105 protein-coding genes, 2 tRNA genes, 1 other RNA gene, 1 pseudogene and 1 riboswitch (1 of these 110 cut by a window edge) are annotated in these 113,046 nt (G+C 59.6%); of the genes and pseudogenes, 57 read left to right on the top strand and 52 right to left on the bottom strand.

Features of this window, described 5'->3' with window-relative positions:
- The 4 genes from HNR03_RS26525 to HNR03_RS26510 form a co-directional block, all read right to left on the bottom strand.
- Positions 1-287, bottom strand: partial view of a hypothetical protein gene (locus HNR03_RS26525; RefSeq protein ID WP_259156962.1) — the 5' portion only. Its footprint begins 190 nt before the window's first position; the window shows 287 of its 477 coding nt (coding positions 1-287); it begins with the start codon at positions 285-287; its stop codon lies off the left edge, out of view.
- A 235-nt stretch (positions 288-522) separates the two neighbouring features.
- Entirely contained in the window at positions 523-891 is a 369-nt protein-coding gene (locus HNR03_RS26520) for a cupin domain-containing protein (protein WP_222588441.1), read from the bottom strand.
- An 89-nt stretch (positions 892-980) separates the two neighbouring features.
- Positions 981-1,793: an AraC family transcriptional regulator gene (locus HNR03_RS26515; protein ID WP_259156960.1), complete on the bottom strand. Its 813-nt coding sequence runs from the start codon at positions 1,791-1,793 to the stop codon at positions 981-983.
- Between the two features lie 91 nt (positions 1,794-1,884).
- Positions 1,885-3,135 carry an MFS transporter gene (locus HNR03_RS26510; protein ID WP_259156959.1) on the bottom strand — a complete coding sequence of 417 codons (1,251 nt, stop codon included), beginning with the start codon at positions 3,133-3,135 and terminating at the stop codon, positions 1,885-1,887.
- 139 nt (positions 3,136-3,274) lie between these two features.
- Between HNR03_RS26510 and ddlA the strand changes: the two genes are divergently transcribed.
- Positions 3,275-4,369 (top strand): D-alanine--D-alanine ligase, encoded by a 1,095-nt coding sequence (gene ddlA, locus HNR03_RS26505; protein ID WP_259156958.1) that lies wholly within the window; start codon positions 3,275-3,277, stop codon positions 4,367-4,369.
- 66 nt (positions 4,370-4,435) lie between these two features.
- Here ddlA and ggt read toward each other — a convergent pair whose 3' ends face one another.
- Positions 4,436-6,274, bottom strand: a complete 1,839-nt coding sequence (gene ggt / locus HNR03_RS26500; RefSeq protein WP_259156955.1) for a gamma-glutamyltransferase — start codon at positions 6,272-6,274, stop codon at positions 4,436-4,438.
- 164 nt (positions 6,275-6,438) lie between these two features.
- Here ggt and HNR03_RS26495 point away from each other — a divergent pair, with 164 nt between their 5' ends.
- Positions 6,439-7,548 (top strand): M14 family metallopeptidase, encoded by a 1,110-nt coding sequence (locus tag HNR03_RS26495; protein ID WP_259156954.1) that lies wholly within the window; start codon positions 6,439-6,441, stop codon positions 7,546-7,548.
- Positions 7,549-7,619: 71 nt separating this feature from the next.
- Here HNR03_RS26495 and HNR03_RS26490 read toward each other — a convergent pair.
- Both HNR03_RS26490 and HNR03_RS26485 read right to left on the bottom strand, forming a co-directional pair.
- Positions 7,620-7,696 (bottom strand) — tRNA-Met (locus HNR03_RS26490).
- A gap of 116 nt (positions 7,697-7,812) precedes the next feature.
- A complete protein-coding gene (locus HNR03_RS26485; RefSeq protein ID WP_259156951.1) occupies positions 7,813-9,867 on the bottom strand; it encodes a methyl-accepting chemotaxis protein in 2,055 nt (684 codons plus the stop codon).
- A gap of 332 nt (positions 9,868-10,199) precedes the next feature.
- Between HNR03_RS26485 and HNR03_RS26480 the strand changes: the two genes are divergently transcribed.
- Complete coding sequence (locus HNR03_RS26480; RefSeq protein WP_259156947.1) at positions 10,200-11,417, top strand: MFS transporter; 1,218 nt, start codon at positions 10,200-10,202, stop codon at positions 11,415-11,417.
- A 201-nt stretch (positions 11,418-11,618) separates the two neighbouring features.
- On the opposite strand, the gene ychF is transcribed toward HNR03_RS26480, so the two are convergent.
- The 8 genes from ychF to HNR03_RS26440 form a co-directional block, all read right to left on the bottom strand.
- On the bottom strand, positions 11,619-12,719 hold the full coding sequence (gene ychF / locus HNR03_RS26475; protein WP_010458288.1) for a redox-regulated ATPase YchF: 1,101 nt from the start codon (positions 12,717-12,719) through the stop codon (positions 11,619-11,621).
- Positions 12,720-12,742: 23 nt separating this feature from the next.
- Entirely contained in the window at positions 12,743-13,327 is a 585-nt protein-coding gene (gene pth / locus HNR03_RS26470) for an aminoacyl-tRNA hydrolase (RefSeq protein WP_046818954.1), read from the bottom strand.
- Positions 13,328-13,494: 167 nt separating this feature from the next.
- Positions 13,495-14,100, bottom strand: a complete 606-nt coding sequence (locus HNR03_RS26465; protein ID WP_259156937.1) for a 50S ribosomal protein L25/general stress protein Ctc — start codon at positions 14,098-14,100, stop codon at positions 13,495-13,497.
- Positions 14,101-14,241: 141 nt separating this feature from the next.
- A complete protein-coding gene (locus HNR03_RS26460) occupies positions 14,242-15,183 on the bottom strand; it encodes a ribose-phosphate pyrophosphokinase (protein WP_003208392.1) in 942 nt (313 codons plus the stop codon).
- A 46-nt stretch (positions 15,184-15,229) separates the two neighbouring features.
- A tRNA-Gln gene (locus HNR03_RS26455) sits at positions 15,230-15,304 on the bottom strand.
- Between the two features lie 36 nt (positions 15,305-15,340).
- A complete protein-coding gene (gene ispE, locus HNR03_RS26450) occupies positions 15,341-16,192 on the bottom strand; it encodes a 4-(cytidine 5'-diphospho)-2-C-methyl-D-erythritol kinase (protein WP_222590285.1) in 852 nt (283 codons plus the stop codon).
- A 2-nt stretch (positions 16,193-16,194) separates the two neighbouring features.
- Positions 16,195-16,812: a lipoprotein insertase outer membrane protein LolB gene (gene lolB, locus HNR03_RS26445; protein ID WP_259156935.1), complete on the bottom strand. Its 618-nt coding sequence runs from the start codon at positions 16,810-16,812 to the stop codon at positions 16,195-16,197.
- A 3-nt stretch (positions 16,813-16,815) separates the two neighbouring features.
- Positions 16,816-18,540: a tetratricopeptide repeat protein gene (locus tag HNR03_RS26440; protein WP_259156933.1), complete on the bottom strand. Its 1,725-nt coding sequence runs from the start codon at positions 18,538-18,540 to the stop codon at positions 16,816-16,818.
- A gap of 182 nt (positions 18,541-18,722) precedes the next feature.
- Here HNR03_RS26440 and hemA point away from each other — a divergent pair, with 182 nt between their 5' ends.
- The 6 genes from hemA to HNR03_RS26410 all read left to right on the top strand — a co-directional run bounded on the left by hemA (position 18,723) and on the right by HNR03_RS26410 (position 24,089).
- The gene (gene hemA, locus HNR03_RS26435; protein WP_222588431.1) at positions 18,723-20,012 is read left to right on the top strand and encodes a glutamyl-tRNA reductase; all 1,290 of its coding nucleotides are present in this window, start codon (positions 18,723-18,725) and stop codon (positions 20,010-20,012) included.
- A complete protein-coding gene (gene prfA, locus HNR03_RS26430; protein ID WP_208671458.1) occupies positions 20,009-21,091 on the top strand; it encodes a peptide chain release factor 1 in 1,083 nt (360 codons plus the stop codon). Before hemA ends, prfA begins: the two co-directional genes overlap by 4 nt.
- Entirely contained in the window at positions 21,092-21,922 is an 831-nt protein-coding gene (gene prmC / locus HNR03_RS26425) for a peptide chain release factor N(5)-glutamine methyltransferase (RefSeq protein WP_259156929.1), read from the top strand. It abuts the gene before it with no gap.
- Positions 21,916-22,671: a molybdopterin-synthase adenylyltransferase MoeB gene (locus tag HNR03_RS26420; RefSeq protein WP_259156928.1), complete on the top strand. Its 756-nt coding sequence runs from the start codon at positions 21,916-21,918 to the stop codon at positions 22,669-22,671. Before prmC ends, HNR03_RS26420 begins: the two co-directional genes overlap by 7 nt.
- Positions 22,664-23,455, top strand: coding sequence for a glutamate racemase (gene murI / locus HNR03_RS26415; protein ID WP_259156927.1), 792 nt, complete (start codon positions 22,664-22,666; stop codon positions 23,453-23,455). Before HNR03_RS26420 ends, murI begins: the two co-directional genes overlap by 8 nt.
- 115 nt (positions 23,456-23,570) lie before the next feature.
- Positions 23,571-24,089, top strand: a complete 519-nt coding sequence (locus tag HNR03_RS26410; protein ID WP_259156926.1) for an acyloxyacyl hydrolase — start codon at positions 23,571-23,573, stop codon at positions 24,087-24,089.
- A gap of 130 nt (positions 24,090-24,219) precedes the next feature.
- On the opposite strand, the gene HNR03_RS26405 is transcribed toward HNR03_RS26410, so the two are convergent.
- The 12 genes from HNR03_RS26405 to HNR03_RS26350 all read right to left on the bottom strand — a co-directional run bounded on the left by HNR03_RS26405 (position 24,220) and on the right by HNR03_RS26350 (position 34,292).
- A complete protein-coding gene (locus HNR03_RS26405) occupies positions 24,220-24,525 on the bottom strand; it encodes a YkgJ family cysteine cluster protein (protein ID WP_208671463.1) in 306 nt (101 codons plus the stop codon).
- A 52-nt stretch (positions 24,526-24,577) separates the two neighbouring features.
- Positions 24,578-25,081 (bottom strand): DUF2878 domain-containing protein, encoded by a 504-nt coding sequence (locus HNR03_RS26400; protein ID WP_259156925.1) that lies wholly within the window; start codon positions 25,079-25,081, stop codon positions 24,578-24,580.
- Positions 25,074-26,345, bottom strand: a complete 1,272-nt coding sequence (locus HNR03_RS26395; RefSeq protein ID WP_259156924.1) for a cyclopropane-fatty-acyl-phospholipid synthase family protein — start codon at positions 26,343-26,345, stop codon at positions 25,074-25,076. Before HNR03_RS26395 ends, HNR03_RS26400 begins: the two co-directional genes overlap by 8 nt.
- Positions 26,332-27,147 (bottom strand): DUF1365 domain-containing protein, encoded by an 816-nt coding sequence (locus HNR03_RS26390; protein ID WP_259156923.1) that lies wholly within the window; start codon positions 27,145-27,147, stop codon positions 26,332-26,334. The genes HNR03_RS26395 and HNR03_RS26390 overlap by 14 nt, the downstream gene beginning before the upstream one ends.
- Positions 27,144-28,391, bottom strand: coding sequence for an NAD(P)/FAD-dependent oxidoreductase (locus HNR03_RS26385; RefSeq protein ID WP_222588423.1), 1,248 nt, complete (start codon positions 28,389-28,391; stop codon positions 27,144-27,146). Before HNR03_RS26385 ends, HNR03_RS26390 begins: the two co-directional genes overlap by 4 nt.
- Positions 28,388-29,170 carry an SDR family oxidoreductase gene (locus tag HNR03_RS26380; protein WP_259156922.1) on the bottom strand — a complete coding sequence of 261 codons (783 nt, stop codon included), beginning with the start codon at positions 29,168-29,170 and terminating at the stop codon, positions 28,388-28,390. The genes HNR03_RS26385 and HNR03_RS26380 overlap by 4 nt, the downstream gene beginning before the upstream one ends.
- Positions 29,167-29,589, bottom strand: a complete 423-nt coding sequence (locus HNR03_RS26375; protein WP_222588421.1) for a nuclear transport factor 2 family protein — start codon at positions 29,587-29,589, stop codon at positions 29,167-29,169. The genes HNR03_RS26380 and HNR03_RS26375 overlap by 4 nt, the downstream gene beginning before the upstream one ends.
- Positions 29,582-31,027, bottom strand: a complete 1,446-nt coding sequence (gene phrB, locus HNR03_RS26370) for a deoxyribodipyrimidine photo-lyase (protein WP_259156993.1) — start codon at positions 31,025-31,027, stop codon at positions 29,582-29,584. Before phrB ends, HNR03_RS26375 begins: the two co-directional genes overlap by 8 nt.
- A 21-nt stretch (positions 31,028-31,048) precedes the next feature.
- Positions 31,049-31,990, bottom strand: coding sequence for a MerR family transcriptional regulator (locus HNR03_RS26365; protein ID WP_259156921.1), 942 nt, complete (start codon positions 31,988-31,990; stop codon positions 31,049-31,051).
- A gap of 10 nt (positions 31,991-32,000) precedes the next feature.
- Positions 32,001-32,963 carry a DUF523 and DUF1722 domain-containing protein gene (locus tag HNR03_RS26360; protein ID WP_259156920.1) on the bottom strand — a complete coding sequence of 321 codons (963 nt, stop codon included), beginning with the start codon at positions 32,961-32,963 and terminating at the stop codon, positions 32,001-32,003.
- A gap of 130 nt (positions 32,964-33,093) precedes the next feature.
- Positions 33,094-33,309, bottom strand: coding sequence for a TIGR02450 family Trp-rich protein (locus HNR03_RS26355; protein WP_259156919.1), 216 nt, complete (start codon positions 33,307-33,309; stop codon positions 33,094-33,096).
- Positions 33,306-34,292: an NAD(P)/FAD-dependent oxidoreductase gene (locus HNR03_RS26350; protein WP_222588417.1), complete on the bottom strand. Its 987-nt coding sequence runs from the start codon at positions 34,290-34,292 to the stop codon at positions 33,306-33,308. Before HNR03_RS26350 ends, HNR03_RS26355 begins: the two co-directional genes overlap by 4 nt.
- Before the next feature lie 196 nt (positions 34,293-34,488).
- Here HNR03_RS26350 and HNR03_RS26345 point away from each other — a divergent pair, with 196 nt between their 5' ends.
- Positions 34,489-35,391 carry a TIGR01777 family oxidoreductase gene (locus tag HNR03_RS26345; RefSeq protein ID WP_259156918.1) on the top strand — a complete coding sequence of 301 codons (903 nt, stop codon included), beginning with the start codon at positions 34,489-34,491 and terminating at the stop codon, positions 35,389-35,391.
- Positions 35,392-35,404: 13 nt separating this feature from the next.
- Positions 35,405-36,430 carry a ferrochelatase gene (hemH, locus tag HNR03_RS26340; protein WP_259156917.1) on the top strand — a complete coding sequence of 342 codons (1,026 nt, stop codon included), beginning with the start codon at positions 35,405-35,407 and terminating at the stop codon, positions 36,428-36,430.
- Between the two features lie 107 nt (positions 36,431-36,537).
- On the opposite strand, the gene HNR03_RS26335 is transcribed toward hemH, so the two are convergent.
- Together HNR03_RS26335 and upp are read right to left on the bottom strand one after the other, a co-directional pair.
- Positions 36,538-37,812, bottom strand: a complete 1,275-nt coding sequence (locus HNR03_RS26335) for a uracil-xanthine permease family protein (protein WP_222588414.1) — start codon at positions 37,810-37,812, stop codon at positions 36,538-36,540.
- 2 nt (positions 37,813-37,814) lie between these two features.
- Positions 37,815-38,453 carry a uracil phosphoribosyltransferase gene (upp, locus tag HNR03_RS26330; RefSeq protein ID WP_222588413.1) on the bottom strand — a complete coding sequence of 213 codons (639 nt, stop codon included), beginning with the start codon at positions 38,451-38,453 and terminating at the stop codon, positions 37,815-37,817.
- A gap of 174 nt (positions 38,454-38,627) precedes the next feature.
- On the opposite strand from upp, the gene HNR03_RS26325 reads away from it, so the two are divergent.
- Both HNR03_RS26325 and HNR03_RS26320 read left to right on the top strand, forming a co-directional pair.
- Entirely contained in the window at positions 38,628-39,185 is a 558-nt protein-coding gene (locus tag HNR03_RS26325) for a hypoxanthine-guanine phosphoribosyltransferase (protein WP_090180149.1), read from the top strand.
- A 3-nt stretch (positions 39,186-39,188) separates the two neighbouring features.
- Positions 39,189-39,662, top strand: a complete 474-nt coding sequence (locus HNR03_RS26320) for a WbuC family cupin fold metalloprotein (protein ID WP_222588412.1) — start codon at positions 39,189-39,191, stop codon at positions 39,660-39,662.
- Positions 39,663-39,671: 9 nt separating this feature from the next.
- On the opposite strand, the gene dauA is transcribed toward HNR03_RS26320, so the two are convergent.
- The gene (gene dauA, locus HNR03_RS26315) at positions 39,672-41,393 is read right to left on the bottom strand and encodes a C4-dicarboxylic acid transporter DauA (RefSeq protein WP_222588411.1); all 1,722 of its coding nucleotides are present in this window, start codon (positions 41,391-41,393) and stop codon (positions 39,672-39,674) included.
- Positions 41,394-41,544: 151 nt separating this feature from the next.
- Between dauA and HNR03_RS26310 the strand changes: the two genes are divergently transcribed.
- Both HNR03_RS26310 and HNR03_RS26305 read left to right on the top strand, forming a co-directional pair.
- Complete coding sequence (locus HNR03_RS26310; protein ID WP_222588410.1) at positions 41,545-42,030, top strand: hypothetical protein; 486 nt, start codon at positions 41,545-41,547, stop codon at positions 42,028-42,030.
- A 63-nt stretch (positions 42,031-42,093) separates the two neighbouring features.
- Entirely contained in the window at positions 42,094-42,381 is a 288-nt protein-coding gene (locus HNR03_RS26305; protein WP_090180157.1) for a PA4642 family protein, read from the top strand.
- Positions 42,382-42,536: 155 nt separating this feature from the next.
- Here the strand turns inward: HNR03_RS26305 and mqo are convergent, their stop codons facing one another.
- Both mqo and HNR03_RS26295 read right to left on the bottom strand, forming a co-directional pair.
- Positions 42,537-44,045: a malate dehydrogenase (quinone) gene (gene mqo, locus HNR03_RS26300; RefSeq protein WP_259156916.1), complete on the bottom strand. Its 1,509-nt coding sequence runs from the start codon at positions 44,043-44,045 to the stop codon at positions 42,537-42,539.
- Positions 44,046-44,783: 738 nt separating this feature from the next.
- Positions 44,784-45,017 (bottom strand): hypothetical protein, encoded by a 234-nt coding sequence (locus HNR03_RS26295; RefSeq protein ID WP_259156915.1) that lies wholly within the window; start codon positions 45,015-45,017, stop codon positions 44,784-44,786.
- A 205-nt stretch (positions 45,018-45,222) separates the two neighbouring features.
- Here HNR03_RS26295 and HNR03_RS26290 point away from each other — a divergent pair, with 205 nt between their 5' ends.
- Together HNR03_RS26290 and HNR03_RS26285 are read left to right on the top strand one after the other, a co-directional pair.
- Positions 45,223-45,807 (top strand): YajG family lipoprotein, encoded by a 585-nt coding sequence (locus tag HNR03_RS26290; protein WP_090180164.1) that lies wholly within the window; start codon positions 45,223-45,225, stop codon positions 45,805-45,807.
- Between the two features lie 285 nt (positions 45,808-46,092).
- Complete coding sequence (locus tag HNR03_RS26285; protein WP_222588407.1) at positions 46,093-46,377, top strand: hypothetical protein; 285 nt, start codon at positions 46,093-46,095, stop codon at positions 46,375-46,377.
- A 115-nt stretch (positions 46,378-46,492) separates the two neighbouring features.
- Here HNR03_RS26285 and HNR03_RS26280 read toward each other — a convergent pair whose 3' ends face one another.
- Positions 46,493-47,659 (bottom strand): 1-acyl-sn-glycerol-3-phosphate acyltransferase, encoded by a 1,167-nt coding sequence (locus tag HNR03_RS26280; protein ID WP_259156914.1) that lies wholly within the window; start codon positions 47,657-47,659, stop codon positions 46,493-46,495.
- A 139-nt stretch (positions 47,660-47,798) separates the two neighbouring features.
- Between HNR03_RS26280 and HNR03_RS26275 the strand changes: the two genes are divergently transcribed.
- The 3 genes from HNR03_RS26275 to HNR03_RS26265 are packed head-to-tail and all read left to right on the top strand — an operon-like array spanning position 47,799 to position 48,910.
- Complete coding sequence (locus HNR03_RS26275) at positions 47,799-47,981, top strand: CPXCG motif-containing cysteine-rich protein (RefSeq protein ID WP_222588405.1); 183 nt, start codon at positions 47,799-47,801, stop codon at positions 47,979-47,981.
- Between the two features lie 9 nt (positions 47,982-47,990).
- Positions 47,991-48,251 carry a putative signal transducing protein gene (locus HNR03_RS26270; protein ID WP_222588404.1) on the top strand — a complete coding sequence of 87 codons (261 nt, stop codon included), beginning with the start codon at positions 47,991-47,993 and terminating at the stop codon, positions 48,249-48,251.
- A gap of 35 nt (positions 48,252-48,286) precedes the next feature.
- Positions 48,287-48,910 (top strand): SOS response-associated peptidase, encoded by a 624-nt coding sequence (locus HNR03_RS26265; RefSeq protein ID WP_259156913.1) that lies wholly within the window; start codon positions 48,287-48,289, stop codon positions 48,908-48,910.
- Between the two features lie 121 nt (positions 48,911-49,031).
- Here HNR03_RS26265 and HNR03_RS32040 read toward each other — a convergent pair whose 3' ends face one another.
- On the bottom strand, positions 49,032-49,775 hold the full coding sequence (locus HNR03_RS32040; RefSeq protein WP_405046091.1) for a methyl-accepting chemotaxis protein: 744 nt from the start codon (positions 49,773-49,775) through the stop codon (positions 49,032-49,034).
- Between the two features lie 111 nt (positions 49,776-49,886).
- Positions 49,887-50,084: pseudogene (locus HNR03_RS32035) on the bottom strand (HAMP domain-containing protein); the annotation flags it as partial.
- Between the two features lie 1,363 nt (positions 50,085-51,447).
- On the opposite strand from HNR03_RS32035, the gene HNR03_RS26255 reads away from it, so the two are divergent.
- Entirely contained in the window at positions 51,448-52,266 is an 819-nt protein-coding gene (locus HNR03_RS26255; RefSeq protein WP_259156911.1) for a M48 family metallopeptidase, read from the top strand.
- Between the two features lie 123 nt (positions 52,267-52,389).
- On the opposite strand, the gene HNR03_RS26250 is transcribed toward HNR03_RS26255, so the two are convergent.
- The 3 genes from HNR03_RS26250 to HNR03_RS26240 all read right to left on the bottom strand — a co-directional run bounded on the left by HNR03_RS26250 (position 52,390) and on the right by HNR03_RS26240 (position 55,225).
- Entirely contained in the window at positions 52,390-52,974 is a 585-nt protein-coding gene (locus tag HNR03_RS26250; RefSeq protein WP_208671486.1) for a TMEM165/GDT1 family protein, read from the bottom strand.
- Between the two features lie 89 nt (positions 52,975-53,063).
- A riboswitch (yybP-ykoY riboswitch) is annotated at positions 53,064-53,186 on the bottom strand.
- A 41-nt stretch (positions 53,187-53,227) separates the two neighbouring features.
- Entirely contained in the window at positions 53,228-54,226 is a 999-nt protein-coding gene (locus HNR03_RS26245) for a class I SAM-dependent methyltransferase (protein WP_259156910.1), read from the bottom strand.
- A 33-nt stretch (positions 54,227-54,259) separates the two neighbouring features.
- Positions 54,260-55,225 carry a 2-hydroxyacid dehydrogenase gene (locus tag HNR03_RS26240; protein ID WP_259156909.1) on the bottom strand — a complete coding sequence of 322 codons (966 nt, stop codon included), beginning with the start codon at positions 55,223-55,225 and terminating at the stop codon, positions 54,260-54,262.
- A gap of 246 nt (positions 55,226-55,471) precedes the next feature.
- Here HNR03_RS26240 and HNR03_RS26235 point away from each other — a divergent pair, with 246 nt between their 5' ends.
- The 7 genes from HNR03_RS26235 to HNR03_RS26205 all read left to right on the top strand — a co-directional run bounded on the left by HNR03_RS26235 (position 55,472) and on the right by HNR03_RS26205 (position 66,257).
- A complete protein-coding gene (locus HNR03_RS26235) occupies positions 55,472-56,101 on the top strand; it encodes a LysE family translocator (RefSeq protein WP_259156908.1) in 630 nt (209 codons plus the stop codon).
- 160 nt (positions 56,102-56,261) lie between these two features.
- Entirely contained in the window at positions 56,262-57,944 is a 1,683-nt protein-coding gene (locus HNR03_RS26230; protein WP_222588397.1) for a fatty acid--CoA ligase, read from the top strand.
- A 337-nt stretch (positions 57,945-58,281) separates the two neighbouring features.
- Complete coding sequence (locus HNR03_RS26225; RefSeq protein WP_222588396.1) at positions 58,282-60,183, top strand: DUF1302 domain-containing protein; 1,902 nt, start codon at positions 58,282-58,284, stop codon at positions 60,181-60,183.
- 28 nt (positions 60,184-60,211) lie between these two features.
- Positions 60,212-61,576, top strand: coding sequence for a DUF1329 domain-containing protein (locus tag HNR03_RS26220; protein WP_208671491.1), 1,365 nt, complete (start codon positions 60,212-60,214; stop codon positions 61,574-61,576).
- A gap of 350 nt (positions 61,577-61,926) precedes the next feature.
- Positions 61,927-64,665 (top strand): LuxR C-terminal-related transcriptional regulator, encoded by a 2,739-nt coding sequence (locus tag HNR03_RS26215; RefSeq protein ID WP_259156907.1) that lies wholly within the window; start codon positions 61,927-61,929, stop codon positions 64,663-64,665.
- Between the two features lie 144 nt (positions 64,666-64,809).
- The gene (locus HNR03_RS26210) at positions 64,810-65,454 is read left to right on the top strand and encodes an MBL fold metallo-hydrolase (RefSeq protein ID WP_222588394.1); all 645 of its coding nucleotides are present in this window, start codon (positions 64,810-64,812) and stop codon (positions 65,452-65,454) included.
- Positions 65,455-65,555: 101 nt separating this feature from the next.
- Positions 65,556-66,257 carry an OmpA family protein gene (locus tag HNR03_RS26205; RefSeq protein ID WP_222588393.1) on the top strand — a complete coding sequence of 234 codons (702 nt, stop codon included), beginning with the start codon at positions 65,556-65,558 and terminating at the stop codon, positions 66,255-66,257.
- Positions 66,258-66,351: 94 nt separating this feature from the next.
- On the opposite strand, the gene HNR03_RS26200 is transcribed toward HNR03_RS26205, so the two are convergent.
- On the bottom strand, positions 66,352-66,786 hold the full coding sequence (locus HNR03_RS26200; RefSeq protein ID WP_222588392.1) for a YhcB family protein: 435 nt from the start codon (positions 66,784-66,786) through the stop codon (positions 66,352-66,354).
- A 144-nt stretch (positions 66,787-66,930) separates the two neighbouring features.
- On the opposite strand from HNR03_RS26200, the gene HNR03_RS26195 reads away from it, so the two are divergent.
- The 3 genes from HNR03_RS26195 (at position 66,931) to zapE (ending at position 70,126) form a co-directional block, all read left to right on the top strand.
- Positions 66,931-67,560, top strand: a complete 630-nt coding sequence (locus HNR03_RS26195; protein ID WP_208671496.1) for an alpha/beta hydrolase — start codon at positions 66,931-66,933, stop codon at positions 67,558-67,560.
- Positions 67,561-67,584: 24 nt separating this feature from the next.
- Positions 67,585-68,940, top strand: a complete 1,356-nt coding sequence (locus tag HNR03_RS26190) for a tryptophan--tRNA ligase (RefSeq protein ID WP_222588390.1) — start codon at positions 67,585-67,587, stop codon at positions 68,938-68,940.
- Between the two features lie 91 nt (positions 68,941-69,031).
- The gene (zapE, locus tag HNR03_RS26185) at positions 69,032-70,126 is read left to right on the top strand and encodes a cell division protein ZapE (RefSeq protein ID WP_090180220.1); all 1,095 of its coding nucleotides are present in this window, start codon (positions 69,032-69,034) and stop codon (positions 70,124-70,126) included.
- Positions 70,127-70,311: 185 nt separating this feature from the next.
- On the opposite strand, the gene HNR03_RS26180 is transcribed toward zapE, so the two are convergent.
- Positions 70,312-71,232: a GlxA family transcriptional regulator gene (locus tag HNR03_RS26180; protein ID WP_259156992.1), complete on the bottom strand. Its 921-nt coding sequence runs from the start codon at positions 71,230-71,232 to the stop codon at positions 70,312-70,314.
- A 218-nt stretch (positions 71,233-71,450) separates the two neighbouring features.
- Between HNR03_RS26180 and HNR03_RS26175 the strand changes: the two genes are divergently transcribed.
- Positions 71,451-72,587 carry an acyl-CoA dehydrogenase family protein gene (locus tag HNR03_RS26175; RefSeq protein WP_222588388.1) on the top strand — a complete coding sequence of 379 codons (1,137 nt, stop codon included), beginning with the start codon at positions 71,451-71,453 and terminating at the stop codon, positions 72,585-72,587.
- Between the two features lie 104 nt (positions 72,588-72,691).
- Here the strand turns inward: HNR03_RS26175 and HNR03_RS26170 are convergent, their stop codons facing one another.
- Entirely contained in the window at positions 72,692-73,732 is a 1,041-nt protein-coding gene (locus HNR03_RS26170; protein WP_259156906.1) for an NADP(H)-dependent aldo-keto reductase, read from the bottom strand.
- 245 nt (positions 73,733-73,977) lie between these two features.
- Between HNR03_RS26170 and rplM the strand changes: the two genes are divergently transcribed.
- The 7 genes from rplM (at position 73,978) to HNR03_RS26135 (ending at position 78,864) form a co-directional block, all read left to right on the top strand.
- Complete coding sequence (rplM, locus tag HNR03_RS26165) at positions 73,978-74,406, top strand: 50S ribosomal protein L13 (RefSeq protein WP_007905295.1); 429 nt, start codon at positions 73,978-73,980, stop codon at positions 74,404-74,406.
- Positions 74,407-74,420: 14 nt separating this feature from the next.
- Positions 74,421-74,813 carry a 30S ribosomal protein S9 gene (gene rpsI / locus HNR03_RS26160; protein ID WP_002555064.1) on the top strand — a complete coding sequence of 131 codons (393 nt, stop codon included), beginning with the start codon at positions 74,421-74,423 and terminating at the stop codon, positions 74,811-74,813.
- Positions 74,814-75,080: 267 nt separating this feature from the next.
- Positions 75,081-75,674 (top strand): ubiquinol-cytochrome c reductase iron-sulfur subunit, encoded by a 594-nt coding sequence (gene petA / locus HNR03_RS26155; RefSeq protein WP_259156831.1) that lies wholly within the window; start codon positions 75,081-75,083, stop codon positions 75,672-75,674.
- Positions 75,674-76,885, top strand: a complete 1,212-nt coding sequence (locus tag HNR03_RS26150) for a cytochrome bc complex cytochrome b subunit (protein WP_090180233.1) — start codon at positions 75,674-75,676, stop codon at positions 76,883-76,885. The genes petA and HNR03_RS26150 overlap by 1 nt, the downstream gene beginning before the upstream one ends.
- On the top strand, positions 76,885-77,667 hold the full coding sequence (locus HNR03_RS26145) for a cytochrome c1 (RefSeq protein WP_222588386.1): 783 nt from the start codon (positions 76,885-76,887) through the stop codon (positions 77,665-77,667). The genes HNR03_RS26150 and HNR03_RS26145 overlap by 1 nt, the downstream gene beginning before the upstream one ends.
- Before the next feature lie 149 nt (positions 77,668-77,816).
- A complete protein-coding gene (locus tag HNR03_RS26140; protein WP_007905304.1) occupies positions 77,817-78,434 on the top strand; it encodes a glutathione S-transferase N-terminal domain-containing protein in 618 nt (205 codons plus the stop codon).
- A 16-nt stretch (positions 78,435-78,450) separates the two neighbouring features.
- Entirely contained in the window at positions 78,451-78,864 is a 414-nt protein-coding gene (locus HNR03_RS26135; RefSeq protein WP_008037283.1) for a ClpXP protease specificity-enhancing factor, read from the top strand.
- Between the two features lie 191 nt (positions 78,865-79,055).
- Here the strand turns inward: HNR03_RS26135 and HNR03_RS26130 are convergent, their stop codons facing one another.
- The 4 genes from HNR03_RS26130 to HNR03_RS26115 all read right to left on the bottom strand — a co-directional run bounded on the left by HNR03_RS26130 (position 79,056) and on the right by HNR03_RS26115 (position 82,502).
- On the bottom strand, positions 79,056-79,634 hold the full coding sequence (locus HNR03_RS26130) for a BON domain-containing protein (RefSeq protein ID WP_090180240.1): 579 nt from the start codon (positions 79,632-79,634) through the stop codon (positions 79,056-79,058).
- Complete coding sequence (locus tag HNR03_RS26125) at positions 79,631-80,224, bottom strand: phosphoheptose isomerase (protein ID WP_008025961.1); 594 nt, start codon at positions 80,222-80,224, stop codon at positions 79,631-79,633. The genes HNR03_RS26130 and HNR03_RS26125 overlap by 4 nt, the downstream gene beginning before the upstream one ends.
- Positions 80,225-80,328: 104 nt before the next feature.
- Positions 80,329-80,691 carry a YraN family protein gene (locus HNR03_RS26120; RefSeq protein WP_111455297.1) on the bottom strand — a complete coding sequence of 121 codons (363 nt, stop codon included), beginning with the start codon at positions 80,689-80,691 and terminating at the stop codon, positions 80,329-80,331.
- The gene (locus tag HNR03_RS26115; protein WP_222588385.1) at positions 80,691-82,502 is read right to left on the bottom strand and encodes a penicillin-binding protein activator; all 1,812 of its coding nucleotides are present in this window, start codon (positions 82,500-82,502) and stop codon (positions 80,691-80,693) included. The genes HNR03_RS26120 and HNR03_RS26115 overlap by 1 nt, the downstream gene beginning before the upstream one ends.
- 176 nt (positions 82,503-82,678) lie before the next feature.
- Here HNR03_RS26115 and rsmI point away from each other — a divergent pair, with 176 nt between their 5' ends.
- The 18 genes from rsmI (at position 82,679) to lpxC (ending at position 102,186) form a co-directional block, all read left to right on the top strand.
- A complete protein-coding gene (gene rsmI / locus HNR03_RS26110) occupies positions 82,679-83,584 on the top strand; it encodes a 16S rRNA (cytidine(1402)-2'-O)-methyltransferase (protein WP_259156808.1) in 906 nt (301 codons plus the stop codon).
- Between the two features lie 75 nt (positions 83,585-83,659).
- An RNA gene (rnpB, locus tag HNR03_RS26105) (RNase P RNA component class A) lies at positions 83,660-84,013 on the top strand.
- Positions 84,014-84,369: 356 nt separating this feature from the next.
- On the top strand, positions 84,370-84,825 hold the full coding sequence (gene mraZ, locus HNR03_RS26100; protein WP_008147486.1) for a division/cell wall cluster transcriptional repressor MraZ: 456 nt from the start codon (positions 84,370-84,372) through the stop codon (positions 84,823-84,825).
- Positions 84,822-85,769 carry a 16S rRNA (cytosine(1402)-N(4))-methyltransferase RsmH gene (gene rsmH, locus HNR03_RS26095; protein WP_167360478.1) on the top strand — a complete coding sequence of 316 codons (948 nt, stop codon included), beginning with the start codon at positions 84,822-84,824 and terminating at the stop codon, positions 85,767-85,769. Before mraZ ends, rsmH begins: the two co-directional genes overlap by 4 nt.
- Positions 85,766-86,059 carry a cell division protein FtsL gene (gene ftsL / locus HNR03_RS26090; RefSeq protein WP_090180249.1) on the top strand — a complete coding sequence of 98 codons (294 nt, stop codon included), beginning with the start codon at positions 85,766-85,768 and terminating at the stop codon, positions 86,057-86,059. Before rsmH ends, ftsL begins: the two co-directional genes overlap by 4 nt.
- Positions 86,059-87,798, top strand: coding sequence for a penicillin-binding protein 2 (locus tag HNR03_RS26085; RefSeq protein ID WP_222590283.1), 1,740 nt, complete (start codon positions 86,059-86,061; stop codon positions 87,796-87,798). The genes ftsL and HNR03_RS26085 overlap by 1 nt, the downstream gene beginning before the upstream one ends.
- Positions 87,798-89,261: a UDP-N-acetylmuramoyl-L-alanyl-D-glutamate--2,6-diaminopimelate ligase gene (locus tag HNR03_RS26080; RefSeq protein WP_259156802.1), complete on the top strand. Its 1,464-nt coding sequence runs from the start codon at positions 87,798-87,800 to the stop codon at positions 89,259-89,261. Before HNR03_RS26085 ends, HNR03_RS26080 begins: the two co-directional genes overlap by 1 nt.
- The gene (murF, locus tag HNR03_RS26075) at positions 89,254-90,621 is read left to right on the top strand and encodes a UDP-N-acetylmuramoyl-tripeptide--D-alanyl-D-alanine ligase (RefSeq protein ID WP_259156800.1); all 1,368 of its coding nucleotides are present in this window, start codon (positions 89,254-89,256) and stop codon (positions 90,619-90,621) included. The genes HNR03_RS26080 and murF overlap by 8 nt, the downstream gene beginning before the upstream one ends.
- Positions 90,621-91,703 carry a phospho-N-acetylmuramoyl-pentapeptide-transferase gene (mraY, locus tag HNR03_RS26070; RefSeq protein ID WP_090180261.1) on the top strand — a complete coding sequence of 361 codons (1,083 nt, stop codon included), beginning with the start codon at positions 90,621-90,623 and terminating at the stop codon, positions 91,701-91,703. Before murF ends, mraY begins: the two co-directional genes overlap by 1 nt.
- Before the next feature lie 6 nt (positions 91,704-91,709).
- On the top strand, positions 91,710-93,056 hold the full coding sequence (gene murD / locus HNR03_RS26065; protein WP_222588382.1) for a UDP-N-acetylmuramoyl-L-alanine--D-glutamate ligase: 1,347 nt from the start codon (positions 91,710-91,712) through the stop codon (positions 93,054-93,056).
- Positions 93,053-94,270, top strand: a complete 1,218-nt coding sequence (gene ftsW, locus HNR03_RS26060) for a putative lipid II flippase FtsW (RefSeq protein WP_090180266.1) — start codon at positions 93,053-93,055, stop codon at positions 94,268-94,270. The genes murD and ftsW overlap by 4 nt, the downstream gene beginning before the upstream one ends.
- On the top strand, positions 94,260-95,330 hold the full coding sequence (gene murG, locus HNR03_RS26055; RefSeq protein WP_222588381.1) for an undecaprenyldiphospho-muramoylpentapeptide beta-N-acetylglucosaminyltransferase: 1,071 nt from the start codon (positions 94,260-94,262) through the stop codon (positions 95,328-95,330). Before ftsW ends, murG begins: the two co-directional genes overlap by 11 nt.
- Positions 95,323-96,783 (top strand): UDP-N-acetylmuramate--L-alanine ligase, encoded by a 1,461-nt coding sequence (murC, locus tag HNR03_RS26050; RefSeq protein ID WP_259156796.1) that lies wholly within the window; start codon positions 95,323-95,325, stop codon positions 96,781-96,783. Before murG ends, murC begins: the two co-directional genes overlap by 8 nt.
- Positions 96,780-97,748: a D-alanine--D-alanine ligase gene (locus tag HNR03_RS26045; RefSeq protein WP_222588380.1), complete on the top strand. Its 969-nt coding sequence runs from the start codon at positions 96,780-96,782 to the stop codon at positions 97,746-97,748. Before murC ends, HNR03_RS26045 begins: the two co-directional genes overlap by 4 nt.
- Before the next feature lie 4 nt (positions 97,749-97,752).
- The gene (locus tag HNR03_RS26040) at positions 97,753-98,622 is read left to right on the top strand and encodes a cell division protein FtsQ/DivIB (protein ID WP_090180278.1); all 870 of its coding nucleotides are present in this window, start codon (positions 97,753-97,755) and stop codon (positions 98,620-98,622) included.
- A 15-nt stretch (positions 98,623-98,637) separates the two neighbouring features.
- Positions 98,638-99,897 carry a cell division protein FtsA gene (gene ftsA / locus HNR03_RS26035; RefSeq protein WP_008147519.1) on the top strand — a complete coding sequence of 420 codons (1,260 nt, stop codon included), beginning with the start codon at positions 98,638-98,640 and terminating at the stop codon, positions 99,895-99,897.
- Between the two features lie 71 nt (positions 99,898-99,968).
- Complete coding sequence (ftsZ, locus tag HNR03_RS26030) at positions 99,969-101,162, top strand: cell division protein FtsZ (protein WP_007943486.1); 1,194 nt, start codon at positions 99,969-99,971, stop codon at positions 101,160-101,162.
- 112 nt (positions 101,163-101,274) lie between these two features.
- Entirely contained in the window at positions 101,275-102,186 is a 912-nt protein-coding gene (gene lpxC, locus HNR03_RS26025) for a UDP-3-O-acyl-N-acetylglucosamine deacetylase (RefSeq protein WP_222588379.1), read from the top strand.
- Positions 102,187-102,257: 71 nt separating this feature from the next.
- Here the strand turns inward: lpxC and HNR03_RS26020 are convergent, their stop codons facing one another.
- The 7 genes from HNR03_RS26020 to HNR03_RS25990 form a co-directional block, all read right to left on the bottom strand.
- Complete coding sequence (locus tag HNR03_RS26020; protein WP_259156789.1) at positions 102,258-103,754, bottom strand: sensor domain-containing diguanylate cyclase; 1,497 nt, start codon at positions 103,752-103,754, stop codon at positions 102,258-102,260.
- A gap of 119 nt (positions 103,755-103,873) precedes the next feature.
- A complete protein-coding gene (locus HNR03_RS26015; protein WP_259156788.1) occupies positions 103,874-105,193 on the bottom strand; it encodes an OprD family porin in 1,320 nt (439 codons plus the stop codon).
- A gap of 194 nt (positions 105,194-105,387) precedes the next feature.
- Positions 105,388-105,612, bottom strand: coding sequence for a hypothetical protein (locus tag HNR03_RS26010; protein WP_259156786.1), 225 nt, complete (start codon positions 105,610-105,612; stop codon positions 105,388-105,390).
- A 118-nt stretch (positions 105,613-105,730) separates the two neighbouring features.
- Positions 105,731-107,095 carry a heavy metal sensor histidine kinase gene (locus HNR03_RS26005; RefSeq protein ID WP_222588375.1) on the bottom strand — a complete coding sequence of 455 codons (1,365 nt, stop codon included), beginning with the start codon at positions 107,093-107,095 and terminating at the stop codon, positions 105,731-105,733.
- On the bottom strand, positions 107,085-107,762 hold the full coding sequence (locus HNR03_RS26000) for a heavy metal response regulator transcription factor (protein WP_007916978.1): 678 nt from the start codon (positions 107,760-107,762) through the stop codon (positions 107,085-107,087). Before HNR03_RS26000 ends, HNR03_RS26005 begins: the two co-directional genes overlap by 11 nt.
- Before the next feature lie 9 nt (positions 107,763-107,771).
- Positions 107,772-110,873 (bottom strand): multidrug efflux RND transporter permease subunit, encoded by a 3,102-nt coding sequence (locus HNR03_RS25995; RefSeq protein ID WP_259156767.1) that lies wholly within the window; start codon positions 110,871-110,873, stop codon positions 107,772-107,774.
- Positions 110,870-112,030 (bottom strand): efflux RND transporter periplasmic adaptor subunit, encoded by a 1,161-nt coding sequence (locus HNR03_RS25990; protein WP_259156765.1) that lies wholly within the window; start codon positions 112,028-112,030, stop codon positions 110,870-110,872. The genes HNR03_RS25995 and HNR03_RS25990 overlap by 4 nt, the downstream gene beginning before the upstream one ends.
- Positions 112,031-113,046: the final 1,016 nt, after the last annotated feature.

Here is a 113,046-nt window from a genome sequence, read left to right as displayed (position 1 = left end):
AGCCCCGTGCGCAGCAGTGTCAGGAAACTCGTCCCGACTTCCGCCGTTACCTTGTAGATCGTCTCGAACCGGTCGCGCATGCGGTCACTTTTCAAGCGATGGATTTTCTTGTGGATGCACACCGCGACATAGATCGTCAGCAGGCATCCACCATGATTGAGAATAGGGGCGCTGGCCAGCAATGACTGGAGAATGGCTTGCAGTTCGGCCTGGTTGGTCGAGTTGATCAACAGCGGCACCGCGCCAAGAATGAAGCCCACGATCAGCTCGGTTTTAAAGCGTCTCAAAAACACACCAGAATCTTTGCGCGAATTGCTCTTCCAACGGTTGCTCATCAAATGTAACGCCTTGGTGGTTGTGAAAAAGTGGAGGGCGCGCAGAGGCCTTTGGCAGTGAGACCGATGGGTCAAACTGTGACGTCTGCGCTCTGTGAAACACTTTAAAACAACCGCTGAAACGCTTATGTATGAAGCGTCCGAGTGTGTTGGAAGGCATTTCCTACCGTGCTGTGGTCTGCGGGTTTCACACCCATACATCGTTCTGAGCGGTGCGTTCGCCACCTTCGCGGCCGGTGTTCAACACGCCTTTGGGCTCGATCAACAGCAACTTTACTTCCTGTGTGGCAGAGGGTTTGTGCTCGACTCCCTTTGGCACCACATACATTTCGCCTGCGTTCACCAGAACGTGGCCATCGCGAAAATCGATGCGCAATTGCCCATCGAGAACGATGAAGGTTTCGTCGGTATCCAGGTGATCGTGCCAGATGAAATCCCCCAGCAGTTTCACCACTTTGAACTGGTAGTCGTTCATTTCGGCAATGACTCGCGGCGACCAGTGCGCGTCGATCCGGGTGATTTTTTCAGCGAAGTTCAGGCTGTGGTAAGCGTTCATGAAGCAGGCCTCGTGGTTGATCGTGAGCCCACGTTAACCAGCCCGTCGGCGAGCTTCTTGTACGATTGTGCGTGGCTCGTGCGAGTGGTTCAGCGGCGATGCATTTTCATCCAGCGTGCGGGCGACAGGCCGTATGTCTTGCTGAATTGTCGGGTCATGTGGCTCTGATCGGTGAAGCCGGCGATCAGCGCGGCGCTGACCAGTGACTGGCCCTGGACCAGCAGCGAGCGGACCAGGTCCAGGCGACGCATGGTCAGATATCGATAAGGGCTGGTGCCGAACAACAGGCGAAAATCGCGCGACAGGCTCCAGCGGTCACGACCGCTGTGTTGTGCCAGTTCATCCAGGGTTACGGTGCGATCCAGGGCGCTGTGGATGAACGCCCGCGCGCGCTCCGCCGCCACGTAGTCGAAGCTCTGGCGCTGGGAGGAGGTCACTCCCGAAACGCTGTTCAAGGCCTGCGCCAGATCGAACAACGCGTCCTGTTCCTCCAGGGGATCGAGCGGGCAATCGAGGCTGCGCAGCAATACGTCAGTGGCGGCGAACAGGCGCGGGTCGGTCGACAAGCCGGTCTTGATAAAGGGCAGCGGCTTGCCGCCGAGGATCTGCTGAATCAGCGCCGGTTCGATGTACATCATCCGGTATTTGAACCCGGCCTCGGTGCCCGCCTCGCCATCGTGGGCTTCGTCCGGGTGCAGCACCAACGTCCCGCCCGGCAGGCTGTGGCGCCAGGCGCCGCGGTACTGGAAGCTTTGTACGCCGGCCAGGGTGCGGCCGATCGCATAGGTGTCGTGTCGGTGAAGGTCGTAACCGTGGCCCGCAAAAAACGCCTCGAAACGCTGAACCCCGCCAACGTCGGGCGCGCGGTGGAACCAATCGATGGGCGGGGTGTGCCGGGTCATGGGAGTGATGTCTTGAACTCAGTTGTAAACACGGTAACCCAGTGACCCGTTACCTGTCTGGAGGCCCTGGCAGAAGTTGTTCACCTCGCCATTAGCTGACGGTTGCTATCGGCTGTTCGGCGCGCATCGCTGGCCGATGGTTGAGGGTTTCGGGCATGGCCAGGAGCAGCAACGCAAATGCTGTCGCCGCGATTCCGGCCAGGGTCAGGAACGCCGCGTCATACCCCGCTTGCTGAACGACTATTCCGGCGAGGCCGTTGCTCAAGGCCGCTCCCAGGCCAAACACGGTCGACAGGGCACCGAGGCTGACATTGAAACGCCCGGTGCCTTGGGTCAAGTCTTTGACCACCACCGGGAACAACGCCCCGAACACGCCTGCGCCGACGCCATCCAGCAACTGCACCGCCACCAGCCAGTACGGATCATCCGACAGCAGATACAGCACCGCGCGCAATGGCAGGATCAGGAAACCGGCCAGCAGCAACGGTTTGCGTCCCCACACATCCGCTTTCCACCCCACTAGTAACGCCACCGGCACCATCACCAGTTGCGCCGCGACAATACAGGCCGAAGTCAACGGTGTGGCCATTTGCAAATTCACCAGTGACAACTTCTGACTGACAAGCGGCAACATCGCCGCATTCGCCAGATGGAACAAGCCGCAACAGATGGCGAACACCAGCAGCGGCCGGTTGTGCAGTAAGACGCTCAAGCCTGAAGGGTTAACGCCGTGGGAGGGGCCTTCGGGATCAAAGCCTCGCGCCACGTCGTGATCAATGGCGTGTGGGGAGATAAAACTGATGGCAATCACGCTGGCCAACGCCATCAGCGCCATCAGGTAAAACACCGCCACCGGGCCAAAGAGGTAGGCAAAACCACCGGCCAGCAACGCCGCAATGGCATTGCCTGCATGATTGAAGGTTTCGTTTCGCCCGGTTCGACGGGTAAAGGCCCGAGGTCCGGTGATCCCCAGGGAAATCGCCGCAATCGCTGGCGCAAATACCGACGCCGCTACGGCGCTGAGCGCCTGGGTCATGGCCACCAGCGTGAACGAAGTAATGAACGGCAGCAGCAGGCAACTCGCGGTGACCAGCAGCGCCGCGACAATGATCACGCCGCGTTTGCGATGCGTCCTGTCGATCAGTGCGCCGGCCGGCGTTTGCGTCAACAGCGCCGCAATCCCCGCCAGCGTCATCACCAGCCCGATACTGGCCGGCTCCCAGTGATGTACCGCCAGCAAATAAATCGCCAGGTACGGCCCTAATCCATCACGCACGTCGGCGAGAAAGAAGTTGAGCCCGTCCAGTGAGAGGGCGTTGCGACGGTCGGAGTGGACGTTCAAGGGCGGCCTCTTCGTGACGGGAGCGCAGGGGGGGGGCGTGCGTATTAGCACTGACTCATCGAAGCGGCGCGAAGTTTCAGTCTTTAACTCAGCTGCTCAGCCGTGTTATGAAACAGCCATTCACAAAGGGAGCCAGGCAATGAGCAAGCTGCGGGTAGGGGTTATTTTTGGTGGTCGTTCGGCTGAACATGAAGTGTCGCTGCAATCGGCGAAAAACATTGTCGATGCGCTGGACCGTTCGCGCTTCGAACCGGTGCTGATCGGTATCGACAAACAAGGCCACTGGCACCTCAACGACCCTTCGAACTTCCTGCTCAACCAGGAAAATCCGGCCCTGATCGCCCTCAATCAATCCAACCGAGAACTGGCAGTGGTGCCGGGCAAGGCCAGTCAACAGTTGGTGGAAACGTCCGGTCAGGAACTGCTGGGCCATGTCGATGTGATCTTCCCGATCGTGCACGGCACGCTGGGGGAAGACGGTTGCCTGCAAGGCTTGCTGCGCATGGCCGACCTGCCGTTTGTCGGCTCCGATGTGCTGGGCTCCGCGGTTTGCATGGACAAGGACTTCAGCAAGCGCCTGTTGCGAGACGCTGGCTTGGCGGTCACGCCGTTCGTGACCCTGACCCGCACCAGCGCGGCGCGCACCGGCTTCGCCGAAGTCCAGGGCAAGCTTGGCCTGCCGCTGTTCGTCAAACCGGCGAACCAGGGATCTTCGGTGGGTGTCAGCAAGGTCAACGACGAAGCCGAGTACACGGCGGCAGTGGAGTTGGCGTTGGGTTTCGATGAAAAAGTGTTGATCGAGTCCGCCGTCAGTGGCCGCGAGATTGAATGCGCAGTGCTCGGCAACGAAGACGCCATCGCCAGTGGTTGCGGCGAGATCGTAGTGCGCAGTGGCTTCTATTCCTACGACAGCAAATACATCGACGCTCAAGCGGCACAAGTGGTGGTGCCGGCGGATATCAGCAACGAGGCCAGTGAGCGCATCCGTGCCTTGGCCGTCGAAGCGTTTCACGTGCTGGGCTGTTCCGGGCTGGCGCGGGTCGATGTATTCCTGACCGACAGTGGCGAAGTGTTGATCAACGAGATCAACTCACTGCCTGGCTTCACCCGCATCAGCATGTACCCCAAGCTGTGGCAGGCCACCGGCATGACGTACAGCGAACTGGTGAGTCGCCTGATCGATCTGGCGCTGGAGAAGCACAAGGCGCGGCAGGCGTTGAAGATCACTCGTTGAGCGGCGCGCACAGTCGACTCAATATAAAAAAGGCTTACCCTCCGGTAAGCCTTTTCTGCGTAGGACTCAGTCCCCCAACGCCTCCCCCTCGCGCCGAGGATCGGCCCCGCCCGCCAGCGAAGCCTTTCCCTGCGCATCCTTGACCCGAACAATCGCCTGGGTGCCGCTGGTCATGTCGATCTCGCTCACGCTGTGCCCTTTGTCCTTCAACGACTGAATCAAGCCGCCGCTGAATTGCCCTTCTTCCAGCTCCGTCGGGCCGTTGCGGCTGCCGAAGTTGGGCAGGTTGATCGCCGCTTGCGGGTCGAGATTCCAGTCGAGCAGGCCGACGGCGGATTTGGCCACGTATTCGATGATCTGCGAGCCGCCAGGGGAGCCGAGTGTGGCGAGGAATTCGCCGCTCTGGCGGTCGAAGATCAGCGTGGGTGCCATCGATGAGCGTGGGCGTTTGCCGGGCTCGACGCGGTTGGCGACCTTCTGGCCGTTCTCTTCGGGGATGAACGAAAAGTCGGTCAGCTGGTTGTTGAGCATGAAGCCCTGAACCATCAGGTGCGAGCCGAATGCGGACTCCACGGTGGTGGTCATGGACACCGCACCGCCTTCGTCATCGACAGCGACAACTTGCGAGGTGGAAATGCGCAGCGGCGAACGGTCCGGTGCGTAGGCAACCTGAATGCCCGGCGGCGTGCCGGGTTTGGCCGTGCCCATGCTGCGATCGCCAATCAGGGCAGCGCGGCTGGCCAGGTAGGTCGGGTCGACCAGGCCTTTGACGGGAACCGGTACAAAGTCGCTGTCGGCCACATAGAGCGCGCGGTCGGCGTAGGCCAGACGTTCAGCTTCGGAAATCAGGTGCACGGCTTCGGGCGCAGGTTCGATGCCCGCAGGCCGGGTGGTCTTGAGCGGCTTGAGTGGCGCGAGGGCGAACCTGTGGTCGCGGGTTTCCAGCGCCTGGAGCGTGCCGAGGATCTGCGCCACGGCAATGCCGCCCGACGACGGTGGTGGCATGCCGCAAACCTGCCAGCGTTTGTAGTCGGTACACAGCGGCGCGCGCTCCTTGGCCTTGTAGCCCTGGAGATCGTTCAGCGACAGGCTGCCGGGGTTGGTGTGGCCTTGAACCTTGGCGACGATCTCCTGGGCGACCGGTCCTTTATAGAACGCATTCGGTCCCTCTTGGGCGATGCGTTTCAACACCGCGGCCAATGCCGGGTTTTTCAGTGGCGTGCCGACGGCTTTCGGACTGCCGTCGGCATTCATGAAGTACGCCATCATGTCTGGTGAACGTCGTATCGACGAGTCTGAGGCGATTAGCTGATGCAGGCGCGGCGAGATGGCAAAGCCTTGCTCCGCCAGTTTGATGGCCGGTTCGAACAGCGTTGCCCAAGGCAGGCGCCCTTGTTTTTGATGGGCCAACTCAAGCGCGCGCAACACGCCGGGTGTCCCCACCGAGCGGCCACCGATCTGCGCCTGGGGGAATGGCATCGGCGTGCCGTCCGCTTGCAGGAACAGTTTCTCGGTAGCGCCGGCCGGTGCCGTTTCGCGACCGTCGTACGTGCGCACGTTTTTGCCATCCCACAACACAATCAGTGCGCCGCCACCGATCCCCGACGATTGGGGTTCCACCAGCGTCAGCACCGCTTGCATCGCAATCGCGGCATCGATCGCCGAACCACCCTGACGCAGCATCGCTCGCCCGGCTTCGGCCGCCAGCGGATTCGCCGCAGCCGCCATGTGTTTCGAGGCATGGCGAGTTTGCAGGTCGGTGCGATAACCGGAGGCGACTTCCGGCGCGAGCGGCAAAGTCGAGGGGGAGGTCGAGGCACCGTTGCACGCGGCAAGGGTCAGTGCGGTGGCGATCAGCGAAAGGGCTGACAGCCGAAAGCGGCTCAAGTGAAAGGCTGAGAACACGTTGGGCACTCCGTCCGTGGGAAAAGATCAGAGGACTGTATCGGCCGGCAGGACGAGGTGCAAACCACGGACTACGGCAAAGACGCTTTTGTCCTTCATGAACTGATGGATTTTCTGTAGGGTCGAGGGCAACAGACTGGCCAGAAAATGAACAAGAGGCAGACATGCAGACCGAGTTTCCCACCCAGCCGAGTTACCGCACCCAACGTGAGCTATTTCTCGCGGCAGCCACTGCGGCCGGCGCGACGTTGACTGAGTATCCTCATCCGCTCAAAGGGCCTTTTGGCGAGCCTCTGAGCACCGACGTCGCGGTATTGGGCGATCCCGGCGCCAAGCGACTGCTGATCGCCCTGAGCGGCACCCATGGCGTTGAAGGCTTCTATGGCTCGGGATGTCAGATCAAGTGGATGCAGGAGCTGGGCAAGCGTTCATTGCCCGCGGATGTCGCGGTGGTGATGATCCATCTGATCAACCCCTGGGGCACCGCGTGGCTACGCCGGGTCAACGAAGACAACATCGACCTCAACCGCAATCACCTGAACTTTACCCGACCACTGCCGGACAATCAGGCTTACTCAGCACTGCATGAAATCTATGCCGTCACTGAGCTGCGAGGCCCCGAGCGGGACCGCGCCGACGCCTTGCTCGATGAGCAGATTCGCCAACACGGCTGGCCGGCGGTCATGTCGATTGTCGAGGGCGGCCAGCACAGTCATCCCGACGGTCTGTTTTATGGCGGGTTGGCGCCGAGCTGGTCGAACCGCACGTTGCACCAGATCATGCAAAAACACATTGCCCATGCCGAGGTCGCAATGTGTTTCGACCTGCACACCGGTGCGGGCGAATACGGTCATCCAATGTTGCTGACAATCACCGAGGCGGCTTATCCAGCGCTGCCCGATGCGCAGGCCATTTACGGCCCATGGCTCTACACATTGCTGACTGGCGCTGACACCTTGAGCGAAACCGGTGTGGCGGCTACGGCGACGGGCTACACCTCGCAGGCATTGATCGATGCGTTGCCTCAGGTGCGGTTGATGCCCTTTGTGATCGAGTGCGGGACGTATCCGGGGGCAGAGGTTCATCGTCATTTGCGCGACGACCATTGGCTGCACTTGCACGGTAACCCGAGCGATGCCGTGGGGCGTGAGATCAAACTGAATCTGCTGGAGCAGTTCTATCCCGCCGATACCGACTGGCAGGCGATGGTCTGGCTGCGCACCTGGCAGATCTGGGAGAGGGCGCTGTCGGCGTTGCCGGGGATTGGCTCCTGACGCCGTGTCAGGGGCACTTTTATCGAGGCATAAAAAAACGGCCTACCTTTCGGTAAGCCGTTTTTAGTACTTGGTGGCTACACAGGGACTTGAACCCCGGACCCCAGCATTATGAATGCTATGCTCTAACCAACTGAGCTATGTAGCCAAGTGGCGCGCATTATTCACCGGTAATGCAGATGCGTCAAGCGTAAATCTAAAATATTTCTCTACGCTTTCAACCGCTTATCCACCTGAGCCGAAAAATCGGGTCAGGGGAGGGCGTCAACTGAGCTGAAATCTACCGGTATTGGCACTCAAGGCCTTGCTGCCCTGGCTCAAGGTGTCGGCCGCCAGGTTCACCGCCCGCGCGCCTTCAAGCAACCGGACTGCCGCTTGATCGACCTGTTGAATGTTGCCGCTGACTTCGTCGGCGGTACTGGCTTGCTCTTCCACCGCCGTGGCGATCTGCGCCAGGGTGTCGGTAACGCCTTGCACGGCGAGAGCAATTTCCCCGAGGCGTTCGCCCAGGCCCGTCACCGATTTGGCATCGCTTTGCGCCTGAGTGCACGCCGCTTCCATCAAGCTCACCGCCTCATTCACAGTGTTACGCAGGCTGTCGACGGTGCCGGCGATTTGCGCGGTGGAAGACTGGGTTCGTTGCGACAGGCTGCGCACCTCGTCGGCCACCACGGCGAACCCACGACCTTGTTCACCCGCACGGGCCGCTTCGATGGCCGCATTGAGCGCCAACAGGTTGGTTTGCTCGGCGACACCGCGAATGGTGTCGACCACCAACTGAATCTGCTGGCCTTGTTCGCTGACCCGACCCAACGCGGCGGCCGTGTCGTTCAACCGCTGGTTGAGCTGCTGAATACTCGCGGTGGTGCGCTGGCTGTCGCGACTGCTGTCGGCGGCGATGCGCTGCGTGTGTTGCGCGCTGCCGGACGCCTGTTCACAACTCTGCGCGACCCCTTGTGAGGTAGCCGCCAATTGCGTGGCCGCGGCGGCGATCTGGCTGATCTGCAGTTGCTGCGCTTCCACTTCGCCAAGGGCGCCGCTGGAGTGATGGTTGAGGGTGCGCACCGCGTTGCTGACCTGCAAGGTTTCGTGATCGACCCCCAGCAAGCTGTTGCGCAGCTGCACCACGGCGACATTCAGGGCGGTGCTGATGGCCGCCAGCTCGTCACGTCCTTGCACCGGCACTTGCAGACTCAAGTTGCCATCGCGCAATGCTTCGGCCAACAGTGTGATGCCGCTGGCGCTGCGTCGGATTGAGGCCTGCAAGCAGATGAACAAGTACAACGCCGCCAGCAGCAGGCAACCAAAAATCGTCGCCACCAGAATGAACTGGCTGATCGCCGAGCCATGGTAGTAATCCAGACGTTGATCCAGCGATACCAGCGACTGCTGGCGCAGCGCGGCGAGGTCGGAGAGCAGGGCGTCGAGGTTGTGTTCGAAGTCGTCGGGCTTGAGGGTGATGCTGCCGCCGAAGACGCCGTCATCGAGGACTTTGAGGCTTGCGTCCAGATGCTTGAGGCTGTCGTGGTATTGCCCGGCCCAACTTTGCAATGCGCTGGGCAGGCGGGCTTCCAGGAGGCTGGCGGTTTTCACCAGCTGTTCGCGGGCATCGCCAATGCGGCTGCGCAAATCGCGCAATTGCAGACGGCTTTGGAGGGTGAATTGTCCGGAGACGACCGACGCCTGCCCGACGCTCGCCAGGCGACCGACCCGTTCGATCAGGTCTGGCGCGTGCTGCGTCGAGATTTGTGTCAGCAGGTAGGTTTCCAGCCATGGTGCCAGTGTCAGGCGGTTATCCATGGCAATCTGCTCGCGCAACGCTTGCAGCGCAGTCAGGGCATTGGTGAAGCGATCGTAGCCATCGGGCCACCAACCGACGCTGCTCAGGCTTTTCGAATCCAGGCCATTGAGGGCGTTTTGCAGGGCTTGGTAACGGGCCAGGGTTTCGCTCTCGGCGCCTTCGATTTTCAGTGCGTTACCGAGGTCCGTGGTGGCTTGGGCGACAGCGGGTTGAACCGCCTCAAATGCGGCCATCGCCGCCAGGGTTGCCGGTGTCGGCTGGCGATTGGTTTCCGTCGCACGCCAACGAGCAGCGCGATCACGCTGGGCGGCGAGCAGGTTGTCTAGCGCATCGAGGGCGAGCAGTTGATGAACCCCGGCGCGTTCGCCAGAGATCAGGTTCAGTTTGGCGCGATAGTCCTGGCCAATCATCAACAGGCTGCCCGCCAGCGGCAGGATAAACAGCAGGAACAACAGCTGAAATTTGCGTGCGAAGCCAAAACGCCCCAGCAACGCGATCCCCGGTGATAAAAAAGACATGCCCCATGACTCCTCTGAACACCACGCACCAATGGCGTGCGTCGAGGTCTTTGCGACCGCGACGTGTGCCCTTTTTAAAGGCCTCGAAAGTTCACCCTTGTCAGCTCTGTAGGCCGATTCTGTGGCGAAACTTCCCATTCTCGGTCCCCTTTGTAAGGGGCCGCGTTGAAGCGGATTAACAAGGCAAGATTCAGACCATGGCGTTGCGCTATCACTTTTTTAGCGATGGACGCCGAGGTCGTTAGCAGGCTAAGGGGATGGCGCTGCTGCACTGAAAAATGGCACATTGACGCACCTGCCCCTGTGCACCCATCCGCTGTACGGAAATTCTCATGGCTATCAGTAACGCAACGACCGGCGCGACGTCGGCATCCGCGACTCCCCAAAGCAGCCCGTTGGTCATGCGCATCATCGGTGCGGTGGCGCTGGCGCACTTGATTAACGACCTGATTCAGTCGGTACTGCCGTCGATTTATCCAATGCTCAAGGCCAACTACGGCCTGACATTCACCCAGGTCGGTTTGATTACGCTGACCTTCCAGTTGACGGCTTCGCTGCTGCAGCCCTGGGTGGGTTACCACACTGATCGCCATCCAAAACCATGGCTGCTTCCGGCCGGGACCGTTTGCACATTGATCGGGATCTTGATGATGTCGGTGGTTGGCAGCTTCCCGATGATTCTATTGGCGGCGGGCCTGATCGGTATCGGCTCGTCGACGTTCCATCCGGAAGCCTCGCGTGTGGCGCGGCTAGCGTCGGGCGGGCGATTCGGGCTGGCGCAGTCGACCTTTCAGGTCGGTGGCAATGCCGGCTCAGCCTTTGGCCCGTTGTTGGCGGCGGCGATCATCATTCCTTTCGGTCAGGGCCATGTGGCCTGGTTTGGATTGTTCGCCGTGTTTGCGCTGTTCGTGCTTTATCGGATCAGTCGCTGGTACGCCAACCACTTGAGCCTGTTCAAGCTCAAGCAAGGTCAGGCGGCGACCCACGGCTTGTCGAAGGGCAGGGTAATCAGCGCGCTGGTGGTGCTCGGGCTGCTGGTGTTCTCCAAGTATTTCTACATGGCGAGTTTCACCAGTTACTTCACGTTCTACTTGATCGAGAAGTTTGACCTGTCGGTGGCCAGTTCCCAGATGCACCTGTTCCTGTTCCTGGGCGCAGTGGCCGCGGGGACCTTCTTCGGGGGGCCGATCGGCGACAAGATCGGGCGTAAAGCGGTGATCTGGTTCTCGATCCTCGGCGTGGCGCCGTTCACATTGATCCTGCCTCACGTCGATCTGTTCTGGACCAGCATTCTCAGTGTGGTGATTGGCTTCATCCTCGCCTCGGCGTTTTCGGCGATCGTTGTGTATGCGCAGGAACTGGTGCCGGGCAATGTCGGGATGATTGCTGGCGTGTTCTTCGGGCTGATGTTCGGTTTCGGCGGGATTGGCGCGGCGCTGCTTGGGCATTTGGCAGATCTGCGCGGCATCGAGTATGTGTACTTTCTGTGTTCGTTCCTGCCGTTGTTTGGCGTACTGGCGATCTTCCTGCCAAGAACCAAAAAGCCCTGAACATACACACCGTCCCCCTGTAGGAGTGAGCCTGCTCGCGATGGCGGTCTAACCTTCAGCGAAGGTGGTGACTGAGACACCGCTATCGCGAGCAGGCTCGCTCCCACAGGTGTTCGGTGGTGTGGCGGATAAATATTTCAGGCACAAAAAAGCCGCGTATAAACGCGGCTTTTTCGTGTGCGGCTGCTTCGTTCTGAAAACTTAGACGTTGAAACGGAAGTGCATCACGTCGCCGTCTTTAACGATGTAGTCCTTGCCTTCCAGGCGCCATTTACCGGCTTCTTTGGCACCGGCTTCGCCCTTGTACTGGATGAAGTCGTCGTAGGCGATGACTTCGGCGCGGATGAAGCCTTTTTCGAAGTCGGTGTGGATCACGCCAGCGGCTTGTGGTGCGGTGGCACCGACGCGGACGGTCCAGGCGCGGACTTCTTCGACACCGGCAGTGAAATAGGTCTGCAAGTGCAGCATTTCGTAGCCGGCGCGGATCACGCGGTTCAGGCCAGGTTCTTCCAGGCCCAGGGCCTCGAGGAACATGTCTTTCTCTTCACCGTCTTCGAGTTCGGCGATTTCGGCTTCGATTTTGTTGCAGACCGGAACCACCATGGCGCCTTCTTCTTCAGCGATGGCCTTGACGATGTCCAGCAGTGGGTTGTTCTCGAAACCGTCTTCAGCGACGTTGGCGATGTACATGACCGGCTTGGTGGTCAGCAGGTGGAAGCCGCGAATCACCGCCTTGTCGTCGGCACCCATGTTCTTCATCAGCGTGCGCGCTGGTTTGCCGAGGGTGAAGTGAGCGATCAATTGCTCCAGCAGGCCTTTCTGGACTACGGCGTCCTTGTCACCACCCTTGGCATTTCGGGCGACTTTCTGCAGTTGCTTCTCGCAGCTGTCGAGGTCGGCGAAGATCAGTTCCAGGTCGATGATCTCGATGTCGCGTTTCGGGTCGACGCTGTTGGACACGTGAATCACGTTCTCGTCTTCGAAGCAGCGGACCACGTGGGCGATGGCATCGGTTTCACGGATGTTGGCGAGGAACTTGTTGCCCAGGCCTTCACCTTTCGAGGCGCCAGCTACCAGGCCCGCGATGTCGACGAACTCCATGGTGGTCGGCAGGATGCGCTTTGGATTGACGATAGCAGCCAGGGCTTCCAGGCGCGGATCCGGCATCGGCACGATACCGGTGTTCGGCTCGATGGTGCAGAAGGGGAAGTTCTCGGCCGCGATCCCGGATTTGGTCAGGGCGTTGAACAGGGTGGACTTGCCGACGTTAGGCAGGCCGACGATGCCGCAATTGAATCCCATGGTATTTCCCCGATGAGTAAGAGTCAGGCCTTCTGGCTGTGCAGGTTTTTCATCGCGCGGTTCCATTCCCCGGCGAGGATATCCGGCAGCACGCCGAGGGCAAAGTCGATGCTGGCATCGAGTTTTTCCTGTTCGGCGCGTGGCGCACGACCCAGGACGAAATTTGAAACCATACTGGCTACGCCCGGGTGGCCAATGCCAAGCCGCAAGCGGTAGAAGGTATTCTGATTGCCCAGTTGCGCAATGATGTCGCGCAACCCGTTGTGACCGCCATGTCCGCCGCCCTGTTTGAGTTTGGCAACGCCGGGAGGCAGGTCGAGTTCATCGTGCGCCACGAGGATTTCTTCAGGCTTGATGCGGAAGAAGCCTGCAAGTGCCGCGACGGCCTGGCCGCTGCGGTTCATGTACGTGGTGGGAATCAACAGACGAACATCCTGACCCTGATGCGAAAAGCGTCCGGTCAGGCCGAAATATTTGCGATCGGCCACAAGGTTGACACCTTGTGCGTTCGCGATGCGCTCAACAAAAAGGGCCCCTGCGTTATGCCGGGTCTGTTCGTATTCAGCGCCTGGATTTCCCAGGCCAACGATCAGTTTGATGGCAGTCACGATAGGGGCCCTTTCCTGGAGTGGTGGATAACATTGCCGCGATCAGTGTGCGGCGAAAGTGGACGACAAGTGCTCATTTACCATTATGTAAACTTCGCGTTCTCGCCCGCTTTCTCGCTACGCTCTAGTCCGCGATGTTTCCGGTCACTCCGGCGAACAGAGTGAACTTACTCTGCTGCGCCTTCTTCGGTAGCTTCTTCTGGAGCAACACGTGGAGCGTGGACGTTGGCAACAGCCTTGTCATCACCGTGTGCCAGAGCAACAAACTCAACGCCTTTAGGGGCTTTGAGGTCGGACAAGTGAATGATCGAACCGATTTCGGCGTTAGCCAGGTCGACTTCGATGAATTCAGGCAGGTCTTTCGGCAGGCAGGTCACTTCGATTTCCGAAACAACGTGCGAAACTTCGCCGCCTTTCTTGATCGGAGCTTCTTCGCCAACGAAGTGTACAGGCACGATAGCGGTCAGTTTCTGGCCAGCTACAACGCGTACGAAGTCAGCGTGCAACACGTGGCCTTTGGCCGGGTGACGCTGCAGAGCCTTGATGATTACGTTTTGCTTGGTGCCACCAACGTTCAGCTCGATGATGTGGCTGTAAGCCGCTTCGTTTTCGAGCAGTTTGGCAACTTCTTTAGCCAGCATGCTGATGGATTCAGGGGCTTTTTCGCCACCGTAAACTACAGCTGGAACCAGGCTTGCGAGACGACGCAGGCGGCGGCTCGCACCTTTCCCCAGGTCGGAACGCACTTCAGCATTCAGAGTAAAATCGTTCATGTTGTATCTCCAAAATAACCACATTCGCCCCAGCGTTTGCGACCAGCGCTAAAGGCGATATGGGCAAAAAAGCCCCGCCCCGACAGGAATGCCGGGGCGGGGCGCTTTTCGTCAACGAGATGGTCGAGAAGGGCAGGGCCCTTAACGGAACATCGCGCTGATCGATTCTTCATTGCTGATGCGGCGAACCGCTTCGGCAACTACCGGCGCGATATCCAGTTGACGGATACGCGAGCAGGCTTGTGCAGCTGCGGACAACGGGATGGTGTTAGTCACCACCAGTTCGTCCAGCATGGAATTTTCGATGTTTTCGATCGCCCGACCGGACAGCACAGGGTGTGTGCAGTAGGCGAAAACCTTGGCAGCGCCATGCTCTTTCAAAGCCTTTGCCGCGTGGCACAGGGTGCCGGCGGTATCGACCATGTCATCGACCAGAATACAGGTACGCCCTTCGACATCACCGATGATATGCATCACTTCAGAGTGATTGGCTTTCTCACGGCGTTTGTCGATGATCCCGAGATCCACGCCCAGGGATTTGGCAACAGCACGTGCACGCACGACGCCACCAATGTCCGGGGACACGATCATCAGGTTTTCGAAGCGCTGATCTTCAATGTCATCCACCAGAACCGGGGAGCCGTAGATGTTATCTACCGGAATATCGAAGAAACCCTGGATTTGGTCAGCATGCAGATCAACCGTGAGAACACGGTCGATGCCGACTACGGTAAGCATGTCAGCAACGACTTTCGCGCTGATAGCCACACGTGCGGAACGCGGACGGCGATCCTGACGGGCATAACCAAAGTAAGGAATAACAGCAGTGATACGAGTAGCCGAGGAGCGGCGGAAGGCATCAGCCATCACTACCAGTTCCATCAGGTTATCGTTGGTCGGAGCGCAAGTCGGCTGAATAATGAAAACATCTTTACCGCGGACGTTTTCATTGATCTCGGCTGTAATTTCGCCGTCGGAAAATTTTCCAACAGAGATGTCACCGAGAGGGATATGCAGCTGACGTACAACACGCCGAGCCAGATCGGGGTTAGCGTTCCCCGTAAAGACCATCATCTTGGACACGCGCAGTACCTGAAGGCTGAGGGTAACCTGGATGAGTATAGGAAAATGGCAGGGGCGGCTGGATTCGAACCAACGCATGGCAGGATCAAAACCTGCTGCCTTACCGCTTGGCGACGCCCCTGTATCTGTTGCAACGATTACCCAGTAATCGATTCCTTTAGAGCAGATTTTGCAGCTTGCGATGCAACATCGAAATGTTGCTTCCCTTTGCTACAAACCCTGTAAGGGTCTCTGTAAGAAGGGCCGAGACTTTATCAGCTTCAGCTTTGCTTGGGAAGCCCCCAAACACACAACTTCCAGTTCCGGTGAGTTTTGCTTCGGTAAATTTACCTAACAAATTCAAAGCGTTACGTACATCTGGATAACGCCTTGCTACCACCGGTAAGCAGTCATTTCGACTGTTTCCCTTGGGAACGGGGCGCACTTTAATGGGAGAAGAGTTACGTGTCAACAACGGATCTGAAAAAATTTCTGCTGTACTTACAGAGACTTGCGGCACAAGCACGAGATACCACGGTTCTTCGGGGTCCACAGGGGTCAGTTTCTCCCCCACGCCCTCGGCGAAAGCCGCGTGTCCACGCACGAAAACCGGGACGTCCGCGCCCAGCGTCAGGCCCAGGGCGGCCAGCCGATCCTCATCCCAACCCAGTTGCCAGAGATGGTTGAGGCCCAGCAAAGTTGTCGCGGCATTTGAACTGCCGCCACCGATGCCACCGCCCATGGGTAATATTTTTTCAATCCAGATGTCGATCCCGAGCGAACAACCGGATTGCTCCTGAAGTTTTTTTGCGGCTCGGACAATCAGGTTGCTGTCGTGAGGAACGCCATCGAATTCAGTGTGCAATCGAATCACGCCGTCATCGCGAACGGCAAAGGTGATTTCATCGCCGTAATCGAGAAACTGAAAAATCGTCTGCAGTTCGTGATAACCGTCTGCGCGGCGACCGAGGATGTGCAGCATCAGATTGAGTTTGGCCGGGGAGGGCAGGGTCAAGCGAGGAGCTGTCATGTTCACTGCCCCAGTTTGCGTGGTTGCCATTCCTTGATCACCAGCGTGACATCAAGGTCGGTGCCGTGCAGTTTGATCCGCTCGGGCAGCCAATAGCCGTTTTGTTCGGCGTAACTGAGGTACTCCACCTGCCAGCCATCTTGCTGGAGATTGGCCAGGCGGCTGTCGGCATCCAGTGTCAGCTGGCTTTTGCTGTCCGGGGCCGGGAGCCCGCGAACCCACCAGGCCAGATTGGACACCGGCAGTTTCCAGCCGAGCTGTTCCTCGACCAGCGCTTCGGGTGTCGTCGCGTCATAGCGACCCTGATTGGCCACTTCCAGCGACACTTTGCCCGGGCGACCGGTCAAGCGAGCCGCGCCTCGACCCAGCGGGCCGGAAAGACGGATGTCGTAGTAATCCTGTCGCTGCAACCAGAACAGAGTGCCGCTGCCCGAGTCCTTGGGCGCACGGATGCCGATTTTGCCGTTGATCTGCCAGCCATCGAGGCTGGTCAATTGCTGTTTGTATTGGCGCCATTGGGCCGGGTTGCCTTGACCCTGGACCGATTCGCGGGCGCCGAAGCCCGCGCAACCGGCGAGCAGGGCGATGAAGCTGAAAACGATGAGGTGGCGCAAAAACATAACTTAAAGAGTCTCTGATCCGGTCAGGCGCTTGATGGTGCTGCGCAGGGCGGGGCTGTCGGGTTGTTCCTTGAGGAATTTGCCCCAGATTTGCTTGGCTTCGCGTTGCTTGCCGTTGGCCCACAGGACTTCGCCCAGGTGAGCGGCCACTTCCTGATCGGGAAAACGCTCCAGGGCCTGGCGCAGATACCGCTCGGCTTCATCGAGATTGCCCAGGCGGAAATTCACCCAGCCGAGGCTGTCGAGCACCGCCGGGTCTTCCGGATTGATGTGGTGCGCCTGTTCGATCAGGGCCTTGGCTTCAGCGTAACGCGTTGTGCGGTCGGACAGGGTGTAGCCGAGGGCGTTCAACGCCATCGCATTGTCCGGGTCGCGCTTGATGATCAGTCGCAGGTCTTTCTCCATCTGCGCCAGGTCATTGCGTTTTTCCGCCTGCATGGCGCGGGTGTAAAGCAGGTTCAGGTCGTCCGGGTATTTCTGCAGTGCTGTTTGCAGCACTTGCCAGGCTTTGTCGGGCTGCTTGTTGGCAGACAAGGTCTCGGCTTCGACCAGGTACAACTGAATCGCGTAATCGGGCTGCGCATCGCGCTCCGCCGCCAGGCGTCGCTGCGCTTCGGCAGTCCTGCCGTTGTTGATCAGGATGTCGGTCTGGCGTAACTGCGCCGGCAGGTAGTCATTGCCGGGGCCGACCTTGGCGTATTCGATCAGCGCGCCTTGCGGGTCATTGCGCTCTTCAGCAATACGCCCCAGGTTCAGGTGCGCGGAGTCGACGTGGCTGTCCCGGGCGATCAGGTCTTCCAGGTAACCCTTGGCCTCATTCCAGGCCTTGGCTTCCAGGCAGACCAGTGCCAGCGAATAACGCAGTTCGTCGTCTTCCGGGTATTGCTGAACCAGGCTCGAGAATTCGACCTTGGCGTCATCCATGCGGTCTTGTTCAACCAGCATGCGCGCGTAAGTCAGGCGCAGGCGCTTGTCGTCCGGGTATTTCTTGATGCTTTTTTGCAGCAGCGGCAGCGCTTCGTCGCCACGATTGAGCGCTTGCAGCAGGCGCGCGCGCAGCAGGATCGGCGCAATTTCGCCTTCTTCCGGTGGGTGTTTTTCCAGCAGGGCCAGTGCACCCTTGGCGTCACCGTCCTGTTGCAGCAACAAAGCTTTGCCGAAGATCAACTGGCTGTTGTTCGGGTGGCGCTGCAGTAAGCGGTCAAAGCTTTTCATCAGGCCATTGCGCGTGTCCTGGTCGGTATCGGCCGCGGACAGGGCAAGGAAGTCGAAATGCGTGTCACCTTTGCCTTGCAGGACTTTCTCCATATAAGCCATGGAGTCGTCATAACGCCCGGCGCGAGCCAGTTGCACGGCAGCGGCACGTTGCGCCTCAAGATCATTGGGGGCGTTTTTCGCCCAGATCAGCGCGGTGTCCAGGGCGGCCTGGTCGGCGCCCAGGTACTCGGCAATGCGGAAGGCCCGCTCGGAGATGCCCGGATCCTGGGTATTGATGGCCTGGGTCACGTAGTTGTCCAGCGCAATGTCGAAACGATTGCGTTGGCCAGCCAGTTCGGCGCTCAGCAGGCTGAAGATGGTTTCTTCACTGAATGAGCTGTAAACCTTGGGCTTTTCAGGGGCTGGAGTGCTGTCTTCGACCGGCGACGTACCGTCCGACGAAACGGGTGCCAAGGCTTGGCAGCCGCTGAGGAAGACAAAAGCGAGGAGCAACGCGGAAGATCTATTCATATAGGAAGAGGACGACTAACCTGCGGTCGGATCATCATGACACAAGCCTTCGGCCAAACATAACCGAGTCTCGAATGAGGCCTTTATAGAGGCAGGTCATTGGGACAATAGTCAGCGGTAGTTGTTCTGGCTCGGTCGAAGTAGGACAATTGCCGGCTTCACGTCACTATCAGCGACCTTGAATGGCCTTCCTTGCACTCGGTATTAACCACAAGACTGCTTCAGTAGACGTCCGCGAGCGCGTGGCCTTTACCCCTGAGCAGCTGGTGGAGGCCTTGCAGCAGCTCTGCCGACTCACCGACAGCCGCGAAGCTGCGATCCTCTCCACCTGCAATCGCAGCGAGCTCTATATAGAACAGGATCACCTTTCGGCTGACATCGTGTTGCGCTGGCTGGCCGATTACCATCATTTGAGCCTCGAAGAGCTGCGCGCGAGCAGTTATGTGCACGAAGATGATGCGGCAGTTCGTCACATGATGCGGGTCGCCTCCGGGCTCGATTCGCTGGTATTGGGCGAACCGCAGATTCTCGGCCAGATGAAATCGGCCTACGCCGTGGCGCGCGAGGCCGGGACCATCGGTCCGCTGCTCGGTCGTCTGTTCCAGGCCACTTTCAATGCGGCCAAGCAGGTGCGTACTGATACCGCCATTGGCGAAAACCCGGTATCCGTGGCGTTTGCCGCGGTCAGCCTGGCAAAACAGATTTTCAGTGACCTGCAACGCAGCCAGGCCTTGCTGATCGGTGCCGGCGAGACCATCACGCTGGTCGCCCGTCACCTGCATGAATTGGGTGTAAAGCGCATCGTTGTCGCCAACCGTACCCTGGAGCGCGCGAGCATTCTGGCCGAGCAGTTTGGCGCTCACGCGGTCCTGCTCTCGGATATTCCGGCCGAACTGGTGCGTAGCGACATCGTCATCAGCTCCACCGCCAGCCAGTTGCCGATCCTCGGCAAAGGCGCGGTTGAAAGCGCATTGAAACTGCGTAAACACAAACCGATCTTCATGGTAGACATCGCCGTACCGCGCGATATCGAGCCTGAAGTCGGCGAGTTGGACGACGTTTACCTCTATAGCGTCGACGATCTCCACGAAGTGGTCGCCGAAAACCTCAAGAGTCGCCAGGGCGCAGCCCAGGCGGCGGAAGAGATGGTCTCGGTGGGCGCCGAAGATTTCATGGTGCGCCTGCGCGAACTCGCGGCGGTCGATGTGCTTAAGGCATATCGGCAACAAAGCGAGCGCATGCGCGACGAAGAATTGCAGAAGGCCCAGCGCATGCTGGCCAACGGCAGCAGCGCCGAAGACGTGCTGGTGCAAATGGCGCGCGGCTTGACCAACAAACTGATGCACGCACCGAGCGTACAGTTGAAAAAGCTCTCTGCCGAAGGCCGCCTCGATGCGCTGGCCATGGCCCAGGAACTCTTTGCCCTGAATGAGGGCTCATCGGATAGCTTTTCGGATAAGAAACCGCAATGAAAGCGTCACTGCTCAATAAGCTGGACATCCTCCAGGACCGTTTCGAGGAATTGACCGCCTTGCTTGGCGACGGCGAAGTCATTTCCGATCAGAACAAATTCCGCATGTATTCCAAGGAATACGCGGAAGTCGAGCCGATTGTCGAAACCTATAAACAGTTGCTCAAGGTGCAAGGCGACCTCGAAGGCGCCCAGGCACTGCTCAAGGACAGCGACCCGGACATGCGCGAAATGGCCGTGGAAGAAGTCCGCGAAGCCAAGGAGCAGCTGGTCGAACTCGAAGCCAGCCTGCAACGCATGCTGCTGCCCAAGGACCCGAACGACGGCCGTAACGTGTTCCTTGAAATCCGCGCCGGCACCGGCGGTGATGAAGCGGCGATTTTCTCCGGCGACCTGTTCCGCATGTATTCGCGTTACGCCGAACGTCGTGGCTGGCGAGTGGAGATCCTCTCCGAGAACATCGGCGAGCACGGCGGCTATAAAGAAGTCATCGCCCGGGTTGAAGGCGATAACGTCTACGGCAAGCTGAAATTCGAATCCGGCGCGCACCGTGTTCAACGGGTTCCTGCGACCGAATCCCAAGGGCGCATCCACACCTCGGCCTGCACCGTGGCCGTGTTGCCCGAGCCTGACGAACAGGAAGCGATCGAGATCAACCCGGCGGATTTGCGTGTCGATACTTACCGCTCTTCCGGTGCCGGCGGCCAGCACGTCAACAAGACCGACTCGGCGATCCGCATCACGCACTTGCCGTCCGGTATCGTCGTTGAGTGCCAGGAAGAACGTTCCCAGCACAAGAACCGCGCCCGGGCGATGTCCTGGCTGTCGGCCAAACTCAATGACCAGCAGACCAGCGCAGCGGCAAATGCCATCGCCAGCGAGCGCAAGTTGCTGGTCGGCTCGGGCGATCGCTCCGAGCGCATTCGCACATATAACTTTGCCCAGGGCCGGGTCACCGACCACCGGGTCAACCTGACGCTGTATTCCCTCGACGAAATCCTCGCAGGTGGCGTCGATGCGGTGATCGAGCCGTTGCTGGCCGAGTTCCAGGCCGACCAACTGGCGGCGATAGGTGAGTAAATGACGATCATTGCCAGTTTGTTGCGCGCCGCCGATTTGCCCGACTCACCCACGGCGCGCCTGGATGCCGAATTGCTGCTGGCTGCGGCGTTGGGCAAGTCCCGCAGTTTCCTGCACACCTGGCCCGAGCGCATTGTTCCGAGCGACGCAGCGCTGAAGTTTACCGAATACCTGCAACGTCGCCGTGGCGGTGAGCCGGTGGCGTACATTCTCGGCCAGCAAGGTTTCTGGAAGCTCGATCTGGAAGTCGCGCCGCACACACTGATTCCGCGCCCGGACACTGAGTTGCTGGTGGAAGCCGCGCTGGAGCTGCTACCCGCCACGCCCGCCAAGGTCCTCGACCTCGGCACCGGCAGCGGCGCCATTGCCCTTGCCTTGGCCAGCGAACGTCCGGCCTGGCGAGTCACCGCGGTGGATCGCGTGCTCGAAGCCGTGGCCCTGGCCGAACGCAATCGCCAGCGCCTGCACCTGATCAATGCCACCGTGCTGAGCAGCCATTGGTTCAGCGCCCTGCAAGGTCAGCGGTTTCAACTGATCATCAGCAACCCGCCTTACATCGCCTCGGCCGATCCACATCTGGCTGAAGGTGACGTGCGCTTTGAGCCCGCCAGTGCCTTGGTTGCAGGTGTCGATGGGCTGGATGACCTGCGGTTGATCGTCGACCAGGCGCCGGACCATCTTGAGGCGGGTGGCTGGCTGATGCTCGAACACGGTTACGATCAAGCCACGGCCGTGCGCGATTTGCTGCTGAGTCGTGGTTTCGAAGAAGTCCACAGCCGCACCGATCTGGGCGGTCACGAACGTATCAGCCTGGGGCGCCTGCCGTGCTGAATGATCAGGAATTGTTGCGCTACAGTCGGCAAATTCTGTTGCAACACGTCGACATCGACGGTCAGTTGCGACTCAAGGAAAGCCGCGTATTGATCGTCGGTCTCGGCGGGCTTGGCTCACCGGTTGCTCTGTACCTGGCTGCGGCCGGCGTCGGCGAGCTGCATCTGGCGGACTTCGACAGCGTCGATCTGACCAACCTGCAACGTCAGATCATTCACGACACCGACAGCGTTGGCCTGAGCAAGGTCGACTCGGCGATTCGCCGACTGGCTGCGATCAATCCCGAAATTCAGTTGATCGCCCATCGCACCGCCCTGGACGAAGACTCTCTGGCCGCCGCCGTGGCTGCCGTGGATCTGGTGCTGGACTGCTCCGACAATTTCTCCACCCGCGAAGCGGTCAACGCTGCATGCGTGGCTGCGCGCAAACCTCTGGTCAGTGGCGCGGCGATTCGGCTCGAAGGGCAATTGTCGGTGTTCGACCCGCGTCGCCCGGAAAGTCCGTGCTACCACTGTTTATACGGGCACGGCAGCGAAGCCGAATTGACGTGCAGCGAAGCCGGGGTCGTCGGGCCTTTGGTGGGGCTGGTTGGCAGCCTTCAGGCGCTGGAGGCGATGAAGCTGCTGGTCGGTTTCGGCGAGCCGCTGGTGGGTCGCCTGTTATTGATCGATGCCCTCGGTTCGCGCTTTCGTGAGCTGCGGGTCAAACGTGATCCGGGTTGCAGCGTCTGTGGTTCGACACATGCGTGAAGCGCCGATCGGCGTGTTCGACTCCGGCGTCGGTGGGCTCTCGGTGCTGGCCGAGATCCAGCGTTTGCTGCCCAATGAGTCTTTGCTGTACGTCGCCGACTGCGGGAATATTCCCTACGGCGAAAAAACCCCTGCATTCATCCAGCAACGCTGCAGCGTCATGGCCGAATTTTTTCAGCGGCAAGGCGCGAAGGCGCTGGTGCTGGCCTGCAACACGGCGACGGTTGCCGGAGTCGCGGACTTGCGGCGCGATTACCCGCAATGGCCCATCGTCGGCATGGAGCCCGCTGTCAAACCGGCCGCTGCCGCCACCCGCAGCGGAGTGGTCGGCGTGCTCGCCACCACCGGCACGTTGCAGAGTGCCAAGTTCGCCGCTTTGCTCGACCGTTTCGCCACGGATGTGCGGGTCATTACCCAGCCATGCCCGGGCCTGGTAGAGCTGATTGAAAAAGGCGATCTGCACAGCGAGGCATTGCGCCAGTTGCTGGCCAGTTATGTCGGACCGCTGCTCGGTGCCGGATGCGACACAATTATTCTCGGTTGCACGCATTACCCCTTCCTAAAGCCGTTGCTTAAGCAGATGATCCCAGAAGACATCAGCCTGATCGACACCGGTGCCGCTGTAGCGCGGCAACTTCAGCGCCTGTTGGCCGAGCGTGATTTGCTCGCTGAAGGGCCTGTTCGTGCCGCACAGTTCTGGACGAGTTCCGATCCGGAACATTTCAGAAATATCTTGCCGATCCTGTGGAATTCGTCTGGTGTTGTGCGAAGCTTTGAGCAGTAACTGAAACGTTGTGGGAACAACGAATAATTGGGGTGAACTTCTGATTAAACGTCGACTTCTATAGCGAGAAGCAACAAAAAAACCATACGACATCGTTCTCAAAAGGATGTTTCTAGTGAAGCGACTATTCTGCTTGGCCGCGATTGCGGCCGCACTGATGGGGCAAAGCATCACCGCGCAGGCGGCAGGCGTGGAGTTCGGGGTCGGGGAGACCGGTAATTCAACCATGACCTATCGACTGGGCATGCAGTTCGACTGGGACAAGAGTTGGTTGCAAAGTGACGTTGGTCGTCTGACCGGTTACTGGAGTGGTGCCTACACCTATTGGGAAGCCGACAAGACCTCCAACAACAACAGCTTGTCTTTCTCTCCGGTGTTCGTTTACGAGTTTGCCGGCCAGACCGTCAAACCTTATGTCGAGGCGGGAATTGGTGTCGCATTTTTCTCTCATACCAAACTTGATGACGCCAGAATGGGCGAGTCTTTCCAGTTTGAAGACCGGATAGGGTTTGGCGTGCGCTTCACCGGCGGACATGAAGTCGGGATTCGTGCGACGCACTATTCCAATGCCGGGCTTAGTAGCTGGAATGACGGTGTAGAGAGTTACGCGTTGCACTACACGATGCCGTTGTAAGACTCGATGCATTAAAAATGTGGGAGCGAGCCTGCTCGCGATTGCGGTTTAACATTCGACTCGAATGTTGACTGGTGAGCAGCCCTCGCGAGCAGGCTTGCTCCCACATTGGACTTCAGTGAATTCGCATCTAGCGATATGCCGTAGTGATCCCTTGGCGTTCTTCGATGCATTCCGGCGCGCCCATCTCGAATTCCCGGCAGATCAGCGGGCGTTTTTCGTAGATGGTGCACATCATGCTGTTGCGGTCCAGCGCCGCACACCAGCCGTCATCCAGCCGCAGCATGACTTCCCCACCCCAATCGTCGGTATCGATAAAACGTTCGGGCACGCCCGTGTCCGTGATCAGCATCACTTCGAGCTGGCAGCAGCAAGCCGCGCAGGTCGAGCACGTGACGGCCGATTCGGCGATTTGCGTGTGGGGAATGGTTTTCATGGCGCGCAGTGTAAGGCAGTGGGGCGATGCTGTGTGAAAGGCCTGACGGACGCTAACTGCGCGTGTCTGACGCCAGCCGCTGGGCCATGAAATGCAGGGTGGGAAACAGCCCTGCCCAAAGCACTGCAATGCCCAGCAGCGTGGGTGCCTTACCGTAGGGGAACTGCACGCCAGCCAATTGTCCGCCGGCGTAATACGACAGCGGCCCACCCACGGCGCCCAGCAAGCTGGCGAGCCACCAAGGATTAGCACTCCATTGCAGGCAATGACGCAGCGTGGTTGCCAGTAATGCCCACAACAGCATTAGCCAAAACGGAATCAAGGGCGTGATTTCGTTGAACTCGAACACGCCCAGCCAGTGCAGTGTGCTGTCGACGGTGGTGCCCAGCAGCACAACGCTGAGGATCAATCGGCCTTCATCGGCCCAGCGACTTATCCACAGCACATGAATCAGCAGCGCCGTCAGCGCCAATAACAACCACACACTGTCGCCACCGAGCACGCAGGCAAACCAGCCAAGTTGAAACAACAGGGCATTGGCGAAGCGTTCAAGCATCAAAGCGGCCCAGCAGAGGCGCCGGCATCGCCGACGGTTTGGCCAACAACAATTGCGCGGTGCCGATGGTGCGCTCCAGAAATCCCCCTTCGCAGTAGCACAGGTAAAATTCCCACAGCCGCAAGAACGCCTCGTCGTAACCCAATTCGCTCAGGCGACCGTGGGCGCGGCGAAAATTCTCGTGCCACAGGCGCAGGGTTCGTGCGTAGTGCAGGCCGAAATCTTCCATGTGCAGCAGGTTCATGTCGGTATCGCGACTGATGATTTCCAGCATCTTCTGTACACAGGGCAGGGCGCCGCCGGGAAAGATGTAACGCTGAATGAAGTCGACGCTGTCCTTGGCCTGCTCATACCGTTGTTCGCGAATAGTGATCGCCTGCAACAGCATCAAGCCATTACTTTTGAGCAGGTGCGCGCATTGCTTGAAATACACCGGCAAGAATCGATGTCCCACCGCTTCGATCATTTCGATCGACACCAGTTTGTCGTACTGCCCGGTGAGGTCGCGGTAATCCTTGAGCAGCAGCGTGACCTGGTCTTGCAGGCCGAGGGATTCGATGCGTTGTGCGGTAAACGCGTATTGCTCTTTTGAAAGCGTAGTGGTGGTGACCTTGCAGCCGTAACGCTGCGCCGCATAGAGCGCCATGCTGCCCCATCCGGTACCGATTTCCAGCAAGTGATCGCTCGGTTTCAGCGCGAGTTTTTGGCAGATCCGTTCCAGTTTGTTCAGCTGAGCCTGTTCCAGGCTGTCTTCGTCCGTAAGGAATTGCGCGGCTGAATACATCATGGTCGGGTCGAGAAACTGCTCAAACAGGTCGTTGCCCAGGTCGTAATGCGCCGAGATGTTCTTCTGCGAGCCCTTGCGGGTGTTGCGATTGAGCCAGTGCAGGCCGAGGACGAACGGCCGGCCAAGTTTTGCCAGGCCGCCTTCCAGCGCATCGAGGACCTCAAGGTTGCTGACAAAAACGCGCACCACGGCGGTCAGGTCAGGCGAAGTCCAGTAGCCGTGGATAAACGCTTCGCCGGCGCCGATCGATCCGTTGCTGGCTACCAGTCCCCACGCAGCCGCGTCGAGAATATGGATTTCCCCCAGCAAATGACTGCCGGTGTTACCGAAGACCTGCCGTTCGCCGTCTTCGATGACCACCAATTGCCCGTGTTGCAGCTGCGCCAGTTGCCGCAACACACCGCGGCGCAGTAACGATCCGGTCAGGCCGTGGGTGCTGAGCAGATTGAATTTGGCCGAGGCACTAGAGCATTTCATGACGGCGATCCTTGGGCGGAATCAGGGCGGTTTTAAAGCTGCCATCGGCAGCCTGATGAGCAAAGATCGGCATACGCTTGAGCAGCAGGCGCAGGGCTTGCCAGTAAATCGCCAGACAGGTTTTCGCGGTCATCCACGGAAAACGTCGCAAGTAACGGTGCAGGCTGCGGCGATCCAGCGGTTCGCGTTCGAGGTTGAGCGTGGCGTCGAACACTTTCAGTTCGCCCTGCCAGTCCGCCATGTGCACGCCAAGTTTTTGCGCCGCCGGGCTGAAGCTCATTCGGTATTCCAGATCCGGTGGCAAGAACGGCGAGACATGAAATGCCTTCGCCACGGCGAAATGCTGATGGAAATCGCCAATGTCCTCCGGAGCTTTGGCTGGCAGGACATAGTGATATCGCTCGCGCCACGGGGTGTTGGTGACTTCGCAGAGAATTGCCGCCAGTTGCCCGTCTGCTTCATGGCAGTAGAAAAAACTCACCGGGTTGAACGACAGGCCCCAACTGCGTGGCTGGGTCAGCAGACAGATCGAACCTTGTGGCGCGTGGCCAATGGCTTGGCTGACAAGGGTTCGCACCGCATCAATAAGAGGCGTACCGCTGCCGGTATAGGTTTTCAGGTAATCGCTCTCGCGAAACGAAAACGGTGCAAAGCGACTGCGCCCCGAGAGTGGTGACAGGCCGAGCACGGCGTCTTGCTCGCTGAGGTCCAGGTACAGCAGGCCGATCCGGTATCGGAATGCGTGAGGCTTGGGGACGAATCGTCGATGGGCAATCGAGCCGCTATAGAGGGCGCTGTTCACAACACCTCTCCAAACGATCGCGCCACGCGCAATGCGCTGACTACGCCGTCTTCATGGAAGCCGCTGGCCCAATAGGCGCCGCAATACCAAGTGTGTTGCGCACCATCCAGTTCTTCCCAGCGGTTTTGCGCGGTGACGGCAGCCAGGCTGTATTGCGGATGGGCGAAGGTGGTTTTGGCGAGCACTTTGCCCGGGCTGATGCCCGCGCTCTGATTGAGGCTGACGCAGAACGTGGTATCGCTCTGGATGCCTTGCAAGATGTTCATGTCATAGGTGACCGCCGTCCGTATGTGGCCGGGACCGCCGAGTCGGTAATTCCAGCTGGCCCAGGCCAGTTTTCGCACGGGCAGCAGACGTGTGTCGGTGTGCAGCACCACTTCGTTGTCGGCGTAGGGCAGGGCACCGAGGATGGCGTTTTCGGCATCACTGGGCTTGGCCAGCAACTTCAGGGCTTGATCGCTGTGGCACGCAAAGACCACTTTGTCGAATCGCTCGCTGCCGGCGGCGCTATGGATTACGACACCTTCTTCGTCGCGCTCGACCCGGGTCACTGGGCAGCTGAGGCGGATGTTGTCTTTGAAGCTCGCCGTCAATGGCTTGATATAGGCACTTGAGCCGCCTTCAATCACCTGCCATTGCGGGCGATTGTTGACGGACAGCAGGCCGTGATTCTTGAAGAACCGGATAAAGAATTGCAGCGGGAACCCCAGCATGTCGGCCATGGACATCGACCAGATCGCGGCCCCCATCGGCACGATGTAATGCAGGATGAATCGCTCGCCGTAGCCGTTGGCTTTCAGGTATTGGTCCAGCGTGATGTCGGCAGCGATGCGGCCTTCATCCAGGTCGCGCGAGGCTTGTTTGTTGAAGCGCAGGATGTCGCGCAGCATGCCCCAGAACCCTGGCGACAACAGGTTTCGACGTTGGGCGAACAGGCTGTTGAGGGTATTGCCGTTGTACTCCAGGCCCGAGTCCGGGTCCGTCACCGAAAAGCTCATTTGCGTCGGCTTGAACGCCACCCCGATCTGACCGAGCAGGCGAATGAAATTGGGATAGGTCCAATCGTTGAACACGATGAAACCCATGTCCACGGCATGGCGCTGGCCATCGACGCTCACGTCCTCGGTGTGCGTGTGCCCGCCGATCCTGTCGCTGGCCTCGAAGAGGGTGATCTCGTGACTGCGATTGAGCAGGTAGGCGCTGGTCAGCCCCGAGATGCCACTGCCGATAATGGCGATGTTCATGGCACATCCTGCATCGGAGGAGGGCTGCGGACCATACGCTTGCCGATTGCCAGTTTGACTCGGTTGGGCATTTTCGACAGTGGCCAGAGAACTGCCATGAACAACCCTGGAAAGGCGATTTCCAGTGGATGGTGTTTGAGTTTGGCGAAGATGTGCCGGGCGGCTTTGGCGACCGGCCAACTGAGCGGCATCGGGAAGTCGTTTTTCGCGGTCAGCGGCGTTTCGACAAACCCCGGGCTGACCACCGTGACATCAATGCCTTCCGGCGCAAGATCGATGCGCAGGGATTCGAACATGTAACGTAATCCCGCCTTCGATGCGCCATAGGCTTCGGCCCGCGGAAGCGGCAGGTACGTCACCGAACTGGCCATACCGACGAGATGCCCCGCCGTGCCCTTGCGTAGCAGCGGCAACGCGGCTTCGATGCAATAGGCGCTCGCCAGCAGATTGGTACGCACCACGTGTTCGACAATCGAGGCGTCGAACTGCTGAACATCGACGTATTCGCAGGTGCCGGCGTTGAGAATGACTGTGTCCAGAGAGCCCCATTGCCGGGCAATTTGCTCACCGATCTCACGCACTTCCTGGCTGTTGGTGAGGTCTCCCGGCACCACCAGCACTTGCCCGGGATAGCGCAGGGACAGGACTTTCAATACCGCTGTAGTGCGCGAACTCACGGCCAGATGAGCGCCGGTCTTCAGTATTTCTTCGGCCAGCGCGGCGCCGATGCCACTGCTGGCTCCGGTCAGCCAGTACCGCCGTGGAGGTACAAGACTCATCCCATTCTCCTTTTCAGCCAGGCAATCGCCCGACCCAATACGGGTAAATGTTCGTAAAGCAGTGCCCCGGCATCGAAATAATCCCGTTGGCTATAAACCTTGTCGCGCCAGCGCAGGTGCGAGCATCCTTCGACGCGAATCAGCCGGCCGCCCCCCAGGCGTGGATGACGGTAGCTCATGATCCAGCGCAAGTAACCCTCGCCATCGCCAATCTGGTCAAAGCCGTGAAAGTCGAAACGCAGATCACTGACGTTGGCGTAGAGCTCGCCGAAGTAGTGGCTCAGTTGCCCGAGGCCCTGCACTTCGTGCAGAGGATCGGTGAAGCGCACGTCGTCGGTGTAAAGCTCACCCAGACGCTGCAAATTGTCTTTGTTCAACTGCCCGAAATGCTGGGCAAAACGCCGCAGGAAATCACTCATGAGCCCCTCCTGCGTCTTGTCGTGATGGCAGGTTCTTGAACGCGGCCAACGCCCGCTGGCGTGAAGTGCTGAGGTTGACGATCGGTGATGGATAATCCGCCACGCCGAACAGGCCGCCAAGGTTCGCCGGGTTGTGCACTTCTTTTTTATTCAGGCCGGCGAGTTCTGGCAGCCAGTGCTTGATGAACACGCCTTCGGCGTCGAATTTCTCCGACTGGCTCAGCGGATTGAAAATACGGAAATAGGGCGCTGAGTCAGTCCCTGTCGAAGCACTCCACTGCCAGCCACCGTTGTTCGCCGCCAGGTCGCCGTCGATCAAGTGGCGCATGAAAAAGCGTTCGCCTTCACGCCAGTCGATCAGCAGGTTCTTGGTCAGGAACATCGCCACGACCATGCGCAAGCGATTGTGCATCCAGCCGGTCTCGAGCAGTTGGCGCATGGCAGCGTCGATGATCGGCAGGCCAGTGCGGGCTTCTTGCCAGGCGGCCAGTTCTTGCGGGGCATCGCGCCAGGCCAACGCTTCGGTTTCCGGGCGGAAGGCGCGGTGACGCGAAACACGTGGGTAGCCCACCAGAATGTGTTTATAGAACTCGCGCCACAACAGTTCATTGATCCAGGTCACCGCGCCGACCTTGCCGCTTTCGAACTCGCCCTGGTTACTGTGCAGTGCGGCGTGCAAACACTGGCGTGGAGAAATCACGCCAGTGGCGAGATACGCCGAGAGTTGGCTGGTGCCGGGTTTGGCCGGGAAGTCGCGCTCGTTCTTGTAATAATCGATCTGGGCGTCGGCGAAGGTGTCGAGGCGCCGACAGGCCTCGCGTTCACCGGCCGGCCAGAGTGCCCGCAAGCTGTCGCTCGGGGGTTCGAAACCGGTAATGTTTGACGGGATCAGGTCGCTGCTGATCGCCAGCGGCGTCTGCGCAACGGGAGCTGCAACCAACCGGGGGAGCGAACGGTGGAGGCGTTCGTAACAGACCTTGCGGAACTGGCTGAACACCTGGAAATACGTGCCGGTCTTGGTCAGCACAGTGCCCGGCTTGAACAGCAATTGATCGAGGTAACTATAGAAGTCGATGCCGTTGGCCTTCAGCATTTGACTCACGGCCGCGTCACGACGACTTTCATGAACGCCGTACTCTTCGTTGACGTGCACCGCGCCGATTTTCAATTGCTGACACAGATCGAGCAGCACTTTCGGTGCGTCATCCCAGCGCGAGGCCTCGCGGATCAGCAAGGGAATGTTCAGCTCGGCCAACTCGCGGCTCAGCTCACTGAGGTTGCGCAGCCAGAAATCTACTTTGCACGGCGCGTCATCGTGCTCCAGCCATTGCTCGGGGCTCAGCAGGTAAACCGCCACTGTCGGACCGCGCTCGGCGGCCGCCGACAGGGCGGTGTTGTCATGCAGGCGCAAGTCGCTGCGCAGCCAGATCAATTGCATGGTGGTGTCCGCGCTATTCATTTAAATAAGTCCTCGCTGAACCAGGTACTGATGGGCCGATAACGGGTCTTCGGCCAGGAACAAATCAGCGATCTCACTGGTTTTTACGTTCAACTCGGCGAGGTGGATGCATACCGTTGGTCCGGCAATCATTTTTGCGCAACTGATGCCGTTCAAGAGTTTCGGCAGCAGCGCAAGATTCATGGCTTTGCTGGAATACAGCAGTACGCCGCGGGCTTGCAGGTGATCGACCGCCAAGGCGAGCTCCCCAGCCGGCAATGGCCAGTCGAAGACTTCCACCGGGCAATCAGCGCTGCTGACCAGCCAGGCGGTGAGCCACAGGTGAGGTTCCAGTGGCAGGTCCGATTGATTGATCAACAGCAGCGGCGCGGTGCGCAATTGGCGATTGTTATGGTAGATGCGCGCACCGAATTTGCTGCGTAGCCAGGAATAGAAAAACACGCGTTCCATCTGCGCGCCGAACTGGCCCTGCCAGCGTTGTTCCAGCTCTGCCAGTAATGGCATCAGCAGTTGTTCGCACAATGTGCGGGGCGGATACAGCGCCATGGCCTGGTTGACGGTGTCATCCAGGGTGCGTTCGTTGAGGTGTGTCACTGCTTGCAACAATGTCTGGCAAAGCACCTGCCAGTCGTTCTCGACGACTTCGGAAAAGGCCTGGGGCGTATCGAGCAGTTGCTTGACCTGGCTGACGGCTACACCGCGATTGAGCCAGGTGAGAATCGTCAAAATCCGTTGCACGTGTTCGGCGGAAAACAGGCGATGACCCTTGGGCGTGCGCTGGGGCACGATCAGGCCATAACGCCGTTCCCAGGCCCGCAGTGTTACGGCGTTGACCCCGGTTTGGCGCGCCACTTCACGGATTGGCAGCCAGCCTTCGTCCAGGGCTTTCTTGAAGTCGGCGCCCAGGTCTTCGCTGGCGCTGCTGTCGAGGGGGCTTTTCATGACATTGCCATTAAATTGCGTTTCGCAGGCTGAGGTTTTCCGGGTGCGGTTGCAGGTAAACCTGCTGCGCAATGTACGGATCCGGGTGTTGGCGAAAGAAATGTTTGAGCAGGGTCAGTGGCACCACCAACGGCACGATGCCGTGGCGATACTGGCCAATGACGTGCTGCATTTCCTGTTTGTCTTCAGGGCTGATGGCTTGTTTGAGATAGCCACTGATGTGTTGCAGGACATTGGTGTGGGTGCGGCGTGTGGCGCATTTTTTCAATGCCGCCATCAACTCGCTGAAATAGCGCGGGCCCAGTTCCTGCGGATCGGTCTGCCCCATATTGCCCAGCAGATTACCCAGGGTTTTGTATTGCACCGGGTTGTGGGCCATCAACAGGTATTTGTAACGCGAGTGAAAGTCGGTCAGGCCGCGCCGGGTCAGGCCTTCCTGCAACAGCTGCTGCCAGGCACTGTAGGCGAACACCCGAGTGAGAAAGTTTTCGCGCAACACCGGGTCGTTGAGGCGACCGTCTTCTTCCACCGGCAAGTCGGGGTGCAGGGCGCAGAACGCCTGGGCATAAATGCCGCGTCCACCGCCGTCCACCGGAGAACCGTTAGGGTGATAGACCTTGACCCGATCGAGGCCGCAGGAAGGGGATTTCTGCATGAAGATGTAGCCGCAGATATCGTCCAGTTCCGCGGCCATTTTCTGTCCGTACTCGGCGAGCGGGCGGGTAACGTTGATCTGAGGATTGACGGTGCCGACCGCCTCGGGATGGTCACCATTGCCGACCAGCCGAATCGGTTCGCGCGGTATGCCAAGGCCAATGGCGACTTCGGGGCACACCGGGACAAACTCGAAATAGTCAGTCAGGGTTCGGCTGCACAACCGTGATTCCTTGTGCCCGCCATTGAAACGCACCTCGGCCCCCATCAAGCAGGCGCTGATGGCGATTTTCGGTTTGGTCGTTGGCTGTTCGCACATTGAAAGCACCTCGAATCTAAACCTGTACAAAGTGGTGGCTCTGTACAACATGCCTTCATCATAGATTCAAAGGTGTACAAGTCAAATTATTTGTATAGGTTTTTGCGGAGGGCGATTCCTGACGTGGGCGCTATTTCCAGCCCGACAGCCAGGTGTCGCTGTCTTTGAGGGCTTGCCAGTCAAGTCGCTTATTGCGCTGGGTCAACACTGCCTGCAACTCGACGGTCAGCACGGTGCCTGCCTCATCGCGGAACAGCTCCGTCACCAGAAAGTGTTTTTCGCGCTTTTGCGGGTGGGCTGCTGTCCATTTCGACAGCAGCAATTTGCTGGGGTTAATGCGGTTCACTGCAAGTGTTCATGCAAACGGCGAGCGGCTTCCTGGCCGCTGAGCCAGGCGCCTTCGACGCGCCCGGACAGGCACCAGTCGCCACACACGTACAAGCCCAGGTCGGCATCCGCCAGTGCGCCCCATTCATGACTGGTGGCGGGGCGGGCGTAGAGCCAGCGGTGGGCCAGGCTGAAGGTCGGGGCGGGCATGGAATCGTGCAACAGTTCGGCGAACGCGCCGTGCAATTGCTCGATCACCGCTTCCTTGGACAGATCGATGTGTTGCCGGCTCCAGGCACTTGTGGCGTGCAGCACCCAAGTGTCCATGGTGTTGTCGCGTCCCGGTTTGCTGCGGTTGCGAGCCAGCCAGTCCAGTGGGCTGTCCTGCACGAAGCAACCTTCCATGGGGGTGTCCAGCGGCGTATCGAACGCCAGTGCGACCGCCCAGGTCGGTTCCATTTTGACCCCGGCGGCAGCGCCCGCCAGTTTCGAGGCTGCAGCCAGCAAAGCCGTGGCCTGAGGGGCTGGCGTTGCGATGATCACATGGCTGAATGGACCGTGGGTAAAGCCTTCGGCGTCTTGCAGATGCCAGTGTTCTTCACCGCGATAGACCTCGGTGATCCGGCAGGCGAAATGCACTTCCAGATCGCCAAGCAAACCGCGCGTGATGGCGCTCATGCGGGGGGTGCCGACCCAGCGGGTCTGTTCATCCGGCGACAGGTTGAGCTGGCCACCATGGAAGGTGTAGAGCTGCGGCGTCCATTCGGCGACCCAGCCTTTGGCTTGCCAGCGCTGGACCTCGGTGACGAAGCGACGGTCGCGGGCGGTGAAATACTGGGCGCCCATGTCCAGAGCACCCGCATCGCTGCGCTTGCTCGACATGCGTCCGCCACTGCCGCGGCTTTTATCAAAAAGTTGAACGACATGCCCGACGTCTGTCAGGGCTTGGGCGGCTGAGAGCCCGGCGATGCCGGTGCCGATGATTGCGATAGGTACAGTCATAGGGGCCTCGTTTACCTTTCTGTACAGACTACGCTTTGGATTAAACCTGTACAATATTGTTTTCTGGTATAACTTTTAGCGTTCTCGATCTGACAGCTTGGCCTATTGTTAAACACAGAGCCTGCCCGATACCAAAGATCCCTGCTTATAAAAATAGACTAGTGATCAGGGTAAAACGCCACGCGAGGAAGAAGTCATGCACATATTGCTGACCGGCGGTACTGGTTTGATAGGACGTCAACTCTGCCGACACTGGTTGAGTCAGGGGCATCGTCTGACTGTCATGAGTCGTACACCTGCCAAAGTTGCAAAAATTTGCGGTGCCCAGGTGCGAGGCATCACGCAGCTCCAGGAGCTCGGGCAAGAGCCCGTGGACGCAATTATCAACCTGGCGGGCGCGCCCATTGCCGACCGGCCATGGACGTCCAGACGCAAAGCCTTGCTCTGGAGCAGTCGCATCACCCTGACCGAAACCTTGCTGACCTGGCTCGAAACCCGTGAGCAAAAACCACAGGTATTGATCTCCGGTTCCGCTATTGGCTGGTATGGCGACGGTGGCGAGCGGGAGCTGACGGAAGTGTCTGCGCCGGTCATCGATGATTTTGCCAGTCAGTTGTGCATTGCCTGGGAAGAAACTGCCCAGCGCGCCGAAGCGCTGGGCGTTCGGGTGGTGCTGATTCGAACCGGGTTGGTGCTGTCTGCCGAGGGCGGCTTTTTGTCACGCCTGTTGCTGCCGTTCAAGCTGGGACTGGGCGGGCCTTTGGGCAGTGGTCGGCAATGGATGCCATGGATTCATATCGAGGATCAAATCGCCCTGATTGATTTTCTTCTGCATCGCAATGACGCCAGCGGTCCATATAATGCTTGCGCGCCTAAACCGGTGCGCAACAGCGAGTTCGCCAAGACACTGGGCAGCGCGTTGCACCGCCCGGCGTTCATGCCGATGCCGGCCCTGGCGTTGAAAGTGTGCCTGGGCGAATTGTCACTGCTGTTGCTGGGAGGGCAGAAGGCCTTGCCGGTGCGCTTGCTGGAAGCGGGATTTACTTTCCAGTTCACTGATTTGCGCGCGGCCCTGGACGATCTGTCCAGCCGCCTTTGAAATAGGACGTTGCATGACCGATCACGCATTGCTTCTGGTCAACCTGGGTTCACCTGCTTCCACATCGGTGGCGGATGTACGCAGTTACCTCAACCAATTTCTGATGGACCCGTATGTGATTGACCTGCCATGGCCGGTGCGTCGTCTACTGGTGTCGCTGATCCTGATCAAGCGTCCGGAACAATCGGCCCACGCCTATGCCTCGATATGGTGGGAGGAGGGCTCGCCGCTGGTGGTGCTCAGCCGCCGCCTGCAGCAGGCGATGACTGCCCAGTGGACCCACGGGCCGGTGGAACTGGCAATGCGTTACGGCGAGCCGTCGATCGAGTCGAAACTGGTTCAGCTGGCGGCCCAGGGCCACAAAAGAATCACCCTTGCGCCGCTTTATCCACAGTTCGCCGACAGCACTGTGACCACGGTGATCGAGGAAGCCAAGCGGGTGGTGCGCGAGCATTCGCTCGACGTGCAGTTCTCGATTCTCCAGCCGTTCTACGATCAGCCGGAATATCTCGACGCATTGGTGGCTAGCGCCAAACCCTATCTGGAGCAGGACTACGATCACCTGCTGCTGAGTTTTCACGGTCTGCCGGAGCGGCACCTGACCAAGCTGGACCCGACGGGCAAGCATTGCTTCAAGAACGAAGAATGCTGCAAGAACGCTTCGCCGCAGTCCATGGCGACCTGCTATCGCGCGCAGTGCCTGCGCACCGCGTCGGAGTTTGCCAAGCGCCTGGGGCTGTCGAAGGGTACGTGGTCGGTGTCTTTCCAGTCGCGTCTGGGCCGTGCGAAATGGATCGAACCCTATACCGAAGCACGCCTCGATGAGTTGGCTGGAATGGGCGTGAAAAAAGTTCTGGTGATGTGCCCGGCGTTCGTTGCCGATTGCATCGAGACGCTGGAAGAGATTGGTGATCGCGGGCGGGAGTTATTCCGCGAAGCCGGGGGAGACGAGTTGGTGCTGGTGCCGTGCCTCAACGACGATCCGCAGTGGGCACGGGCATTGAACGCCTTGTGCGAACGAGCGCCGTTGGCGCTGTGACGATCGTTCCCACGCTCTGCGTGGGAATGCCTCTAGGGACGCTCCGCGTCCAGTGACGCGGAGCGTCACGGGCTATATTCCACATAGCGTGGGAACGATCAGTTCACTCAGAGCAAAGTCTCATTCGCCTTCTTGTGCTTCCAGCTGTCATTGCCCGGCAGCAGCAGGTTCAGCGCAATCGCCACCACCGCGCACAGCGCGATGCCTTTGAGGCCGAAGTCGTCGGGGCCAGTCCCGGTGCCGACCAGCACACCGCCAATCCCGAACACCAGGGTCACCGACACAATCACCAGATTGCGCGCTTCGCCCAGGTCGATCTTGTGGCGAATCAGGGTGTTCATCCCCACCGCGGCGATCGAGCCGAACAACAGGCACAGAATCCCGCCCATCACCGGCACCGGAATGCTTTGCAGTAGCGCGCCGAACTTGCCGATAAACGCCAGGCTGATGGCAAAGATCGCCGCCCAGGTCATGATTTTCGGATTGTAGTTCTTGGTCAGCATCACCGCGCCCGTCACTTCGGCGTATGTGGTGTTGGGTGGGCCGCCGAACAAGCCAGCCGCGGTGGTGGCAATGCCATCGCCGAGCAGCGTGCGGTGCAGGCCGGGTTTTTTCAGGTAATCGCGGCCGGTCACGCTGCCGACGGCGATCACGCCACCGATGTGTTCGATGGCCGGAGCCAGTGCCACCGGAACGATGAACAGAATCGCCTGCCAGTTGAATTCCGGCGCCGTGAAGTGCGGAATGGCGAACCACGGTGCAGCGGCAATCTTCGCGGTGTCGACCACGCCGAAGTAGAACGCCATGCCAAACCCCACCAACACACCGGAGATGATTGGCACCAGGCGGAAGATGCCTTTGCCGAACACCGCGACAATCAGGGTGGTCAGCAAGGCTGGCATCGAGATCAGCATCGCTGTCTGGTAATGAATCAGCTCGGTGCCATCGCCGGCCTTGCCCATCGCCATGTTGGCGGCGATGGGCGCCATGGCCAGGCCGATGGAGATGATCACCGGACCGATCACGACCGGGGGCAGCAAGCGGTCAATAAAGCCGGTGCCTTTGATCTTCACGGCCAGGCCGAGGAAGGTGTAGACGAAACCCGCTGCCATCACGCCGCCCATGGTCGCCGCGAGGCCGAACTGGCCCTTGGCAAGAATGATCGGGGTGATGAAGGCAAAGCTCGACGCCAGGAACACCGGCACCTGACGCCCGGTGACGATCTGGAACAGGATCGTCCCCAGGCCTGCAGTGAACAGCGCCACGTTCGGGTCCAGGCCGGTAATCAGCGGCATCAACACCAGGGCGCCGAAGGCCACGAACAGCATCTGTGCGCCAGACAGCACCGTGCGCCAGAGCGGATCGTTGAACTCTTGCTGCATGCTCAAGCGTCCTTCTGCTTGGTACCGAAGATCTTGTCACCGGCATCGCCCAAGCCTGGAATGATGTAGCCGTGTTCATTGAGTTTTTCATCAATGGAGGCGGTGTAGATCATCACGTCCGGGTGAGCCTTCTCGACTGCGGCGATGCCTTCCGGCGCGGCGACCAGCACCATGGCGCGGATGTCGCGGCAACCGGCCTTTTTCAGCAGGTCGATGGTGGCGACCATGGAGCTGCCGGTGGCGAGCATCGGGTCGATGATCATTGCCAGGCGCTCGTTGATTTCCGGGACGAGTTTTTCCAGGTAGGTGTGGGCCTGCAGGGTCTGTTCGTTGCGGGCCACGCCCACGGCGCTGACTTTGGCGCCCGGGATCAGGCTCAGTACGCCTTCGAGCATGCCGATGCCGGCACGCAGGATCGGCACCACGGTAATTTTCTTGCCGGCGATTTTCTCGACCGACACGGTGCCGCACCAGCCTTCGATGTCGTAGGCTTCCAGCGGCAGGTCTTTGGTGGCTTCATAGGTCAGCAGGGCGCCGACTTCTTGAGCGAGCTCACGGAAATTCTTGGTGCTGATGTCTGCGCGGCGCATCAGGCCTAGTTTATGACGGATCAGCGGATGGCGGATCTCTTGGATGGGCATGGGGAAAGGCTCCGGCGGCGGGCAAAAAAACCGGCCTAGATTAATCTATCCGAGGGTGTTGTCCTATAGACATTCAGTACGTTAGTCCACAAACGCTTGATCTGGCCTCGCTTGATGCGTACCTTTGCCCGCTTTTCCTGAATCCGTCCCGCCCCTCACCCCCTGGAGAGCGCCATGTCTGCTGATCTCGAGCATATCCGTCAAATCATGCGAGAGGCTGACTGCCTGTACACCGAAGCTGAAGTCGAGGCGGCCATCGCCCGCGTCGGTGCACACATTAATGAAGAACTGGCTGACAGCAATCCGGTGGTGTTCTGTGTGATGAACGGCGGCCTGATCTTCGCCGGCAAATTGCTCACCCATCTGCAATTCCCGCTGGAAGCGTCCTACCTGCACGCTACCCGCTATCGCAACGAAACCAGTGGCGGTGACCTGTTCTGGAAGGCCAAGCCGGAAGTGTCGTTCATCGACCGTGACGTGCTGATCATCGACGACATCCTCGACGAAGGTCACACCCTGGGCGCGATCATCGATTTCTGCAAACACGCCGGCGCGCGCAAAGTGCACACCGCTGTACTGATCGACAAGGACCACGACCGCAAGGCTCGCCCGGACCTCAAAGCCGATTTCGTCGGCCTGCCGTGCATCGACCGTTATATCTTCGGTTACGGTATGGACTACAAAGGCTACTGGCGTAACGCTAACGGTATCTTCGCTGTTAAAGGGATGTAAGGAATGACCACGCCGCGTTTTCTCGATCAAACCCTGTTCACCGAATTGGCCGAGAAAGCCGCGGCCAATCCTCGTGGGCGTCAGCATCACAACTTCCACCAGATGGAAGACGCCTGCCATCGCATGGCGGTAGGTCTACAGCCGCACACCTACATCGCGCCTCATCGGCATTTGGGTGAAAACAAGGCCGAAACCTTGTTGGTCCTCAAAGGGCGGCTGGGGGTGCTGATCTTCGACGAGACCGGCGTGCTGGTGAAGAAGCAAGTCCTGCAGGCCGGTGGCGATTGTATTGGTGTGGACCTGCCGACCGGTATGTTCCATAGCCTGGTGGTGCTGGAAGCCGACAGCCTGATGTTCGAGTGCAAGGCCGGTCCCTATCGCCCGGTGGGTGAGGGTGAGCTTGCGCACTGGGCTCCGCGCGAAGGCGAGCCGGGCGTGGCCGAGTATCAGGCATGGATGCGCGCGCAGTTTGATTGAGCCATGGGCTCAATTTTCTCCGGCCAGCCAGCGTTCGCTTTTGCGACGGGCCTGTTCCAGGTTGTTCACGTAGGCCAACTGACGCTGTTCCCGATGGATGCCTGCGCGCCTGAGCTTCAGGCGTACCCTTGGAGCGGTCGCTACCAGAATCAGGCCGATGCCGTCCGTGCGGTAATCCCTCAAGATATTGTCGAAGGCCGCCAGTGCCGTCATGTCCAGCATCGGCACGGCGCTCATCTCGACGATTACCACTTTGACCTCCGGACTGAATTTGCGTAGCACTCCCAAGGCTTTTTCAGCAGCGCCGAAGAACAGCGGCCCGCGTATCGCATAGCAACGAACATGTTCCGGCATGTCCTGCAAGGCTTGATGGAAGGCGCGGGGCAGTTCGGCGGTGTCGGTGAGATCGCTCATGCGTTTGATAAATAACCCGGCGGCCAGCAGCAGGCCGACGGCGACGGCCATCACCATGTCGAACAATACCGTCAGGCTCAGGCAGGTCAGCAAGACCAGCACATCGCTGCGAGGCGCGATGCGCAACGTATGCAGCACGTGCCGGGCCTCGCTCATGTTCCACGCCACCATGATCAGCAATGCTGCTAGCGCAGCCATGGGCAAGTAGCTGAAAAGCGGTGCGAGGACGAGTATTGCCATCAGCACCACGGCGCTATGAATAATGGCGGCCAGTGGCGAAAAGGCTCCGCTGCGCACGTTGGTGGCACTTCGGGCAATGGCCGCCGTGGCGGTAATGCCGCCGAACAACGGTGCGATCAGATTGCCCAGGCCCTGGCCCAGCAGTTCTGCGTTGGGATCGTGTTTGCTGCCGGTCATGCCATCCGCCACCACCGCACACAACAAGGATTCGATGGCACCGAGCATGGCGATAGCGAACGCCGGCGCCATTAATTGACGGATCAAGTCATAAGACAGGTGCAGAGGTCGGCCGTCGGGACCGGGCAGATTCCACGGCCAATCAAAGCTTGGCAGGAACGGCGGAATGCCGGGATGGCTGATGCCCTCGACCGTGTAGCTGAAACGCTCACCCAAAGTCGCCACCGCCAGCCCTCCGTGCTCCAGCGCCAACCCCAGGAGCGCGCCGATGGTAAGCGCTACCAGATGCCCCGGAATCCTCGGCACCCATCGTGGCCAGACAATCAGAACGGCCAGGCATGTGAGGCCGACGATCCCGTCCCCTAGCCGGGCACTGGGCAACGCCAGAATCAAAACGCCCAGCTGTTCGATGTAATGTTCTGCCTGGCCGGCGGTGTTCAGGCCCAGCAAATCCTTCAATTGCAGGGTGGCAATGACAATGCCGATCCCGGCGGTAAAGCCCAGGGTGACTGGGTACGGAATGTACTGAATCAACCGCCCGGCTCGAATCAGCCCCAGGACAATGAGGATGACGCCGGCAAGCATGGTGCAAAGCAGCAGGCCGCCGAGGCCATATTGTTGGGTGATGGGCAGCAGAATGACTACGAACGCGGCGGTCGGCCCACTGACATTGAAACGCGAGCCGCCTGTCAGGGCGATCAGGGGCGCAGCGATCAGTACCGTATACAAACCTTGCTGGGGCGGTACACCTACGGCAATCGCCAGGGCCATGGCCAACGGGATGGCGATAATCCCTACCGTCACCCCGGCACTGATGTCGCCGCGTAAGCGCCTGAGGGTGTAGCCGGCGCGCCAGGTCTGACGCCAGGCCGCGAACAACGGTGGGACGGAGAACGTCATGAACACTCCCTAAAAGACGATGCTCTGTTGAACGACGGCTGAAAGCTCGTCCAGCATCGCCAGCCTCGTACTGCGAAGTATTGACCTATATCGCCAATTCGCGCGGTTGATCCTCATGCTAGAGTGCTTGGCCTCGCCTTCGGAGCCCGTCATGAGCCTTTTGATCCGCAGCTGCGCCGCCCTGTTGCTGACCCTCAGCCTGCCACTGGCCGCCGCCCCGGCACCCATGCATGGGCAGTTCCTGCCCCCGGACGACCTGACCCTGCGTGATGCCGAACCTGAGCAGCAACAACTGTTGCAGGTCACCGATTATTCGGTAGTGGTGGGCAGTCAACGCCAGTCCAACCAACAGCCGATCCCGGTCACGTCCCCGGTGTTGATTCGCCTCAAGGGCAAGTCCTTGAACAAGGGAGCAACGATCAATCAGGTGCTGGTCAATTTCGATGGCGAAAGCAAAAGCCTGAAAAAGCCGATCTTCGACGATGAAAGTAAAACCCTTACGCTGTTTTACCCGATGGCGCAGTACCGGGTGGTGCTCGATTTGTTGCGCAATGACACGGTGTATTGCCAGTTCCTCAGTTACGCCAACGGCCATATCTGGGCCGATCTGCACACCGGCAGCGTTCGTGCGCGTTGAGCCCTGTGCCCGGGCAGGGGTAAACTGCCTGCCCCGTGAAATGTCTGCGAGCTGGAGTCGGCAATGCGTAAAGATAAGAAACAAGTGATTGGTGACGAGATCGGCGATGAGCAGATCAAGTTGTTCCTCGATTTCGAGCCGGTCGACGCCACTTCGCCGTCCCTGCACAAACTGATCAAGGCCTACCGTGGTCTGCGCATCGACGATTTCGAGCGTTTCCTGACATTCTTCGTCGAAGCCGGTCTTGATCTGGATGGCAAGGATGAGCATGGCAATGACTTCGTGGCCCTGATCAAGGACCAGCGTAATGCGGCCGAGTACATCGAGCTGATCGCCAAGGCTCGCGGCTAAGATCAAAAGATCGCAGCCTCGTTTCACTCGACAGCTCCTACAAGAGATCGCGTATGTCTGTAGGAGCTGTCGAGTGAAACGAGGCTGCGATCTTTTCAGGCACAAAAAAAACGCCCCGCTCTCATTGAGAACGGGGCGTTTTTTATCGGGCCGAATCAAGCGTAGCTTTCGGTCTCGTTACTGGCTTCAACCAGTTCCAGCGCGACGTTGTTGTGCGCGTTGATCTTGCGATACAGCGCAGCGTCGGTTTCCAGGACTTTTTCCCGTGCCGGGAAAATTTCCGCCAGTTTGGCGGCCCATTCACCGGAAGCCTTGTTCGGGAAGCATTTCTCGATCAGCTCGAGCATGATCGAAACGGTCACCGAAGCGCCTGGGGATGCGCCGAGCAGGGCGGCAAGGGAACCGTCTTTTGCCGCGACCAGTTCGGTGCCGAACTGCAGAACGCCACCCTTTTTCGGGTCTTTCTTGATGATCTGCACCCGTTGGCCGGCCACTTCCAGGCGCCAGTCTTCGGCTTTCGCTTCTGGGTAGAAACGACGCAGGGAATCCAGGCGCTGCTCCATCGACTGCATCACTTCGCTGACCAGGTACTTGGTCAGGTCCATGTTGTTTTTCGCCACGGCCAGCATCGGGCCGATGTTGCCGGCGCGTACCGACATCGGCAGGTCCATGAAGGAACCGTGCTTGAGGAACTTGGTGGTGAAACCGGCGTAAGGCCCGAACAGCAGGGACTTCTTGCCATCGACCACGCGGGTGTCCAGGTGCGGCACCGACATCGGTGGCGAACCGACCGCAGCCTGGCTGTAAACCTTGGCCTGGTGGTGCTTGACCACTTCCGGGTTGTCGCAGCGCAGCCATTGGCCACTGATCGGGAAGCCGCCGAAGCCTTTGCTTTCTTCGATGCCCGAGGCCTGCAACAACGGCAATGCCGCGCCGCCAGCGCCGAGGAAGACGAACTTGGCGTCGACTTCGCGGGAATTACCGCTGTTGACGTCCTTGATGCTGACGGTCCAGCCTCCGTTGTTACGCTTGAGGCCGGTGACGCGCTTGCAATACTTGACCTGGGCATCGGGTGCGCTGGTCAGGTGCTTGAGCAGTTGATTGGTCAGGGCGCCGAAGTTGACGTCGGTGCCGTTCATGACACGGGTCGCGGCGACGACTTCGTCGGCCGGGCGGCCCGGCATCATCAGCGGCATCCACTCGGCCATGGTGGCCTTGTCTTCGGTGTATTCCATGTCCGAGAAGGCGTGGTGCTTGCTCAGGGTCTTGAAGCGTTCCTTGAGGAAGGAAACGCCATCATTGCCTTGCACGAAGCTCAGGTGCGGCACCGGGCTGATGAACGACTTGCACGAACCGAACGTGCCTTTCTTCGTCAGGTAGGACCAGAACTGCTTCGAGACCTCGAACTGGGTATTGATGTGCACGGCTTTCTTGATGTCGACGCTACCGTCGGCGGCCTGCGGCGTGTAATTGAGCTCACACAGTCCGGCGTGACCGGTACCGGCGTTGTTCCACGGGTTGGAACTCTCCGCGGCACCGGAATCCATCAGCTCGACGACTTCCAGCTTGATCGCGGGGTCGAGCTCTTTGAGCAGTACGGCGAGGGTGGCACTCATGATGCCGGCCCCAACGAGTACTACGTCGACTGCTTCGTTATGCGCCATTTAACGCGTCTCCAAAATCTGCAGCACCAAATTGTCGGCATGGCTGCCAGGCGTTCCGGGGCGTGTCAGTGATGCCCCAGGTAGCGATGGTCAGTGTGCCATGTCCGAATCTTCGCAATTTTTCGCAACTTCGACGGACGCTACCGGCCGGGTTTAAAAGAGTTACATGAACTCACTTCAACGCGCCGCTGGCAATTCGACTTATGGTCGAGACGTCCGTTTGTGCAACCAAATCCGTAGAGGACAGGCTTCAGGCTCCGGTGTTCGAGGAGTACTCGGTCCTGTGTCGTTGGGCTGTTTCAGACGCTAATGGTGCATGTTCAGACGCAAAACTATTCATTTGCTCGCCACACTCTTGTGAAGTTGTGAAAACCCGTTTTTTTCACGCTCTTTTGAAGACGTGAACCTCAAAAAAGGGCTGTCCCAGCCTGGCACCGTGCCCGGATGGATTGCCGCCATGGGGTACATGACAGGCAAAACGGGCAAACAGCTCAGTGACCGAGCGTAATGACAGCTCTGCAGATTCGCGCGAAGTGGGTTTTTTTGCTCAAGAAACAGCAAGCGCCCGCTTCACTCGATCTGTGTGGGCGGCTCTCTGTGGGCGGTGCGGGGTGTCAATACCGAGGCAATGACGATGCTGCGAGGCCCGATCAGGAGACGTCCTTATAATCGGGGTGAGATTGTATCTAAGAAACGCAGGGAAATGGACGTGTTTAATGACTTTTATTAGGCGTCCGGTCAGATGGACAACAGCGCCTGCACCCGAGAACGAGACTGAGGCGCCCGGACGTGGGCGCTAGGGGGCAGGGGATGGTGCAACCAGTTGAGGCGTATTTCCTCGATTTCGACCCAGCCATCGCCCATGGGCTGAAGGCTGCATTGCTTGAACGCCAGGCAGTGACCATTGTGGTCGAGCAGCGCAAAGCAGCGATGCAGTGGGCGTGGTGCGAACAGCGAGATCAGATAACGCATGGCGAATTACCTTGTGGGTGACCTGTCGAGTAGATTGCCAATGGGTCATGACGTGAACGTGTAGGGGCGGTTACAGATGTGTGACAGGAACCGCTTTGCCTCAGGTTTGTCAGAGATTTGAGCAATCATTGCGAGACGCTAGTTAGCAACGATAGCTCACCGCTATACTGCGCGCCTGTCTGTGCCTGATTCTGGAGAGAAGAGCATGTTGCAACGCCTGTTGTTCGGTTTGATCACTGTGACCAGTTTGACCCTCGTCGGCTGCGCCCACAGCCCGCAACAACTGAACCCTGAGCCTAAGCTGACGACTCAGCTGGCGCCAGTCGGCCATGGTCAGCCGGTGGTGGTGCGGGTGGTGGACGGTCGTCCGTCGCCGACCCTGGGCACGCGTGGTGGCTTGTACCCTGAGACCAGCGCGATCACCGTGCAGGGCGCGCAGATTCTGCCGAAGTTGCAGGCCCAGGCCGAAGCAGCCGTGCGTTTGCTGGGCTTCACTCCAACCTCGAACGCGATGAATGCGCCGCAGTTGACGGTGACGCTGGCTGAGCTGAAATACCAATCGCCTAAAGAAGGCATGTACGTGACCGAAGCGACTATCGCCGCAACGTTCCGCTCCGATGTCCAGAATGCCAACCGTCGTTACAGCGGTCGCTACGGCGCATCTCTGGATCAGCGTTTTGGTATGGCGCCGAATCAGGAAACCAACACCAAGCTGGTCAGTGATGTGTTGAGCGATGCGTTGACGCGCTTGTTCAAGGATCCGACGGTTGGTCAGATGCTCGGCGAATAACCTTTCGCCAGTTTCAAAAAAGCCCGGTGCCAGTGATGGTCCCGGGCTTTTTAATGCTTGCAGGTTTTGCCGGCTTAACCCATCCCCCTGTCGGCGTGCAGCATGACGGTTTCGAGGGGCGACAGGCTGGAGGATTCAGATGACGGCGCCATGACACAGGGTAACGGTTGGTCAGAAGGTTCGTTATTTGTCGGAAAGGCGGGGCAGGCCGGCGGGCTTTCGGTAGAATCCGCGCCGCGGTCGTCGGTCCGACGCCTGACACATCTGTTTTGCCCGAGGTACGTGATGTCGTTGCATTTGATTTCGCTGTTTACCAACCATCCCGCCAAGTTGATCAACCTGTTGGCATTGCTGCTGGCCTTTCCGGGCGGCTGGTTGCTGCACGCCACGCGGCGCCGCGAACAGCGCGCGTTGGCCAGTCTCGAAGCGCAAAGTCAGCGCGGTCGCATCGACGATCCAATGCTGATGCTGGATGGCGCGACCCTGCGCATGAACCGGTTTTTCTACCGCTTCGGCTTTGCCTGCCTGGGGTTGGCGTTACTGGTGTCGTGGATCAGCACGCGCTTCTGAATCGCAAAAAGCAAAAAGATCGCAGCCTCGTTGTACTCGACAGCTCCTACAGAGGATGGCGTCCACCTTGTAGGAGCTGTCGAGTGCAACGAGGCTGCGATCTTTTGATCTTGCTTTAAAGCGGCAATCCAGCTTTCACGCGGTACTGATTCCTCACCGGTGTCGCGTATTGCAACACCAGGAACGGGCGATGTTCCTCAGGGCAAGCTTCCAGCCGGCGCTGCCATTCTTCCTGAGCCTTGGCCAGTTCATCGGCGCCAAACACTTTGGCTGCGGGCGGGACCTGCAGTTGTGGATCGGCACCCTCCCACTGCGCATAGGCGAGGTAATGCACCGGGAATAACCGGTAGCCACCGAGAATCTGTCGGTCCATTTCAATCGCCAGTTGCTTGGTGTCTTCAAACAATTCGGTGATCGGCGCCGCGAAATTCACATGGACCCGGCCCTTGTAGCCGGTGATGCCCTTGGCAATGCTCACGTCATCCTCACCCGGTGCCTTGGTGTAGCTGCCGGTGGTCGCGCGGATGTAGAGCTCGCGGGCCTTGGCCTGGTCGCACGGGTCGTATTCGTAGCTGATCGATACCGGCGTGAGGTTCAGCGAGCGGATGACCTCGCCGAACGGCTCGTCCTTGCGATTCATGTGGAACATCTTGAGGATCGCCGACTCGGTACGGTCGTCGCCATCCTTGGCCCGGCCTTCGGCCTGGGCGATCCAGATCGAGGCGCAGTCGTTGCGGATCGAGTGGTTGATGTAAGCCGACAACAGTTGATACGCCGCCATTTTCTCGCGACGACCGGTGATCGAACGGTGCACGATGAAGCTCTTGTTCAAGCGCATCAGGTCGCTGACGAAAGGCTTTTGCAGCAGGTTGTCGCCAATCGCGATGCGCGGGGTCGGCAGGCCGGCGTGGTACACGGCGTAATTGACGAAAGCCGGGTCCATTACGATGTCGCGGTGATTGGCGATGAACAGGTAGGCGCTGCCGGACTTGAACTGCTCGACGCCGGTGTACGTCACGCCATCTGTGGCGCGCTCGATGGTGTGGTCGACGTACATCTCGACCTTGTCCTGCAACGTGGCCACCGAGGTGACGCCGGCGAACTCACGGCGCAGCCGATGAGCTATAAGAGGTTTGAGCGCCCAGCCGAAAACACCGGCAAAACGCGGGAAGCGGAAGTGGATGAGGATATCTAGAAATGCCTTGTCGCCGAGCAGTCGATCCAGCACCGCAGGGACTTCGCTGTCATTGTAAGGTCGGATGGCATCGAATTCGCCCATCATGCTCTCTTGTTAGAAACGGCTAGGGTAAGTAAAGGTTTTGATCGAAAACCAACGGGGCACGGTCTGAAAAGGTAGCCAGACAAAAATAGCCCTGCAAATAGACCGGCGATTATACGCACAAGTCACCTGGGAGACCGCGATGCTGGAAACTGCGCTGTACGAATGTCCGTATTGTGGTGAAGAGGTGGAAACGACTGTGGATATTTCTGCAGGCGATCAGACCTACATCGAGGATTGTCAGGTGTGTTGCCGGCCGATCACGTTCGTGTTGCAGGTTCACGATGATGAATGGCATCTCGAGGTTTTCAGCGAAAATGAGTGAGGGGCGTCTATGCAGCGAATCTACGAGCCGGAAAACCTGATGGAAGGTGAGTTGCTGCTGGGCATGCTGGCCAGCGAGGGTATCGAGGCGCATCTGGTGGGCCGCGATTTGCTCGGCGGTACCGGCGAGTTGCCGGTTTTCGGCTTGCTGGGATTGTCGGTGGATAACGACCAGGCCGAATACGCCCGGGAGCTGATCACCGCGTACAATGCTGCGCTGCCCCTGCCCGGCGATGAGCCGGAGAGTTTTCCCGGCACGCTGGTCTGTTAGGCTGACGTTCGTTTTATCAAGAGTCGTGTTGCCCCATGTGTGGACGTTATGCCCTGTTTCGCTGGAACCCCGCCTTAGCGGCCCTGCCTGGCTTTCCCGCCGATCAGCAGGCCCAGTGGAATATTTCTCCCAACGATTCGGTGCTGATGCTGCGAGCCGGCGCCGACGGTGAACGTGAGTTGGCCCGCGCCCGTTGGGGTTTGACACCACCGTGGCTGACCGATTTGTCCCGTACCCCGGCCCATGCGCGGGCTGAAACCGTTGCCGAACAACCGATGTTTCGCCAGGCCTTGCGTGAGCGTCGTTGCCTGTTGCCGGCCAACGGTTTTTACGAATGGCGTGGCACCACCCGTAAGCGCCCCTATTGGCTGACGCCGGGGGAGGGCTCGGCGCTGTTCTTCGCGGCGATCTGGGAAGCGTATCCGGTGCAGGAGCAGGTGTGGCTGAGCACGGCGGTGATCACGCAACCGGCGGCCAGTCAGCGTCGGCCGTTGATTCTGGACGCGGCGGGGCAGGAGGCATGGCTCGATCCTGAGACGCCATTGCATGCGTTGCAGGCATTGCTCGCCAGCGAACCTGCGGCGTTGCGCGAGCGGGTGCTGGCAAACCTGGTGAATGATCCGAAGCTCAATGGGCCGGAGTGTCTGACCCCGGGCTAACCTCGATATGATCGTTCCCACGCTCTGCGTGGGAATGAATCCCGTGACGCTCTGCGTCACAGTGGACGCGGAGCGTCCATGGCTGCATTCCCACGCAGAGCGTGGGAACGATCGATAAGCCTCAAACCTTGAACTGATTGATCAACCGCCGCTGCTGTTCGGCCAGCTTGGTCAGATCGGCACTTGCCGCGCTCGACTCATCTGCGCCACCCGCCACTTCATTGGCCACTTGCCCGATATTGATCACGTTGCGGTTGATGTCATCCGCCACTGCGCTCTGTTCCTCGGCCGCACTCGCAATCTGCGTGTTCATGTCATTGATCACCGACACCGCCTGAGTAATCGTCTCCAGTGCCTCGGCCGCTTTCGCCGCATGCTGCACGCTTTCGTCGGTGCGGTTCTGACTGTCCTCCATGACCCGCACCACATCGCGCGTGCCTTGTTGCAGTTGCTGGATCATGGTCTGGATTTCTTCAGTGGCCTTCTGGGTTTTCTGTGCCAGATTGCGCACTTCGTCAGCCACTACCGCAAAACCTCGACCCTGTTCACCGGCCCGTGCTGCTTCGATGGCTGCGTTCAAGGCCAGCAGGTTGGTCTGCTCGGCAATCCCGCGAATGGCGGTCAGGATCGCGTTGATGTTCTCGCTGTCCTTGGCCAGGGTTTGTACCACGCCCACGGCCTTGCCGATTTCTACCGCCAGCACGCCAATGGAGTTCGACGTGTCCCGAACGATTTGCATGCCTTGCGCCGCTGCCTTGTCGGCATGACTGGCGGCTTGCGCGGCCTGGGTCGCGTTGCGTGCCACGTCCTGCGCGGTAGCGGTCATTTCATGCACCGCCGTCGCCACCTGATCGATCTCGGCCATTTGCTTCTGCACGCCAATGTTGGTGCGGATGGCAATATCGGCGGTGTGTTCCGACGAATCGCTGACGCTCTGCACCGAGGTCACCACTTGCGTGATCATCGCCTGCAACTTGGCCAGGAAGGTGTTGAAGCCTTTGGCGATCGAGCCCAATTCATCGGCGCGATCACTGGTCAGGCGGCGCGTCAGGTCGCCTTCGCCCTTGGCGATATCGTCGAGCATCGCCACCATTTGCTTGAGCGGACGGGCAATGCCGTGGCCCACCAGCCAGATCACCAGCAAGCCGATACCGGCGATCAGCAGGCCTACCATGGCCATGCCAAAGGTGTCGGACTTGCGCTGGGTGTCCAGGTCACCCTGAAGTTTTTGCAGGTCCGCCATCACTGCATTCAGCGGCAGTTGCAACATCAGGGTCCAGCGCGCGTCGGTCTGGCCGATGCCAAACGGCAAGTACAACTCTATTCGGCCCTGGGCTTTGTCGACGGTGTAGGTCACTTCGCCGCGCTTGAGGTTGGCCATGTTGGCGATCTGTTGGCTGTCGAGGATGTCGCTGACTTTTTCGCCGAATTTGCTCGGGTCCTTGGTGTAGGCAACGATCCGTCCATTACCGCCAATCAGCGCCATCACCCCTGAGCCGCCGTAGAGTTTCTGGTTGGCGCCCAGCAGCATTTCCTGAATGAAGTTCACCGACAGGTCGGCGCCGACAATGCCCTGGAACGCGCCATTGAGCATGATCGGTTCAATGAAGGAGGCGAGCATGACGATCTTGTCGCCGACCTTGTAGGGCGCCGGATCGATTACGCAGGGCTTTTTGGTTTCTTTGGAGCACAGGTAGTACTCGCTGGCGCGAACGCCGGTGGACAGGGTTTTCTGGTCGTCGACGTCCACCAGTTTGTCCAGGCCCAGGCTGCCGTCTTCGTTGCGGAACCACCATGGCAGGAAGCGTCCGTTGCTGGCGTCGATACCCACCACCTTGGTGTCGACGTAGGCCGCGTCGTTGTGGTCGAGCGCGTTTTTTTCCCAGCCGACGTAGGTGCCGAGGATTTTCGGGTTTTTGGCGACGTTTTCCTTGATCAGGCTGATCAGCTGCTCACGGCTCAGGCTCAATTGCGGCTGGCCATCGGCGCCGGGTGTGCCGATCAACGTATTGACCCGTACCAGGCCTCCGGCAATCAGCAGAGGCGCTTCGAGTTCGCGCTGAATCTGGCTGACCTGGGTTTGTGCCAGGGACGTCAGGCGCTGCTCGATGACTTGTTCGAATTGCGCCTGGGTCCGCTCCTGCACCATGTCTTGCGTCCGGGCGCCGGAAAACAGGGCGTAGAGCACCAGCGCGGCCACGACGCTAAGAACGATAGCGCCGGCGAGGGCTGCCACGGAAAACTGGATCGACTTGAATTTCATGGGTGCTCCGCACGCAAGAGGACGTCTGCGAGGGTGTATCGGCAGGGGGCTTCGTGGGCATGAGCGGGGCGGCGGCAAAATGGTTGTTTTGGAGAGGCTGATGTCGTAAATGAATCAATGCGCGGCGTTATCGGCCGCGGCCGGTGTCGTAATGTGAATTTTTTCCTACGGCCATGAGAGCTTTGTCTGAAATGCGCGTCTACAGCTCTGTTGTATCTGGCGTCGATACAATTCCACGCCTAGGATACGCGGCATGTTTTCCGGGAGTTTTTTGATGAACAAGAGATTGGTTTTGTGTGCGCTGAGCGCGAGTCTGCTGCTCGCCGGTTGTCAGTCGGTCAATACCACCAGCGGTGGCGCGGTCGGTGTTGAACGCAAGCAATATATGTTCAGCATGCTGTCCACCGACGAGGTCAACCAGATGTATGCCCAGTCTTATCAGAAGACTGTCGGCGAGGCGAACACCAAAGGCGTGCTGGACAAGACCAGTAACGACGCCAAACGCATCCAGACCATCGCGGACCGGTTGATTGCCCAGGCTCCGGTTTTTCGCCCGGATTCGGCCCAGTGGAAATGGGAAGTCAACCTGATCAAGAGCGATGAGCTCAACGCCAACTGCGGGCCTGGCGGCAAGATCATTTTCTACACCGGGCTGATGGACACCCTGAAGCTCACCGATGATGAAATCGCCGCGATCCTGGGCCATGAAATCGCCCACGCCCTGCGCGAGCACGGCCGTGAAGCGATGTCCAAGGCATACGGGGTCGAGATGGCCAAGCAGGGCGCCGGTGCGTTGCTCGGTCTGGGCCAGGACAGCCTGGCCCTGGCGGACACCGTGGCGGAATACGGCATGACCTTGCCCAACAGTCGCGCCAATGAAAACGAAGCGGACCTGATCGGACTCGAACTGGCCGCCCGTGCCGGTTACAACCCGAACGCCGCGATCACGCTGTGGAACAAGATGAGCAAAGTCTCGGAAGGCGCGCCTCCCGAGTTCTTGAGCACTCACCCGGCTTCGTCCAGCCGGATTGCTTCGTTGCAGGCGGCGATTCCAAAGGTGATGCCGTTGTACGAGAAAGCGCGTAAATCCTGAGGTTTTTACCTCGTCAGTGAGGGCCTCATCGCGAGCAAGCTCGCTCCCACAGGGTTAGTGTCGATCACAAAACCAATGTGGGAGCGAGCTTGCTCGCGATGAACGATGACGCGGTCTACCGGGTTAAACCCACCCGCTGCTCTGCATCGCCTTGTACACCGCCACAATCGCCAGGATGAAGAATGCCGATGCCGCCAGGCGTCGGATCAGGGTCAACGGCAGTTTGTCCGCAGCAAAGTTACCCGCCAGCACCACCGGCACGTTGGCAATCAACATCCCCGCCGTGGTACCGATGATCACCAGCCACAGTTCCGGGTATTGCGCGGCGAGCATCACGGTGGCGACTTGCGTCTTGTCGCCCATTTCGGCCAGGAAAAACGCGATCAATGTCGTCAGGAACGGTCCGAACTTGCGGGCCGTGCTGCCTTCGTCGTCATCCATCTTGTCCGGCACCAGGGTCCACAGCGCTGTCGCCGTGAAGCTCGCGGCCAGGATCCAGTGCAACACCGCATCCGAGAAGAAGCTGCCGAACCAGGCGCCTACCGCACCGGCTGCCGCATGGTTGGCCAGGGTCGCGGCAACGATGCCGGCGATGATGGGCCAGGGCTTGCGAAAGCGGGCAGCAAGAATGAGCGCGAGCAGTTGCGTCTTGTCGCCGATTTCGGCCAAGGCAACGATTGCGGTGGGAACGAGCAGAGAATCCAACATCAGGTTTTTCCTAAGGGGCGGGTCGACACGGCTATGACACGTACAGCCTTCCCGCCCCGGGTAAGGTGTTCGTGTCATAGGTCTTGTCAAACCCTGCGATCCGCATGGTGCGGACCCTTGGGTCGCATACGCCATGGTCTGTTGACCAAGTATGTTGACGTATGCCGGACGAGCATGGCGCTCGTGGGAGACTACTCCCCTAGGACGGGGCGGATTCTGCCTAGGCAGAACCCATTCGGCAAGCACTAATTTCTTAGCCGCGTTTGGCCCGATAGATTCTGAAACCCTGACCCTCAGCCTTGATTGCACAGATGCCCAGGTGTTCCTCGATCAGTGGCTGGTACTTCAGGAAGCTGTTTGCCACCAAGCGCAGTTCGCCACCATTTTTCAGATGTTTAGCCGCTTTTCGCAGCAAGTTCTCGGTGGCAAAGTAATCGGTGTGGACACCGACATGGAACGGCGGGTTGCTCAGAATTGCGCTCAAACCCATCGGCGCCGCGTCGATACCGTCGCCGGTAATCACCTCGGCTTCCAGACCATTGGCGGCCAGTGTCAGACGACTGCTGGCGGCGGCAAACGCATCCACGTCGAGCAACGTGACCTGATTGTGCGGATAACGACGCTTCACCGCAGCGCCCAACACACCCGCGCCGCAACCGAAGTCCAGCAAGTGGCCGCTTGGCAACTTGTCCAGGTGCTCCAGCAGCAAGGCGCTGCCACGATCGAGGCGACCATGACTGAACACGCCCGGCAGGCTGATGACTTTCAGCGGGCCTTCAGCCAGCGGCAACTCATAGGTCTGAGCCAGGCTTTCCAGCGACTTGGCTTCTGGCGCGTTGGCCACCGTCACCAGCCACAGCTGGCAATGCCGCGCGCTGTCGAGTTTGCGCGGTTTGCCGAACGGGTTCAGTTGTTTGGCCGCACCTTCGATGCCGCTGCGTTTTTCGCCCACCAGGTACAGTTCGCGACCGGCCAGGCGCGAGGCGAGGGCGTTGAGGATGTAGTCAGTCAGGTCCTTGGACTTGGGCAGAAACACCACCGCCGTTTCGAACTCACGCTCGGGTGCATTCACACCGAAATGGCTGCGCTCGGCAAAACGGGCGTCCAGCGCCGATTGATCGCCGGCATGCCAACACCAACCGTGAGCCTGGGGCAATCGCCCCAGCAGATCGTCGGCGGGCAAACCGGCCAACAACACCGAACCCTGGAATAACTCAGCCTGACGAAGCAGTACTTCACTGCGCGGATCCATAACTGCTCCTGTGAAAAAAAGTGCCGCAGTCTATCAACTGACGACCCGCAGCGCTTTACCGCTGAAAAATCCCTGGGCGTTTTCGGTCAACTGACCGACGATCCGCTGCCGCGCCTCGCGACTGCCCCAGGCATTGTGCGGCGTGACGATCAGCCGTGGGATGTCATGGGCCAGCAAGGGATTGCCCTGGGTCGGTGGCTCGACGCTCAGCACGTCAGTGGCCGCGCCGCCCAGATGACCGTTGCGCAAGGCATCGGCCAGCGCCTGCTCATCGATCAAGCCGCCACGAGCGGTGTTGACCACGAAGGCACCGGGCTTCATCGACGCCAGCTCCCGGGCTCCGATGAAGTGGCGGGTGTGTTCGTTGAGCGGGCAGTGCAGGGTTAGGGCATCGATTTGTGGCAGCAGTTCGTCCAGTGGCAAACGATCCGGTCGGGCAGGGCGGCCGGGGATCTGCCCCAGCAAGACGCGCATGCCGAACGCTTCAGCCAGCCGCGCCACCGCTCCGCCCAGTTCGCCGTGGCCGAGCAGGCCGAGGGTTTTACCTTCCAGTTCGACAATCGGGTAATCCAGCAGGCAGAACTGTTTCGCTTGCTGCCAGCGACCTTCAGCTACTGCTTTTTGATAGTCGGCCAGGCGTGTCGCCAGGTTGAGCAGCAACATGATCGTGTGCTGCGCCACCGATGGCGTGCCGTACCCCTGGCAGTTGCAGACCGTAATGCCGTGAGCGCGAGCGGCCACGAGATCGACGTTGTTGGTGCCGGTGGCGGTGATCAGGATCAGCTTCAGCTCGGGACTGGCGGCAATGGCAGCGGCATCGATCAGGATCTTGTTGCTGATGGCCACGGTGGCGCCCTTGAGGCGTTCGATGACCTGCTCCGGCGCGGTTTGGGCGAACAGCTGCAAATCGTCAAAGCAGTCGCGCAACGGGCTGAGATCGAGATCGCCCAGGTCCAAAGACGGATGGTCAAGGAAAACGGCGCGGCGAGAGTTCGTCATCAACTGTACCTTTTGTGCGTTGAACTGAAGGCGTAATCTGCCGAGCCTATCAGATGAAACAAATGGTTACGCAGTACCAGACTGCACACTGGCCCCTTGTGGGAGCGAGCTTGCTCGCGATGACGCAGTGTCAGGCGATATTTGTGTCAGCTGATAGACCGCTATCGCGAGCAAGCTCGCTCCCACAGGGGATGCCGTAAGCCTTGTGAGTTTCATTTCGACCGATCTGCCCTAAAAGGAGCCCCTATGTACTGGACAGAGTTCTTGACCGTTGCCCTGATTCACTTGCTTGCCGTGGCCAGTCCCGGCCCGGACTTCGCTGTCGTGGTGCGGGAAAGCGTGACCCACGGTCGCCGCGCGGGCACCTGGACGGCGCTGGGCGTCGGCACGGCGATTTTCCTGCACGTGGGGTATTCGCTGCTGGGGATCGGCCTGATCGTGTCGCAGTCGATCGTGCTGTTCAACGCCCTGAAGTGGGCCGCCGCCGCTTATCTGCTGTACATCGGCTACAAGGCCTTGCGGGCGCAACCGGCCAAACCCGCCGCTGACGACCTGCACAAGGAAGCCGGCGAACGCACGGCGCGCGGCGCCTTCACTTCGGGATTTGTAACCAACGGCCTGAACCCGAAAGCCACGCTGTTCTTTTTGTCGCTGTTCACCGTGGTGATCAACCCGCATACGCCATTGACGGTACAGGCCGGCTACGGGATTTACCTCGCGGCGGCGACAGCGCTCTGGTTCTGCCTGGTGGCGCGGTTGTTCAGCCAGCAACGGGTTCGCGCCGGTTTCGCCCGCATGGGCCACTGGTTCGACCGGACCATGGGCGTGGTATTGATCGCCATCGGCGTGAAACTCGCCTTCACCGAGATGCATTGATCTCCCGTCTACAGGTGCGGGGGAGTCGTTAAATGCTGGCGCAAAGCTAGCATTTGTACGACTCTGCAAATCATTCCTTTGGCTGATTTGGCCGGCGTATAAGGGTTCTAGAGTACTAACCTCTACAGCCAACACCGTGCAGTCAGGAAAAGGGATTCTTATGTTGCAGACTCGCGTTATCCCCCCAGCCGAAGGCGCTTACCAGTACCCGCTGTTGATCAAGCGGCTGCTGATGTCCGGCGCTCGTTACGAGAAAACCCGCGAGATCATTTACCGCGACCAGTTGCGTTACAGTTATCCGACCCTGATCGAACGGGTCGCACGGCTGGCCAACGTGCTGACGGAAGCCGGGGTCAAGGCCGGCGATACGGTGGCGGTGATGGACTGGGACAGCCATCGTTATCTGGAATGCATGTTTGCCATCCCGATGATCGGCGCGGTGATTCACACCATCAACGTGCGCCTGTCGCCGGAACAGATCCTCTACACCATGAACCACGCCCAGGACCGCTTCGTGCTGGTCAACAGCGAGTTCGTCGGGCTGTACCAGGCGATTGCCGGGCACCTGACCACGGTGGAGAAAACCCTGCTGCTGACCGACCTGCCGGAAAAAACCGCCGACCTGCCCAACCTGGTCGGTGAGTACGAGCAATTGCTGGCGGCTGCCAGTACGCAATACGACTTCCAGGACTTCGACGAGAACTCGGTCGCGACCACCTTCTACACCACCGGCACCACCGGCAATCCCAAAGGCGTGTATTTCACCCATCGGCAACTGGTGCTGCACACCATGGGCGTGTCGACCATCATGGGCGCCATCGACAGCGTGCGCTTGTTGGGCACCAACGACGTCTACATGCCGATCACCCCGATGTTCCATGTGCACGCCTGGGGCTTGCCGTATGTGGCGACCATGCTCGGGCTCAAGCAGGTTTATCCCGGCCGTTACGACCCCGAATACCTGGTGGAGCTGTGGCGCAAGGAAAAGGTCACCTTCTCCCACTGCGTGCCGACCATCCTGCAGATGGTCCTCAATTCCAAAGCGGCGCAAGGCACCGATTTCGGCGGCTGGAAAATCGTCATCGGTGGCAGTGCGCTGAACCGCACGTTGTACGAAGCAGCCAAGGCCAAGGGCATTCAGCTGACCGCCGCGTATGGCATGTCGGAAACCGGTCCGTTGGTATCGTGTGCTCACCTCAATGACGAACTGATGGCCGGCACCGAAGACGAACGCACCACGTATCGCATCAAGGCGGGTGTGCCGGGGCCGTTGGTGGAGGCGGCCATTGTCGATACCGATGGCAACTTCCTGCCCGCCGATGGTGAGACCCAGGGCGAACTGGTGCTGCGTGCACCGTGGCTCACCGAAGGCTATTTCAACGAACCGCAGAAGGGCGCCGAGCTCTGGGCCGGGGGCTGGCTGCACACTGGCGACGTGGCGACGCTGGACAGCATGGGCGTGATCGACATTCGCGACCGGATCAAGGACGTGATCAAGACCGGCGGCGAGTGGATTTCCTCCCTGGACCTTGAAGACCTGATCAGTCGCCATGCGGCGGTACGCGAAGTAGCAGTGGTAGGCATCGCTGATCCACAGTGGGGCGAACGCCCGTTTGCGTTGCTGGTGATCCGCGAAGGGCATGAGATCGGGGCCAGGGAACTCAAGGAGCACCTCAAGCCCTTCGTCGAATTGGGGCACCTGAGCAAGTGGGCGATCCCGAGCCAGATCGCCCTTGTTACTGAAATTCCCAAGACCAGTGTCGGCAAGCTCGACAAGAAGCGTATCCGCCTCGACATCACTGAATGGCAGGCTAACAACAGCGCCTTCCTCTCGACGCTTTAAGCGTCTTCTGGCGTGCCCGAAAGGGCACGCCAACCCCACCAAGCAAGCGCTTGGCTTGTTTAATTCGGATTTTCAGCCATCCTTGCCGTGCCGACAGGTGTCGGACTGGCGAAAGGACTGTTCCAGAGTGGCTGGCAGCTGCAAATCACACTTTAGAGGGATCAAGCTCTACTACCTGCTGGCTATAGTCCGCTCAAGGATTTTTAAGAACGGAGCAAACGCACAAAACGGGGCGATGCAATTTTGGAGTGACTTCGGGACGCCTTGGCTCCCCGTCACCCACAACGTTTTTAGAAGTGCTCACTGCCATAACAATAATGCACATGGAGTAGCGTCGATGACATCAGTAAACAAGTTCTGGCGCCGGGCGAAATTGCCCCTGGCGGTCAGTCTCGCCTCTTCGCTCGCCGGGCCTGCATTCGGCGTCAGTTTCAACGTTGGTGAAATCGAAGGTCAGTTCGACTCGTCGCTCTCCCTGGGGATGAGTGTGTCGACCCAACAGCCGAACAAGAACCTGATCGGTGTGAACAACGGCGGGCATGGCCTGTCCCAGACCTCCGATGACGGCCACCTGAACTTCAAGAGCGGGCAAGCCTTCTCGAAGATCTTCAAGGGCATCCATGACCTTGAATTGAAATATGGCGATACCGGCGTGTTTGTCCGGGGCAAATACTGGTACGACTTCGCGCTGCAAAACGAAGACCTGGAATTCAAGAACGTCAGCAACGACGGCCGCAAGGAAGGCGCCAAATCCTCCGGCGGGCAGATCCTCGACGCCTTCGTCTACCACAACTATTCCATTGCCGATCAGCCGGGTTCCGTGCGTCTGGGCAAGCAGGTGGTGAGTTGGGGTGAAAGTACCTTCATCGGCGGCGGCATCAACTCGATCAACCCGATCGACGTGTCCGCGTTCCGTCGTCCGGGTGCCGAGATCAAGGAAGGCCTGATCCCGGTCAACATGTTCTACGTGTCCCAGAGCCTGACCGAAAACCTGTCGGCCGAAGCGTTCTACCAGCTGGAATGGGACCAGACCGTCGTCGACAACTGCGGCACATTCTTCTCGCAGCCCGACATCATTGCCGATGGTTGCAATAACAACCTGCGCGTACTGAACAAGCGCTCGACGATTCCAGGCATTGCGCTGGGCCCGTTGGCTGCCAACGGTGTCGATGTCAACGAGGAAGGTGTTCTGGTCCGGCGTGGCGGCGATCGTGATGCACGCGACAGCGGTCAGTGGGGCGCTTCCTTCAAGTACATGTTCGATCCGCTGGACACCGAGTTCGGTGCCTACTTCATGAACTACCACAGCCGTGCGCCGATCTTCAGCGCCACGGGTGCGCCGCAGTCGGTCTACAACGGCGTGGCGGCATTGCCAGGTCCGTTCCAGGCGCTGGGTCCGTTGGTGGTCGCGGGTAACTCGCAGTACTTCGTCGAATACCCTGAAGACATTCGTCTGTACGGTCTGAGCTTCTCCACCACCCTGCCTACCGGTACGGCGTGGAGCGGTGAGGTCAGCTACCGTCCGAATGCACCGGTGCAGTTGAACTCCACGGACATTCTGTTCGCCGGCATTCGTCCTCTGGGCAACGGCAATGCGAACAATCCTTTGACCAACGCTTCGTTGCTCTCTGCTGCGCCAGGCACCGACCTGCACGGTTATCGTCGCAAAGAGGTCACGCAGTTCCAGACCACCCTGACGCACTTCTTCGATCAAGTCATGGGCGCCAGCCGTCTTACCCTGGTCGGCGAAGTGGGCGTGACCCATGTCGGCGGGCTGGAAAGCACCTCTGACGTTCGTTATGGCCGCGATCCGGTCTACGGACCGGGTGAACTGCCGGCCTCGGGCGCTCTGGACACCTGTATTGCACTCAATACCAGCACCATCAACGGTGCCGGCCCGGGCGCTGCCACAAACAACCGCAGCCGCAACTGCACCAACGAAGGCTTCACCACGCCGACTTCGTGGGGCTATCGCGGTCGTGCGATCTGGGAATACAACGACGTTTTCGCCGGTGTGAACCTCAAGCCGAACGTGGCTTGGTCCCACGACGTCAGCGGTTACTCGCCAGGCCCTGGCGGCAACTTCGAGGAAGGTCGTAAAGCGGTGAGCCTAGGCGTCGATGCCGAGTACCAGAACACCTACACCGCGAGTCTGGCGTACACCAACTTCTTTGATGGCAAGTACACCACTGTCGATGATCGCGATTTCGTTGCGCTCAGCGTCGGCGTGAACTTCTAAGCACTGTTTTTTCAGGACGAACACACATATGAAAATAACAAAGAGTCTGTTCCACGCCGGTGTTCTGGGGCTTTCGCTGCTGGCAACCAGCGTCATGGCGGCGGTCCCCGCTGCCGAAGCGGACAAGCTGGGCAAAAGTCTGACCCCGATGGGGGCCGAGATGGCGGGCAACGCCGACGGTTCGATTCCAGCCTGGAAGCCGATGGCGAAAAACGCCGGCACCGTCGACGGCAAAGGCTTCCTGTCTGACCCGTATGCCAGTGAAAAACCGCTGTTTACCATCACCGCGAAAAACGTCGATCAGTACAAAGACAAACTCGCTCCGGGTCAGTACGCGATGTTCAAGCGCTACCCGGAAACCTTCAAGATGCCGGTTTACCCGTCCCATCGCGGCGCGACCGTGCCGGATGACGTGTTCGCCGCGATCAAGAAAAACGCCACCGCCACTAACCTGGTGTCTGGCGGCAACGGTCTGGAAAACTTCGAAACCGCCGTACCGTTCCCGATTCCAAAGAGCGGCGTTGAAGTCATCTGGAACCACATCACCCGCTATCGCGGTGGCAGCGTGACCCGTCTGGTGACCCAGGCCACGCCGCAGCCGAACGGCTCGTACAGCCTGGTGTACTTCCAGGACCAGTTCGTGTTCCGCGACAAGATGAAAGACTACGACCCGAAAAACCCGGGCAACATCCTGTTCTACTTCAAGCAGAAAGTGACCGCGCCGGCACGTCTGGCCGGTGGTGTGCTGCTGGTACACGAAACCCTCGACCAAGTGAAAGAGCCGCGTTCGGCGTGGGTCTACAACGCCGGTCAGCGTCGCGTGCGTCGCGCGCCACAAGTGTCCTACGACGGGCCGGGTACCGCAGCGGATGGCTTGCGGACCTCCGACAACCTGGACATGTACAACGGCGCGCCGGATCGTTACGACTGGAAGCTCGAAGGCAAGAAAGAGATGTACATCGCCTCCGACAGCTACAAGCTCGATTCGCCGCAACTCAAGTACGACGACATCATCAAGGCTGGGCACATCAACCAGGATCTGGCTCGCTACGAGCTGCGCCGGGTCTGGCATGTGGTGGCAACCTTGAAGGAAGGTCAGCGTCACATCTATGCCAAGCGTGACTTCTACATCGACGAAGACACCTGGCAGGCAGCGGTGATCGATCACTACGACGGTCGTAATCAGCTGTGGCGCGTGGCGGAAGCCCACTCCCAGAACTACTACAACGTTCAAGTGCCGTGGTACACCCTGGAAACCTTGTACGACCTGCAATCGGGCCGTTACCTGGCACTGGGCATGAAGAACGAAGAGAAGTCGGCGTATGACTTCGGTTTTACCGCAACCACCAGCGATTTCACACCTGCTGCGTTGCGTCAGGACGGTGTTCGCTAATCTGCACTGAATAGAGGCCGCATCCTCGAAAAACGCCCCGACTGGTTCGGGGCGTTTTTTTTTGCCTGGATTTTTTCCATGAATCTTCGGTGCCTTTGACGGCCCCATCGCGAGCAAGCTCGCTCCCACAGTTGATCGCACTCTTATGGACAAGCGCGTTACCTGGGGTAGCGAGCCTGCTCGCGATGGCGGCACCTTGGTCTGCCAGGAAAACACCATCGCCGGCCGGACACTTTTACTTGTATTCTTTTTGTAGCCATTTGTAGCAATAACCTTCATTCCCTCTTCGTTTACCGCTAGTCTGCGGACATCTGCAACGCCGCCATCCGTATCTCAAACAAGAGCCGGCCATGACTGATCTGTCACCAATCCCGGGCCCTGCAAGCGCTGCCGTCGCGGCACTGGACGGGCGCTTTTTCCGGCCCCCGTTACCCGACGGCCATGTATTGCGGCCTCGTCTGTGCGAGCGCCTGAGTGCCGGCCTCGGTGGCAGGCTGTTGCTGGTCAGTGCACCCGCCGGGTTCGGCAAGAGCTCATTGGCGGTGGAGTTCTGTCAGGGGCTGCCGGCCCATTGGCAAAGCCTGTGGCTGGGGTTGAGTCCTCGTGACAGCGACCCTGGCCGTTTTCTTGAACGCTTGCTCGAAGGTCTTCAGGATTACTTTCCGACACTGGGCAGCCAGGCGCTGGGCCTGCTAAAAATGCGCCAACGCCATCAGCCGTTCGCCTTTGAAGAATGGCTGGACGGTTTGCTTGATGAGCTGGCCATTCACCTTTCGCCAATGACGCCTTTGTTGCTGGTGCTGGATGACTACCATCTGGCCCAGGGCCCGGTGCTCGATCGTTGCCTGCAATTTTTTCTCAATCATTTGCCCGAAGGCTTGCTGGTCATGGTGACCAGTCGTCAACGTCCGGACTGGCACCTGGCGCGTTTGCGCCTGTCGCGCCAACTGCTCGAGTTGCATGAGCAGGACCTTCGACTGACTCACGACGAAGCCCTGACATTGCTCGACCGACACAGCACTTCATTGCGTGGCGAGGCTCTGGAAAACCTGATTCAGCGCAGTGAAGGCTGGGTCGCCGGCCTGCGTTTCTGGCTGCTGGCGGCCTCCGAAGCGGGTGCCGACGCTGCATTGCCTCAGTCTTTGCACGGTGGGGAAGGGCTGATTCGCGATTATCTGCTCGAAGAAGTCATCGATTGCCTGCCGGCCGAAGTGCAGTCATTTCTGTACGACACCGCGCCTCAAGAGCGTTTTTGCAGCGAGCTCTGCGACGCCATCCGCGAAGCCCATGACAGTGCCGACATCCTGCGTTTCCTTCAGGCACACCAGGTGTTCCTGGTGCCGCTGGACGAGCACGGTCATTGGTATCGCTATCATCACCTGTTTTCCGACCTGCTGCGCACCCGTCCCATTGCGCAGACGATCGTGCCGACCGCCAGCCTGCATCTGCGCGCCTGTCGCTGGTTCAATGCGCAGGGGCTGCTCGATGAGGCCGTGGAGCAGGCGTTGCGCGCCGGGCACCTGGACGTTGCGGCCAACCTTGTGCAAAACCTCTCTGAAGAACAATTGCTCGCCGAGCAGAACGTCGGCATGTTGCTGCGCTGGAAAATGGACTTGCCCGACAGCCTGCTGATCAGCACGCCGCGGCTGATCGTGCTCTACAGCTGGGCGCTGGGGCTGGCCTGTCAGCTGGACGCTGCCGAGGAGCTGGCGGCCCACTTGAGTCGTTTCCTGCCAGCCCCTTCGGCCACCGCGCAGAAGTCCATGCTGGCGCAATGGCTGGCCCTGAGCGGCATCATCGCCCGAGGGCGCGGCAATCGTGAGCTGACGCTGCTCTATTGCAGCGAAGCGCTGGAGAGCCTGCCGGCCAAGCGCTACGGGCAACGGCTGATGTGCCTTTCGACCCTGTCCAACCTGGCGATCGCCGACGGCGATTTGTGGCGTGCCCGCAGCCTCAATCGCGAGTCGCTGGAGTTGGCGCAGCGGGTCGGCAACCCGTTGTTCGAAGCGCTGGCCCATTACGACCGTGCGCGCGTGCTTCAAGCGCGTGGGGAAATCCTGCGTTCGTTGCAGGAAGTGCGTCAGGGCCTGCAACGTCTGCAAGGATTGTCGCCGCAACGGCTTTATGCGGTGCGCGCCCGCTTGACCTTGTACGAAGGTTTTCTGTTGGCCGTGCGCTCGCAACCGCAAGCTGCGCGGGCGCGTTTGCAAGCGGGGTTGAGTGAAGCCCGGTCCTGTCGCGATATCAGCGTGTTGATCGGCCACTGTGTGATTGCCCGGCTCGAAGGCAGCAGCGGCGAATTCGCCAAAGCTTTCGCCGAACTCGCCGAAGCCGAACGCCTGATGCACATCTGGGACGTGCCGCCGATTTACTACCTGGCCATGATCACGCTGGTCAAATGCGAACTCTGGCTGGCTCAGGGGCGCACCGATCTGGCGGAAGCCTGGCTGTCACGGCTGGGCCAGACTTACAACGGTGAACACGCAGCCGCACCGCCGGAATTTCATCCTCAACTGCCGCTGCATATCGAGTTGCAGCAAGCGTTGCTCGAGGTGATTCAGGGGCAACCGATGCTGGCCGAAGGGCGTTTGAATGCGCTGCTTGAGCAGGGGCAGACGTCGGGACGGCAAATGCTCAGCGTGATGGCGCTGACGCAGAAAATAACCTTGTTGCTGGCGGCCGGACGTGAACCGGAAGCACGCAAGGCGTTGGTTCAGGCGCTGGAAGCGGCAGCGGGCGGTGTCCTGCAACCGTTTGATGGATTATTGGCCGCACACCCGGACTGGCTGCGCGGGCAACTGCAACTTTCTCCCCCGACCGATGTGTCGCAGACCCTGACCGAAAAACTTCCAGCCACGATTGCTCGCCCGGCCTTGGAGTCACCACCTGGGGCTGAACAGCTCAGCGCACGGGAAATGGCCGTTCTACGCCTGATCGCCCAAGGTTGCTCGAACCAGGAAATCAGCGATCAGTTGTTCATCTCGTTGCACACGGTCAAGACCCATGCGAGTCATATCAACAGCAAGCTTGGGGTGGAGCGGCGTACTCAGGCGGTTGCCCGGGCGAAGGAGTTGGGGGTATTGGCCTAGTCCAAGCTTGCGCCCATACCTCAACGCAAACGCCCCGAACAAGTCGCAGGCGTATTTGTTTGTACTGCCGCACCGTTTCGGCGAGGCGTAGAATCCTGAAGCCACACTCACAGCCTTCCGTCTGATACAGGCCAACGACTTCCCATGACTGTTCCAACTCCCGTACTCATCCGCGAAACCTTCCCCGTCGGTCCTTTGCAGTGCAACTGCACAATCATCGGCGACCCGATCACCAAGAAAGCGATCGTGGTCGATCCGGGCGGCAATCATGAGTTGATCCTGGCGCGCCTCGACGCCTTGGGCCTGAAAGTCGTCAGCATCATCCACACCCATGCGCATCTGGATCACTTCCTGGCCTCCGGTCAGCTCAAGGAGAAAACCGGCGCGACCTTGCACCTGCATAAAGAAGATCAATTCCTCTGGGACAACCTGGAGATGCAGTGCCAGATGTTCGGAGTGCCTTATACGCCGGTGCCGTCCCCCGACCGTTGGTTGGCCGATGATGAGGAGCTGGCTTGCGGCTGCGGCGTGGCATTGCACACACCGGGTCATACGCCGGGTTCCATGAGCTTTTGGTTTTCCGAGGCTAAGCTGCTGATAGCCGGCGACACATTGTTTCGTCGTGGAGTCGGGCGCACGGATCTGTGGGGGGGAGATCAGGCGACTATCGTGCGGTCGATCAAGCAGCGGTTGTATACCCTTGATGAAGAAGCGACCGTCGTGACCGGGCATGGTCCGGACACACGACTGGGCGAGGAAATGCGCGAGAATCCTTTTGTTCGCGCCTGATGTGTAACAGGTGGAATTTTTTTCGGGCGAAATGATCCAACGCCCGCAAAGGTCCAATGCCTGATCCGTTGCACCCTAGAATGCAAAAGTAGGAGCTCTTAATGTTCACCAAGCAGCGTTTGATTATTGTCGCTACGGCTGTTGCCTTGCTGTCTGGCTGCGCCTCGCCCAATCCGTATGACAACCAGGGCCAGGCTGACAGTGGCTCCCAGGGCATGAGCAAAACCGCCAAATATGGCGGTCTGGGTGCCTTGGCCGGTGCTTTGGCGGGTGCGGCCATCAACCACGACAACCGTGGCAAGGGCGCGCTGATTGGCGCCGCTGTCGTGGGTGCTTCCGCTGCCGGGTATGGTTACTACGCCGACCAGCAAGAGAAAAAACTGCGGGCCAGCATGGCCAACACCGGTGTCGAGGTGCAGCGCCAGGGTGACCAGATCAAGCTGATCATGCCGGGCAACATCACGTTCGCGACCGATTCGGCGAACATCGCCTCCAGCTTCTACCAGCCGTTGAATAGCCTGGCGGGCTCACTCAAGGAGTTCAACCAGAACCAGATCGAGATCGTCGGCTACACCGACAGCACGGGCAGCCGTCAGCACAACATGGATCTGTCCCAGCGTCGTGCGCAGAGCGTGGCAACTTACCTGACGTCGCAAGGTGTCAGCGGTACCAACCTGTCGGCCCGTGGCGCAGGTCCCGATAACCCGATTGCCAGCAACGGCGACGCCAATGGCCGCGCGCAGAACCGTCGGGTCGAAGTCAACCTGAAGGCGATTCCGGGTCAGCAGTATCCGCAGCAATAAGCGCTTCACCTTTACACCTGACTGAACCCCAGGCGTAAAAAAGCCCCCGGACGATCACTCGTCCGGGGGCTTTTTCATGTCGCGCGAAACCTGATTACTTCTTCAGGCCGTAATGTTCATCGAGCATGCCCGGCGCGTTCGGGGCTTTTGGGGCGTAATCGCGAGGCGGTTCCTGATTGCGCGGTGGCGTCAGGCGCTCCCGTGGCGCTACGGTCGCATCGGAATGCAGGGCGGCCAGCAAGCGTTGGCGAGTCTGCTCGTCCAGGGCCAGGCGGTTGGCGCCCTCGGCGAGATGATCCTGCACTTCCTGATAGCTTGCAGTCAGTTTCTTGACCAGGTTTGCAGTGCTGTTGAAGTGGGTGACCACCTCGTTCTGATAACTGTCGAAACGTTCCTGAATGTCATCCAGCTGACGTTGTGTGCTGCTCGGCGCAGCATTCGGCACCAGGCGAGCGATCAGGAAACCTATGGCGACACCCACAACCAGGGCAAGAGTCGGCAACAACCAAACTAAGAGCGAGTGTTCCACGAGTCCTTCCTCTATAAACGGCTTTGCTTTACGTTAACGGCTCGAACCTGCGCTGTATACCGCGATTCACTCGCAATAGATTGGCACAGACAATTTGCTAGACGAGTCGACCCGATTCGAGGTCACGGAGTTCCTTCCTTGCTTATGCGCGAAACCCCTGTAGTGATTGACGGTCCGGTCGGTCAACTGGAAAGTTTGTATCTGGATAACGAGCAGCCTCGGGGCCTGGCACTGATCTGCCATCCGAACCCGGTGCAGGGCGGCACCATGCTCAACAAAGTGGTCTCGACCCTGCAGCGCACCGCGCGCGACGCCGGTTTGATTACTTTACGTTTCAATTACCGTGGCGTCGGTGCCAGTGAAGGTTCCCACGACATGGGTACTGGTGAAGTCGATGATGCCCAGGCCGCGGCCGAGTGGCTGCGAGCCAGACATCCGGACTTGCCGTTGACGCTATTCGGTTTCTCCTTCGGCGGTTTTGTTGCGGCCAGCCTCGGCGGCCGCCTGGAAGCCAAAGGCGAGCAGCTCAAGCATTTGTTCATGGTCGCGCCTGCGGTCATGCGCCTGGGTGATCAGGATAAGCTTCCACAACAGGGCGATCTGACCCTGATTCAGCCGGAAACCGACGAAGTCATCGATCCGCAAGCCGTCTACGACTGGTCCGACAAACTCGAACGTCCCCATGAGCTGCTGAAAGTGGCAGAATGCGGACACTTTTTTCATGGCAAGCTGACTGATCTCAAGGATCTGATCCTGCCGCGTCTTTCGAATTGATTGCAGTCTGACAAGCGATTACCCATGACGACTCGTACCCGTATTCTCACCGGCATCACCACCACCGGCACGCCGCACCTGGGCAACTACGCCGGCGCCATCCGCCCGGCGATCCTGGCCAGTCGTGACAGCAATGCCGATTCGTTCTACTTCCTGGCCGACTACCACGCCCTGATCAAATGCGATGACCCGCTGCGCATCCAGCGCTCGCGTCTGGAAATCGCCGCGACCTGGCTGGCTGGTGGTCTGGATGTGGATCGTGTGACGTTCTACCGTCAGTCCGACATCCCCGAAATCCCTGAGCTGACCTGGCTGCTGACGTGCGTCGCCGCCAAGGGCCTGCTCAACCGCGCCCACGCCTACAAGGCTTCGGTGGACAAGAATGTCGAGACCGGCGAAGACCCGGACGCCGGCATCACCATGGGCTTGTACAGCTATCCGGTGCTGATGGCCGCTGACATCCTGATGTTCAATGCGCACAAGGTGCCGGTCGGTCGTGACCAGATCCAGCACGTGGAAATGGCCCGCGACATCGGTCAGCGCTTCAACCACCTGTTCGGTCAGGGCAAAGAATTTTTCACCATGCCTGAGGCGTTGATCGAAGAAAGCGTCGCCACGCTGCCAGGCCTCGACGGTCGCAAGATGTCGAAAAGCTACGACAACACCATTCCGTTGTTCAGCAGTGCCAAGGAAATGAAAGACGCGATCTCGCGGATCGTCACCGACTCCCGCGCGCCGGGCGAAGCCAAGGATCCCGACAATTCGCACCTGTTCACCTTGTTCCAGGCCTTCGCCACTCCGGCGCAGTCCGACGAATTCCGCAGCGAATTGTTGCAGGGCCTGGGCTGGGGCGAGGCGAAGAATCGTCTGTTCCAGTTGCTCGACAGTGAATTGGGCGAGTCCCGTGAGCGTTATCACCAACTGATCGAGCGTCCGGCGGACCTGGAAGACATCCTGCAGGCCGGCGCCAAAAAGGCCCGCTCGGTGGCGACCCCGTTCCTTCAGGAGCTGCGTGAAGCGGTTGGCCTGCGTTCTTTCGTCGCCCAGACCCAAGTCGCGGCCACCACCAAAAAGAAAGCCGCGAAAGCCGCGCGTTTTGTCAGCTTCCGCGAAGAAGACAGCAGTTTCCGCTTCCGTCTGTTGGCGGCCGATGGCGAGCAACTGCTGTTGTCGCGCAACTTCGCCGACGGCAAAACCGCAGGTCAGGTGACCAAGCAGCTGCAATCCGGCCAGCCGTTGGATGTGCGCAGTGAAGACCGCAGCTTCAGCGTCTGGCTGGAAGGCGAGTGTGTGGCCGACAGCCCGACATTCGCTGACGATGCCGCTCGCGACGTCGCCATCGAGGCCTTGCGGGTTGCCCTGACCCCCGTTCAGGAATAAATCAACGGCACGGTCCGACCAAGGGCCGATTGCCATTCCCCCGGGCCGTCGCTACAGTGACGGCCCGTTTTTGTTGCCTTGCTAACGAATTATGACGCCCCTAGAACGATATCAAGCTGATCTGAAACGCCCGGAATTCTTCCATGACGCCGCGCAGGAAACTGCCGTGCGCCATCTGCAGCGCCTGTACGACGATCTGGTCGCCGCCTCGCAGAGTAAGCCGGGCCTGCTCGGCAAGCTGTTTGGCAAGAAAGACGTGGCACCGGTCAAGGGTCTGTACTTCTGGGGCGGCGTTGGCCGTGGCAAGACCTACCTGGTCGATACTTTCTTTGAAGCGCTGCCCTTCAAGGAAAAGGTCCGCACTCACTTCCACCGCTTCATGAAGCGCGTGCACGAAGAGATGAAGACTCTGGGCGGCGAGAAAAACCCGCTGACCATCATCGCCAAGCGCTTCTCCGATGAAGCCCGGGTGATCTGCTTCGATGAGTTCTTCGTGTCCGACATCACCGACGCGATGATCCTCGGCACGCTGATGGAAGAGCTGTTCAAAAATGGAGTGACCCTGGTCGCGACCTCGAACATCGTGCCGGACGGCCTGTACAAGGACGGCCTGCAACGCGCGCGCTTCCTGCCGGCCATTGCGCTGATCAAGCAAAACACTGACATCGTCAACGTCGACAGCGGCGTCGATTATCGTCTGCGTCACCTCGAGCAAGCTGAGCTGTTCCACTTCCCGCTGGACGAAGCCGCTCAGGAAAGCCTGCGCAAGAGCTTCCGCGCTCTGACGCCGGAATGCACGGCTGCGGTCGAGAACGACGTGCTGATGATCGAGAATCGCGAAATCCGTGCCGTGCGCACCTGCGATGACGTGGCCTGGTTCGACTTCCGCGAACTGTGCGACGGCCCGCGTAGCCAGAACGATTACATCGAACTGGGCAAGATCTTCCACGCCGTGTTGCTCAGCGGTGTCGAGCAGATGAGCGTCACCACCGATGACATCGCCCGACGCTTCATCAACATGGTCGACGAGTTCTATGACCGTAACGTCAAGCTGATCATTTCTGCTGAAGTCGAGCTCAAGGACCTCTACACCGGCGGTCGCCTGAACTTCGAGTTCCAGCGCACGCTTAGCCGCCTGCTGGAGATGCAGTCGCACGAATTCCTGTCCCGGGCGCATAAGCCGTAGGACGATTCGGAAAATGAAAAGGGGCCTGCAAATGCAGGCCCTTTTTTTTTGTGTTGATCGTTCCCACGCTCTGCGTGGGAATGCCGCCATGGACGCTCTGCGTCCGCTTCGAAATGTGACGCGGAGCGTCACGGGATGCATTCCCACGCGGAGCGTGGGAACGATCATCGTTTCAAGTCCAGCCCTTAAGCGGCTTGTTGGAATTGCTGCCGATACTGATTCGGCGACAGCTCGGTGTGCTGGCGGAACAGCCGCGCAAAGAAGCTCGCATCGTCATATCCGACCTCATAACTGATGGTCTTGATGCTCTTGCGGCTACCCGACAACAAACCCTTGGCGGTTTCGATGCGCAGGCGTTGCAGGTAATGCAGCGGCTTGTCGCCGGTGGCGGTCTGGAAGCGGCGCATGAAGTTGCGGATGCTCATGCCGTGCTCGCGGGCCACGTCTTCAAAGCGGAATTTGTCGGCGAAATGCTCTTCGAGCCAATGCTGGATCTGCAGGATGATCACGTCCTGGTGCAGCTTTTGTCCGCCGAATCCAATCCTTCCAGGCGAATAGCTGCGCTGCACTTCGTAGAGAATGTCGCGCGCGACGGCTTGCGATACGTTGGCGCCGCAGAAACGTTCGATCAGGTAAATGTATAGGTCGCAGGCGGAGGTGGTGCCGCCGGCGCAATACAGGTTGTCGGCGTCGGTCAGGTGCTTGTCCTGATTGAGCTGAACCTGTGGAAAGCGTTCGGCGAAGGCGTTGAAGAAGCGCCAGTACGTGGTCGCTTCCTTGCCATTGAGCAACTCGGCTTCGGCGAGCCAGAACACCCCGGTCGCTTCGCCGCACAACACCGCGCCGCGAGCGTGTTGCTCACGCAGCCACGGCAAGACCTGTGGATAACGTTTGACGAGTGTGTCGAAGTCGTCCCAGAAGGCGGGGAGGATGATGACGTCGGCATTTTCCAGGGCGCCGTCCACCGGCATGATCACATCGCTGAAGCTGTTCACCGGTTTGCCGTCTGGGCTGACCAGCCGGGTTTCGAACGCCGGTGTCAGGCCCTGGCCCAGTTGTTTGCCGTAGCGCAGGCTGGCTAGATGGAAGAAATCCTTGGCTTGCATGAGGGTGGAAGCGAAAACCCGGTCGATAGCCAGGATGCTGACGCGCCGCAAGGGCGTGGAGGCTTGGTTAGACATAATTCAACTTTATTCTTATAGGGGAAAGTGGTCACCAGACGGCTGGATCGTCTTATTTTTTGTCTTATGTGTCCAGTGTCCTGTATCGAATGCGAGGCTTAGTCTCTGAAGGTCAACTCCTTCCAGCCAACGACAGGTGCCGCATGATTCCCAGAACCTTGTTCAGTTCCGAGCACGAACTTTTTCGCGACAGCGTGCGAACGTTCCTCGAAAAAGAAGCGGTGCCGTTCCATGGCGAATGGGAAAAACAAGGCTATATCGACCGTCAACTCTGGAACAAGGCAGGGGAGGCGGGGATGCTCTGTTCGCACCTGCCAGAGGAATATGGCGGACTGGGGGCGGACTTTCTCTACAGTGCCGTGGTGATCGAGGAAGTCGGTCGCCTGGGGCTGACGGGGATCGGGTTTTCCCTGCATTCGGACATTGTTGCGCCGTACATCCTGCACTACGGCAGTGAAGCGCTGAAGCACAAATACCTGCCAAAACTGGTGTCTGGCGAGATGGTGACGGCCATCGCCATGACCGAGCCGGGCGCCGGTTCCGACCTGCAAGGGGTGAAGACCACTGCCGTGCTGGATGGCGATGACTATGTCATCAATGGTTCCAAGACATTCATCACAAACGGCTTTCTCGCTGACCTGGTGATTGTCGTGGCCAAGACAGATCCGAAGGCCGGCGCCAAAGGTACCAGCCTGTTTCTGGTCGAGGCCAACACGCCAGGCTTCGACAAGGGCAAGCGCCTGGAAAAAGTCGGCATGAAGGCTCAAGACACTTCGGAGCTGTTCTTCCAGGATGTTCGAGTGCCCAAAGAAAACCTGCTGGGGCAGGCCGGGATGGGCTTTGCGTATCTGATGCAGGAGTTGCCTCAGGAGCGCCTCACGGTTGCCATCGGCGGGCTCGCTTCGGCCGAAGCCGCGTTGCAATGGACCCTGGATTACACCCGCCAGCGCAAGGCATTCGGCAAGGCGATTGCAGATTTTCAGAACACGCGCTTCAAGCTGGCGGAGATGGCGACGGAGATTCAGATTGGTCGGGTGTTTGTCGATCGCTGCCTGGAGCTGCACCTGCAAGGCAAGCTGGATGTACCGACGGCCGCGATGGCCAAATACTGGGGCACCGACCTGCAATGCAAGGTGCTCGACGAATGCGTGCAGCTGCATGGCGGTTACGGCTTCATGTGGGAATACCCGATCGCCCGGGCGTGGGCGGATGCACGGGTTCAGCGGATTTACGCCGGGACCAACGAGATCATGAAGGAAATTATTGCGCGGTCGCTTTGAATTTGTTGTGAGTTCAGTATCGCCATCGCGAGCAAGCCCGCTCCCACAGATTCAGCGCTGAACCTGTGGGAGCGGGCTTGCTCGCGATTGGGTCTAATGATCGATCAAGGCGCCGGGTTCGGATGATCCTTGTGAATCGCCTCGATCCCTTCCAGCACTTCATCGGAAAGTTTCAGCTCGAAGCTGGCAATGTTGCTGTCGAGTTGCTCCATCGTCGTCGCGCCAATGATGTTACTGGTCACGAACGGCTGCTGGGTCACGAATGCCAATGCCATCTGCGCCGGGTCCAGGCCGTGCTCACGGGCTAGCGCCACGTAACGACTGCACGCTGCTTCCGACTGAGCATTGAAATAGCGGCTGAAGCGGCTGTAGAGGCTCAGGCGCCCCTTTGGCGGGCGGGCGCCCCCTTCGTACTTGCCTGACAGGAAGCCGAACGCCAGCGGCGAATAGGCGAGCAGTCCGCATTGTTCACGGATGGCGATTTCCGCCAGGCCGACTTCGAAACTGCGGTTGAGCAGGTTGTACGGGTTCTGGATCGACACCGCGCGCGGCCAGCCACGGGCTTCGGCCAGGGCGAGGAAACGCATGGTGCCCCACGGTGTTTCGTTGGACAGGCCGATGTGGCGGATCTTGCCGGCCTTGACCTGTTCGTCCAGCGCTTCGAGGGTGTCCTCCAGCGGCGTGAGGTTGGCTTCGATCTTGTGTTTGTAACCCAGCTGTCCGAAGAAGTTGGTGCTGCGTTCCGGCCAATGCAGCTGGTACAGATCGATGTAGTCGGTCTGCAGGCGCTTGAGGCTCGCGTCCACGGCTTCGGTGATGTGCTGACGGTTGTGGCGCAGGTTTTTGTCGCGGATGTAATCGATGGTGTTGCCGGGGCCGGCGATCTTGCTCGCCAGGATCCAGTCGGCGCGATCGCCGCGACTTTTGAAGTAATTGCCGATGTAGCGTTCGGTGGTGGCGTAGGTTTCAGCCTTGGGCGGCACCGGATACATCTCGGCGGTGTCGATGAAATTGATCCCGGCGCTTTTGGCCCGTTCAATCTGGGCGAAGGCTTCAGCTTCGCTGTTTTGCTCGCCCCAGGTCATGGTTCCGAGGCAGATGGCACTCACGTTCAGATTGGTTCGGCCTAGCTGGCGATAGTCCATCGGGTGCTCCTTGGGCAAAACAATCATAAAAGCAGGTTGAAATATTTTTCGCAATCTGCATAATTGCGCACCTCTTTCTGCAGTGGAAGTGATGCGCCGCCGCCGAAGAATCTTGCCGTTGAACGGACGCGCCGACCCGAGCCCCCGAAAGCGTCTGTATCCGGCTGCCTTTGACTTGTCAAAGTACGCACTATTCAGTAAGATCCGCCGTCTAATTTACAGGGCGGCCCCTGAGGCTATAAAGAATGAAAACTTTTACTGCTAAACCGGAAACAGTACAGCGCGACTGGTTTGTCGTCGACGCTGCAGGTCAGACCCTGGGTCGTCTGGCCACCGAAATCGCGAGCCGTCTGCGTGGCAAGCATAAAGCTGAGTACACTCCTCACGTTGACACCGGCGACTACATCGTCGTTATCAATGCCGAGCAGATTCGTGTAACCGGTGCTAAAACCACCGACAAGATCTACTACTCCCACTCCGGTTTCCCGGGCGGCATCAAGTCGATCAACTTTGAAAAGCTGATCGCCAAAGCCCCTGAGCGCGTGATCGAGACCGCGGTCAAAGGCATGCTGCCTAAGAACCCGCTGGGTCGCGACATGTATCGTAAGCTGAAAGTCTATGCGGGCGCTGTACACCCTCATACTGCTCAGCAGCCCCAAGAACTGAAGTTTTAACGGAATAGTTCATTATGTCGGCGACTCAAAATTACGGCACTGGCCGTCGCAAGACCGCAACCGCACGCGTTTTCCTGCGTCCGGGTACTGGTAACATCTCCATCAATAACCGTTCGCTGGATAATTTCTTCGGCCGCGAAACTGCCCGCATGGTAGTTCGTCAGCCGCTGGAATTGACTGAGACTGTCGAGAAGTTCGACATCTACGTCACCGTGATCGGTGGTGGTGTAAGTGGTCAAGCTGGCGCAATCCGCCACGGTATCACTCGCGCACTGATGCAGTACGACGAAACCCTGCGTGGCGCTCTGCGCAAAGCTGGCTTCGTTACTCGCGATGCTCGTGAAGTTGAACGTAAGAAAGTCGGTCTGCGTAAAGCGCGTAAGCGTCCGCAGTACTCGAAGCGTTAATTCGCTTTCTCGTTCAAAAAGAACGCCCAACTTCCTCGCGAAGCTGGGCGTTTTTTTATGCGCGTTATTTATCAAAGAATTGCGCTGTGACAACTTGCCACATCCGTAGAGGCCCTATACTGCAAGGCTTGGCAGTGGAGCCCTTCGGTAATTACCTTGTCAGAATTGGGGCTTTTCATTACCATTCGGCAAAATTTTTATAAGTTCAGATTTTTACTTAGTAGACGCCTGATTTAACAGGCCACAAAGCTGATGGGAGAGGACTGAATGAGCAATGACGGCGTGAATGCAGGCCGGCGTCGCTTCTTGGTAGCAGCCACATCCGTGGTGGGTGCTGCAGGAGCGGTGGGGGCTGCGGTCCCGTTCGTGGGGTCATGGTTTCCCAGTGCCAAGGCGAAAGCCGCAGGTGCACCGGTGAAGGTGAATGTCAGCAAAATCGAGCCAGGCCAGCAGATGATTGCTGAATGGCGCGGTCAGCCGGTGTTCATTGTCCGCCGTACTCCGGAAATCCTGGGGAATCTGAAGAAGATCGAGGGCCAGCTGTCTGACCCGACCTCCAAGAACTCGACGCAACCGACTTATGTCGACCCGCAAACGCGGTCGATCAAGCCAGAAGTTCTGCTGCTGATCGGTATCTGCACGCACCTGGGTTGCTCGCCGACCTTCCGTCCGGAAGTGGCACCTGCTGATCTGGGCAAGGACTGGGTAGGTGGTTATTTCTGCCCTTGCCACGGTTCCCACTACGATCTGGCTGGCCGCGTCTACAAGTCGCAACCTGCGCCTTTGAACCTGCCAGTTCCCCCGCATTCCTATGAGTCCGATGAGATCATTGTCATCGGCGTCGATACGGAGAAAGCGTGATGAGCAAGTTCATGGATTGGGTTGATGCGCGCTTTCCCGCTACCAAAATGTGGGAAGACCATCTCAGCAAGTACTACGCCCCGAAGAACTTCAACTTCTTCTATTTTTTTGGCTCGCTGGCATTGCTCGTTCTGGTTAACCAGATCGTTACCGGTGTCTGGTTGACCATGAGCTACACCCCGTCGGCGGAAGAGGCGTTTGCTTCCGTCGAATACATCATGCGCGACGTCGAGTACGGCTCGATCCTGCGTCTGCTGCACTCCACCGGCGCTTCGGCGTTCTTCATCGTGGTCTATCTGCACATGTTCCGTGGTTTGCTCTACGGTTCGTACCAGAAGCCGCGTGAGCTGGTGTGGGTCTTCGGGATGCTGATCTACCTGGCGCTGATGGCTGAAGCCTTCATGGGTTATCTGCTGCCGTGGGGCCAGATGTCCTACTGGGGTGCCCAGGTGATCATCTCGCTGTTCGGTGCGATCCCGGTCATCGGCAACGACCTGACCCAATGGATCCGCGGTGACTACCTGATTTCCGGCATTACCCTGAACCGCTTCTTCGCCCTGCACGTGGTTGCCTTGCCGATCGTGATTCTCGGTCTGGTGGTGCTGCACGTCCTGGCGTTGCACGAAGTCGGTTCGAACAATCCGGACGGCGTGGACATCAAGAAACACAAGGACGAAAACGGCGTACCGCTGGACGGCATTGCCTTCCACCCGTACTACACCGTGAAAGATATCGTCGGCGTGGTGGTGTTCCTGTTCATCTTCTGCTCGATCGTGTTCTTCTTCCCGGAAATGGGCGGCTACTTCCTCGAGAAGCCGAACTTTGAAGTGGCGAACGCCTTCAAGACACCAGAGCACATCGCTCCGGTCTGGTACTTCACGCCGTTCTACGCGATCTTGCGGGCGATTCCGGACAAGCTCATGGGTGTAATCGCCATGGGTGCTTCGATTGCCATGCTGTTCGTACTGCCGTGGCTGGATCGCAGTCCGGTCAAGTCGATGCGCTACAAAGGCTGGCTGAGCAGGATCTGGCTCTGGGTGTTCTGCATCGCGTTCGTGATCCTGGGCATTCTGGGTGTTCTGGCCCCAACCCCTGAGCGGACGTTGCTGTCGCAGGTATGTACCTTCCTGTACTTCGCCTACTTCATTCTGATGCCGTTCTACACCCGGCTCGAGAAGACAAAACCGGTTCCGGAAAGGGTGACTGGCTGATGAAAAAACTATTTGCTGTACTGATTCTTGCTGCCATGCCTGTTCTGTCCTTCGCGGCTGAGCACGGTGGTCCCGAGCTGGAAAAGGTCGACATCGACGTTTCCGACAAAGCGGCCATGCAGGACGGCGCGCGTACGTTCGCCAACTACTGCATGGGTTGCCACAGCGCCAAGTTCCAGCGTTACGAGCGTGTGGCCGATGACCTTGGCATCCCGCACGACCTGATGCTCTCCAAGCTGGTGTTCACCGGCGCCAAGATTGGCGACCACATGAGCATCGGCATGCAGCCGGCAGACGCCAAGACCTGGTTCGGTGCGGCACCGCCCGATCTGACCCTGGTCGCTCGTGTTCGCGGTACCGACTGGCTCTATGGTTACCTGCGTTCGTTCTATGAAGACCCGGCGCGCCCTTGGGGTGTGAACAACAAAGTCTTCCCGAACGTCGGGATGCCTAACGTTCTGGTCGGCCTGCAGGGTCGTCAGGTGGTAGGCTGCAAACAAGTTCAAATCGTCGAAGACGGCAAGAAGCAATATGATCCGCTGACAGGCACTGCTTTGACTCATGAAGCATGTGATCAGCTGACCGTGTTGCCGAAAACCGGCACGCTGAACGCAGAGCAGTTCGACGAGAAGGTCAAGAATCTGGTGACCTTCCTGGCCTACTCGGCCAACCCGGTGAAGCTGCAGCATCAGCGCATCGGTACCTATGTGTTGCTGTACCTGGCGTTCTTCTTCGTATTCGCTTACTTGCTCAAGCGCGAATACTGGAAAGACGTCCATTGATAAAGCTGTAAGTAATTGCTGTTAATCGCGCGCGCCCAGGGGCGTCTCTGAAGGTGTAACGAGTCTGGTGAGCCAGGCGTTACGGGAGGCGTCTCTGGGCGCGTGCGTTTTTCCGCTTCCGATAATTTCAACAAGCGAGGAGGACCGCCATGGGCGTGACCAATCGGTTGGCCTGTTACTCCGACCCCGCCGACCACTATTCCCACCGAGTGCGCATCGTACTTGCAGAGAAGGGTGTCAGCGCAGAGATCATTTACGTGGAAGCTGGTCGCCAGCCGCCTAAACTGATTGAAGTGAACCCTTACGGAAGTCTGCCCACCCTGGTCGATCGTGACCTGGCGTTGTGGGAGTCGACCGTGGTGATGGAATATCTGGATGAGCGTTATCCGCACCCGCCACTGCTGCCGGTTTACCCGGTGGCGCGTGCCAACAGCCGTTTGCTGATTCATCGTATTCAGCGCGACTGGTGTGGTCTGGTGGATCTGATCCTGGATTCGCGGACCAAGGAAGCAGCCCGTGTCGTGGCTCGTAAAGAGCTGCGCGAAAGCCTGACCGGCGTGTCGCCGTTGTTCGCCGACAAGCCGTTTTTCCTCAGTGAGGAACAAAGTCTGGTGGATTGCTGCCTATTGCCAATACTCTGGCGATTGCCGATTTTGGGTATTGAACTGCCGCGGCCTGCCAAGCCGTTGCTTGATTATATGGAGCGCTCGTTTGCGCGTGAGGCTTTCCAGGCGAGTCTGTCTGGTGTCGAACGCGATATGCGCTAAGGCTTAGGGAGCCGCTATGAACTCCAGTCGACCTTATCTGGTCCGCGCGCTCTACGAGTGGATTGTGGACAATGATTGCACCCCGCACATGCTGGTCAATTCCGAGTATCCGTCGGTGCAGGTGCCTCAGGGTTTTGCCAGCGACGGACAGATTGTCCTGAACGTGTCACCGGCCGCCGTGCGTCATCTGCACATGGACAACGAAGCCGTCAGCTTCGAAGGGCGCTTCGGTGGCGTGCCGCACACCCTGTACGTGCCTATTGCCTCGATCCTGGGCATTTACGCCCGGGAGAATGGCCAGGGCATGGTGTTCGATCTGGAATCGCCCATGGAGGACGAGGAGGAGATCGAGCCGGATGATGATCTTCCACCACCCGACAGCGAGCCGCCGCGTCCCAGCGGTCGACCCAGTTTGAAAGTGGTGAAGTAATAAAAAAGGCGATCCATCTGGATCGCCTTTTTTATTGCTTCTGTCCCGTCCAAACGTAGGAGCTGTCGAGTGATACGAGGCTGCGATCTTTTGACTTTGATTTTTTAAAGACAAGATCAAAAGATCGCAGCCTCGTTTCACTCGACAGCTCCTACAGATCGATGGCGACCTGAGGGATCTGTAAGAAGGTGTCAGTCAATGTACTCAAACAGCTTCACGATCTTCTGCACGCCGGAAACACCCTGCACCAGGTTGGTCGCTTGCTCCGCTTCCTGCTTGGTCAGCAGGCCCAGCAAGTAGACGATGCCGTTCTCGGTGACAACCTTGATGCGCGAGCCCGGGATGTTCGGGTCGGTGAGCATCTGGGTCTTGATCTTGGACGTCAACCAGGTGTCGTTCTGACGGGCGAGGAAGCTGGAGGGTGGAAGAATCTGCAGTTCGTTGTGAACCGTCTTCACCCGCTGAACAGCCGCAGCGGCTTGTTCGGCCTTGGCCTTGAGGTCGGCGCGCGGGGTTTGCCCGGCGAGCAACACAACGCCGTTGAAGCTGGTGACGACGATGTGCGAATCGTTGTCCAGGGCCGGATCGGCCTTGGCGATGTTCACGCCGACCTTGGTGTCGATCAGAGAATCGTCGATCTTGCTGCCGAAGGTGCGTGTACCGCGGTCGTCTTCGATAGGCGCTTCACGGCTGGCGTTAACCACTGATGTGCAGCCGCTGATGCCGAGGCACAGGGTCAAGGCCAGAAGGCCTAGGCGATTAGGGGTCATTCTTCACTCCCGAACAGTTGGCTGTCGATCAAATCGCAAAGGCAATGGATCGCCAGCAGGTGGACTTCCTGAATACGTGCAGTGACATTGGCCGGTACGCGAATCTCGACGTCTTCAGGCAATAGCAGCGATGCCATGCCGCCGCCATCGCGACCGGTCAATGCTACGACAATCATTTCGCGATCATGTGCGGCCTGGATCGCTTGAATAATGTTCGCCGAGTTGCCGCTGGTGGAAATCGCCAGCAATACGTCGCCCGGCTGGCCGAGAGCGCGGATCTGTTTGGAGAAGATTTCGTTGTAGCTGTAATCGTTGGCAATCGAGGTGATCGTCGAGCTGTCGGTGGTCAGCGCAATGGCTGGCAGGCTCGGACGTTCACGCTCGAAGCGATTGAGCAGCTCGGACGAAAAGTGCTGTGCATCGCCGGCGGAGCCACCGTTGCCGCACGAAAGCATTTTGCCCTCGTTGAGCAGGGCGTTGACCATCACCTGGCTGGCTTGCTCGATGTGCGGTGCAAGTACGTCCATCGCCATTTGCTTGGTGTCGATACTGGCCTGAAAAAGCTGGCGAATTCGGGATTGCATGTCCATCTGTGTGACCTTAATTAGCGCGGCTACTTGGCACATGAATGTGCAGCCCGCAAAGCAAAGAGCAAAAGTGTTGGGTGTAGGTGTCCGGTTCGGGGCGCAAGCGATCAGCAGTCGAAGGCATTTTGCATCCAGTTCAACTGATCAAGGCTGCTGTCGATGGCAACCACGTCGAAGCGGCAGGGGGAATCGGCCCAGCGCGACTCGCGCTGAAGAAAATACTGCGCGGCGAAAATCAGTTTCTGCCGTTTGCGCTCATCGATGCTGTCGAGTGCGCCACCCCACTGGGTGTTTTTTCTGTAGCGGACTTCAACGAATACTACTGTATCGCCATCAAGCATGACCAGATCAAGCTCGCCACGTTTACACAACCAGTTCTGCGCCAGCAGGCGCAGACCTTGTTGTTGAAGATGCTCGAGCGCATGGCGCTCGGCATCCTTGCCGCTTTGCTGGCGTGACCTGTCGGGCATTAGCGAGCAGTGTCCGGCAGGCGTTGAACCTGACCGCTGACGAACTGTGCCCACGGCAACTGGCGAACGACCCGTTGATTCTGGGTCATGCCCAGGCTACCCGACTGACCTTCGATGCGGCTGTCCGGCAGGGCCTTGAGTTGCCCAAGGCGCGGTGCCAGGCGATAGGCATCGACGCCCATTGCGTACAGACGACCCAAGCTACCGGCGGCTTGTGGCCATTGCGCGGTGACCTGTTTGCGCAGGGGATCGTTGGCGTCCAGCAACCACGGGGTTTCGCAGAAGCGAATGCCGTTCATGTCGTTGTACTGATTCACGTCGCCGCTGGCACTGAATACGTGGGAAGTGGCGTACACCGGTACGTCACCCGCGTATTGGAAGTTCAGGGTCGGTTTGATCTGCTGGGCCTGTTGCGGTGTGGCGGCCAGGAAGATGAACTCGATGTCCTGGCGGCGCGAAGGCTGGGCCGCAACCTGCGAACCGACGGTGTTCTGCAGGCTCTTGGCGCGACCTTCGCTCTGGCGCAGCTGGAACATGTCGGCAATCTGCTGGGCCAACTGGACCGGCTGGTCGACGCGCTCGGTGGCAATGATAGTGCCGCCGTTCGCTTGCCAATCCTGGCTGAAGGCTCTCAGTACGCGATCGCCCCATTCGCCTTTCGGCACCATGATGGCGGCGCGATGCAGGCCATCGGCGCGTGCGCGGCGAGACACTTCGCGAGCTTCATCTTCAGCCGCAAGACCGAACTGGAACAGCTGGGGCGGACCTTGTTCGCCTTCGCTGTAGTTCAGGGCCAGGGTGGTGATCGGCAGTTGTGGGCGAGCGCTGAGCTGTTTGACCAGCGGTTTTTCCAGCGGACCGACCACCAGTTGCACGCCGTCGGCCTGGGCCTTGCGATAGAACTCGTCCATCGAGGTCAGTTTCGAGCTGTCATAGAACTCGATGGCTGGCGGCTTCTGCCCGGCTTGTTGCGCCTGGTAGTGAGCGGCCATGAAACCTTCGCGCAGTGCTTTGCCAACCGCCGCCAGCGGGCCGTCTTGCGGCAGCAGCAGGGCGATTTTGCTCAGGGACTGGCTGGCCAGTTCCTTGAGTTTGGTCAGTGGCAATGGCAGCTGGATGGCCGCCGGGTGCTTGGGGTTCTGGGCGCGCCAGTTGTCGATCGCGGCTTGCTGCTGCTCCAGGGTGCCAGCGGTTTTCACCGCCAGTGCCAGGCCCATCCAGCCGCCGAGGTCATCGGAGGTGGTCGGTTGCAGTTGATCGGTCGGCAACGAGGCAATCAGGATCCAGATCGCTTCGTGGTTCTTGCTGGCCGCTTCACCGCTGAGCATTGGCGCGATGAAAATGCGCTCCCGTGCGGCAGCGAGTGTCTGGCCATCGGCCTCAAGGGCGCGAGCATGGACGGTGCCTGTGCGCACCTGTTGCTCGACCGGCAGCTCGCCAAGATGTTGCAGGCTTGGATGGCTCAGGGCCGTCAATGCAGCCTTGGGCTGATTGCGCGTCATGGCCAGTTCTGCCGCCAGGGTGCTGGCGAAGACTTGTGGGGCTGGCTTGAGTTGTTCCAGCGGAACCAGTTGCAGGATTTGCGCGGACTGGCCGGCGTTACCCTGATGATAGGCCAGGTCTGCCGCACTCAGGCGCAGCAGCGAGGCTTTCTCCGCGTCCTTGCTTTGAGCGGCCTGTTCGAGCAGTTGCTCGATACTGGCGTCCGGGGTCCGTGGAAGTTCGCCAAGGCTGGAAGAGGGCGAGCTGGCGCAAGCCGCCAGCAAGGCAGCGAGGCAGAGGGCAGTGAACAGCCGCAGGCAAGCGATCATGTAGTGTTCCTGATACTCGATCAAATTAGCGTGGAATTGTACCCAAGCACTGGCCGGGGCGCGATGTTACTGGCGTGAATCGATCAATTTAGCTCGTGCAAATGTTGCAGTAGCGCACAAATGACTGGAAAACCCGGGGCGGGCGGGGCGTATCGCAAGCGCCGGTACGCGCTACAATGTCGCCTTTTACCGATCATGAGGTGTGCGCTTTGACTGCTCCAGGTGCTTTGAATTCCGCTGCTGGCTCGCTTTATGTGGTGGCGACGCCCATCGGCAACCTGGACGACATCAGCGCGCGTGCGCTGAAGATCCTGCGTGACGTCGCGTTGATCGCGGCTGAAGACACTCGCCACTCTCAGCGATTGATGCAGCATTTTGGCATCCCCACGCCGCTGGCGGCCTGCCACGAACACAACGAACGGGATGAAGGTAGCCGTTTTATCACCCGTCTGCTGGCGGGTGACGATGTTGCGCTGATCTCCGATGCCGGCACACCGCTGATTTCCGATCCCGGTTATCACCTGGTGCGCCAGGCCCGCGCTGCCGGAATCAATGTTGTGCCGGTGCCGGGTGCCTGTGCATTGATCGCGGCGTTGTCGGCGGCGGGACTGCCGTCGGACCGCTTTATCTTTGAGGGCTTCCTGCCGGCGAAGACGGTCGGTCGTCGTGCTCGTCTCGAGCAGGTCAAGGAAGAGCCGCGCACACTGATTTTTTATGAGGCGCCACACCGTATCCTGGAATGCTTGCAGGACATGGAGCTGGTATTCGGCCCTGAGCGTCCGGCGTTGCTGGCGCGTGAACTGACCAAAACGTTCGAAACCCTTAAGGGTTTGCCGCTGGCCGAGTTGCGCCAGTTCGTCGAGTCGGATAGCAATCAGCAGCGCGGAGAGTGCGTGGTGTTGGTCGCGGGCTGGGCCGCACCAGAGACCGAAGATGCGGTCAGCAGTGAAGCCATGCGCATCCTCGACCTGTTGCTCGAAGAGATGCCGCTCAAACGTGCGGCGGCCTTGGCGGCGCAAATAACCGGCGAGCGCAAGAATGTGCTCTATCAGGTCGCTCTCGACAGACAAAAAGGTGAGTGAAACCCGACGTATAGGCGCGGCCGAAGGCGTTTAGCGCTTGTTCTTCGGTCGCTGTGCCGTTAACCTTCGCGGCGGAGAGTCGATTGGACAGTCGCTGCCCTCTATGAAAATTAGGGGGGGGAGGAAAGTCCGGGCTCCATAGGGCGAAGTGCCAGGTAATGCCTGGGAGGCGTGAGCCTACGGAAAGTGCCACAGAAAATAACCGCCTAAGCGCTTCGGCGCCGGTAAGGGTGAAAAGGTGCGGTAAGAGCGCACCGCACGTCTGGCAACAGTTCGTGGCTAGGTAAACCCCACTTGGAGCAAGACCAAATAGGGTCCCAAGGCGTGGCCCGCGCTGGGACCGGGTAGGTTGCTAAAGATGTCCAGTGATGGCCATCGTAGACGAATGACTGTTCAAGACAGAACCCGGCTTACAGATCGACTCTCCACCTTTTTTCTCCCCTCTGCTTAAATCAGTGAGCAGGGTGCCGGTGATAGCAATTTCCCTCCTTCCAGAATCATCAGCAGAAGCACTTTCGTAATACCAAAAAAATCTTACTCTTAACAAACTACTTTAACTTTCGAACGCAGCCTTCTGTGCGCATTCAAGTTATCGGGCAAATTCACCTGTCGGATAGTCGTTTACCCCCTCTTTAGCTTCCTAAATCTCAGTTCTGTAAGGCTTTTCCTTTAAAGCGCGCCTTGACGGTGCGGTGGCCGCATTCCTATAGTGTGCGCAAGTGGCGGAAAGTGGCATGAAGTGGGTTTTTTGAACGTAAAACGCTAATATTTGGAGAAACGCTGACGTGTTTCGCGGAGCTAACGCTATCAGTCTCGACGCAAAGGGCCGTCTCGCCATGCCGAGCCGGTACCGTGACGAGCTCGTTTCGCGTAGTTCCGGTCAGTTGATCGTGACAATTGATGCCGTTGATCCGTGTTTGTGTGTTTACCCCCTCGATGAGTGGGAAATTATTGAAACCAAACTGCGCGCACTGCCTTCGCTTCGCGAAGAGAACCGCCGCCTGCAACGTTTACTGATTGGTAATGCCGTCGACCTCGAGCTCGATGGCAGTGGTCGTTTTCTGGTTCCGCCGCGTCTTCGTGAATATGCCAAGTTGGATAAGCGCGCGATGTTGGTTGGCCAACTGAACAAGTTCCAATTGTGGGACGAGGATGCCTGGGATGCGGTTTCTGCCGCTGACCTGGCTGCTATTCAACAACCGGGCGCCATGCCTGATGAACTGCGTGATTTGATCCTGTGACTATTGATAGCGGCTTTAACCACATCACCGTACTGCTTGACGAAGCCGTCGAGGCTCTCGCCGTACGTCCTGATGGCTGCTATCTGGACGGTACGTTCGGTCGCGGCGGACACAGCCGGTTGATCCTCAGCCAACTGGGTCCCGATGGTCGGGTCCTCGGATTCGACAAAGATCCTCAAGCGATTGCCACCGGGCAGACGCTGGCGGCCGAAGACGGCCGCTTTGTCGTTGTGCAGCGCAGCTTTGCCGAGCTCGGTTCGGAAGTGGCCGAACGTGGCCTGCACGGCAAGGTCAGCGGTGTTTTGCTCGACCTTGGCGTGTCTTCGCCACAACTCGACGACCCTGAGCGCGGCTTCAGTTTTCTCAATGACGGCCCACTGGACATGCGCATGGACCCGTCTCGCGGGATCAGTGCTGCCGAGTTCGTCAACACCGCGCCGGTGGAAGAAATCGCCCGGGTATTCAAGGAATACGGCGAAGAACGTTTCTCCGGTCGCATGGCCCGTGCCGTGGCCGAACGTCGCGACATCAAGCCGTTCGAACGCACAGCCGATCTGGCTGAAGTCCTGAAAGTCGCCAACCCGGCATGGGAAAAGGGCAAGAACCCGGCAACCCGTGCATTCCAGGGCCTGCGCATTCACGTCAACAACGAGCTGGGCGATCTGGAAGCCGGCCTTGAGGCTGCGATGGACTGCCTGGAAATCGGTGGCCGTCTGGTCGTCATCAGCTTCCATTCGCTGGAAGATCGCATCGTCAAACTGTTCATGCGCAAGCTGGTAAAGGGCGAAGCCGACAACCTGCCGCGCAACCTGCCGGTTCGCCACGTAGCCTTCGAACCGAAAATCAAAGTCCATGGCAAAGCGCAGACGGCCTCCGACGCCGAACTCAAAGCCAACCCACGTTCCCGTAGCGCCGTCATGCGCGTCGCGGAGAAGCTGCGGTGAGCAAGCTTTTCGCCAAGCCACTTCCCGGCGGGAGCTTTTTCATGCTGCTGCTGTTTTTGGCCGTGCTCGTTTCGGCCATCGGCGTGTCCTACAGCGCCCACTGGAACCGTCAGTTGCTCAACTCGCTGTACAACGAATTGAGCGTGCGTGACAAGGCGCAAGCGGAGTGGGGGCGTTTGATTCTTGAGCAAAGCACCTGGACCGCCCACAGCCGTATCGAAGTCCTGGCCACCGAGCAACTGAAGATGCGCATTCCTGGCGCCGCTGAAGTGAAGATGGTGACGCCATGATGAAGCTCGAAGGTGCACTGTTCCCATGGCGATTCCGCGTTGTGCTGGGTTTGCTCGGCATCATGGTCGTGGCGATTTGCTGGCGTATCATCGATCTGCAAGTGGTCGACCGTGCCTTCCTGAAAGGTCAGGGCGATGCGCGCAGCGTTCGACACATCCCGATTCCGGCTCACCGTGGTCTGATCACCGACCGTAACGGCGAGCCATTGGCCGTGAGTACGCCGGTCACCACCCTGTGGGCCAACGCCAAGGAAATGCAGCTGGCCAAAGAGAAATGGCCGGCACTGGCAGCGGCGCTGGGGCAAGACCCCAAAGCCCTGGCCGAGCGTCTCGAAGCACAGGCCAACAAAGAATTCATTTACCTGGTGCGCGGGCTGACCCCCGAGCAGGGCCAGTCTGTGCTCGATCTGAAAGTGCCGGGCGTCTACGGCATCGAAGAGTTCCGACGCTTCTACCCGGCCGGTGAAGTCACCGCGCACATGGTCGGCTTTACCGACATCGATGACCACGGGCGTGAAGGCGTCGAGCTGGCCTATGACGAATGGCTCGCCGGTGTCGCCGGCAAGCGACAGGTCATCAAGGATCGGCGCGGCCGACTTATCAAGGATGTCCAGGTCACTAAAAACGCCAAGGCCGGCAAGCCCTTGGCGTTGTCCATTGATCTGCGTCTGCAATACCTGGCCAACCGCGAATTGCGTAACGCGATCATCGAGAACGGCGCCAAGGCTGGCAGCCTGGTGATCATGGACGTGAAGACCGGCGAGATTCTCGCCATGGTCAACCAGCCGACCTACAACCCGAACAACCGTCGCAACCTGCAACCGGCGATGATGCGCAACCGCGCCATGATCGACGTGTTCGAGCCGGGTTCGACGATGAAAGCGATCTCCATGAGCGCCGCGATCGAAACCGGGCGCTGGAAACCGAGCGATACCGTCGAGGTGTACCCGGGCAGCCTGCAGATTGGTAAATACACCATCAAGGACGTTTCCAAGACCGAAGGTCCGGTGCTTGACCTGACAGGCATTCTGATCAACTCCAGTAACGTCGGCATGAGTAAGGTCGCGTTCGACATCGGCGGCGAGACCATTTTCCGTCTCGCGCAGAAAGTCGGCCTCGGCCAGGACACCGGCCTCGGGTTCCCGGGCGAGCGCGTCGGCAACCTGCCGAACTACCGCGAATGGCGCAAGGCAGAAACTGCCACGCTGTCGTACGGCTATGGTATTTCCGTGACCGCGATCCAGCTGGTCCACGCCTTCTCGGCCCTGGCCAACAACGGTCGCATCGCACCGCTGACCCTGATCAAGACCGACAAGGCGCCGCAAACCACGCAAGTGTTGCCAGAAGCCGTCGCGAAAACCATGCAAGGCATGCTGACCCAGGTGATCGAGGCCCCGCGCGGTGTGTTCCGTGCGCAAGTGCCGGCGTACCACGTGGCAGGCAAGTCGGGTACCGCGCGCAAGACTTCGGTAGGCACCAAAGGTTATGCCGAAAACTCCTACCGCTCGCTGTTCGCAGGCTTCGGCCCGATGAGCGATCCGCGTTACGCCATCGTGGTAGTGATCGATGAACCGACCAAGGCCGGTTACTTCGGTGGCCTGGTTTCGGCGCCGGTGTTCAGCAAAGTGATGTCCGGCACCCTGCGCCTGATGAACATCACCCCGGACAACTTGCCGCCGACTCAAACCGCCAATGCCACACCGGTCGTTCCACTGAAAGCCAATGGAGGGCGCGGCTGATGTCTCTGAGCCTGAACAAGATTTTCGCCCATGCCGGCCGCGACCTGCTGATCCGCGAATTGACCCTGGACAGCCGCAACGTGCGCGCTGGCGATCTGTTTCTCGCCGTTCCTGGCGGCAAGTTCGACGGTCGTGCACACATCGCCGATGCGTTGCAGCGCGGCGCCGCCGCCGTGGCGTATGAAGTTGAAGGCGCCACGGTGCTGCCGATCACCGATGTGCCATTGATTCCGGTCAAAGGCCTGGCAGCGCAGCTGTCTGATATTGCCGGGCGTTTTTATGGCGACCCGAGCCGGCACCTGAATCTGATCGGCGTTACCGGCACGAACGGCAAAACCAGCGTCACGCAATTGGTTGCTCAAGCCCTGGACCTGCTCGGTCAGCATTGCGGCATTGTCGGCACCCTGGGCACCGGTTTCTACGGCGCACTCGAAAGCGGACTGCACACAACGCCGAACCCGATTGCCGTGCAAGCGATGTTGGCTGACCTGAAAAAGGCCGGCGCCAAAGCCGTGGCCATGGAAGTGTCTTCCCACGGACTGGATCAAGGCCGCGTGACTGCGCTGGCGTTTGACGTGGCGGTGATGACCAACCTGTCCCGCGATCACCTGGATTACCACGGCACCATGCAAGCCTATGGCGAAGCCAAGGCCAAGCTGTTCGCCTGGAACGATTTGAAGTGCCGGGTGGTTAACCTCGACGACGAGTTCGGCCGCCAACTGGCCGCCGACAAAGGCGAGTCGCGCCTGATTACCTACAGCCTGGAAAACACCAGCGCCTACCTTTATTGCCGTGAAGCGCAGTTCGACGACGAAGGCGTACGCGCCACACTGGTCACGCCGCAGGGCGAGCATCATTTGCGTAGCACGCTGCTCGGTCGTTTCAACCTGAGCAATGTGCTGGCCGCGGTCGGCGCCTTGCTCGGCCTGGATTACGCGCTGGACGAAATCCTCAAGGTCCTGCCGAAACTCGAAGGCCCGGCCGGTCGCATGCAGCGTCTTGGCGGCGGCAATCAACCTTTGGTCGTGGTCGATTACGCTCACACCCCCGATGCGCTGGAAAAAGTCTTGATGGCCCTGCGTCCCCACGCCAAAGGCCGCTTGCTGTGCCTGTTCGGTTGCGGCGGTGATCGCGATCGCGGCAAGCGTCCGCTGATGGCCGAAGTGGTCGAACGTCTGGCCGATGGTGTTCTGGTGACCGATGACAACCCGCGCACCGAAGATCCAGCGGTGATTTTCGACGACATCCGTGCCGGTTTCACCAGCGTGGATAAAGTTACCTTCGTCGCCGGCCGTGGCAAGGCGATTGCCCAATTGATCGCCAGCGCTTCGGTGGAGGACGTGATTGTCCTGGCTGGCAAAGGTCATGAGGACTATCAGGAAATCAACGGCGAGCGTCACGATTTCTCCGACCTGGTCGAGGCTGATCATGCCTTGACCGCATGGGAGGTGGCTCATGCTTAAGCCCTGGAAATTGAGCGAACTGATCAGCGCACTGAACGGCCGGATGGTCGTGGCCGACGCCACGTTCGATGGCGTCAGCATCGACAGTCGCGCGATCAAGCCCGGCCAGCTCTTTATTGCCCTGATCGGTCCGCGCTTCGACGGTCACGACTATCTGAATGACGTGGCAAACAAAGGCGCCGTTGCGGCGCTGGTCGAGCGTGAAGTCGCCGACAGTGCGCTGCCGCAATTGGTGGTCAAGGACACCCGTCAGGCCCTTGGCCAGTTGGGCGCGCTGAACCGTGCTGCGTTTACCCGCCCTGTGGCGGCGATCACCGGTTCCAGCGGCAAGACCACCGTCAAGGAAATGCTCGCGAGCATCCTGCGCACGCGCGGTCCGGTGCTGGCGACTCGCGGCAACCTGAACAATGACCTCGGCGTGCCGTTGACCTTGCTCGAACTCGCACCGGAACACACCGCTGCCGTGATCGAGCTTGGCGCGTCGCGTCTGGGTGAAATTGCCTACACCGTCGGCTTGACCAAACCGCACGTAGCCGTATTGAACAACGCCGGGACTGCCCATGTTGGCGAGTTCGGCGGGCCGGAAAAAATCGTTGAAGCCAAGGGCGAGATTATTGAGGGGCTGGACGCCGATGGCGTCGCCGTTCTGAATCTGGACGACAAGGCCTTCGGCATCTGGAAGACCCGCGCTGCCGGCCGCAAAGTCCTGACGTTCGCCTTGAGCAATGTCAGCGCCGACTTCTACGCCAGTGATCTGGACCGCGATGCACGCGGTTGCCCGTCCTTCAATCTGCACAGCCCTGAAGGTGTGGAGCGCGTTCAACTGAACCTGCTCGGCACCCATAACGTCGCCAACGCCATGGCTGCCGCTGCTGCCGCACACGCCTTGGGCGTGTCGCTGTTGGGCATCGCCACCGGTCTCGGCGCGGTGCAACCGGTCAAGGGCCGCACCGTCGCGCAACTAGCCAGCAATGGCATGCGCGTCATTGATGATACGTACAACGCGAACCCCACCTCCATGTGCGCGGCCGTTGATATACTCGCCGGCTTTTCCGGCCGCACCGTTCTGGTGCTCGGGGATATCGGCGAGTTGGGCGACTGGGCGGAGCAGGGGCACCGCGATGTGGGCGAGTACGCCCGCGGCAAGGTTTCCGCGCTTTACGCTGTCGGGCCATTGATGGCTCACGCCGTAAACGCTTTCGGCCCGCAAGCTTTTCACTTCAGCACTCAGGCTGAGCTGATCAAGGCACTCGGCGCCGAGCAGGACACAAACACCACTATTTTGATCAAGGGCTCGCGCAGCGCTGCGATGGAAAACATCGTCGCCGCTTTGTGCGGGTCCAGTCTGGAGAAACATTAATGCTGCTGCTGCTAGCGGAGTATCTGCAACAGTTCTACAAAGGCTTCGCGGTCTTTCAGTACCTGACCCTGCGCGGGATCCTCGGTGTGCTGACCGCGCTGGTTTTGTCGCTGTGCTATGGCCCGTGGATGATCCGCACTTTGCAGAACCGTCAGATCGGTCAATCCGTTCGTAACGACGGTCCGCAATCGCACCTGTCCAAATCCGGCACCCCGACCATGGGCGGCGCGCTGATCCTGTCGTCCATCGGTGTCAGCACCTTGCTCTGGGCTGACCTGAGCAATCGCTATGTCTGGACCGTTTTGCTGGTGACGTTGCTGTTCGGCGCAATCGGCTGGGTTGACGACTACCGCAAGGTGATCGAGAAAAACTCCAAAGGTTTGCCAAGCCGCTGGAAATACTTCTGGCAGTCGGTGTTTGGTCTCGGTGCAGCGATCTTCCTTTATATGACCGCGACTTCGCCGGTGGAAACCACGCTGATCCTGCCGATGCTCAAGGACTACAGCATTCCGTTGGGCATAGGCTTCGTCGTCCTGACTTACTTCGTGATTGTCGGCTCGAGCAACGCCGTCAACCTGACCGACGGCCTCGACGGCCTGGCGATCATGCCGACCGTGATGGTCGGTGGCGGCCTGGGCATTTTCTGCTACCTGTCGGGTAACGTGAAATTCGCCGAATACCTGTTGATTCCCTACGTCCCGGGCGCAGGTGAGTTGATCGTGTTCTGCGGGGCATTGATCGGTGCGGGCCTGGGCTTTCTCTGGTTCAACACCTATCCGGCACAAGTATTCATGGGTGACGTCGGCGCGCTGGCGCTGGGCGCGGCCCTGGGCACCATCGCGGTGATCGTCCGTCAGGAAATCGTCCTGTTCATCATGGGCGGCGTGTTCGTGATGGAAACCCTGTCGGTGGTTATCCAGGTTGCTTCTTTCAAGATGACCGGTCGCCGCGTGTTCCGCATGGCACCGATTCACCACCACTTTGAACTCAAGGGCTGGCCCGAGCCGCGCGTGATTGTCCGTTTCTGGATCATCACCGTGATTCTCGTACTGGTCGGCCTTGCCACCCTGAAGCTGAGGTAGAAACTCGTGTCTCTGATCGCTTCTGACCACTTCCGCATCGTTGTCGGCCTCGGCAAGAGCGGCATGTCCCTGGTTCGCTTCCTGGCGAACCGGGGCACGTCGTTTGCCGTGGCCGATACGCGGGAAAATCCACCGGAACTGGCCACGCTCAAGCGTGACTATCCGCACGTGGAAGTGCGTTGTGGCGAGCTGGACGTCGAATTCCTGTGCCGCGCCGACGAGCTCTACGTGAGCCCCGGCCTGGCGTTGGCGACCCCGGCCCTGCAGGCTGCCGCCGCCCGTGGCGTGAAATTGTCCGGCGACATCGAGCTGTTCGCGCGAAATGCGAAGGCGCCGATTGTGGCCATCAGCGGTTCCAACGCGAAAAGCACCGTGACCACCCTGGTCGGCGAGATGGCGGCAGCGGCGGGCAAGCGTGTCGCCGTGGGCGGCAACCTCGGCACGCCGGCGCTGGATTTGCTCAGCGATGACGTCGAGTTGTACGTGATGGAATTGTCGAGCTTCCAGCTCGAAACCACCGACCAACTCAATGCTGAAGTGGCCACCGTGCTCAACGTCAGTGAAGACCACATGGACCGCTACAGCGGCCTGCCGGCCTATCACCTGGCCAAGCACCGGATTTTCCGTGGTGCCAGGCAGTTTGTGGTCAACCGTCAGGACGCCCTGAGCCGTCCGTTGATCGGCGAAGGTCAGCCTTGCTGGACGTTCGGCCTGAGCAAACCTGATTTCAAGGCCTTCGGCATCCGCGAAGAAAACGGCGAGAAGTACCTGGCGTTTGAATTCCAGAACCTGATGCCGGTGCGCGAGTTGAAAATCCGTGGCGCCCATAACCAGTCCAATGCCCTGGCGGCGTTGGCGCTGGGCCATGCCGTCGGCCTGCCATTCGACGCCATGCTGTCGAGCCTGCGCACGTTCGCCGGGCTTGAGCATCGCTGCCAATGGGTCCGTGACCTGGATGGCGTGAGCTACTACAACGATTCCAAAGCCACCAACGTCGGCGCCGCACTGGCTGCCATCGAAGGCCTGGGCGCGGACATCGACGGCAAGGTGGTGTTGATCGCCGGGGGCGACGGCAAAGGCGCCGACTTCAAGGATCTGCGTGCCCCCGTGGCCGCCAACTGCCGCGCCGTCATTTTGATGGGCCGCGACTCCGACAAGATCGGTGAGGCCATCGGCGATGCTGTGCCATTGATCCGGGTCGGTTCGCTGGTTGAAGCGGTGGAGCAATGCCGCGCCGCTGCACAACCGGGCGATGTGGTGCTGCTGTCGCCAGCCTGCGCCAGTTTCGACATGTTCAAGAATTATGAAGACCGTGGTCACCAGTTCGTCCGCGCCGTGGAGGATCTGGCATGAGCCTGCGAAACATCATCAAGCCCTACCCGTCGCCGATCATCACCGGGCGCGGTATCGACCTCGACTTCCCGATGCTCGCCGGTTGCCTGGCCTTGATCGGTCTCGGGCTGGTCATGATCGCCTCGGCCTCGACCGAAGTGGCGGCGGCGCAATCGGGCAGTGCCCTGTATTACATGATTCGCCACCTTATCTACATCGTGCTGGGCCTGGGCGCCTGCGTCATCACCATGATGATTCCGATCGCCACCTGGCAACGCCTGGGCTGGCTGATGCTGCTGGGTGCGTTCGGTCTGCTGGTGATGGTGATCGTTCCCGGGATCGGCCGTGAAGTGAACGGTTCGATGCGCTGGATCGGCTTCAGTTTCTTCAACGTTCAGCCTTCCGAGATCGCCAAGGTGTTCGTGGTGATCTACCTCGCCGGTTACTTGGTGCGTCGCCAGAAAGAAGTGCGTGAAAGCTGGATGGGCTTCTTCAAGCCTTTCATCGTTCTGTTGCCAATGGCTGGCCTGCTGCTGATGGAGCCGGACTTCGGTGCCACCGTCGTGATGATGGGGGCCGCCGCGGCGATGCTGTTCCTTGGCGGAGTCGGGCTGTTCCGGTTTTCCCTGATGGTGGTCCTGGCGGTTGCAGCGGTGGTGTTGCTGATTCAAGTGCAGCCCTATCGAATGGCGCGTCTGACCAACTTTGCCGACCCATGGGCCGACCAGTTCGGCGCCGGCTATCAGTTGTCGCAGGCATTGATCGCCTTCGGTCGCGGTGAATGGCTGGGTGTTGGCCTGGGCAACAGCGTGCAGAAACAGTTCTACCTGCCGGAAGCCCACACCGACTTCGTATTCTCGGTCTTGGCCGAAGAGCTGGGGGCCGTGGGTTCCTTGTGCACGGTCGCGTTGTTCGTCTTCGTGTGTATTCGCGGCATGTACATCGGTTATTGGGCCGAGAAGGCCAAGCAGTTTTTCGCCGCCTACATTGCGTACGGCTTGTCGTTCCTGTGGATCGGCCAGTTCCTGATCAACATCGGCGTGAACGTCGGTCTGCTGCCGACCAAAGGCCTGACCCTGCCGTTCCTCAGTTATGGCGGTAGTTCGTTGGTGATCTGTGGTGCCTGCCTTGGGTTGTTGTTGCGCATCGAGTGGGAGAGTCGAACCCACCTGGGCAGCGAAGAGATGGAATTCCATGAGAGCGACTTCGCCGAGGAGTCGACCCATGGGCGCTAACGTATTGATCATGGCAGGCGGAACCGGTGGCCACGTGTTTCCGGCGCTGGCTTGCGCTCGCGAGTTTCAGGCCCGCGGTTACACCGTGCATTGGCTTGGAACGCCCCGTGGCATCGAGAACGACCTGGTGCCGATGGCCGGTATCGAGCTGCATCGGATCAACGCCAGCGGCGTGCGCGGCAAGGGCAAATTGTCCCTGCTCAAAGCCCCGTTCATGGTGCTCAAATCCGTCTGGCAGGCGCGGGCGATCATTCGTCAGCTGCGGCCGGTGTGCGTCGTCGGCTTTGGTGGTTTTGTGACTGGTCCCGGTGGTGTTGCAGCCAAACTGGCCGGCGTGCCGGTGATCGTTCATGAGCAGAACGCGGTGGCCGGTACCGCCAATCGGTTGCTGGTGCCGTTGGCCGCCCGAGTCTGTGAAGCGTTCCCCGACACCTTTACCCTGTCGGACAGCCGTCGGACCACCGGTAACCCGGTGCGCACCGAGCTGTTCCTCGAAACACCGCGACAGGCCCTGGCCGGTCGCAAGGCGCGTTTGCTGATCCTGGGTGGAAGCCTGGGCGCAGAACCGTTGAACAAGTTGCTGCCTGAAGCCCTGTCGCAAGTCGCCCCCGACCTGCGCCCGGAAGTGTTTCATCAGGCCGGCAAAAACCACGATGAAGTGACTGCAGAGCGCTATCGCGCGGCTGGCGTCGAGGCGCAAGTGCAGCCCTTCATCAAAGACATGGCTCAAGCCTATGGCTGGGCCGACCTGGTGGTGTGCCGCGCAGGCGCATTGACCATCAGTGAACTGGCTGCTGCCGGTCTGCCCTCGTTGCTGGTGCCTTTGCCCCACGCGATCGACGATCACCAGACCCGCAACGCCGATTATTTGGCCCGTGAAGGCGCTGCCTTCCTGATGCCGCAAAGAACGACTGGCGCAGCGGATCTTGCCGCACGCCTGACAGAGGTCCTGATGCAACCGCAACGACTCAACGACATGGCCAGCGCGGCGCGCCGCCTCGCCAAACCCGATGCAACCCGTAACGTGGTCGATATCTGCCTGGAGGTGGCCCATGGTTGAGAATCAGAAAGCCATGCCGCAACCGGAAATGCGCCGTATCCGTAAAATCCACTTCGTCGGCATCGGCGGCGTGGGCATGTGCGGCATCGCCGAAGTGTTGTTGAACCTGGGCTATCAAGTGTCCGGTTCCGACCTGAAAGCGTCGCCGGTAACCGAGCGTCTTGAATCGTTCGGTGCGCACATTTTCATCGGCCACCGTGCCGAGAACGCCGCTGCCGCCGACGTGCTGGTGGTGTCGAGCGCCGTGAACACCTCCAACCCGGAAGTGGCCACCGCGCTGGAACGTCGTATTCCCGTGGTGCCACGCGCCGAGATGCTGGCCGAGCTGATGCGCTACCGCCACGGCATCGCCGTCGCCGGGACCCACGGCAAAACCACCACCACCAGCCTGATCGCTTCGGTGTTCGCGGCCGGTGGCCTGGACCCGACGTTCGTCATCGGTGGCCGTCTGAATGCCGCGGGCACCAATGCCCAGCTCGGCACCAGCCGCTACCTGATCGCCGAAGCCGACGAAAGCGATGCGAGCTTCCTGCACTTGCAGCCCCTGGTGGCCGTGGTCACCAACATCGACGCCGACCACATGGCGACCTACGACGGTGACTTCAACAAACTGAAGAAAACCTTCGTCGAGTTCCTGCACAACCTGCCGTTCTACGGTTTGGCGGTGGTGTGCCTGGACGACCCGGTGGTGCGTGAAATCCTGCCGCTGGTGAAACGTCCTACGGTCACCTACGGCTTTGGCGATGACTGCGACGTGCGCGCCATCAATGTGCGCCAGCAGGGCATGCAGACTTTCTTCACCGTGCTGCGTCCTGATCGTGAACCACTGGATGTCTCGGTGAACATGCCGGGCAACCACAACGTATTGAACGCGCTGGCGACCATCTGCATCGCCTCTGACGAAGGTGTCAGCGATGAAGCCATCGTCCAGGGCCTGTCCGGGTTCCAGGGTGTCGGTCGGCGCTTCCAGGTCTACGGCGAACTGCCGGTCGAGGGCGGCAACGTGATGCTGGTCGACGACTACGGTCACCACCCGACCGAAGTCGCTGCCGTGATCAAGGCCGTGCGCGGTGGCTGGCCGGAGCGCCGTCTGGTGATGGTTTACCAGCCGCACCGTTACAGCCGTACCCGCGACCTGTACGACGATTTCGTCAATGTATTGGCCGACGCCAACGTGTTGCTGCTGATGGAAGTCTATCCGGCCGGTGAAGAACCGATCCCGGGCGCCGACAGCCGCAAGCTGTGCAACAGCATTCGTCAACGCGGCCAGCTCGACCCGATCTACATCGAGCGTGGTGTCGACCTCGCGCCGCTGGTCAAGCCGCTGCTGCGTGCCGGCGACATCCTGCTGTGCCAGGGCGCCGGTGATATCGGTGGTCTCGCCCCGAAACTGTTGGCCAGTCCGCTATTCGCGGGTGCTGTTGCCGCACCGACTCCGGGGAAATTGAAATGACTGCTGCCTACGCCAACCTCGTCTCCACGATCGCGCCGAAAGACTTCGGCCGCGTCGCCGTGCTGTTCGGCGGCAAGAGCGCCGAGCGTGAGGTTTCCCTCAAGTCGGGCAACGCTGTCCTCGACGCGCTGCTGAGCGCCGGTGTGGACGCGTTCGGCCTCGACGTGGGCGATGACCTGCTGCAGCGTTTGCTGAACGAAAAAATCGACCGCGCCTTCATCATCCTCCACGGTCGTGGCGGTGAAGACGGCAGCATGCAGGGCCTGCTCGAATGCCTGGGCATTCCGTACACCGGCAGCGGCATTCTTGCCTCGGCACTGGCGATGGACAAGCTGCGCACCAAACAGGTCTGGCACAGCCTCGGTATTCCGACGCCACGCCACGCCGTACTGAGTTGCGAGGCCGATTGTATTTCGGCAGCGACGGAACTGGGCTTCCCTTTGATCGTCAAACCGGCCCATGAAGGTTCAAGTATCGGTATGGCCAAAGTGACCTCCGCGCCGGAGTTGATCGACGCCTGGAAAGCGGCCAGTACCTACGATTCGCAAGTGTTGGTCGAGCAATGGATTCAAGGTCCGGAGTTCACCATCGCCACCCTGCGTGACCAGGTGTTGCCACCGATTGCCCTGGGCACGACGCACAGCTTCTACGACTACGACGCCAAGTACGTGGCCTCCGATACGCAGTATCGGATCCCGTGTGGCCTGGACAGCAACAAGGAAAAAGAACTGATGGACCTCACGGCGAAAGCCTGTGAGGCGCTGGGTATCGCCGGTTGGGGCAGGGCGGACGTGATGCAGGACGCCGACGGGCAGTTCTGGTTCCTGGAAGTCAACACCGCACCGGGCATGACCGATCACAGCCTGGTGCCGATGGCGGCCCGTGCTGCCGGTCTGGATTTCCAGCAATTGGTTCTGGCGATTTTGGCCGCCAGCATTGCCGGCAACAACGAGCCTCGAGGTTAAGACCATGCAAGGCGCACAGCTGAGACATCAGCCCCCTCCAGTACCCGGCCGCAAGCCGGTGCCGCGGGGTGCCAGCCGAATGGTGGCGAAAGAGCCGATGTCCGCGCGCCTGCCCAAAGCCAATTTCGGCTTTCTCAAAGCCTTGTTCTGGCCGGTGCTGTTGGTTGCACTGGGCTTCGGCACTTACGAAGGCGCACAGCGTTTGCTGCCGTACGCCGACCGGCCGATCACCAAGATCAACGTGCAGGGCGATTTGAGTTACATCAGCCAGCAAGCGGTGCAGCAGCGGATCGCCCCATACGTGGCGTCGAGCTTCTTCACCATCGATCTGGAGAGCATGCGCACCGAGCTTGAAACCATGCCATGGATTGCCCACGCCGAAGTGCGTCGGGTGTGGCCGGATCAAGTGGTGATCCGCCTGGAAGAACAACTGCCCGTGGCCCGTTGGGGCGATGAGTCGCTGTTGAACAACCAGGGGCAGGCCTTCACCCCGCGTGAGCTGGCGAACTATGAACACTTGCCACAGCTGTTCGGTCCACAACGGGCACAACAGCAAGTGATGCAGCAATACCAGGTGCTGAGCCAGATGCTCAGGCCATTGGGCTTCTCGATTGCACGCCTGGAATTGCGTGAACGAGGCAGCTGGTTCCTGACCACCGGCGCCGGCAGCGCGGGTCCGGGAATCGAACTGCTGCTGGGACGCGGCAACCTGGTGGAAAAGATGCGCCGCTTCATTGCCATCTACGACAAGACGCTTAAAGAACAGATTACGAACATTGCGCGCATCGATCTGCGCTACGCCAACGGCCTCGCTGTTGGCTGGCGGGAACCTGTAGCGCCCACGACAGCCCAACCCGCTGTCGCGAAGAATTAAGAAGAGGCAGGACCCATGGCAAACGTGCAAAGCGGCAAAATGATCGTCGGTCTTGATATCGGCACCTCCAAGGTGGTGGCGCTGGTCGGCGAGGTCTCGGACGACGGCACGCTGGAAATCGTCGGGATCGGCACTCATCCGTCCCGTGGCCTGAAGAAAGGCGTGGTGGTGAACATCGAGTCCACCGTGCAATCGATTCAGCGCGCGATCGAAGAAGCGCAGCTGATGGCCGGTTGCCGGATCCACTCGGCGTTCGTCGGGGTGGCCGGCAATCACATCCGCAGCCTGAACTCCCACGGCATCGTGGCGATTCGTGATCGCGAAGTCAGCTCCGCCGACCTTGAGCGCGTCCTCGACGCCGCCCAGGCCGTGGCGATCCCGGCTGATCAGCGCGTGCTGCACACCCTGCCGCAGGATTACGTGATCGATAACCAGGAAGGCGTTCGTGAGCCGCTGGGCATGTCGGGCGTACGTCTGGAAGCCAAGGTTCACGTGGTGACCTGCGCCGTCAACGCCGCACAGAACATTGAAAAATGTGTGCGTCGCTGTGGCCTGGAAATCGACGACATCATTCTCGAGCAACTGGCGTCCGCGTACTCGGTGCTGACCGACGACGAGAAAGAGCTGGGCGTTTGCCTGGTGGACATCGGTGGCGGCACTACCGACATCGCGATCTTCACCGAAGGCGCGATCCGTCACACCGCAGTGATCCCGATTGCGGGCGATCAGGTGACCAACGACATCGCGATGGCGTTGCGCACCCCGACCCAGTACGCCGAAGAAATCAAGATTCGCTACGCCTGCGCCCTGGCCAAGCTGGCTGGTGCCGGTGAGACCATCAAGGTCCCAAGCGTCGGCGACCGTCCACCGCGCGAGCTTTCGCGTCAGGCCCTGGCCGAAGTGGTCGAGCCGCGTTACGACGAACTGTTCACGCTGATCCAGGCCGAATTGCGCCGCAGCGGCTACGAAGACCTGATCCCGGCCGGCATCGTGCTGACCGGTGGTACGTCGAAAATGGAAGGCGCGGTCGAACTGGCCGAAGAGATCTTCCACATGCCGGTCCGCCTGGGCGTGCCTCACGGCGTCAAGGGCCTGGATGACGTGGTCCGCAACCCGATTTATTCCACTGGCGTTGGCCTGTTGATGTACGGCCTGCAAAAGCAGTCCGACGGGATTTCGTTCTCGGGTATCAGCAGCCGCGACAGCTACAGCAATGAAGAACCGAAAGCCGCCTTGCTCGATCGCATCAAGAGCTGGGTTCAAGGCAACTTCTAAAGATTTACCGCAGCACCGTTGTAGATACAGGCAGTAGGCGAAAAAACTAGAGAACGTAAAGGAGAGGGAAAATGTTCGAACTCGTAGACAACATCCCCGCAAGCCCGGTTATTAAAGTTATCGGTGTTGGCGGAGGCGGCGGCAACGCTGTCAACCACATGGTCAAGAGCAACATTGAAGGCGTTGAATTCATCTGCGCCAACACTGATGCCCAGGCGCTGAAATCCATCGGCGCGCGGACCATCCTGCAACTGGGTACCGGCGTGACCAAAGGTCTGGGCGCTGGTGCCAACCCTGAAGTAGGTCGTCAGGCCGCTCTCGAAGACCGTGAGCGCATTGCCGAAGTCCTGCAGGGCACCAACATGGTGTTCATCACCACTGGCATGGGCGGTGGTACCGGTACCGGTGCTGCGCCGATCATTGCTGAAGTGGCCAAGGAAATGGGGATTCTCACCGTTGCGGTGGTGACTCGTCCGTTCCCGTTCGAAGGCCGCAAGCGCATGCAGATCGCCGACGAAGGTATCCGTCTGCTGTCTGAAAGCGTTGACTCGTTGATCACCATTCCCAACGAGAAACTGCTGACCATCCTCGGTAAGGACGCAAGCCTCTTGTCGGCTTTCGCCAAGGCTGACGATGTACTGGCCGGTGCCGTTCGCGGTATCTCCGACATCATCAAGCGTCCGGGCATGATCAACGTCGACTTTGCCGACGTACGCACCGTAATGAGCGAAATGGGCATGGCGATGATGGGCACTGGCTGCGCCAGCGGTCCGAACCGTGCACGCGAAGCCACCGAAGCGGCCATTCGCAACCCGTTGCTCGAAGACGTGAACCTGCAAGGTGCACGCGGCATCCTGGTGAACATCACCGCCGGTCCTGACCTGTCTCTGGGTGAGTACTCCGACGTGGGTAGCATCATCGAAGCCTTCGCTTCCGAGCACGCAATGGTCAAGGTCGGTACCGTTATCGATCCGGACATGCGCGACGAACTGCACGTGACCGTGGTTGCTACCGGTCTGGGCGCTAAAATCGAGAAGCCTGTAAAGGTCATCGACAATACCGTTCACACCTCGATGGCTTCCCAGCCGCAACAATCGGCTCCCGCTCGTCAGGAACAACCAGCGGTAAACTACCGTGACCTGGACCGTCCGACCGTCATGCGCAACCAGGCTCAGGCCGGTGCTGCGACTGCCGCGAAGATGAATCCGCAAGATGACCTGGACTACCTGGACATCCCGGCTTTCCTGCGTCGTCAGGCTGATTGATGGAATGTATCAGGGCTATGAAGGTGATTGGTGTTCAGCAAAGGTCTGGTCTGCTATTATCGCCAGCCTTTGTTGATACCAGTTCGCAATTTGCGCTGAAGCGGCCCAAGCCATGATTAAACAACGCACACTGAAAAATATTATCCGTGCCACAGGTGTAGGCCTGCACTCGGGGGAGAAGGTTTACCTGACCCTCAAGCCAGCACCTATCGACACCGGCATTGTGTTTTGTCGTGCCGATCTCGATCCGGTCGTGCAAATCCCTGCCCGCGCGGAAAACGTTGGTGAAACCACGATGTCGACCACATTGGTCAGTGGTGACACCAAAGTGGATACGGTGGAGCACTTGCTCTCGGCCATGGCTGGCCTGGGCATCGATAACGCCTACGTCGAGCTCTCCGCGTCTGAAGTCCCGATCATGGATGGTAGCGCTGGACCCTTCGTATTTCTGATTCAGTCGGCTGGCCTGGAAGAACAGGACGCCGCCAAGAAGTTCATCCGGATCCTGCGGGAAGTGACAGTGGAAGACGGCGACAAGCGCGCCACTTTCGTCCCTTTCGAAGGTTTCAAAGTGAGCTTCGAGATCGATTTCGATCACCCGGTTTTCCGTGACCGCACACAAAGTGCAAGCGTGGATTTTTCCAGCACTTCGTTCGTAAAAGAAGTCAGCCGCGCCCGCACCTTTGGTTTCATGAGTGACATCGAGTACCTGCGCAAGCACAACCTCGCACTCGGCGGCAGCGTTGAAAACGCTATTGTGGTCGACGCGGATGGTGTACTGAACGAAGACGGCCTTCGCTATGAAGACGAATTCGTGAAGCACAAGATCCTCGATGCAATTGGTGACCTCTACCTGCTGGGCAATAGCCTGATTGGTGAGTTCAAGGGCTTCAAGTCCGGACATGCATTGAACAACCAGCTTCTGCGCAAGTTGATTGAGCAGAAAGATGCTTGGGAAGTTGTGACTTTCGAAGACGCCAGTACTGCACCGATCTCTTACATGCGTCCCGTTGCGGCCGTGTAAGTAAAAACCTCTCTAGTTTTTAAAGGCTGCCTTCGGGTGGCCTTTTTTTATGCCTGCATGTCGATCGTTCTTCAGTCAGCAGAGACCACCCGGTTACGCCCGTTTTCCTTGGCCTGATACAGCGCCTTGTCCGCCGCGAACAGCACACTTTCCAGGCTGATATCAGTCGCTGTTGTCCAGGTGCTGATACCAATACTGACAGTGATGGGCGATTCGGCACCCTCGATGAACGGCAACTGCTCGACAGCTTTGCGAATGTTTTCGGCAATCTGCTGCGCGCCGGCGCTGTCGGTTTCCGCCAGGATCACCGAAAACTCTTCGCCACCGTAACGGGCTGCCAGATCCGCCGGTCGTCGTACGTGGGCGCTGATGACACTGGCCAGCGTGCGCAATGCCTGGTCGCCGGCCTGATGGCCATATCGATCGTTGAAATCCTTGAAGCGGTCGGCGTCAATCATCAGCACCGACAGTGGTTTGCCCGATCGTTGCGCGCGAAACCATTCATGACGCAGGGCCTGATCCAGCGTCCGGCGGTTGGCCAGGCCGGTCAAGGCATCGGTGGCCGCCAGTTGCGCCAGCCCCCGCTCGGCGTTGTGGCGCAGGCGCAGTTCCCGACAGAACAACCACGTCAGCCAGAGCAGACTGATGCACAACGCCAGGGTCGCCACGCTGACCACCAACGCCGTGCGCTTCCAGGAGGCAAACACTTCATCGCTCGATAGAGCAACGACGACGATCAGCGGCAGGTTGCCCACCTTGGAAAACGTGTACAGGCGTTTGTCCTGGTATTGGCTTGAAACGCTGGTGAAGCTGCCGTTGCCTTCTCTGACGATGCGCTGGAAATTGGGGCGGTTGCTGAAATCCTTGCCGACCAATTCTTCGGCCGGGCGCGGTTCCTGGGCCAGCAGGATGCCGTCCGAGCTGATCAGGTTGACCGAGCTGTCACGACCGATGTTCAAGCTGTTGAACAATTGATCGAAGTAACTCAGGCGCATGGCGGCTTCGGCGACACCGAGGAATTCGCCCTGTGTTCCGCTGACACGGCGACTGAAGCTGATTCGCCACTCATGTTCAGCCTGCCTGGAGCGAAAGGGGCGGCTGATGAACATGCCCGGGTCGCGATTGCTCACGTGCGACTGAAAGTATTCACGGTCGGCAAAATTGCCCTTTCTGGGATCCACCGAGGCCGAGTCGGCAATGACGTCGCCCTTGTTGTCCAGCAACAGGATATCGCCCTTGTACGGCGCGGCCGTGGCGCGGTCGAACAAGGCCAGATGACGGATGTCGGGAGAAACGTTCTTGAGGTCTTCCCGTTGCGAGGCCGCAATCAGACCGAGCAGGGACAGGTCGTAGAGCTCGACATTGCGCAGCACGTCGGCGTCGATCAACTGCACGATATTGGATGCGGCGCGCGTGGCAGACAGTTCTGCGTTGGCGCGCTCACGGACCAACAGATACGCCACGATGCTCAGTATGGCCACCACCAGCAGCAAACTGCCGAGAACCAGAAGCCGCTCCGACCGGGTCGAACGGACCGGATCTTGAGGTTGTGCACTGCTCACGCTCATGGTTCTGACTTCTGTTGACGAGGCGTCTTGAACGATTAGCTGTTTGCGTTCAGTGCGCCGGTAAAAATCCCGGATAAAAAAAAGCCAGCAAAACGTGCTGGCCTTTTGTTCGTTGCAGTTTAGAAGACATTCAGCGGGTAGTCGACGATCACCCGGTATTCGTCAGTGTCCTGGTCCAGCGCGCCGTAGCCGTTGCCGCCCCGGTTGGTCGCCCATTGCAGACGCACGGACAGGTCCTTGGCGTTGCCATCCTGGACCACGTACTTGAGATCAATGTCACGCTCCCAGTGCTTGGCATTTTTGCCGTCGGCGCTGTACCACGAGGCATATCCGCGGCTGTCCGGGTCAACCTTGGTCAGGTCCAGTTTGCCCCGTGAGTACGACAGTGCCGAAGTCAGGCCGGGCAGGCCGAGGCCAGCAAAGTCGTAGGCGTACTTGAGTTTCCACGAGCGTTCGTTCGGGCCGTTGAAGTCCGAATACTGCTGGGAATTGTCGAGAAAAATGCTGTCGCCTTGGTTGATGTAGTCGAACGGCGTGTTGCCGTTGACCCGCTGATACGCCGCGGTAACGCTGTGATAGCCCATGCCGACAGTGAAATGCAGGCTGTAGGTGTTGTTGTCGATGTTGCCTAGCAGCGCATCGCCGGTGTCTTGCGTGTGATAGAAGTGCAGGCCCGGGTTGAGGCTGACCAGATCGTTCAGCGCGTAGGTGTAATCCAGGTCGTAGTAATACTGGTTCCAGATATCCTTGAGCTCGGAAGCATAAAGGCTACTGGTCAAGCCCGGCAGGCCGCTCCAGGCCACGCCGGCCCAATTCAGGTGCTGACTTTCGTCACCCTCTGCCAGGCTGCCGTACGAGGTGCTGATTCGGGTATGGCCGCTCTGGTTGTAAGGCTTGGTGAAACTCGCCTGGCCGCCTTCGATGAGGAAACCGTCGAAACTGTGGTTGGTCAGGCTGACGCCGCGAAAGGTCTGCGGCAGCATGCGTGTCTCGCCGCCGGCAATCACCGGGTTGTTGAGGAACAGGTCGCCGGCCTTCAACTCGGTATCGAATGCACGCATTTTCAGCGTGGCGCCCGCCGTCGAGAAAGACCCCGGCGCTTTGCCGTTGCCATCGCTGACCGGCAGGATGCTCGAGTTATCCGTGCCGCCACCGCCGTCGAGCTTGAGTCCGAGCATGGCGTTGGCATCGATACCGAAACCCACCGTGCCCTGGGTGTAGCCCGATTTGAAAATGCCGAGAAAGCCTTGGCCCCATTCGATGTTGTCGTCCGCGTGCTGCAGGCGGTTGCGGTTCATGTAGTAGTTGCGAGCATTGAGGTTGAGGCTCGAACCCTGCACAAACCCTTCAGGGTGGGTGTCGTCGGCGGCGTGGGCGGTGGTGGGTATCGTTGCAGCAACTGCAATGAACAACGGGCTGAAACTAAGAGGAAAACGCACTTGCGGTAAAGCTCCTTGGGGTCAATCAAGTACTTCATTAGTTGAAGTACAGGATGTTTCTTGTAAGAGGAGACGAACAAGGCCGGTGTTAAACCACAACGAAAAAAAGCCGCTGATAGCAGCGGCTTTGAAGACAACTTTTCAAAGGGAAGAGCCGATGAAAAGTGTCGAGGGAAAGGTGCGACTACGCTGGATCAGCTGTCTTTCTCAACCCGTGACTGGGTGGCAGACGTGGACGCTTGAGGGGTTTGCGCAGCGTCTTGGGCTTTGGCCGTCATTTCACTCTGATACTGTTCGTAGGCTGCGACGCGTGCCTCGTTTTGTGCGGAGAAGGTCTGCGACTCTTCAGCCATGGCGAACGGTGACAGGAACAATGAGGACAAAACGAAAGCGCTGGCAATACCCATAGTGTTGGACATCTTTAAAACCTTCTTGCTTGGCAAGTGCTGTTTGGTGCGGCAAAGATAAGGGGGATTGCGGAGGGGAAAAAGAGCGGATTCATGAAAGGACTGTTGCTGATAAAGCAACAGTTGATCGTCAGACCGGAAGGTGGATGCCGAAGGTATTCATCCCGTGATCACTGCGCACAAACACATCCCCGCCATGCATCAGCGCAATCGCCTTGACGATCGCCAGTCCCAACCCGTGGTTGTTACCGCTATTGCTGCGAGACGCATCCACCCGGTAAAAACGCTCGAACAACCGAGGCAGATGTTCGCTGGCAATTGGCGAACCAGGGTTGGCGACACCGATGCTCACCTGATGCGCCTCAACCTCGATTTTCACCTCGATCACTTGCCCGGGCGCGGTGTGCTGCACCGCATTGCTCAACAAATTGATCAGCGCCCGGCGCAAATGCGCGATCTCGATCTGCACTTGCGCATCACCACTGACGCGTACCTGAACCTGCGCATCCTCGAGAATGAAATCCAGATATTCCAGGGTCGTCGCCACTTCATCGGCCAGCGAGGTGGACGTCAGTTTGGTGGCCTTGCTGCCCTGATCCGCGCTGGCAAGAAACAGCATGTCATTGATGATCGAACGCAGCCGCTCCAGCTCTTCAAGGTTCGATTGCAGCACTTCGAAATAGTGTTCGGCAGAACGCCCGCGAGTGAGCGCCACCTGGGTCTGGCCGATCAGGTTGGTCAAGGGCGAACGCAGTTCATGGGCGACGTCGGCGTTGAACGACTCCAAACGCGAATAGGCCTGTTCAACCCGCTCCAGTGTCGAGTTAAACGAATTGACGAACTGATTGAGTTCCGGCGGCAATGACGACATGCGCAAACGCCCGGAACGCAATGGCGGCGCCAGTCGCTGGGCTTCCTGGGACAACTTGATCAACGGTTTCAGGCCAATGCGCGCCACCCAATACCCGAGTGCCGAAGCCAATAACACGCCGATGATCGCGAGGCTGATGAGGGCGATCAGCAGGTGATGCTGAGTCTGGAAGAACGTCTCGGTGTCGATGCCGATCATGAAGCGCAACGGCGGACGTTGATCCTTGGCCGGGAACTGGCTGACCAATACTTTCAGCGGATACGGCTGGCCCGGCAGGGTCATGTCGCGCATCCCCAGCGGGCCTTCGGCAAAGGCGCGGATCTGCGGCGTCAGGTTGCCGTATTCGTAGTTCGGATCACCGCTGATGATCCAGAAACGGATGCGTTTGTCTTCTTCGCCCAGCAGATTGAGTTTGTTGTTGATCTTCACCCAATGCTCGGGCGTGCCATAACGCCCGACCGTGGATTCGAGCACGCTGTAGCGCGCGTCCAGCTCGGCTTCGGGCAACAGACCCAGGCCTTTATCGACCTGTTGGTACAGCGCCCAGCCGATCAGCAGGAACACCAGCAGCGCCACCAGCGTAAACATCCCACTGAGGCGCAGCGCAATCGAGTTACTGGACACCGCGGCTCTCCAGCACATAACCCATGCCACGGATGGTGTGCAGCAGTTTTTCGTCGAACGGCCCGTCGAGCTTGGCCCGCAGGCGCTTGATCGCGACTTCGACGACGTTGGCGTCGCTGTCGAAATTGATGTCCCAGACCATTTCGGCAATCGCCGTTTTCGAGAGGATTTCACCTTGCCGGCGGGCGAGTACGCTCAGCAGCGAGAACTCCTTGGCGGTCAGGTCCAGGCGCGTACCGGCGCGGGTCGCCTTGCGGCTGATCAAATCGATCCACAGGTCGGCGATGCTCACTTGCACCGGCTCGTGGCCGCCGCTGCGCCGGGTCAGCGCTTGCAGGCGTGCCACCAGTTCGAGGAAGGAAAACGGCTTGCCAAGGTAATCGTCGGCGCCGTCGCGCAGGCCTTTGATGCGGTCTTCGACGCGCTCGCGGGCGGTGAGCATGATCACCGGGGTTTGCTTGCGCGCACGCAAGGCGCGCAGCACGCCGAAGCCGTCGAGGCCCGGCAACATGACGTCGAGGACGATCACCGCATAGTCGCTTTCCAGCGCCAGGTGCAGGCCTTCGACGCCGTCGCGCGCCAGGTCCACGGTGTAACCCTGTTCCGTCAGGCCGCGGTGCAAATAGTCCGCGGTTTTTTCTTCGTCTTCGATAATCAGAACGCGCATGACCCCGCCTCAGTCTGTGGTCGCCAGCACCGGCAGCGGTGCGGGTTTAGGTCGATGGAATAGCCGCTCAAGCCACAAGTATATGACCGGAGTGGTGAACAACGTCAGCGCCTGACTTACCAGCAAGCCGCCGACGACCGCGATCCCCAACGGCTGGCGCAGTTCGGCGCCGGTGCCGTAGCCGAGCATCAGTGGCAACGCACCCAGCAGGGCGGCGAGGGTGGTCATGATGATCGGCCGGAACCGTGTGATACAGGCCTGGAAAATCGCCTCTTCAGGCGGCAAGCCACCATTGCGTTGGGCATCGAGTGCGAAGTCGATCATCAGGATGCCGTTTTTCTTCACGATCCCGATCAGCAACACCAGCCCGATCAGCGCCATGATTGAAAAGTCCTGGCCGCAGATCCACAGCATTATCACCGCGCCGAGCCCCGCCGATGGCAGTGTCGAGATGATGGTCAGCGGGTGCACGAAGCTCTCGTAAAGAACGCCGAGAATGATGTACACCGCCACCAGCGCGGCCAGGATCAGCCACGGCTGGCTGGCCAGCGAACTCTGGAACGCCTGCGCCGCGCCCTGGAAGTTACCGCTCATGGCCGCTGGCATGCCGATCTCGGCCTTGGCCTGGTTGAGCATGATCACGGCATCGCCCAACGCCACGCCGGGCGCCAGGTTGAACGACAGGTTGGCGGCCGGGAACATGCCGTCATGGGCAATGGACAGCGGGCCGACGGTGGGCGCATCGAATTTCGCCAGCGCCGACAGCGGCACCATTTCCCCGCTCAGGGGCGAGCGCAGGTAGAAATAGTTGAGGCTTTCGGCTTTGCCGCGTTGTTTGGTATCCAGCTCCAGAATCACGTTGTATTGGTTGATCTGGGTCTGGAACTCGTTGATCTGCCGCTGACCGAACGCGTCGTACAGCGCTTCGTCGACATCACTGGCGGTCAGGCCGAAACGCGCGGCGGCGCTGCGGTCGATGCTGATGTGGGTGATGCTGCCGCCCAATTGCAGGTCATTGGAAATGTCGCGGAATGCCGGGTTGGCGCGCAGCTTTTCCGTCAGGCGTTGGGTCCAGGTGCTGAGGGTCGCGCCGTCGTTGCTCTTGAGCACATATTGGTACTGGGCGCGACTCGGGCCGGAGCTGAGGTTGATGTCCTGGCCGGCACGCAGGTACAGCACGATGCCCGGGACTTTCATCAGTTTCGGGCGAATCCGGTCAATGAACTGACTGGCCGAGACGTCGCGGTCGCCGCGTTTTTTCAGGGAGATCCAGAAGCGGCCGTTGGCGATGGTCTGGTTACTGCCCGAGACGCCGACCGAGTGGGAAAACGCCGCGACGGCGGGGTCTGCGGCGACGATTTCGGCCATCGCCAAGTGTTTTTTCACCATGTCGCCGTAGGAAATATCGGCAGCGGCTTCGGTGGTCCCGAGGACAAAACCGGTGTCCTGCACAGGGAAAAAGCCCTTGGGGATAAAGATGTAACCGGCAATCGCCAGGCCCAGTGACAGGCAGAACACCCCGATCATCAATTTCTGGTGGGCGAGGGCGCGGCGCAGGAGTTTTTCATAGCCCGCCAGCAAGCGTTCGCCAAACGTCGGTTTGCCGTGGGCGTGATGCACCGGCGCACGCATGAACAGCGCGGCGAGCGTGGGCGCCAGTGTCAGGGAGACCACCACCGAAATCATGATGGTCGAGGTGGCGGTCAGGGCGAATTCCTTGAACAGCCGTCCGACCACGCCGCCCATGAACAGCAGCGGAATGAACGCCGCCACCAGCGAGAAGCTGATGGACACCACTGTAAAGCCAATCTCGCCGGCGCCCTTGATCGCCGCCTCGCGCATGCCGTCACCGGCCTCAAGGTGACGGTGAATGTTCTCCACCACCACAATGGCATCGTCGACCACAAACCCCACAGCCACCACGATCGCCACCAGCGTCAGGTTGTTGAGGCTGAAGCCCATGATGTACATCAGGGCGAAACTGGCAGTCAGCGAAACACCCAGCACGGCGGACACAATCATGGTCGCCGACCACTGGCGCAGGAACAGCGCCATCACCGCCACCACCAGCAGGATCGCGATCAGCAGGGTGACTTCCACTTCATGCAGCGAGGCTCGGATGGTCTGTGTGCGGTCGACCAGCACCTTGACCTGCACCGACGCCGGCAGCATGGCTTCGAGAGCGGGCAGGGCGGCCTGGATGCGATCCACCGTCTCGACAATGTTGGCCCCCGGTTGCCGGGAAATCACCAGGTTGACCCCCGGCTTGTCACCGGCCCAGGCTTGCACGTAGGCATCTTCCGAACCGTTGACGACTTTGGCGACGTCCTTGAGGTGAACCGGTGCACCGTCCTTGTAGGAAACGATGAGCTGGCTGTATTCCTCGGGGTGGAAGAGCTGGTCGTTGGTCGACAGCGTCGAGATGCTCGACTCGCCGTACAACGCACCTTTGGCCAGGTTGAGGCTGGTGTTCTGGATGGCCTGGCGAATGTCCGCCAGCGTCAGGCCGATAGCAGCGAGTTTGTCCGCCGAGGCTTGAACGCGAATCGCCGGACGTTGCTGACCGGTGATGTTGATTTGGCCTACGCCGTTGATCTGACTGATCTGACGCGAGAGCAGGGTTTCCACCAGGTCGCTGAGTTCGGTGCCGGGCATTTGTGTCGAGTTGACGCTGAGAATCAGCACCGGGCTGTCGGCCGGGTTGACCTTGCGCCACGTCGGCAGGGTCGGCATGTCTTTCGGCAGTTTGCCAGCGGCGGTGTTGATCGCTGCCTGTACTTCCTGGGCGGCGGTGTCGATGCTTTTGTCGAGGGTGAATTGCAGCGTCAGGTTGGTCGAGCCCAAGGCGCTGCTCGAGGTCATCTGGGTTACGCCGGGGATGGCGCTGAATTGCACTTCAAGCGGCGTGGCGACCGACGACGCCATGGTTTCCGGGCTGGCGCCGGGGAGTTGCGCGGCGACCTGAATGGTCGGGAATTCCGCCTCTGGCAGCGGCGCAATGGGCAGGCGCGGAAAGGCGATGACGCCCAGCAGCACCAAGGCAAACGTCAGCAGAATGGTGGCGACCGGATGATCGATGCACCAGGCCGAGATTGAGCCGTGGCCCTTCATGGCTTGGACTCCGACTGAACCACTTGCGGCGGGTCGGTCAGCACCTGAACGGTGGAACCGGGTTTGAGGCGCGATTGGCCGTCACTGACCAATATGTCGCCGGGCTTAACGCCTTTGATGATGTCCTGGCCGCTGCCCTGGGCAACCATCTGCACGGTGACGGTTTCGACTTTGTCGCCGTTGACCCGGTACACGTAATGTTGATCGAGGCCGCGTTGTACGACGGTGGGCGGCACCACCAGCGCATCTTTATCCAGCGCTGTCTGAATTTTTACCGTCACCAGCAGGCCCGGCCAGAGTTTCTGTCCGGGGTTGTTGAATTCAGCCTTGGCGCGGATGGTCCCGGTGTTGGCGCTGATCTGGTTGTCGATCAGGGTCAGGTGGCCTTCGCCCAGCAGGTTGCCGGTTTCGCCGTCGGTGTCAGCGCCGATGTAGGCTTTCACCAGCGCGTGCTCCGGGTCGTTGATCAGGCCTTGCAGGGTGGGCAGCATTTGCTGTGGCAGGGAGAATTCCACGGCAATCGGGTCGATCTGGGTCACGGTGAACAGGCCTTGGGCGTCGGCCATGCGCAGGAAGTTGCCTTCATCCACTGTGCGAATACCGACGCGGCCGGTGACCGGGGAGCGGATCTGTGTGTAGGAAAGCTGTACTTGCGCGGCGTCGATCGAGGCCTGGTTGCCTTGGGCGGTGGCTTTGAGTTGGTTGACCAGGGCTTGTTGCTGGTCGTAGGTCTGTTTGGATACGCCGTCGTCGACGCTCAGTAGTTTGTAGCGTTTGAGGTTGACTTGTGCGACTTGCAGTTGTGCCTGGCTTTCGCCGAGTTGCGCCCGGGCCTGGTCGAGGCTGGCGCGGATCGAGCGATCGTCGATGGTGGCGAGCAGGTCGCCTTTGTTCACCAGTTGGCCTTCTTTGACCATGATTTTGGTGAGGATGCCGTCGATTTGTGGGCGGACGACGACGCTGTGCAGTGATAGCACGGAGCCGATGCCGCTGACGTAGCGGGGGACGTCTTTTGCGGTGACGCTGATGACGCGGACCGGGATTGCTGTGGGCGCGGCGAGTTTGGCTGTGGCGGGTTTGGTGGCGTACCACACGCCCAGCGCTGCCATGACGATCAGAAGGGTTGCGAGCAGGGCGGGTTTTTTCTGAATTCGCATGCGTGTGGGGCGCCGGGGCTTGGGTTTGGTCGGGTTTGTATTTTCCTTTATAAACCTGTTTGGTGGTCGGGAAGGTGACTGGTAACTGACGGCGCTGTCAGTTTGGGGCGTTCTTTTGGTCTTGGCGGCCTTTGGGCCGACCATGTTCTCTTGGATGGACCTGGGCTAATTGTGGGAGCGGGCTTGCTCGCGAAGGCGGCCTGACAGCCGACCATTTTCTTTCAGGTGTACATATCCGTTGCTGCGGTAACGGCCACCTAGGGTTTCGCCCTGACGGCGAGTCCCTTTTGGCAAACGCCCCAAAAGGAACCAAAAGGTCTTGCCCCGGCGTCCGGCCCCTCGCCGGGGCTCGGTGTTCCTTCGTTCCGGCATTCATCTGGGGGCATCGCCTCCGGTCTGCTTCGCGACGACCTCCTCTCGATGTGTGCGGCTTCGCCGCACGGCGCTACGCGCCCACCCCCCAGATGAACGCCTCCACTCAGCCTGCCGACGGGGCGGGTGGGTCAAAATCAAAAGCAGGCGAGCTACCGCTCGGCCTATTGAGTGGTGAAGAGCGGGGGGACACCTCGATTTACTGTGGGAGCTGGCCTGCCGGCGATGGCGGCCTGCCAGCCGACCAATCTCCTGCAGATCTACCCCGAACCACTGTGGGAGCTGGCCTGCCGGCGATGGCGGCCTGACAGCCGACCAATCTCCTGCAGATGTACACCGAACCCTGTGGGAGCTGGCCTGCCAGCGATGACGCCCTGCCAGCCGCCCAATCTCCTGCAGATGTACACCGAACCACTGTGGGAGCTGGCCTGCCAGCGATGACGCCCTGACAGCCGACCAGTCTCTTGCAGGTGTACCCGGTCCACTGTGGGAGCTGGCTTGCCAGCGAAGGCGCCCCGCCAGCCGACCAATCTCCTGCAGGTGTACTCCGAACCCTGTGGGAGCTGGCCTGCCAGCGATGACGCCCTGCCAGCCGCCCAATCTCCTGCAGATGTACACCGAACCACTGTGGGAGCTGGCCTGCC

It is taken from the genome of Pseudomonas sp. JAI111 (genome assembly GCF_024809425.1).
Classification (GTDB): domain Bacteria; phylum Pseudomonadota; class Gammaproteobacteria; order Pseudomonadales; family Pseudomonadaceae; genus Aquipseudomonas.
This window is presented reverse-complemented; position numbering and strand designations above follow the sequence as displayed.

What these genes read in the sequence shown, in the direction of transcription:
- HNR03_RS26520 (WP_222588441.1), bottom strand. Translation starts at nt 891, where the DNA reads ATGAACGCTTACCACAGCCTGAACTTCGCTGAAAAAATCACCCGGATC.
- HNR03_RS26515 (WP_259156960.1), bottom strand. Translation starts at nt 1,793, where the DNA reads ATGACCCGGCACACCCCGCCCATCGATTGGTTCCACCGCGCGCCCGAC.
- ddlA (WP_259156958.1), top strand. Translation starts at nt 3,275, where the DNA reads ATGAGCAAGCTGCGGGTAGGGGTTATTTTTGGTGGTCGTTCGGCTGAA.
- HNR03_RS26495 (WP_259156954.1), top strand. Translation starts at nt 6,439, where the DNA reads ATGCAGACCGAGTTTCCCACCCAGCCGAGTTACCGCACCCAACGTGAG.
- HNR03_RS26485 (WP_259156951.1), bottom strand. Translation starts at nt 9,867, where the DNA reads ATGTCTTTTTTATCACCGGGGATCGCGTTGCTGGGGCGTTTTGGCTTC.
- HNR03_RS26480 (WP_259156947.1), top strand. Translation starts at nt 10,200, where the DNA reads ATGGCTATCAGTAACGCAACGACCGGCGCGACGTCGGCATCCGCGACT.
- ychF (WP_010458288.1), bottom strand. Translation starts at nt 12,719, where the DNA reads ATGGGATTCAATTGCGGCATCGTCGGCCTGCCTAACGTCGGCAAGTCC.
- HNR03_RS26465 (WP_259156937.1), bottom strand. Translation starts at nt 14,100, where the DNA reads ATGAACGATTTTACTCTGAATGCTGAAGTGCGTTCCGACCTGGGGAAA.
- ispE (WP_222590285.1), bottom strand. Translation starts at nt 16,192, where the DNA reads ATGACAGCTCCTCGCTTGACCCTGCCCTCCCCGGCCAAACTCAATCTG.
- lolB (WP_259156935.1), bottom strand. Translation starts at nt 16,812, where the DNA reads ATGTTTTTGCGCCACCTCATCGTTTTCAGCTTCATCGCCCTGCTCGCC.
- HNR03_RS26440 (WP_259156933.1), bottom strand. Translation starts at nt 18,540, where the DNA reads ATGAATAGATCTTCCGCGTTGCTCCTCGCTTTTGTCTTCCTCAGCGGC.
- hemA (WP_222588431.1), top strand. Translation starts at nt 18,723, where the DNA reads ATGGCCTTCCTTGCACTCGGTATTAACCACAAGACTGCTTCAGTAGAC.
- prfA (WP_208671458.1), top strand. Translation starts at nt 20,009, where the DNA reads ATGAAAGCGTCACTGCTCAATAAGCTGGACATCCTCCAGGACCGTTTC.
- prmC (WP_259156929.1), top strand. Translation starts at nt 21,092, where the DNA reads ATGACGATCATTGCCAGTTTGTTGCGCGCCGCCGATTTGCCCGACTCA.
- murI (WP_259156927.1), top strand. Translation starts at nt 22,664, where the DNA reads ATGCGTGAAGCGCCGATCGGCGTGTTCGACTCCGGCGTCGGTGGGCTC.
- HNR03_RS26405 (WP_208671463.1), bottom strand. Translation starts at nt 24,525, where the DNA reads ATGAAAACCATTCCCCACACGCAAATCGCCGAATCGGCCGTCACGTGC.
- HNR03_RS26400 (WP_259156925.1), bottom strand. Translation starts at nt 25,081, where the DNA reads ATGCTTGAACGCTTCGCCAATGCCCTGTTGTTTCAACTTGGCTGGTTT.
- HNR03_RS26395 (WP_259156924.1), bottom strand. Translation starts at nt 26,345, where the DNA reads ATGAAATGCTCTAGTGCCTCGGCCAAATTCAATCTGCTCAGCACCCAC.
- HNR03_RS26385 (WP_222588423.1), bottom strand. Translation starts at nt 28,391, where the DNA reads ATGAACATCGCCATTATCGGCAGTGGCATCTCGGGGCTGACCAGCGCC.
- HNR03_RS26380 (WP_259156922.1), bottom strand. Translation starts at nt 29,170, where the DNA reads ATGAGTCTTGTACCTCCACGGCGGTACTGGCTGACCGGAGCCAGCAGT.
- HNR03_RS26375 (WP_222588421.1), bottom strand. Translation starts at nt 29,589, where the DNA reads ATGAGTGATTTCCTGCGGCGTTTTGCCCAGCATTTCGGGCAGTTGAAC.
- phrB (WP_259156993.1), bottom strand. Translation starts at nt 31,027, where the DNA reads ATGCAATTGATCTGGCTGCGCAGCGACTTGCGCCTGCATGACAACACC.
- HNR03_RS26365 (WP_259156921.1), bottom strand. Translation starts at nt 31,990, where the DNA reads ATGAAAAGCCCCCTCGACAGCAGCGCCAGCGAAGACCTGGGCGCCGAC.
- HNR03_RS26360 (WP_259156920.1), bottom strand. Translation starts at nt 32,963, where the DNA reads ATGTGCGAACAGCCAACGACCAAACCGAAAATCGCCATCAGCGCCTGC.
- HNR03_RS26350 (WP_222588417.1), bottom strand. Translation starts at nt 34,292, where the DNA reads ATGACTGTACCTATCGCAATCATCGGCACCGGCATCGCCGGGCTCTCA.
- HNR03_RS26345 (WP_259156918.1), top strand. Translation starts at nt 34,489, where the DNA reads ATGCACATATTGCTGACCGGCGGTACTGGTTTGATAGGACGTCAACTC.
- hemH (WP_259156917.1), top strand. Translation starts at nt 35,405, where the DNA reads ATGACCGATCACGCATTGCTTCTGGTCAACCTGGGTTCACCTGCTTCC.
- HNR03_RS26335 (WP_222588414.1), bottom strand. Translation starts at nt 37,812, where the DNA reads ATGCAGCAAGAGTTCAACGATCCGCTCTGGCGCACGGTGCTGTCTGGC.
- upp (WP_222588413.1), bottom strand. Translation starts at nt 38,453, where the DNA reads ATGCCCATCCAAGAGATCCGCCATCCGCTGATCCGTCATAAACTAGGC.
- HNR03_RS26325 (WP_090180149.1), top strand. Translation starts at nt 38,628, where the DNA reads ATGTCTGCTGATCTCGAGCATATCCGTCAAATCATGCGAGAGGCTGAC.
- HNR03_RS26320 (WP_222588412.1), top strand. Translation starts at nt 39,189, where the DNA reads ATGACCACGCCGCGTTTTCTCGATCAAACCCTGTTCACCGAATTGGCC.
- dauA (WP_222588411.1), bottom strand. Translation starts at nt 41,393, where the DNA reads ATGACGTTCTCCGTCCCACCGTTGTTCGCGGCCTGGCGTCAGACCTGG.
- HNR03_RS26310 (WP_222588410.1), top strand. Translation starts at nt 41,545, where the DNA reads ATGAGCCTTTTGATCCGCAGCTGCGCCGCCCTGTTGCTGACCCTCAGC.
- HNR03_RS26305 (WP_090180157.1), top strand. Translation starts at nt 42,094, where the DNA reads ATGCGTAAAGATAAGAAACAAGTGATTGGTGACGAGATCGGCGATGAG.
- mqo (WP_259156916.1), bottom strand. Translation starts at nt 44,045, where the DNA reads ATGGCGCATAACGAAGCAGTCGACGTAGTACTCGTTGGGGCCGGCATC.
- HNR03_RS26295 (WP_259156915.1), bottom strand. Translation starts at nt 45,017, where the DNA reads ATGCGTTATCTGATCTCGCTGTTCGCACCACGCCCACTGCATCGCTGC.
- HNR03_RS26290 (WP_090180164.1), top strand. Translation starts at nt 45,223, where the DNA reads ATGTTGCAACGCCTGTTGTTCGGTTTGATCACTGTGACCAGTTTGACC.
- HNR03_RS26285 (WP_222588407.1), top strand. Translation starts at nt 46,093, where the DNA reads ATGTCGTTGCATTTGATTTCGCTGTTTACCAACCATCCCGCCAAGTTG.
- HNR03_RS26280 (WP_259156914.1), bottom strand. Translation starts at nt 47,659, where the DNA reads ATGATGGGCGAATTCGATGCCATCCGACCTTACAATGACAGCGAAGTC.
- HNR03_RS26275 (WP_222588405.1), top strand. Translation starts at nt 47,799, where the DNA reads ATGCTGGAAACTGCGCTGTACGAATGTCCGTATTGTGGTGAAGAGGTG.
- HNR03_RS26270 (WP_222588404.1), top strand. Translation starts at nt 47,991, where the DNA reads ATGCAGCGAATCTACGAGCCGGAAAACCTGATGGAAGGTGAGTTGCTG.
- HNR03_RS26265 (WP_259156913.1), top strand. Translation starts at nt 48,287, where the DNA reads ATGTGTGGACGTTATGCCCTGTTTCGCTGGAACCCCGCCTTAGCGGCC.
- HNR03_RS32040 (WP_405046091.1), bottom strand. Translation starts at nt 49,775, where the DNA reads ATGGCCGAGATCGATCAGGTGGCGACGGCGGTGCATGAAATGACCGCT.
- HNR03_RS26255 (WP_259156911.1), top strand. Translation starts at nt 51,448, where the DNA reads ATGAACAAGAGATTGGTTTTGTGTGCGCTGAGCGCGAGTCTGCTGCTC.
- HNR03_RS26250 (WP_208671486.1), bottom strand. Translation starts at nt 52,974, where the DNA reads ATGTTGGATTCTCTGCTCGTTCCCACCGCAATCGTTGCCTTGGCCGAA.
- HNR03_RS26245 (WP_259156910.1), bottom strand. Translation starts at nt 54,226, where the DNA reads ATGGATCCGCGCAGTGAAGTACTGCTTCGTCAGGCTGAGTTATTCCAG.
- HNR03_RS26240 (WP_259156909.1), bottom strand. Translation starts at nt 55,225, where the DNA reads ATGACGAACTCTCGCCGCGCCGTTTTCCTTGACCATCCGTCTTTGGAC.
- HNR03_RS26235 (WP_259156908.1), top strand. Translation starts at nt 55,472, where the DNA reads ATGTACTGGACAGAGTTCTTGACCGTTGCCCTGATTCACTTGCTTGCC.
- HNR03_RS26230 (WP_222588397.1), top strand. Translation starts at nt 56,262, where the DNA reads ATGTTGCAGACTCGCGTTATCCCCCCAGCCGAAGGCGCTTACCAGTAC.
- HNR03_RS26225 (WP_222588396.1), top strand. Translation starts at nt 58,282, where the DNA reads ATGACATCAGTAAACAAGTTCTGGCGCCGGGCGAAATTGCCCCTGGCG.
- HNR03_RS26220 (WP_208671491.1), top strand. Translation starts at nt 60,212, where the DNA reads ATGAAAATAACAAAGAGTCTGTTCCACGCCGGTGTTCTGGGGCTTTCG.
- HNR03_RS26215 (WP_259156907.1), top strand. Translation starts at nt 61,927, where the DNA reads ATGACTGATCTGTCACCAATCCCGGGCCCTGCAAGCGCTGCCGTCGCG.
- HNR03_RS26210 (WP_222588394.1), top strand. Translation starts at nt 64,810, where the DNA reads ATGACTGTTCCAACTCCCGTACTCATCCGCGAAACCTTCCCCGTCGGT.
- HNR03_RS26205 (WP_222588393.1), top strand. Translation starts at nt 65,556, where the DNA reads ATGTTCACCAAGCAGCGTTTGATTATTGTCGCTACGGCTGTTGCCTTG.
- HNR03_RS26195 (WP_208671496.1), top strand. Translation starts at nt 66,931, where the DNA reads ATGCGCGAAACCCCTGTAGTGATTGACGGTCCGGTCGGTCAACTGGAA.
- HNR03_RS26190 (WP_222588390.1), top strand. Translation starts at nt 67,585, where the DNA reads ATGACGACTCGTACCCGTATTCTCACCGGCATCACCACCACCGGCACG.
- zapE (WP_090180220.1), top strand. Translation starts at nt 69,032, where the DNA reads ATGACGCCCCTAGAACGATATCAAGCTGATCTGAAACGCCCGGAATTC.
- HNR03_RS26180 (WP_259156992.1), bottom strand. Translation starts at nt 71,232, where the DNA reads ATGCAAGCCAAGGATTTCTTCCATCTAGCCAGCCTGCGCTACGGCAAA.
- HNR03_RS26175 (WP_222588388.1), top strand. Translation starts at nt 71,451, where the DNA reads ATGATTCCCAGAACCTTGTTCAGTTCCGAGCACGAACTTTTTCGCGAC.
- HNR03_RS26170 (WP_259156906.1), bottom strand. Translation starts at nt 73,732, where the DNA reads ATGGACTATCGCCAGCTAGGCCGAACCAATCTGAACGTGAGTGCCATC.
- rplM (WP_007905295.1), top strand. Translation starts at nt 73,978, where the DNA reads ATGAAAACTTTTACTGCTAAACCGGAAACAGTACAGCGCGACTGGTTT.
- rpsI (WP_002555064.1), top strand. Translation starts at nt 74,421, where the DNA reads ATGTCGGCGACTCAAAATTACGGCACTGGCCGTCGCAAGACCGCAACC.
- petA (WP_259156831.1), top strand. Translation starts at nt 75,081, where the DNA reads ATGAGCAATGACGGCGTGAATGCAGGCCGGCGTCGCTTCTTGGTAGCA.
- HNR03_RS26150 (WP_090180233.1), top strand. Translation starts at nt 75,674, where the DNA reads ATGAGCAAGTTCATGGATTGGGTTGATGCGCGCTTTCCCGCTACCAAA.
- HNR03_RS26145 (WP_222588386.1), top strand. Translation starts at nt 76,885, where the DNA reads ATGAAAAAACTATTTGCTGTACTGATTCTTGCTGCCATGCCTGTTCTG.
- HNR03_RS26140 (WP_007905304.1), top strand. Translation starts at nt 77,817, where the DNA reads ATGGGCGTGACCAATCGGTTGGCCTGTTACTCCGACCCCGCCGACCAC.
- HNR03_RS26135 (WP_008037283.1), top strand. Translation starts at nt 78,451, where the DNA reads ATGAACTCCAGTCGACCTTATCTGGTCCGCGCGCTCTACGAGTGGATT.
- HNR03_RS26130 (WP_090180240.1), bottom strand. Translation starts at nt 79,634, where the DNA reads ATGACCCCTAATCGCCTAGGCCTTCTGGCCTTGACCCTGTGCCTCGGC.
- HNR03_RS26125 (WP_008025961.1), bottom strand. Translation starts at nt 80,224, where the DNA reads ATGGACATGCAATCCCGAATTCGCCAGCTTTTTCAGGCCAGTATCGAC.
- HNR03_RS26120 (WP_111455297.1), bottom strand. Translation starts at nt 80,691, where the DNA reads ATGCCCGACAGGTCACGCCAGCAAAGCGGCAAGGATGCCGAGCGCCAT.
- HNR03_RS26115 (WP_222588385.1), bottom strand. Translation starts at nt 82,502, where the DNA reads ATGATCGCTTGCCTGCGGCTGTTCACTGCCCTCTGCCTCGCTGCCTTG.
- rsmI (WP_259156808.1), top strand. Translation starts at nt 82,679, where the DNA reads ATGTCGCCTTTTACCGATCATGAGGTGTGCGCTTTGACTGCTCCAGGT.
- HNR03_RS26085 (WP_222590283.1), top strand. Translation starts at nt 86,059, where the DNA reads ATGAAGCTCGAAGGTGCACTGTTCCCATGGCGATTCCGCGTTGTGCTG.
- HNR03_RS26080 (WP_259156802.1), top strand. Translation starts at nt 87,798, where the DNA reads ATGTCTCTGAGCCTGAACAAGATTTTCGCCCATGCCGGCCGCGACCTG.
- murF (WP_259156800.1), top strand. Translation starts at nt 89,254, where the DNA reads ATGCTTAAGCCCTGGAAATTGAGCGAACTGATCAGCGCACTGAACGGC.
- mraY (WP_090180261.1), top strand. Translation starts at nt 90,621, where the DNA reads ATGCTGCTGCTGCTAGCGGAGTATCTGCAACAGTTCTACAAAGGCTTC.
- ftsW (WP_090180266.1), top strand. Translation starts at nt 93,053, where the DNA reads ATGAGCCTGCGAAACATCATCAAGCCCTACCCGTCGCCGATCATCACC.
- murG (WP_222588381.1), top strand. Translation starts at nt 94,260, where the DNA reads ATGGGCGCTAACGTATTGATCATGGCAGGCGGAACCGGTGGCCACGTG.
- murC (WP_259156796.1), top strand. Translation starts at nt 95,323, where the DNA reads ATGGTTGAGAATCAGAAAGCCATGCCGCAACCGGAAATGCGCCGTATC.
- HNR03_RS26045 (WP_222588380.1), top strand. Translation starts at nt 96,780, where the DNA reads ATGACTGCTGCCTACGCCAACCTCGTCTCCACGATCGCGCCGAAAGAC.
- HNR03_RS26040 (WP_090180278.1), top strand. Translation starts at nt 97,753, where the DNA reads ATGCAAGGCGCACAGCTGAGACATCAGCCCCCTCCAGTACCCGGCCGC.
- ftsA (WP_008147519.1), top strand. Translation starts at nt 98,638, where the DNA reads ATGGCAAACGTGCAAAGCGGCAAAATGATCGTCGGTCTTGATATCGGC.
- ftsZ (WP_007943486.1), top strand. Translation starts at nt 99,969, where the DNA reads ATGTTCGAACTCGTAGACAACATCCCCGCAAGCCCGGTTATTAAAGTT.
- lpxC (WP_222588379.1), top strand. Translation starts at nt 101,275, where the DNA reads ATGATTAAACAACGCACACTGAAAAATATTATCCGTGCCACAGGTGTA.
- HNR03_RS26020 (WP_259156789.1), bottom strand. Translation starts at nt 103,754, where the DNA reads ATGAGCGTGAGCAGTGCACAACCTCAAGATCCGGTCCGTTCGACCCGG.
- HNR03_RS26010 (WP_259156786.1), bottom strand. Translation starts at nt 105,612, where the DNA reads ATGTCCAACACTATGGGTATTGCCAGCGCTTTCGTTTTGTCCTCATTG.
- HNR03_RS26000 (WP_007916978.1), bottom strand. Translation starts at nt 107,762, where the DNA reads ATGCGCGTTCTGATTATCGAAGACGAAGAAAAAACCGCGGACTATTTG.
- HNR03_RS25995 (WP_259156767.1), bottom strand. Translation starts at nt 110,873, where the DNA reads ATGAAGGGCCACGGCTCAATCTCGGCCTGGTGCATCGATCATCCGGTC.
- HNR03_RS25990 (WP_259156765.1), bottom strand. Translation starts at nt 112,030, where the DNA reads ATGCGAATTCAGAAAAAACCCGCCCTGCTCGCAACCCTTCTGATCGTC.